Source organism: Pontibacter harenae (assembly GCF_020907245.1).
Lineage (GTDB): Bacteria > Bacteroidota > Bacteroidia > Cytophagales > Hymenobacteraceae > Pontibacter > Pontibacter harenae.
The window spans coordinates 57,409-172,751 of the sequence record NZ_JAJJWH010000005.1; the positions used below are offsets into that span (position 1 = coordinate 57,409).

88 protein-coding genes and 1 tRNA gene (2 of these 89 only partly in view) are annotated in these 115,343 nt (G+C 44.5%); 51 read left to right on the plus strand and 38 right to left on the minus strand.

Translation table 11 applies throughout. The features are described 5' to 3' along the window. Both LN893_RS04260 and LN893_RS04265 read right to left on the minus strand, forming a co-directional pair. Positions 1-59, minus strand: the 5' portion of a protein-coding gene (locus tag LN893_RS04260; protein WP_229968561.1) for a ribose-phosphate pyrophosphokinase. The gene continues 877 nt to the left of window position 1, outside the view; the window shows 59 of its 936 coding nt (coding positions 1-59); it begins with the start codon at positions 57-59; its stop codon lies off the left edge, out of view. A 171-nt stretch (positions 60-230) separates the two neighbouring features. Further along, positions 231-303: transfer RNA gene (locus tag LN893_RS04265), tRNA-Gln, on the minus strand. Between the two features lie 813 nt (positions 304-1,116). Between LN893_RS04265 and LN893_RS04270 the strand changes: the two genes are divergently transcribed. Further along, entirely contained in the window at positions 1,117-1,341 is a 225-nt protein-coding gene (locus LN893_RS04270; protein WP_229968562.1) for a hypothetical protein, read from the plus strand. Between the two features lie 272 nt (positions 1,342-1,613). Here the strand turns inward: LN893_RS04270 and LN893_RS04275 are convergent, their stop codons facing one another. After that, a complete protein-coding gene (locus tag LN893_RS04275) occupies positions 1,614-2,042 on the minus strand; it encodes a nuclear transport factor 2 family protein (RefSeq protein WP_229968563.1) in 429 nt (142 codons plus the stop codon). Positions 2,043-2,177: 135 nt separating this feature from the next. Continuing rightward, positions 2,178-4,682 carry a S9 family peptidase gene (locus tag LN893_RS04280; RefSeq protein WP_229968564.1) on the minus strand — a complete coding sequence of 835 codons (2,505 nt, stop codon included), beginning with the start codon at positions 4,680-4,682 and terminating at the stop codon, positions 2,178-2,180. A gap of 479 nt (positions 4,683-5,161) precedes the next feature. Here LN893_RS04280 and atpD point away from each other — a divergent pair, with 479 nt between their 5' ends. From atpD to LN893_RS04295, 3 genes are all read left to right on the plus strand, one after another. Next, entirely contained in the window at positions 5,162-6,667 is a 1,506-nt protein-coding gene (gene atpD / locus LN893_RS04285; RefSeq protein WP_229968565.1) for a F0F1 ATP synthase subunit beta, read from the plus strand. Between the two features lie 91 nt (positions 6,668-6,758). Beyond that, a complete protein-coding gene (gene atpC / locus LN893_RS04290) occupies positions 6,759-7,004 on the plus strand; it encodes an ATP synthase F1 subunit epsilon (RefSeq protein WP_229968566.1) in 246 nt (81 codons plus the stop codon). A 133-nt stretch (positions 7,005-7,137) separates the two neighbouring features. Then, positions 7,138-8,268, plus strand: coding sequence for a trans-sulfuration enzyme family protein (locus LN893_RS04295; RefSeq protein WP_229968567.1), 1,131 nt, complete (start codon positions 7,138-7,140; stop codon positions 8,266-8,268). Between the two features lie 21 nt (positions 8,269-8,289). Here LN893_RS04295 and LN893_RS04300 read toward each other — a convergent pair whose 3' ends face one another. Genes LN893_RS04300 through LN893_RS04310 form a run of 3 tightly spaced genes read right to left on the minus strand, consistent with a single transcriptional unit; the run spans position 8,290 to position 10,683 of the window. Next, a complete protein-coding gene (locus LN893_RS04300) occupies positions 8,290-9,426 on the minus strand; it encodes a DegT/DnrJ/EryC1/StrS family aminotransferase (protein ID WP_229968568.1) in 1,137 nt (378 codons plus the stop codon). Further along, entirely contained in the window at positions 9,423-10,073 is a 651-nt protein-coding gene (locus LN893_RS04305; protein ID WP_229968569.1) for an acetyltransferase, read from the minus strand. Before LN893_RS04305 ends, LN893_RS04300 begins: the two co-directional genes overlap by 4 nt. A gap of 1 nt (position 10,074) precedes the next feature. Beyond that, positions 10,075-10,683 carry a sugar transferase gene (locus LN893_RS04310; RefSeq protein WP_229968570.1) on the minus strand — a complete coding sequence of 203 codons (609 nt, stop codon included), beginning with the start codon at positions 10,681-10,683 and terminating at the stop codon, positions 10,075-10,077. 213 nt (positions 10,684-10,896) lie between these two features. Here LN893_RS04310 and ispE point away from each other — a divergent pair, with 213 nt between their 5' ends. Further along, a complete protein-coding gene (gene ispE / locus LN893_RS04315; protein WP_229968571.1) occupies positions 10,897-11,706 on the plus strand; it encodes a 4-(cytidine 5'-diphospho)-2-C-methyl-D-erythritol kinase in 810 nt (269 codons plus the stop codon). Here the strand turns inward: ispE and LN893_RS04320 are convergent. The 3 genes from LN893_RS04320 to tgt form a co-directional block, all read right to left on the minus strand. Beyond that, positions 11,662-12,603 carry a DMT family transporter gene (locus tag LN893_RS04320; RefSeq protein ID WP_229968572.1) on the minus strand — a complete coding sequence of 314 codons (942 nt, stop codon included), beginning with the start codon at positions 12,601-12,603 and terminating at the stop codon, positions 11,662-11,664. The genes ispE and LN893_RS04320 overlap by 45 nt on opposite strands. Continuing rightward, a complete protein-coding gene (locus tag LN893_RS04325; RefSeq protein ID WP_229968573.1) occupies positions 12,603-13,679 on the minus strand; it encodes an LptF/LptG family permease in 1,077 nt (358 codons plus the stop codon). Before LN893_RS04325 ends, LN893_RS04320 begins: the two co-directional genes overlap by 1 nt. A 105-nt stretch (positions 13,680-13,784) precedes the next feature. Continuing rightward, on the minus strand, positions 13,785-14,915 hold the full coding sequence (gene tgt / locus LN893_RS04330; RefSeq protein WP_229968574.1) for a tRNA guanosine(34) transglycosylase Tgt: 1,131 nt from the start codon (positions 14,913-14,915) through the stop codon (positions 13,785-13,787). A gap of 291 nt (positions 14,916-15,206) precedes the next feature. Here tgt and LN893_RS04335 point away from each other — a divergent pair, with 291 nt between their 5' ends. From LN893_RS04335 to rsmG, 4 genes are all read left to right on the plus strand, one after another. After that, positions 15,207-16,310 carry a glycosyltransferase gene (locus LN893_RS04335; RefSeq protein ID WP_229968575.1) on the plus strand — a complete coding sequence of 368 codons (1,104 nt, stop codon included), beginning with the start codon at positions 15,207-15,209 and terminating at the stop codon, positions 16,308-16,310. Beyond that, entirely contained in the window at positions 16,301-16,909 is a 609-nt protein-coding gene (locus tag LN893_RS04340) for an RNA polymerase sigma factor (RefSeq protein ID WP_115567331.1), read from the plus strand. The genes LN893_RS04335 and LN893_RS04340 overlap by 10 nt, the downstream gene beginning before the upstream one ends. Before the next feature lie 178 nt (positions 16,910-17,087). After that, complete coding sequence (locus tag LN893_RS04345) at positions 17,088-17,321, plus strand: hypothetical protein (protein ID WP_229968576.1); 234 nt, start codon at positions 17,088-17,090, stop codon at positions 17,319-17,321. A gap of 23 nt (positions 17,322-17,344) precedes the next feature. Continuing rightward, the gene (rsmG, locus tag LN893_RS04350; protein WP_229968577.1) at positions 17,345-17,980 is read left to right on the plus strand and encodes a 16S rRNA (guanine(527)-N(7))-methyltransferase RsmG; all 636 of its coding nucleotides are present in this window, start codon (positions 17,345-17,347) and stop codon (positions 17,978-17,980) included. A 101-nt stretch (positions 17,981-18,081) separates the two neighbouring features. Here rsmG and LN893_RS04355 read toward each other — a convergent pair whose 3' ends face one another. Continuing rightward, positions 18,082-19,047, minus strand: coding sequence for a YheT family hydrolase (locus LN893_RS04355; protein ID WP_229968578.1), 966 nt, complete (start codon positions 19,045-19,047; stop codon positions 18,082-18,084). Positions 19,048-19,182: 135 nt separating this feature from the next. On the opposite strand from LN893_RS04355, the gene LN893_RS04360 reads away from it, so the two are divergent. The 3 genes from LN893_RS04360 (at position 19,183) to LN893_RS04370 (ending at position 20,552) form a co-directional block, all read left to right on the plus strand. Further along, a complete protein-coding gene (locus LN893_RS04360; protein ID WP_229968579.1) occupies positions 19,183-19,446 on the plus strand; it encodes a hypothetical protein in 264 nt (87 codons plus the stop codon). 377 nt (positions 19,447-19,823) lie between these two features. Continuing rightward, complete coding sequence (rpsT, locus tag LN893_RS04365) at positions 19,824-20,087, plus strand: 30S ribosomal protein S20 (RefSeq protein WP_229968580.1); 264 nt, start codon at positions 19,824-19,826, stop codon at positions 20,085-20,087. 168 nt (positions 20,088-20,255) lie between these two features. Then, positions 20,256-20,552, plus strand: coding sequence for a hypothetical protein (locus LN893_RS04370; protein WP_229968581.1), 297 nt, complete (start codon positions 20,256-20,258; stop codon positions 20,550-20,552). 444 nt (positions 20,553-20,996) lie between these two features. Here LN893_RS04370 and pyk read toward each other — a convergent pair whose 3' ends face one another. Next, positions 20,997-22,421 (minus strand): pyruvate kinase, encoded by a 1,425-nt coding sequence (gene pyk, locus LN893_RS04375; protein ID WP_229968582.1) that lies wholly within the window; start codon positions 22,419-22,421, stop codon positions 20,997-20,999. Between the two features lies 1 nt (position 22,422). Beyond that, positions 22,423-22,932, minus strand: a complete 510-nt coding sequence (locus LN893_RS04380; protein ID WP_229968583.1) for an IPExxxVDY family protein — start codon at positions 22,930-22,932, stop codon at positions 22,423-22,425. A gap of 75 nt (positions 22,933-23,007) precedes the next feature. Here LN893_RS04380 and LN893_RS04385 point away from each other — a divergent pair, with 75 nt between their 5' ends. The 5 genes from LN893_RS04385 (at position 23,008) to lgt (ending at position 28,322) form a co-directional block, all read left to right on the plus strand. Continuing rightward, the gene (locus LN893_RS04385) at positions 23,008-23,244 is read left to right on the plus strand and encodes an acyl carrier protein (RefSeq protein WP_018477241.1); all 237 of its coding nucleotides are present in this window, start codon (positions 23,008-23,010) and stop codon (positions 23,242-23,244) included. 61 nt (positions 23,245-23,305) lie between these two features. Then, positions 23,306-24,559 carry a beta-ketoacyl-ACP synthase II gene (gene fabF / locus LN893_RS04390; protein WP_229968584.1) on the plus strand — a complete coding sequence of 418 codons (1,254 nt, stop codon included), beginning with the start codon at positions 23,306-23,308 and terminating at the stop codon, positions 24,557-24,559. Further along, a complete protein-coding gene (rnc, locus tag LN893_RS04395) occupies positions 24,559-25,299 on the plus strand; it encodes a ribonuclease III (protein WP_229968585.1) in 741 nt (246 codons plus the stop codon). Before fabF ends, rnc begins: the two co-directional genes overlap by 1 nt. A gap of 160 nt (positions 25,300-25,459) precedes the next feature. After that, the gene (gene nadE / locus LN893_RS04400; RefSeq protein WP_229968586.1) at positions 25,460-27,343 is read left to right on the plus strand and encodes an NAD(+) synthase; all 1,884 of its coding nucleotides are present in this window, start codon (positions 25,460-25,462) and stop codon (positions 27,341-27,343) included. A 136-nt stretch (positions 27,344-27,479) separates the two neighbouring features. Then, positions 27,480-28,322, plus strand: coding sequence for a prolipoprotein diacylglyceryl transferase (gene lgt, locus LN893_RS04405; protein WP_229968587.1), 843 nt, complete (start codon positions 27,480-27,482; stop codon positions 28,320-28,322). Between the two features lie 71 nt (positions 28,323-28,393). Here the strand turns inward: lgt and LN893_RS04410 are convergent, their stop codons facing one another. Then, positions 28,394-29,230 (minus strand): hypothetical protein, encoded by an 837-nt coding sequence (locus LN893_RS04410; RefSeq protein WP_229968588.1) that lies wholly within the window; start codon positions 29,228-29,230, stop codon positions 28,394-28,396. Between the two features lie 132 nt (positions 29,231-29,362). Here LN893_RS04410 and LN893_RS04415 point away from each other — a divergent pair, with 132 nt between their 5' ends. After that, entirely contained in the window at positions 29,363-29,761 is a 399-nt protein-coding gene (locus tag LN893_RS04415; protein WP_229968589.1) for a VOC family protein, read from the plus strand. Between the two features lie 196 nt (positions 29,762-29,957). Here the strand turns inward: LN893_RS04415 and LN893_RS04420 are convergent, their stop codons facing one another. The 3 genes from LN893_RS04420 to LN893_RS04430 form a co-directional block, all read right to left on the minus strand. After that, positions 29,958-31,262 (minus strand): M20/M25/M40 family metallo-hydrolase, encoded by a 1,305-nt coding sequence (locus LN893_RS04420; protein ID WP_229968590.1) that lies wholly within the window; start codon positions 31,260-31,262, stop codon positions 29,958-29,960. Positions 31,263-31,519: 257 nt separating this feature from the next. Beyond that, positions 31,520-32,380, minus strand: a complete 861-nt coding sequence (locus LN893_RS04425; RefSeq protein WP_229968591.1) for a dienelactone hydrolase family protein — start codon at positions 32,378-32,380, stop codon at positions 31,520-31,522. A gap of 38 nt (positions 32,381-32,418) precedes the next feature. Then, entirely contained in the window at positions 32,419-33,246 is an 828-nt protein-coding gene (locus LN893_RS04430; RefSeq protein WP_229968592.1) for an NYN domain-containing protein, read from the minus strand. A 248-nt stretch (positions 33,247-33,494) separates the two neighbouring features. Between LN893_RS04430 and LN893_RS04435 the strand changes: the two genes are divergently transcribed. The 3 genes from LN893_RS04435 (at position 33,495) to LN893_RS04445 (ending at position 36,928) form a co-directional block, all read left to right on the plus strand. After that, positions 33,495-34,463: a DUF1028 domain-containing protein gene (locus tag LN893_RS04435; RefSeq protein ID WP_439651174.1), complete on the plus strand. Its 969-nt coding sequence runs from the start codon at positions 33,495-33,497 to the stop codon at positions 34,461-34,463. A gap of 151 nt (positions 34,464-34,614) precedes the next feature. Further along, complete coding sequence (locus LN893_RS04440; RefSeq protein WP_229968594.1) at positions 34,615-35,427, plus strand: energy transducer TonB family protein; 813 nt, start codon at positions 34,615-34,617, stop codon at positions 35,425-35,427. Positions 35,428-35,527: 100 nt separating this feature from the next. Further along, positions 35,528-36,928 carry a M20/M25/M40 family metallo-hydrolase gene (locus tag LN893_RS04445; protein WP_439651172.1) on the plus strand — a complete coding sequence of 467 codons (1,401 nt, stop codon included), beginning with the start codon at positions 35,528-35,530 and terminating at the stop codon, positions 36,926-36,928. Positions 36,929-37,097: 169 nt separating this feature from the next. Here LN893_RS04445 and LN893_RS04450 read toward each other — a convergent pair whose 3' ends face one another. The 4 genes from LN893_RS04450 to LN893_RS04465 form a co-directional block, all read right to left on the minus strand. Further along, a complete protein-coding gene (locus tag LN893_RS04450) occupies positions 37,098-38,309 on the minus strand; it encodes an S-adenosylmethionine:tRNA ribosyltransferase-isomerase (RefSeq protein WP_369427652.1) in 1,212 nt (403 codons plus the stop codon). Positions 38,310-38,423: 114 nt separating this feature from the next. Beyond that, positions 38,424-41,615, minus strand: coding sequence for a T9SS type B sorting domain-containing protein (locus LN893_RS04455; RefSeq protein WP_229968596.1), 3,192 nt, complete (start codon positions 41,613-41,615; stop codon positions 38,424-38,426). Between the two features lie 717 nt (positions 41,616-42,332). Continuing rightward, positions 42,333-42,746, minus strand: a complete 414-nt coding sequence (locus tag LN893_RS04460; protein WP_229968597.1) for a DUF2721 domain-containing protein — start codon at positions 42,744-42,746, stop codon at positions 42,333-42,335. A gap of 26 nt (positions 42,747-42,772) precedes the next feature. Further along, entirely contained in the window at positions 42,773-43,309 is a 537-nt protein-coding gene (locus LN893_RS04465) for a hypothetical protein (protein ID WP_229968598.1), read from the minus strand. 546 nt (positions 43,310-43,855) lie between these two features. On the opposite strand from LN893_RS04465, the gene LN893_RS04470 reads away from it, so the two are divergent. Next, positions 43,856-47,707, plus strand: coding sequence for an endonuclease/exonuclease/phosphatase family protein (locus LN893_RS04470; RefSeq protein WP_229968599.1), 3,852 nt, complete (start codon positions 43,856-43,858; stop codon positions 47,705-47,707). Between the two features lie 110 nt (positions 47,708-47,817). Here LN893_RS04470 and LN893_RS04475 read toward each other — a convergent pair whose 3' ends face one another. The 4 genes from LN893_RS04475 to LN893_RS04490 form a co-directional block, all read right to left on the minus strand. After that, complete coding sequence (locus LN893_RS04475; RefSeq protein ID WP_229968600.1) at positions 47,818-48,840, minus strand: PorP/SprF family type IX secretion system membrane protein; 1,023 nt, start codon at positions 48,838-48,840, stop codon at positions 47,818-47,820. Between the two features lie 7 nt (positions 48,841-48,847). After that, positions 48,848-60,943 carry a DUF8696 domain-containing protein gene (locus tag LN893_RS04480; RefSeq protein ID WP_229968601.1) on the minus strand — a complete coding sequence of 4,032 codons (12,096 nt, stop codon included), beginning with the start codon at positions 60,941-60,943 and terminating at the stop codon, positions 48,848-48,850. A 772-nt stretch (positions 60,944-61,715) separates the two neighbouring features. Further along, positions 61,716-62,495 carry a PepSY domain-containing protein gene (locus LN893_RS04485; RefSeq protein WP_229968602.1) on the minus strand — a complete coding sequence of 260 codons (780 nt, stop codon included), beginning with the start codon at positions 62,493-62,495 and terminating at the stop codon, positions 61,716-61,718. Positions 62,496-62,582: 87 nt separating this feature from the next. Beyond that, positions 62,583-63,275, minus strand: a complete 693-nt coding sequence (locus LN893_RS04490; protein WP_229968603.1) for a TIGR02117 family protein — start codon at positions 63,273-63,275, stop codon at positions 62,583-62,585. A 125-nt stretch (positions 63,276-63,400) separates the two neighbouring features. On the opposite strand from LN893_RS04490, the gene LN893_RS04495 reads away from it, so the two are divergent. The 5 genes from LN893_RS04495 to LN893_RS04515 all read left to right on the plus strand — a co-directional run bounded on the left by LN893_RS04495 (position 63,401) and on the right by LN893_RS04515 (position 68,960). Continuing rightward, entirely contained in the window at positions 63,401-65,950 is a 2,550-nt protein-coding gene (locus LN893_RS04495; protein ID WP_229968604.1) for a M14 family zinc carboxypeptidase, read from the plus strand. Between the two features lie 170 nt (positions 65,951-66,120). Beyond that, the gene (locus LN893_RS04500; RefSeq protein ID WP_229968605.1) at positions 66,121-66,648 is read left to right on the plus strand and encodes a DinB family protein; all 528 of its coding nucleotides are present in this window, start codon (positions 66,121-66,123) and stop codon (positions 66,646-66,648) included. Between the two features lie 80 nt (positions 66,649-66,728). After that, positions 66,729-67,130 (plus strand): hypothetical protein, encoded by a 402-nt coding sequence (locus tag LN893_RS04505; protein ID WP_229968606.1) that lies wholly within the window; start codon positions 66,729-66,731, stop codon positions 67,128-67,130. A gap of 156 nt (positions 67,131-67,286) precedes the next feature. Beyond that, on the plus strand, positions 67,287-68,729 hold the full coding sequence (locus tag LN893_RS04510) for an SLC13 family permease (protein WP_229968607.1): 1,443 nt from the start codon (positions 67,287-67,289) through the stop codon (positions 68,727-68,729). 48 nt (positions 68,730-68,777) lie between these two features. Then, positions 68,778-68,960, plus strand: coding sequence for a hypothetical protein (locus LN893_RS04515; RefSeq protein ID WP_229968608.1), 183 nt, complete (start codon positions 68,778-68,780; stop codon positions 68,958-68,960). Between the two features lie 202 nt (positions 68,961-69,162). On the opposite strand, the gene LN893_RS04520 is transcribed toward LN893_RS04515, so the two are convergent. After that, positions 69,163-69,588 carry a cupin domain-containing protein gene (locus LN893_RS04520; RefSeq protein WP_229968609.1) on the minus strand — a complete coding sequence of 142 codons (426 nt, stop codon included), beginning with the start codon at positions 69,586-69,588 and terminating at the stop codon, positions 69,163-69,165. 196 nt (positions 69,589-69,784) lie between these two features. Continuing rightward, positions 69,785-72,316, minus strand: coding sequence for a replication restart helicase PriA (gene priA, locus LN893_RS04525; RefSeq protein ID WP_229968610.1), 2,532 nt, complete (start codon positions 72,314-72,316; stop codon positions 69,785-69,787). A 272-nt stretch (positions 72,317-72,588) separates the two neighbouring features. On the opposite strand from priA, the gene LN893_RS04530 reads away from it, so the two are divergent. Both LN893_RS04530 and LN893_RS04535 read left to right on the plus strand, forming a co-directional pair. Then, positions 72,589-73,986, plus strand: a complete 1,398-nt coding sequence (locus tag LN893_RS04530; protein ID WP_229968611.1) for a carbohydrate porin — start codon at positions 72,589-72,591, stop codon at positions 73,984-73,986. A gap of 272 nt (positions 73,987-74,258) precedes the next feature. After that, positions 74,259-74,996 (plus strand): SDR family oxidoreductase, encoded by a 738-nt coding sequence (locus LN893_RS04535; RefSeq protein WP_229968612.1) that lies wholly within the window; start codon positions 74,259-74,261, stop codon positions 74,994-74,996. A 215-nt stretch (positions 74,997-75,211) separates the two neighbouring features. Here LN893_RS04535 and LN893_RS04540 read toward each other — a convergent pair whose 3' ends face one another. The 5 genes from LN893_RS04540 to rpsF form a co-directional block, all read right to left on the minus strand. After that, a complete protein-coding gene (locus LN893_RS04540) occupies positions 75,212-77,278 on the minus strand; it encodes a thioredoxin domain-containing protein (protein ID WP_229968613.1) in 2,067 nt (688 codons plus the stop codon). A 211-nt stretch (positions 77,279-77,489) separates the two neighbouring features. Beyond that, positions 77,490-78,467 carry a GSCFA domain-containing protein gene (locus LN893_RS04545; RefSeq protein WP_229968614.1) on the minus strand — a complete coding sequence of 326 codons (978 nt, stop codon included), beginning with the start codon at positions 78,465-78,467 and terminating at the stop codon, positions 77,490-77,492. Positions 78,468-78,650: 183 nt separating this feature from the next. Then, the gene (gene rplI / locus LN893_RS04550; protein WP_229968615.1) at positions 78,651-79,094 is read right to left on the minus strand and encodes a 50S ribosomal protein L9; all 444 of its coding nucleotides are present in this window, start codon (positions 79,092-79,094) and stop codon (positions 78,651-78,653) included. Positions 79,095-79,106: 12 nt separating this feature from the next. Continuing rightward, the gene (gene rpsR, locus LN893_RS04555) at positions 79,107-79,358 is read right to left on the minus strand and encodes a 30S ribosomal protein S18 (protein WP_007652662.1); all 252 of its coding nucleotides are present in this window, start codon (positions 79,356-79,358) and stop codon (positions 79,107-79,109) included. Next, a complete protein-coding gene (gene rpsF / locus LN893_RS04560) occupies positions 79,358-79,726 on the minus strand; it encodes a 30S ribosomal protein S6 (protein WP_229968616.1) in 369 nt (122 codons plus the stop codon). The genes rpsR and rpsF overlap by 1 nt, the downstream gene beginning before the upstream one ends. Positions 79,727-80,286: 560 nt before the next feature. Between rpsF and LN893_RS04565 the strand changes: the two genes are divergently transcribed. The 18 genes from LN893_RS04565 (at position 80,287) to LN893_RS04650 (ending at position 104,409) form a co-directional block, all read left to right on the plus strand. Then, positions 80,287-81,564 (plus strand): c-type cytochrome, encoded by a 1,278-nt coding sequence (locus LN893_RS04565; RefSeq protein WP_229968617.1) that lies wholly within the window; start codon positions 80,287-80,289, stop codon positions 81,562-81,564. A gap of 38 nt (positions 81,565-81,602) precedes the next feature. Then, positions 81,603-84,629 (plus strand): TAT-variant-translocated molybdopterin oxidoreductase, encoded by a 3,027-nt coding sequence (locus tag LN893_RS04570; RefSeq protein ID WP_229968618.1) that lies wholly within the window; start codon positions 81,603-81,605, stop codon positions 84,627-84,629. 19 nt (positions 84,630-84,648) lie between these two features. After that, positions 84,649-86,070, plus strand: coding sequence for an NrfD/PsrC family molybdoenzyme membrane anchor subunit (gene nrfD, locus LN893_RS04575; protein ID WP_229968619.1), 1,422 nt, complete (start codon positions 84,649-84,651; stop codon positions 86,068-86,070). Continuing rightward, on the plus strand, positions 86,063-86,587 hold the full coding sequence (locus LN893_RS04580; protein WP_229968620.1) for a DUF3341 domain-containing protein: 525 nt from the start codon (positions 86,063-86,065) through the stop codon (positions 86,585-86,587). The genes nrfD and LN893_RS04580 overlap by 8 nt, the downstream gene beginning before the upstream one ends. Beyond that, complete coding sequence (locus LN893_RS04585; RefSeq protein ID WP_229968621.1) at positions 86,587-87,252, plus strand: c-type cytochrome; 666 nt, start codon at positions 86,587-86,589, stop codon at positions 87,250-87,252. The genes LN893_RS04580 and LN893_RS04585 overlap by 1 nt, the downstream gene beginning before the upstream one ends. A gap of 25 nt (positions 87,253-87,277) precedes the next feature. Next, entirely contained in the window at positions 87,278-88,552 is a 1,275-nt protein-coding gene (locus tag LN893_RS04590; RefSeq protein WP_229968622.1) for a quinol:cytochrome C oxidoreductase, read from the plus strand. Between the two features lie 24 nt (positions 88,553-88,576). Beyond that, on the plus strand, positions 88,577-89,629 hold the full coding sequence (locus LN893_RS04595) for a cytochrome c oxidase subunit II (RefSeq protein WP_229968623.1): 1,053 nt from the start codon (positions 88,577-88,579) through the stop codon (positions 89,627-89,629). A gap of 27 nt (positions 89,630-89,656) precedes the next feature. Beyond that, a complete protein-coding gene (locus LN893_RS04600) occupies positions 89,657-91,483 on the plus strand; it encodes a cytochrome c oxidase subunit I (RefSeq protein WP_229968624.1) in 1,827 nt (608 codons plus the stop codon). A gap of 6 nt (positions 91,484-91,489) precedes the next feature. Next, a complete protein-coding gene (locus LN893_RS04605; protein ID WP_229968625.1) occupies positions 91,490-92,566 on the plus strand; it encodes a COX15/CtaA family protein in 1,077 nt (358 codons plus the stop codon). A gap of 41 nt (positions 92,567-92,607) precedes the next feature. Further along, a complete protein-coding gene (gene cyoE / locus LN893_RS04610) occupies positions 92,608-93,465 on the plus strand; it encodes a heme o synthase (RefSeq protein ID WP_229968626.1) in 858 nt (285 codons plus the stop codon). 4 nt (positions 93,466-93,469) lie between these two features. Then, the gene (locus LN893_RS04615; RefSeq protein ID WP_229968627.1) at positions 93,470-94,054 is read left to right on the plus strand and encodes a cytochrome c oxidase subunit 3; all 585 of its coding nucleotides are present in this window, start codon (positions 93,470-93,472) and stop codon (positions 94,052-94,054) included. Positions 94,055-94,079: 25 nt separating this feature from the next. Then, the gene (locus LN893_RS04620; protein WP_229968628.1) at positions 94,080-94,826 is read left to right on the plus strand and encodes a cytochrome c oxidase subunit 3; all 747 of its coding nucleotides are present in this window, start codon (positions 94,080-94,082) and stop codon (positions 94,824-94,826) included. Between the two features lie 88 nt (positions 94,827-94,914). Beyond that, a complete protein-coding gene (locus LN893_RS04625; protein WP_229968629.1) occupies positions 94,915-95,259 on the plus strand; it encodes a cytochrome C oxidase subunit IV family protein in 345 nt (114 codons plus the stop codon). Between the two features lie 8 nt (positions 95,260-95,267). Beyond that, positions 95,268-95,930, plus strand: a complete 663-nt coding sequence (locus LN893_RS04630; protein ID WP_229968630.1) for an SCO family protein — start codon at positions 95,268-95,270, stop codon at positions 95,928-95,930. Continuing rightward, positions 95,908-96,465: a DUF420 domain-containing protein gene (locus tag LN893_RS04635; RefSeq protein ID WP_229968631.1), complete on the plus strand. Its 558-nt coding sequence runs from the start codon at positions 95,908-95,910 to the stop codon at positions 96,463-96,465. Before LN893_RS04630 ends, LN893_RS04635 begins: the two co-directional genes overlap by 23 nt. Positions 96,466-96,517: 52 nt before the next feature. Next, positions 96,518-96,766, plus strand: coding sequence for a hypothetical protein (locus LN893_RS04640; RefSeq protein WP_229968632.1), 249 nt, complete (start codon positions 96,518-96,520; stop codon positions 96,764-96,766). 516 nt (positions 96,767-97,282) lie between these two features. Further along, on the plus strand, positions 97,283-100,918 hold the full coding sequence (locus tag LN893_RS04645; RefSeq protein ID WP_229968633.1) for a sensor histidine kinase: 3,636 nt from the start codon (positions 97,283-97,285) through the stop codon (positions 100,916-100,918). Continuing rightward, a complete protein-coding gene (locus LN893_RS04650) occupies positions 100,915-104,409 on the plus strand; it encodes a DUF8818 domain-containing protein (RefSeq protein ID WP_229968634.1) in 3,495 nt (1,164 codons plus the stop codon). Before LN893_RS04645 ends, LN893_RS04650 begins: the two co-directional genes overlap by 4 nt. A 35-nt stretch (positions 104,410-104,444) precedes the next feature. On the opposite strand, the gene LN893_RS04655 is transcribed toward LN893_RS04650, so the two are convergent. The 3 genes from LN893_RS04655 to rfaD all read right to left on the minus strand — a co-directional run bounded on the left by LN893_RS04655 (position 104,445) and on the right by rfaD (position 107,694). Next, positions 104,445-105,314: a carboxypeptidase-like regulatory domain-containing protein gene (locus LN893_RS04655; RefSeq protein ID WP_229968635.1), complete on the minus strand. Its 870-nt coding sequence runs from the start codon at positions 105,312-105,314 to the stop codon at positions 104,445-104,447. A 109-nt stretch (positions 105,315-105,423) separates the two neighbouring features. Beyond that, positions 105,424-106,533 carry a helix-turn-helix domain-containing protein gene (locus tag LN893_RS20670; protein WP_229968636.1) on the minus strand — a complete coding sequence of 370 codons (1,110 nt, stop codon included), beginning with the start codon at positions 106,531-106,533 and terminating at the stop codon, positions 105,424-105,426. 195 nt (positions 106,534-106,728) lie between these two features. After that, positions 106,729-107,694 (minus strand): ADP-glyceromanno-heptose 6-epimerase, encoded by a 966-nt coding sequence (gene rfaD / locus LN893_RS04665; protein ID WP_229968637.1) that lies wholly within the window; start codon positions 107,692-107,694, stop codon positions 106,729-106,731. Positions 107,695-107,777: 83 nt separating this feature from the next. Between rfaD and LN893_RS04670 the strand changes: the two genes are divergently transcribed. The 4 genes from LN893_RS04670 (at position 107,778) to lpxB (ending at position 111,282) form a co-directional block, all read left to right on the plus strand. Beyond that, positions 107,778-108,680 (plus strand): ABC transporter substrate-binding protein, encoded by a 903-nt coding sequence (locus LN893_RS04670; RefSeq protein WP_229968638.1) that lies wholly within the window; start codon positions 107,778-107,780, stop codon positions 108,678-108,680. Then, a complete protein-coding gene (locus tag LN893_RS04675) occupies positions 108,677-109,684 on the plus strand; it encodes a FecCD family ABC transporter permease (RefSeq protein WP_229968639.1) in 1,008 nt (335 codons plus the stop codon). Before LN893_RS04670 ends, LN893_RS04675 begins: the two co-directional genes overlap by 4 nt. Then, a complete protein-coding gene (locus tag LN893_RS04680) occupies positions 109,685-110,107 on the plus strand; it encodes a 6-pyruvoyl trahydropterin synthase family protein (protein WP_229968640.1) in 423 nt (140 codons plus the stop codon). It begins immediately after the preceding gene. Positions 110,108-110,169: 62 nt separating this feature from the next. After that, positions 110,170-111,282: a lipid-A-disaccharide synthase gene (lpxB, locus tag LN893_RS04685; RefSeq protein ID WP_229968641.1), complete on the plus strand. Its 1,113-nt coding sequence runs from the start codon at positions 110,170-110,172 to the stop codon at positions 111,280-111,282. Positions 111,283-111,866: 584 nt separating this feature from the next. On the opposite strand, the gene clpX is transcribed toward lpxB, so the two are convergent. The 3 genes from clpX to tig all read right to left on the minus strand — a co-directional run. Beyond that, positions 111,867-113,093 (minus strand): ATP-dependent Clp protease ATP-binding subunit ClpX, encoded by a 1,227-nt coding sequence (gene clpX, locus LN893_RS04690; RefSeq protein ID WP_229968642.1) that lies wholly within the window; start codon positions 113,091-113,093, stop codon positions 111,867-111,869. Positions 113,094-113,414: 321 nt separating this feature from the next. Continuing rightward, positions 113,415-114,113 carry a ClpP family protease gene (locus LN893_RS04695; protein ID WP_255709885.1) on the minus strand — a complete coding sequence of 233 codons (699 nt, stop codon included), beginning with the start codon at positions 114,111-114,113 and terminating at the stop codon, positions 113,415-113,417. An 86-nt stretch (positions 114,114-114,199) separates the two neighbouring features. Beyond that, positions 114,200-115,343, minus strand: the 3' portion of a protein-coding gene (tig, locus tag LN893_RS04700) for a trigger factor (RefSeq protein ID WP_229968643.1). 179 nt of this gene lie beyond the right edge of the window; 1,144 of the gene's 1,323 nt are visible here — the last part of the coding sequence; the start codon falls outside the window, past its right edge — the gene reads right to left on this strand; its stop codon occupies positions 114,200-114,202.

The window sequence follows — 115,343 nt, forward strand, 5'->3', positions numbered from 1 at the left end:
TTTTCGGCTAAGTAAGTAGATGCGGAACCAGAAAATATTTTAACCAGGGGCTGTGGCATAAGTTGCTAAATGCTAAATATTGAGGGTTTAGGTTTAGAATACTATGCCTGCAAAGCTACCAAAAATACTTATAGGAAGCTATGCAAGGGGCTTGATTTAAAATAGGTTATCTAAAAGCCTTAAAAGCAAAAAGAGAGCAATTCACAAACGTGCATTGCTCTCTTTTTAAGTTGTCCGACCAGGTTTCGAACCTGGACTCTTCTGAACCAAAATCAGACGTGTTGCCAGTTACACCATCGGACAGTTTACCTCCCAACTAAGGGTGGAAGCCCCGTCGTTGTTTGGTGATGCAAAGATAGGAAGAGGTTTTTAAACCGCAAACTATTTTTTAGAAATTTCTCTAAAAATTTAATCTAGAATCTGCTGTAGGGCCGTGTCAAAGTACTTTTTAGCTACTTTAACAGTATCAAATAATAGTTTATCGATATAACAACTGTGGCTATGATTTTCGCCTAAAATAGTGAATTTCATATCTTTATTTTGAAGTGCTAACCAAAAATTGACTCGTTTTTATGGTACTAAAGGAGCTACTTCATAGCTTTCGCTCTAGCCAAACAAAAAAATATCTTTTTCTGATTTTTTTATTCTTTCTACATCTAAACCAATTTCATTCGGCATAGCAAAATCGGATAATTTGATATAAACACCACCACCAGCTACTTTGTATTTTTAAACAGTTAGCTTGCTTCTCCCTCTTTGTCGGCTGCTTATTTTTTTAGGTTCTTACTTAAGTTGATGCTTGAAGAAAGGGAAGAACTTTATTTTGTAGTAAGTATGCAGGTGTACAGAGGAAGCAATTCCATTATTCGCCTACCAAGTAAATCTGCTTGCCTGCTTTTTGAAAAGCTTAAGTTATCTTAATTTCTGTCGTAACCATGGTACTAACGATACCTGTGGTTGGAGCTGAGATACCGAGCCATCGTCAACAGTGGCACAGTACAGGCGAAAAGGATGTGCCTACATGGAATTTTTACAGATAAAACTGCTGAATATGTGTCACCTAAGATAGGGAAATGCGTAAAGAAATCCTGCTTACTCTTTTTTCTCTTTTCGCTTATGATGATTACCGACTCAGAAATTGTAACAACCACTTGCGGTCGCCAATTAGATTTAAGTACGACTGAACTGGTGATTGAACGCTCTAATAGTCTTTTTAGCTATAACATACATAAGCTGAAATCGGGAGAATATGTTATAGCGGAAAAGTTTTATGCAAACCCCTTCAACAACAGGTATATTTTGCTGAACGATGATCAGATAGAGATGCTGAGGAACCTGTAGGCTCTAATTTGTAAATCAGCATATCCGTTACGTGTGTTGAATACTGTTTTAGCTCTTTAGCTCGAACTGGCTTATTTTCACTTTAAACACAAATTCGCCATCCACTTCAACCTGAGTACCATCGCTGTGGTAAAACTCAGCGAATACAGAGTCTTTGTCTATTATTTCTAAAACAGAACCTTGCTGACCGAGACAGAGGCCTGAAGCAATATTCTCTGTTAATTCTATTCTTTTGTACAGTATAGAAGTGGTTCAGGTACATGTCCTGTAGCCTAGATCTTGTACGCCTGCCTAGCCAACAGTTTCCAAGTGTTGTTCTGCTTCTGCCACACTAGCATCACACCAAGTTTTACAGTACCAGGATTGCCGCTATCATTTGTTTTAGCGTCTAGCTGGTGGCGCACAATGGCCGTGTTGCCTACTACTTTTATAGTTTGGTTTGTTAAATCTAGTGTCACAAAATCCGATTTGCCACTAACAATAGACTCTACAAAGGCACTTTTGTCTTCTATTTTACCGCTGGAGTGTCCATAGGTTAAATCATTGGCGGCTATACTTTGCAACTGAGCCCTATCTGCCTCTACCATGGCTACTCTTAATTTTTCTACTGCATCTGCCACAGCTTTTTCTTCTTTGCTCTGAGCATTGGCGACGATACTTATAAAAAGGCAAAGTATTAGCAGGTATAAGTTCTTCTTCATGAGGAAACGGATTTGTTCTAAATGTTAAGATAGAAAACATCTGCTGTCCAGACAAGAGGTAATATAATTAACTAAAAAAGGGTCGCAACTAGCACGTGTTAGTTGCGACCCTTTTTTAATTAAGGAAAAGTAAATTTACTCTTCTTCAGGTCTGGCAGTTGATCTGCGTTTGGAATCACCTGTGTTTTCTGTTTCACGGTTCATCTCATCAATGTCTACTGTCTGAGAATAGTCATCGAGCAGGTGCTTTGTAAAATAATCGCCCATCATCCAGAAGAAGTACTCCGTCATAGGGCCAAAGCCGTGGCGCTGGCCAGGCATCAGCATAAAATCGAAGCGCTTGTTGGCTTTAATTAGAGCGTTGGCCATACGGATGGTGTTGGCAGGATGCACATTATTGTCCACGTCACCAGTCACTAACAATAAATGGCCTTTCAGGTTTTTCGCCAGGTCAGGGTTCTTATCTATCGCATACTGGAAAGTAGTGTCACCTTTAGGTGAGATCACTTCTTTCACCCCGTGGTGCTTTTCGCTCCACCAGCGGTTGTAGATGTTGTTTTCGTGGTTACCTGCTCCCGAAACAGCTACTTTGAAGAAATCTGGGTAAACAAGCATAGCCGCCGTAGACATAAACCCACCACCAGAATGGCCTGTTATACCTACTTTGTTTATGTTGATGTACTTGTGGCGGTCGGCCAGTTGCTCAATAGCTGCTTTCTTGTCGGCCAGGCCATAGTCGCGGAGGTTACCGTAACCATAGGTGTGGTACCACTTAGAGCGGGCAGGGTGGCCACCTCTGTTGCCTACTGTTACTACCACAAACCCTAATTGCGCCAAGCGGTCAATACGGTCCATGCTGCGGCCAAAAGACTTATTTACAGACTCTGTTTGCGGACCAGGATATACATAAGTAATAACAGGGTAAGTTTTGGTAGAATCAAAATCGAAGGGCTTGTACATAACGCCATAAATATCGGTTATGCCATCATCGGCCTTTACCTGAAACGGCTCTGGGAATTTATAGCCAGTTGTCATCAGGCGAGTAAGGTCGGCTGTTTCAAGGTCCATCAGCTTACGGCCTCTTACGTCGTATAGGCTCGATACAGGCACTGTGTTTACCCTGGAGGCAGTGTTTACAAAGTACCTGTTGCCATCGTTCAGGCTCACATTATTGTCGAAGTTGCCTTTGTTTAGGAGTGTAAGGCCGCTACCATCGAAATTGATTTTGTACAGGTGCATCAGGTACGGGTCTTCACCTTTTTCACGGCCGTTGGCAGTGAAGTAAAGTACACGGTTCTTTTCGTCTATACCTTCTATACTCTCACAGTGGAAAGCTCCTGATGTAATTTGGTTTTTTAAGTTACCAGCGTTGTCGTACAGGTAAAAATGGCCCCAGCCATCACGCTCTGACCAATGGATAAGTTCACGACCGCTGTTTACCAAGCCCAGGCGCTGTACCTCTACATAGGTGTTGAAGCGTTCGTTTATAAGTGGTATTACTTTGTCTGTAGCCACTTCGTACATACAAACGTCTATTTTTTTCAGGTCGCGGCTGGTGCGGGTAAAGTAAAATTTGTCCTTGTCGCCTAACCAGGTATTGGTTCTTTCTGCATCGTCGCGGCTACTCTGCAGCACTGGTGCCGACCACAGCGATAGCTCCTGATCTTTGAAAGCGTATGTTTTAATTTTCTTCTGAGTCTGAGTGCTTAGGTCGAATAAGAGCAGTTCTCTTACTGGTGCTTCTTTTTCACCTGGCATTTGGTACTTGTACGTTTCCAGTTCTGGACGGCCATTTGCGGTGTTATGCACTACCCACAGGTCTTTTACTTTACGCTCGTCTGTTCTAATCAAGGAGAAGCCTTTAGAGTCTGGCGACCACATGATATAAGCAGGCTTTCTGTTCTTCTTGTTTTTCTCGCGCTCCACGTTTGTTTCACCTCTGGAGTCTCCGTAGCTATAGTATTCTACTCCGTCGGTAGTAAGCTGATGTTCTACGATTGTAGAGTCCTTCTCGTTCTTAAGAGCCTTTTCATAGTTGGTTCTGTCCATCCAGTACAGGTTAAACTCCTTGGCAAACACCACAACCGATTTGTCTGGCGACATAGAGGCCCATCTTGGCTTCTGCTTCGGCTTTTCGTAGTCCTTTAGCTCTGTTAGCTGGTTTGTTTGCAAATTATAGCGAAAGAAGAACGTCTTTTTCTGCAGAGAGTCAGGAGACTTCTTGTTGATTCTGTCTTTCTTCACTTCATCAATGCTGCTTTTTATTTCGAAAAGCACATGTTTTTCATCATCCGAAAACTTAAAGTTTTGGATAGGCAGGTGTTGCGCATCAAAAGGATCTTGCACAATGGTCGTGATGGCAGCGGCCACTTTTGCGTTGTCAAATATCTGACGTTTAGATTTTGAGACGGGATCAACTAAATACCAGTTTTTGCCATTGCTCGTCTCATATTCGTACCAAAACCGATCGCTTTGCTTTAGCCAGTGCGGATCTAAGTTGGTAGTGAAAATAAGTTTTTCCAGTTTCTTCGGAGAGAAGCGGGAGGCTAACTGGTAGTTTCCTTTGGTGGGTGCGTTCGTTTGAGCCTGTACCCCAACGCATACGAGTAGCAGGTAAAAAAAGAGTAATGTCTTCTTCATAAAAAAGATTGGGAGTTGATGTTTCGACTGTGAATATAGGGTGACGGTTTTGTAAATAAAAGCAACCCATCAGATAATGAGCATAGAACAGTTCTAAGTATATGTACAGGCACCGCTTTATAAGGCTCATGCAGAACCTGAATCAGCGTTTCTGTTGCTTTGCCCTTTGTTATATGTGAAGATAGGTAAGTTGTAAGGATTGTTTATTAATGATGCAGTTGCTGTAAGCCTGATAATGTAGCTGAGTTTAAGCTTTTCCTTCATTAAGCAAAACCTTGTCTGTAAACAGCAAGGGCAGGCAAGAGGGGAGCAAAGAGGTGTTTAGAAGCGATAGACTAGCTTTAAGCCAACCCTTATTTTATTTGGCAGTGAGGAGGTTAAAACTTTTTAATGTGTTATATGGATTTAAGAGATTTATGCACTAATTTCGCAGGCTAAAATAACTCCGTTACATAAGTAATTTAACATAACAAAGTCAAATGGCGAATATTGGCAGAATTACCCAGGTTATCGGTCCAGTTGTGGACGTTAGCTTTACGGGTGAAGGCTCAAAATTACCAAATATTTTGGATGCCCTGGTAGTGACAAAAGGCGACGGAACAAGAGTGGTTCTGGAATGTCAGACGCACCTTGGCGAAGACCGTGTGCGTACCATTGCTATGGACGCTACCGAAGGTCTGACCCGCGGAGCTGAAGTTATAGACATGGAAGCACCTATTTCTGTACCAACAGGCGAAGGAATTAAAGGTCGTCTCTTCAACGTAATTGGTGAGGCAATTGACGGTATTCCGCAGCCAGTGAGCACAGGAAATCTGCCAATTCACCGTCCAGCTCCTCGTTTTGAGGATCTTTCTACTGCATCAGAAGTACTTTATACTGGTATTAAAGTAATCGACTTGATCGAGCCTTATGCAAAAGGTGGTAAAATTGGTTTGTTCGGTGGTGCTGGTGTGGGTAAAACTGTATTGATCCAGGAGCTAATCAACAACATCGCGAAAGCTTATGCAGGTCTTTCTGTATTTGCTGGTGTTGGTGAGCGTACACGTGAAGGAAATGACTTGCTTCGTGAAATGATCGAGGCTGGTATCGTTCGTTACGGTGATGCGTTCATGGAGTCTCTGGAGCACGGCGGATGGGATCTATCTAAAGTAGATCAGGAAGCCCTTAAAGATTCTAAAGCAACCTTCGTGTTCGGTCAGATGAACGAGCCGCCAGGGGCACGTGCCCGTGTTGCCTTGTCTGGTCTTACACTTGCAGAATATTACCGTGATGGTGATGGTTCAGGCCAAGGCCGCGATATCCTTTTCTTCGTTGACAACATCTTCCGCTTTACGCAGGCAGGTTCTGAGGTATCAGCCCTTCTTGGTCGTATGCCATCTGCGGTAGGTTACCAGCCAACACTGGCAACAGAAATGGGTGCCATGCAGGAGCGTATTACGTCTACAAAGCGTGGTTCCATTACATCGGTACAGGCCGTTTACGTACCTGCCGACGACTTAACTGACCCTGCGCCAGCGACAACGTTCGCCCACTTGGACGCAACTACAGTACTTTCTCGTAAAATCTCCGAGCTAGGTATCTACCCAGCGGTAGACCCTCTGGATTCTACTTCAAGAATCCTGACGCCTGAGATTGTAGGAGAGGAGCATTACCGTACAGCTCAGCGTGTAAAAGAAATTCTGCAGCGCTACAAAGAACTTCAGGATATCATCGCGATTTTGGGTATGGACGAACTTTCTGAGGAAGACCGTCAGGTTGTTCACAGAGCGCGTCGTGTACAGCGTTTCTTGTCTCAGCCGTTCCACGTAGCTGAGCAGTTTACAGGCCTTAAAGGTGTGTTGGTTGATATCAAAGACACCATTAGAGGTTTCAATGAAATAATGGACGGTAAGTATGACCACCTGCCTGAGTCTGCCTTCAACTTGGTTGGTACCATTGAAGATGCAGTAGCTAAGGGTGAGAAAATGCTTGCTGAAACAAGATAGTTTAATCAGTTCCGAGTTCTGAGTCACGAGTTCTGAGTTGTTCATCAACCTTTACTCATGACTCAGAACTCGTGACTCAGAACTCATAAAAATGTATTTAGAAATAATCACACCAGATAAAAAGGTTTTTGCCGGTGAGGTGGATGCGGCTCAGTTTCCTGGAACAAATGGTTCTTTTGAGGTGCTGAACTCACACGCGCCTCTCATCAGTACACTTGATAAAGGCAGTATCCGTATCACAACCAAAAGCGGTTCAGAGTTATACACTGTGGATGGTGGTGTGGTAGAAGTACTCAACAACAAGATCATTGTATTGGCTGAGTCTGTTACTGAATAGTATTTAATATTAGTGAACGATAGTGAAAGCGCCTCCTGACAATCAGGAGGCGCTTTTTGTTTTAAAGGCTACACAGAATTAGGCTTTTATATTTTCTGCTTATATTTAAGAAATCTTATCACACTACATCATTATGTCTCGCATACAACCTAAAACAACTCCAATATATCAAACATCCGTTTTCACGTTTCAGGACCTGAACGAACTGGAGCAGTATTTTGAGGAACCAGGGAAACAGTACATGTACACCCGTTACGGAAATCCTAATTCAGACGAGTTGGCAGAAGGGATAAACAAATTGGAAGGTGGAGCAGGAGCAGTGGTAACCTCTTCGGGTATGTCGGCAATACTAGCAGCTGTTTTTAGCTACTGCCAGGCAGGAGATCATTTGCTGTGTGCGGAAGAGATTTATGGCGGCTCTAGTACGTTGCTATCGCAGGAGTTAGAGCGGTTAGGTATAACCGTAACCTATGTGCCAAATGAAGAGCTGTACGAGATAAGTAATTATGTACAGCCAAACACAAAACTGTTGTTAACCGAGACCATGAGTAACCCGCTGCTGCAGGTAATGGATGTGGATAAACTGGTACAGGAGACTAAAAGAGCGGGCATAAAGTTAGTGATAGATAACACCTTCGCAACGCCTATACTTACCAAACCGCTTGCACTAGGTGCCGACATGGTGATTCATAGCGTAACCAAATACCTTTCTGGCCACAGCGATGTAACAGCAGGTGTGGTAGTGGCAAAAGATGTAGAAGACTATAACAGGGCAAAAAAAGTCATGATGGTTTTCGGACTGAATCTGAGTCCCTTCGAAAGCTGGCTTGCCGCTCGAGGATTGAAAACACTTCGCCTGCGTATGCGGCAGCATAGCAGTAATGCGCTTGCTATCGCTAAATTTCTGCAGCAGCACCCCAAAGTGAAGCAGGTATGGTATCCAGGGTTAGAAAGCCATGCACAGCAGGAGGTAGCCGCAAAGCAAGGTAATGGTTTATTCGGAGGAATGTTATCGTTTCAGATAAGCGATGAGTTGGAAGACGTAAACAAGTTTATGCAGGAACTGCAACAGATTCCGTTTGCTCCATCGCTTGCTGGTGTTAGCACTTCCATATCTCACCCACTGAGTACTTCGCATCGTGCGCTTACACCCGAAAAACAGCAAAAGTTGGGTATAACCTTGGGGGTAATTCGTTTGTCGGTAGGCATAGAAGAGCCCGAAGAATTGATCTCTGACTTAAAGCAGGCGCTAGAAAAGATATAGTTGAAGGAGAGGCTTGGTAGCTTATAGGCTGCCAAGCCTCCGCTCAATAGTTTTTACTACTTTCTCCAGTTCCTCTTCTGTTAAGTTGCTGCTGCTAGGCAGGCACAGGCCTCGTTCAAAAAGTTGGCCACTGAGGTTATCGCCGTAGTAAGGTGTGCTCTGGTAAAGCGGCTGAAGATGCATTGGCTTCCAAAGTGGGCGTGCATCAATGTTCTGTTCCTCTAAGGCAAGCCGTAACTGCCCTGGTGTAATACCAAGTTCAGGATTGATGAGTACAGTTGTAAGCCAGCGGTTAGAGAACACATTTTTGGGTTCTGGTAAAAACTCCAACCCTTTCTCGCGGAGGCGCTCTTTATAGAAATTATAAACCTCCCGACGCTCTTTTACTCTTCTCTCTAGAACTTCTATCTGACCACGCCCTATACCTGCACTGATATTACTGAGGAGGTAGTTGTAGCCCATGTGGGAGTGCTGATAATGCGGTGCAGCATCCTTGGCCTGGCCTGCCAGGAAGCGTGTATGATCAGCAAGTTTCTTATCGTTTGTTACAAGTGCGCCGCCACCAGACGTGGTAATAATCTTGTTTCCGTTAAATGAAAAGATTCCTGCCTGACCTAAGGTGCCTACTTGATGACCAAAGTATCGGGAACCTAATGCTTCAGCTGCGTCCTCCACTACAGGAATATTATACTCTTCGGCAATGGCCATTATTTCTTTTACTTTGGCAGGCATGCCATACAGGTGCACCAGCAAAATACAGGACAGCTTTTTGCCCAGGCGCAGGCGCTCTTCAATAGCCTGGCGCAAGGTCTGTGGGCACATGTTCCACGTTTCGGCCTCGCTTTCTACAAGAACAGGTGTAGCGCCTAGGTATAAAATAGGATTAGCACTAGCCACAAATGTAAATGTGCTACAAAGTACTTCGTCGCCTGCCTGTACACCAACCGCCTGTAGGGCCAGGTGAATGGCGGCAGTTCCAGAATTAAGCGCAACGGCATGCTGTGCGTTCGTATGCTGGCAGATGTCGTGTTCAAACCCAGGTATGTTAGGACCTACAGTCGTTACCCAGTTATCTTCCAGGGCCTTATCTACATAGTTCTTTTCATGCCCGCCCATGTGCGGTACCGATAGAAAAATACGTCCTGGCTTATAGATCATGTTTTTACAACTTTTGCGGGTACGCCTACTGCTGTACAGCCTGCAGGCATAGGTTTAGTTACTACGGCACCAGCCCCAATTTGGGTGTTGGCACCAACGTTAATGCCTTGTAAAATGGCTGCATTAGTGCCAACATACACGCCTGTTTCCAATACAACGGCTCCAGAAATATTTACACCAGGCATAACAGACACAAAGTCTTTTAGAATAGCATCATGGCCGATGGTGCAGTTCAGGTTTACGAAAACATGCTTGCCAATGCTGATGTTGGTGGTTAAAATAGTGCCTTGTGCTAACACAACACCAGTTCCTAACTGAATATGCTGATACGGCTTAACCTGTACCTGCGGATGCACCAGCGTAGGAAAACTAATTTTGACATTCAGCTCCAACTGAGTAACGATAGCTCTTTTTATCTGAGGATTCCCGATTGCGATTACCACCTGTAGTTCGTAGTCCGTGGAAGCCAGCGCTGTAATGGTGCCGAGATAAGGAAAGCAGTTTATCGCTGTGCCAGCCAAAGAAGTATCGTCATCATAAAAGCCCAGAATGTTCCACTGTGCTGGCTGTGCTTCGTTTAGCTGATGTAGCATGACAAGCATTTCCCGCCCTAAACCACCTGCACCTACTATGGCAATATCTTTCATGTTAAGAACTCAGGCTTTCAAACTTGGGGGCAGTGGTATAACCTGCTGTGTTCACGTCAGCGCCAACTAATACCTTTTGCATTGTTTTGGCTAGTATGAGTACATCAGTTTTAAAAGAAAAGTGTTCAACATACCAGACATCATACCCAAACTTATTTTCCCAGCTAATAGCATTACGGCCGTTTACCTGTGCCCACCCCGTTATACCTGGCTTTACCTCATGGCGACGCGCCTGCTGAGGTGTGTAAAGCGGAAGGTACTCCATCAGTAGCGGACGAGGTCCAACCAGGCTCATATCGCCACACAGTACATTAAATAGCTGCGGAATTTCATCCAAAGATGTTTTGCGAACAAACGTGCCAATTAGGGTAAGGCGGTGGCTATCGGGGAGTAAAAAACCATGGGCATCGCGGGCATCGGTCATAGTTTTGAACTTATAGATATAGAAAGGCTTGCCCTGCAGGCCAGGACGCTGCTGCTTGAACAGAATAGCGCCTCTGTTTGCAAAAGCCAGAAGTACGGCAACAGCGAGCAACATGGGTAAGCTTATAAGCAGTATACCCAGCGCCAACACTACATCTATTAATCGTTTGCCGTATTTCTGATACATAACCTGGTAAAGGTGGTACGAATTTACATTTTTATTCTTTTTGAAACACAAACGACCTTGCTTAGATTCAAAACAATGCGTTACAGCATGCTGTTAACGTTTCTAAATCAGCATCTCTAAAGCGTAAAGCATTAGCTTCTTTATCAAAAGTATGTCTTTTTACGTCTTGATACTGGTATCTTCTTACGTAATTTGCGATTTAAATTATAAACTATGCTCGACTTCCCAAACGCGAAGCTTAATATCGGCTTATCAATCACGGCTAAAAGACCAGATGGCTTCCATGACCTACAATCTTGTTTTTACCCCGTGAAATGGTGCGATGCGTTGGAAATACTGCCTGCTACTGAAGAGAAGTTTACTACTTCTGGCTTGCCTGTGCCTGGAGATCCTGATGTCAACCTATGCCTGAAGGCTTATAGACTACTGAAAAAAGAGCATGATTTACCGCCTGTACACATGCACCTGCACAAGGTTATTCCTATGGGGGCTGGTTTGGGAGGCGGTTCTTCTGATGCTGCCTTTGTCTTGCGGATGCTGAACCAGCAATTCGAACTAAACCTGAGCGTTGACGAACTTCAGAACTATGCCCGCCAGTTAGGCAGCGACTGTGCTTTTTTTATAGAAAACAAACCTGTGATAGCTGTTGAAAAGGGAGATGTTTTTCAGCCTTTCGAGCTCGATTTAAGTGGCTACAGTTGTGTGGTTGTTTACCCAGGTATACACATTACAACTGCCGAGGCTTATGGAAACGTGTTGCCTAAAGAGCCAAGTTGCGGTATAGGCCTGCTGCTAAAGCAGGATGTAAGGGTTTGGCCTGATATCTTAAAGAATGACTTCGAAGAGGCTCTTTTTCCAAAATATCCAGAGTTGCCGCAGCTAAAGGAGAAGCTCTACAAGGCAGGTGCTGTGTATGCCGCCATGACGGGCTCTGGTTCCGCTATTTATGGTTTGTTCAAAGGGGAAGTTCCAGCAGATTTAGTCTTTCCCGATCATTACCTCCTCTGGAAAGGATTGCTTTAGTTTATGTTGCCTTTTAGAATAAGAATCCAGGATAGGGTAGATAAACACACTTAGCAGGATTACGCCAGCTCCATAGTAAAAGTCTATCGTCATCTGCTTGTTTTCGTTAAAGATGATCCATGCTAGAATGATGCCATAAACGGGCTCCAGGTTTACGGTCAGGTTCATGGTGTAGGCCGAGATCTTCTGCATGATGCGCACAGAAGCCGTATAGGCATACACGGTGCAGGCCAGCGCCAATATCAGCAGGTACACGGCATCCATCGTGCTCATGGTTAAATCTACCCCCTCCACGCCTGTAAATAGCGTCACGTAAAGCGGGAAGAACAAAGCAGTGCAGAGGCAGGCACCAGACATTTCATAAAAAGTGATGGTGGTGGAAGGGTGTTGCTTCGCCAGCTTTGCGTTGATGATGGTAAAAATTGAGCCCAGAAAGGCAGCGCCTATTGCCATAGCTATACCTATTCTGCTGTCAAACTGTGTTTCGGAACGGAAAATGATGTAAAGGCCCAGCAGGATGAGCAGAGCCAAAAATATCTCGTGAGGCTTTATTTTTTTCTTTGTGAAAAGAGGTTCTAGCAGTGCTGTCCAGAGGCTGCAGGTAGCCATACCCACCAAACAGATAGACACAGAAGCCACACGAGCAGAGGCAAAAAACAGGATCCAGTGTGCTGCAATCAAGAAACCTACGCCTACCATTTTAAGCACCTTGCCACGGCCCAGCCAGAAAGGCGTTCCACGCTTGTACATAATGCCAGCAAGTGCTAACGCTGTAATTAAGGTTCTGAGGAAAACCAGCTCCACTTCTGGTATCGTAATCAGCTTGCCTAGTATGGCTGTAAAGCCCCACAAGAAAATGATAAAGTGGAGCTCCAGGTAATCCTTCAGTCGTGGCATTAGCGCGGTATGTAGCGGTAAAGTATAAACCCGATGCCTGTGAAAATGGTCGTCGGAATCCAGGCAGCAATCATGGGGTCCAGATCGCCTACCTGAGCCAGGCTTCGGCTCGTAATTACAAAGATGATGAACACGAAAGCGAGGAAGAACCCAAGGGCAATTTGAAAACCCACACCGCCTCTGGCTTTACGGGCACTCACAATCACTCCAATTACAGTCAGGATAATAATAGCAAAAGGATAGCTAAAACGCTCATACTTCTCTACCAGGTAAGTCTCTAAATCGTCTGCACCACGGCTGCGTTTTTGCTCTATAAAGCGGTTCAATTCTGTCAGTGTCATGGTCTGCTCCAACTTATAAGTGCTTTCGAAGTCTTTGGGGTGCATATCCAGGGTTGTATCTATAGGTTCGCCTTTGTAGATGGTTTCCTTCTGCCCATTAAATGTTCTGAGCTTGTAATTTGAGATATGCCATTTTTGAGCATCAGCATTCCAACTGATCGTGCTTGCGGTTAGCTTTTGCTTTAGATTGGTGTCGTCGATGGTCTCCATCGCAAAATTATAACCAATGTGAGAGTTGTTGTTGTAGTTCTCCATGTACACATAAGTGTCTGGAGCTATTTTTATATGGATGTTGCGCCCCTCATACACATACTGGCTTTTAGTATATTTTACCTGAAAGGCTACACTTTCTTTGTTCGCATTTGGTATTACCCAACCTATAAGTACGAAAATAGCGGCGGCAATTATAGATGATCCCATAATGTACGGCACCAGCAACCTCCTAAAGCTAACACCACTGCTTAGTATGGCAACGATCTCGGTATGCGAGGCAAGCTTAGCTGTAACAAATACAGTGGCAATAAACACTGTAATGGGGCTCAGCATGTTTGCATAAAACGGGATCAGATTCAGGTAATAGTCAAATATGATCTCGGAGACAGGAACGTTGTTCTTAATAAAGTCATCGTTCTTCTCCGTAAAATCGATCACGCAGATAACCGATACCAGTATCAGCACCACAAATACGAAAGTGGTGAGAAACTTATTAAGAATGTATTTGTCGAGTAGCTTCAACTTTTTAAGTTAAGAGGTTATAAAGTTTTTTGAGTTAGAGATTTAGAGGGTTTAGGAGTTAAAGCGTTAACTTTTTAACTTTCTAAATCTCTAACGTTCTAAATCCTAAAGCCTTGTCATCAGTTTCTTTACCATTATGTCTTTCCACTCACGGAAAGTTCCGTTTAGTATCTGTTGGCGTGCCTGTTTTACCAGCCAAAGGTAAAAGGTAAGGTTATGCACACTGGCAATTTGGCCGCTCAGGTACTCGCCACTGTGAATTAGGTGGCGCAAATATGCTTTGCTGTAGAACGTACTAACATAGCCTCCTAGTTCAGTGTCGATAGGAGAATGGTCATTCGCCCACTTTTGATTTTTAATGTTAATGACTCCCTGCGTAGTAAATAACATGCCGTTACGCGCATTGCGGGTTGGCAGCACACAATCGAACATATCTACACCCAAGGCTATATTTTCCAGGATGTTGGCTGGCGTGCCCACTCCCATTAAATAACGAGGTTTGTCGGCTGGTAATATATCACAAACCAACTCCGTCATTTCGTACATCATCTCGGCTGGCTCACCTACCGATAAACCACCAATAGCATTGCCCTCGCGCCCGAAGCTGGCAATAGTCTCAGCCGACTGCACACGCAGGTCTTTGTAGGTGCTGCCCTGCACAATAGGGAACAGCGTTTGGTTATAGCCATACTTAGGCTCTGTGCTGTCAAAACGATCGACACAGCGCTGTAGCCAGCGGTGCGTGCGTTCCATCGAATTTTTGGCGTAAGTATAGTCGCAAGGGTAGGGGGTGCACTCATCAAATGCCATCACAATATCGGCTCCGATAGTACGCTGCGTATCCATTACATTTTCAGGAGTGAAGTTAAGGGTAGAGCCGTCAATGTGCGACTTAAACTTAACGCCCTCTTCCTTTATTTTACGTGTGCCAGCTAAAGAGAAAACCTGATAGCCACCGCTGTCGGTAAGTATTGGGCGGTCCCAGCCGTTAAATTTATGTAATCCACCTGCCGTTTCGAGTACGTTCAGGCCTGGCCGCAGATACAAATGGTAAGTGTTTCCAAGTATGATTTCGGCTTTAATATCATCCTTCAGTTCGCGTTGGTGTACGGCTTTAACTGTGCCTGCTGTGCCTACAGGCATAAAAATAGGAGTTTCTATGGCGCCATGGTCGGTTTGCACCACACCTGCACGCGCTTTAGACTGTTTATCGTTGGCTACTAATGAAAATTGCATAGTTGTAAATAGTTAGTGCTGTTATAAGCAATAATAGCACCAACAAAGAGGCAGCTAATTACTGCCAAAATTTTGATATTAGTTTAAAAATAATCGGCAAAGATACAAACTCCTCTGTCACAAAACATCAAGATTTATTAAATCGGTAAAGGATTCGGAAATGGTGTTTTAATGGCTAATTTTGATTGTTGGCTACTGCTATTACCTGAAAGCTGTTTCAAAAAGCTTGTGTGTAATTATGAGTCGCCAAAAAATATTTTCCAACATCAATAATTAGCAACTAGCATCATTTTGGCTACAATAATATTACTGGTGCTGCTCGGGCTTTGTGTACTGGTGCAGCTTTACTTTGCCTTGTTTTATTTCCTTCCGCTTTCTAAATATACTGATCCCGTTACGGAGGAAAAAAAGCCTATTTCCGTGATTGTAGCAGCACACGACGAACAGGAAAATTTGTACGAACTGCTACCAATGCTTCTGAACCAGGACTACCCAGAATTTGAAGTAGTGGTAGTAAACGATCGGTCAGAAGACGATACAGAATTTTATCTGTACGAGCTGGAGAGGCAGTTCTCTAATTTTAAAGTAGTAACTGTTAAGAAAACTCCAGATTACCTGAACCCTAAAAAATATGCCGTAGCACTTGGTATCAGAGCAGCTAAGTATGAGCATATGCTGTTTACCGATGCAGACTGCCGCCCTGAAAGAACGGAGTGGATAAACAAAATGCAACAAGGTTATACTACAGGGGTAGATGTTGTACTTGGCTACTCTCCTTATGCACATATCAAAGGATTTTTAAATCATCTGATCCGATATGAAACCTTACTCACTGGAATGCAGTATCTGTCTCATGCAAACAAGGGGCGTGCTTATATGGGTGTAGGCCGAAACCTTTCTTATACCAAAACATGTTTCTTTAGGAATAAGGGGTTTGCATCGCATATCAAATTACTAGGCGGCGACGACGATCTTTTTGTTCGTGATGCCGCCAACAATAGCAAAGTAAACATTGTTATCGATAAGGAGGGGCAGACCTCTAGTGTTCCTAAAAAGACGTTTCGGGAATGGCTGACCCAAAAAAGAAGACACTTGTCTGTTGGGAGGATGTATAAAGCATCAGATAAAAGAAGAATTGGCGCCTTTATGGGAGCAAACCTGTTCTTTTATCTGCTTCTTCTTATTATTCTTTTTATGTATAGTAAATTAGCTATATTAGGCGCGCTAGTTGGCTTAAGGTATTTGACTGTATTTCCTGTGTATGTGCTTTGTGCACGCAGGCTCAACGAAAAGCTTACCTTACCGCTGCTACTTGTGCTAGACCTTGTCTACTTTTTTAATTATCTGTTCCTCGGAGTATCTGTACTATTGTATAAAAAAATCAGATGGAAGTAAATAAGCAATTTTCAGCAAAGGCAAAACACGATTTCAAGTTAATACAGGCTGCGGTCGAAGAAAACGATGAAAAAGCGTATGCTGAGCTGATGAGCATCTATAAAAAACCTGTATACCATGTGGTGTTGAAAATGGTGCGCAATGCAGACGATGCCGAAGACTTAACGATCGAGGCTTTTGCCAAGGCGTTTCGTAACCTGCACAAGTTTAACCCTGAGTATGCCTTTAGTACCTGGTTATTCCGCATCGCTACAAACAACTGTATCGACTTTATCCGCAAAAACAGGATCAAAACCATGTCTATCGATTCAGCCATCAAGATTGATAATGGCGACGAGATAACGATAGACTTCAAAGACAAGAACCTGAACCCGCAGGAAGAGGCAATAAAGAACCAGAAAATTGAAATAATGCAGTACGTGGTGGCTAAGCTGCCAGATAAGTACCAGCGCCTGGTTACGCTTCGTTACTTTAACGAGCTTAGCTACGAAGAAATAGCCACCGAACTAAATGCACCGCTTGGAACTGTAAAAGCTCAGCTCCACAGAGCCCGCGAATTGCTGTATGACATGGTGAAAAACAAAAAGCACTTGATTTAACTTTTACATTTGAGTGTGATGGTCTGAATTAATAATTAAAATTAAGGTTAAAGATTGATTACTTGTGAAGCCCCTGTTGCCTAAGAGCAGCAGGGGCTTTATACTTTACGTTATTCCCGTTCTTATTTTATATTTTTGCGCAAGTTACTGTTGTTGACACCATACATATATTTAAACGATGGCCTTTGTGTCAGGTGAAACAATACTTTCTCTTATAGGTAAAGCCAGCCTGTATCTTCGCTTCAGAGATAGGGAGAAGGTTCGGCATGAGCTTGTTAAAAAGTACGAAGGTCAGTTCCATAACGCTGGTATGGTGCTGCTGTTCGACCTGTTGATGGCTTTACTTGCAGTTGCTGTAGTAGGCTTGTTGGCTGGTACTATATTTTTTGTCGCCACAAAGGCTAATTCATAAATCTTAACTTGTAATTCTTGAGTATGTCTACCTCCATCCGATTATTGCTTTCTGGTTATTTTCCTGATCTTACTGAAGACCAACTGCAGAAGTACGAGCAGATGGGGGAGTTGTATAAAGAGTGGAACCAGAAGATAAATGTCGTGTCTCGTAAGGACATGGACCAACTGGGGGTACACCATATTCTGCATTCGCTCGGTATAGCCAAGGTAGTGCAGTTTCCTGAGCATACCGCTGTGATGGACGTTGGAACTGGCGGCGGTTTGCCTGGTTTACCGCTGGCCGTTATGTTTCCAGAGGTAAAGTTTCATTTGGTAGATTCTATTGGCAAGAAGATACACGTGGTGCAGGAGATAGCCAGAGAGTTGCACCTGCAAAACGTAACAGCATCGCATACCAGAGCAGAGCAGGTGCGCGAAAAATACGACTTTATAGTTAGCCGCGCCGTTACCCGCCTAGCTAACTTTTGGCCTTGGGTAAGGAACAGCTTTAAAAAGTCTGACCTTGAAACGAAAGGCTTATACTATCTGAAAGGAGGCGATTTGGAAGAAGAAATAGCTGAATCTGGTCTCGTTGCTGAAACATTTGCCTTAACTGATTACTTCACAGAAGATTTTTTCGAGACAAAGAAAGTCGTATACATACAGTCTAAGCCTTAAAGTAGCGGTTTTAAGCTGTTGTACAACAGAATGATAGGAGCTTTTTGCAATAGATGAACTTCTTGTTGCTGTAACTCCTGCCTTTCTCTCTGTCTAAATGCTTATACTTCAGGCTTCTGGCCTCCGAGTAAGAACCTGACTGCCCGTGCTTCAGCGTAATAGTATTGATTTCCGTAGCTTTCTGGGAAGCCTACATGCCCGCCGCTATTGGGTACCTCCAGGTAAAAGTTGGGGTTCTGTCGGGCTTCCTCATAAGGGTAGCAACTCCTGCCTAAAAAAGGATCATTTTTGGCGTTAACAAGTAAAGTAGGCACCTGTATGTTCTTAAGAAACTGCTTGGAACTAACGCGGGTGTAGTAATCATCAGCGCTTTTGAAACCATGAATCGGCGCTGTGTAACGTTCATCAAACTCAGGAAAGGACGAAAGTAAGTTGTAGCCGCTCAAATCAATCTGGTCGGGAAACATCTGCTTCTTATGCTCCAGTTTCTTACCTAGTGTTTTCAGGAAGCGGCGCGTGTAGACTTTAGAAATATTTTTGGCCGAATCTTTCAAATCGATAGGAGTGGAGAACGCAATAGCTCGCTTTACCTCTTGAGGCACCTGCTCAGGATGCTCACCTAAATATTTGAGGGTAATATTGCCTCCAGCACTAAAGCCCGTTAAATAAATGGTGTGGTAGCGGCCTGTGTGTAATGCATACTGTAGTACATGTGCCAGGTCGTCTGAAGTACCTAGGTGGTAAGAACGGAGCAGCATATTAGGCTCGCCGCTGCAACTGCGATAGTTCCATGCCAGGGCATCCACGCCTTGTGCATTCAGAGCCTTAACCATTGCCTGTATATACGGTCTGTGGGAATCACCTTCCAGGCCGTGCGAAAGCACCAGCAAACTCTCAGAGCCAACCCTCGACCAGTCCAGATCTATAAAATCCTCGTCGGGTGTTGTAATTCGCTCCCGTGCATACTGTACACCTTCTACTTGCCTGAACAGCCCAGGTATAATTGTCTGTAAATGACCATTAAACAAATAAAATGGAGCTTTGTACTGAGATGGAACAAGAGGCATAAGAACTGTGTAAATTAAATGGTATGTTGTACTTTTTTAACCTTAAAATACTTATTTATTATATATGCTGTTTTGATATATCAATATTCCTTTTTCACCGTATGCTGTTAATGTATCTGATAATGTAATACAACTATGAAGATAGCTCTAAAATTCAAAACTATAGGATTAGCATTCGCTCTTGGTCTTTGTGTGTTCGCGTGCAACCAAGAAGCTCGAAACCAAAGTGGAATGCATGCAGAGGGAAGCATGGCAAATTCTGAACTACAGGAGGAAAGCCTTGAAACTAAAGACAAAGTTAATAACTTTTCTGCATGGCTACTTGGAAAGCCTGAAAAAGCCAAGATCGCTTCTAAACAGGAGTGGGAAGTGGTGCAGTCAGTTCACAAACTGAAATAGACTGATATCAAGGTTAGTAATTAGAGAAGCAAAGCTATACACCTAAAGCTTTGAAGCATGGGAGCCGCAAGTAAAAGAGCAACACAGACTTAAAAAGCAAGGCTGTTGATGACCACAAGGTAAGTGTATAGTTGAAGCCTTTTGGTGATGCTTAGCGACAACTCCTTCTATCTTATGCTTATACAATAGTTGAGTTATATTTATGTCTACTAAAGGTTAATTATTGGTAAAAGCCTGACGAACTGAATAATAAATGCTACCTTTGTACAGATAGTCTACACAATATTTTTCTGTGTGCCCTTGGAAATTATTTGTAAAGGGTTTACCTTTGCAAACTCATTTAAGAACGGAACAAAGAATTAATTTTATAGAATAACATGGCTAACCATAAGTCGGCATTAAAGAGAATTAGAGCGAATAACGCTAAACGTCTTCGTAACAGATACCAGGCGAAAACCACTCGTACCTTTGTAAAGAAGCTGAAAAACACGACTGATCAAGCCGAGGCGCAAGAGCTGTACAAGACAGTTTCCTCTATGCTTGACCGTCTGGCTAAGAAAAACATCATCCACAAAAACAAAGCTGCTAACAACAAGTCTAAGTTAGCTAAGTTTGTAAACAGCCTGGCTACAGCAGCTTAATTTCTGTTGGATTCCTAAATCGGAAGCCTTACACCGCAAGTGTAAGGCTTTTTATGTTTGCTATAGTTGACGCTTATTAAAATGATGAATAATGAAATAATCATTTTCCTGACGATTCATCTCATCGTGCCAGCGTTGGGGCTAATCTTCTACCTTCGACTCATTAATATGATAAAAAGAGATAAGGTTAAAGATCCGCCTATCATTGACCTAATTTTATCGTTTGCCACATACGGTGGGCTTTTGCTTGTTATCTTGACAACCCTCTTCTGGGAATGGTCAGCGATGGCATCTCTCGGTGCGTTTTACTTAATCATTTTAGGTCCTATAGTAATGGGAATTATTGCATATAGAAATTACAAGAACAGAAATATCTCCAAGTATCATGAGTGGACACATTGGGCTGGAAAAGCATACTTTGTCTTTCTTGCAGTGTCAGTTTTCATTGCTTTCATAGTTGAATAATCAGGCATGAGTCGCCATGTACGGCTTGTGCCTCACCAGTTGCCTGTACGAGCCCAGTTCTGGTAGTTCATTTTGCTGATCTTTGCTGCTATAATCTATTAACTCGAAGCTTTTGAGACAAGCTTTGCCTGTCATGGATTCAACTTGCTTAGGAATTGCAGGTGCGTCATAACAGCCCAAGCGATGCTCTTACAGAATGTATAGTTCAGAAATTGTTTGAGGTGATCGGGTTGCTCTTGAGTTTGTTCCAGCAGTATTGCTATGTTTGTTTCCAACCATAACAGGAGAGAGCAAGTAGGCGGTCCCAAGAGGGAGATATCAAAAGGTATAATAATGCACAAGCAAACATATCAACAGAAGGGGCGACAAACTCAGGCGCTCTAAAAAAAGAAAGCCTGCGACAGAAATCTGCCGCAGGCTTTTTATGTATAAGTAGTATAAGTGTTATGCTACACTTAGCTTAATCATGTTTGTGCGCTTCATCTCATTCATCGGCATGCTGGCCGTGTTAACGAATACATCGCCAGACTTGATAAAGCCACCTTCTAAAAGCGTGTTCTTAATATCAGCAATGGTAGCGTCAGTAGATTCGAACTTGTCGTAGTAGAAGCCACGAATACCCCAAACCAGGTTTAATGTATTAAGTAGGTTCTGGTTTGATGTGAACACGAAAATGTCTGACTTTGGACGGTTCTTAGAAAGCTGTAGCGCAGTATAACCTGACTTCGTCATGCCTATGATAGCTTTAGCATTTGTATCACGGGCCAAACCGCATGCGTTTGCAACAAGGCTATCGCTCAAGAAGTTTTCAGAAGCAGGATTTACATAAGTTTTGTTAAAAATGTCTGCACTAGCCTCTACAGTACGTATAGTAAGGCTCATGCTTCTGATGGTTTCTATCGGATAAGCACCAACAGCAGTCTCTGCACTTAGCATTACCGTGTCAGCACCGTCTATTACCGCGTTAGCTACGTCGTTTGTCTCAGCACGAGTAGGGCGTGGGTTGGTAATCATGCTTTCCATCATCTGTGTAGCTACAATAACAGGCTTGCCTGCCTTGTTACACTTCTCTACCAGCATTTTCTGGATCATTGGTACCTTCTCCATGCCAACCTCTACACCAAGGTCACCACGGGCTACCATAATAGCATCTGTTACCTCTATAATTTCATCTATGTTAGTGATAGCCTCAGGCTTCTCTATCTTAGCGATAACACGTGTGCTTTTTCCTCGTTCAGCAATAATGCGCTTAATCTCGTGAATGTCTTCTGCTTTACGAACAAAAGAAAGTGCCACCCACTCCACATCATTGTCTAAACCAAAGTGCAGGTCTTCTACGTCTTTCTCCGTCATAGATGGAGCAGAAACTTTAGAGTCTGGTAGGTTTATGCCTTTACGAGGTTTTACAACACCGCCGTAAATAACCTCAGCCTCCACTTCCATTACTTTGTCTGTGCTAATTACTTTCACCTCAAGCTTGCCATCATCTAATAAGATAGCATCGCCTGGTTTCACGTCCTTTGCCAGATCTTTATAAATAGTAGAGATTCTTCCCTCTGTCGTTAAAGAACCGTCACAAACAAGTTTTATAATTTGTCCCTCTTTAATTTCGATACCGCCGTTCTCTACATCGCCTAAACGGATTTTTGGGCCCTGTAAATCCTGTACAAGGCTAATGTTTTTATTGTTCTTCTTGTTTAGCTCACGTACTTGGTCTATTACTTTTTGGTGCTCAGAGTAAGCGCCGTGCGAAAAGTTAAGACGAAAAGCGTTTACACCCTCATTCACTAAAGCCAACAGGCGTTCGTAGGTGTTGCAAGCCGGGCCAACTGTGGCCAAAATTTTTGTTCTGTTAAACGATACTTCCATTTTAAAATATCAGGTTTTCTTTAAACTTGAGTGTTAGCGGATCAAACTGCTTTATGTACTGAACTAATGGTGTTTTAAGCATCCTTTCAATAGTTTCCTGCGGACACAGTTGCTGCAAGGCTCCCGAAATTTGCAGAATATAATCATACTCCTTTATATCTGGTAGTAGAAAAGATTTTTTGAGAGGACTAGTGCCAAGGGCCCTGTTCTTACAAAGTCGTACTACACTGTGTTCAGAAATAAATTCATAATTTGAAATGATAAGCCGCTCTTTACCAGAAAGGTCATAGCAAAGGTCGGTTTTCTTTATCAAGTGTAAATTTAATAGTTTATTTATTGCCCATGCAAGTTTATATTCTTTATATGGCGAGACTAGTCCATAAAGATGGAAATTGTAATCGTATTCTATGTCTAAATGAAGTACTCTCATGCTTAAATCTGTGCAATCTACAAAATAAAGAGCTATGGAAGCAATTCTTCTGAAAAGGTATAAAAGTTTTGTTATTGCCAAAGAGCGTAATTTTTTTTGACATTGTCTGTTGAAAGTTATTTCTTTGCACAGTGTTTTAATAAACTATAAGAAAAAATGTCAGAAATCGCAGAAAAAGTAAAAGCTATCATCATCGATAAGCTTGGTGTGGAAGAGTCAGAAGTTACTCCTGAGGCTAGCTTCACAAATGACCTTGGCGCTGATTCGCTGGATACAGTTGAGCTTATCATGGAATTCGAAAAAGAATTCAACGTATCTATCCCAGATGATCAGGCTGAAAATATTGCAACTGTAGGTCAGGCAGTAAGCTACCTGGAAGAGCACGCAAAATAACATCCTTCCTTAATCAAATAAGTATAATATTTTTCTACTATCTATCCTCTACTAGCAGCTTATGGAGCTTAAGAGAGTTGTAGTTACTGGGCTGGGTGCACTCACGCCAGTTGGTAATACCGTTGCAGAGTACTGGAATGGCTTAACTAATGGCGTGAGTGGCGCAGCGCCTATCACTCGTTTCGATGCGAGTAAGTTTAAAACTCAATTTGCCTGTGAAGTAAAAGGATACGACGCAGAAAAATACTTCGACCGTAAAGAGGCCCGTAAAATGGACCTTTTCTCTCAGTTTGCAATGGTGGTTGCCGAAGAGGCAGTTAACGATGCTAAGCTGATTGACAGCGGTATAGACCCTGATCGCATAGGCGTGATATGGGGTTCGGGCATCGGCGGTTTGCGTACTTTTCAAGAAGAATGCGTGAATTTTGCCAATGGCGACGGTACACCACGCTTCAATCCCTTCTTTATCCCGAAAATGATCGCCGACATCAGCGCTGGTCATATTTCTATCAAGTACGGTTTTAGAGGTCCTAACTTTGTAACTGTTTCGGCATGTGCTTCTGCTACAAACGCCCTGATCGACTCGTTTAACTATATCCGTTTGGGTATGGCCGACGTGATTGTGAGTGGTGGCTCTGAAGCAGCTGTAACAGAGGCTGGTGTAGGCGGTTTTAATGCCTTGAAAGCCCTTTCAGAGCGTAACGACTCTCCAGAGACTGCTTCACGCCCATTTGACCAGGACCGTGACGGTTTTGTGTTAGGTGAGGGAGCAGGTGCACTTGTGCTGGAAGAGTACGAACATGCCAAGGCACGCGGTGCAAAAATATACGCTGAGGTAATAGGAGGCGGTATGTCTGCCGATGCTTACCACATTACAGCACCACACCCAGATGGTTTAGGTGCATTGAATGTAATGAAAAACGTATTGCGCGATGCTGGTATCAAGCCTGAGGAAGTAGATTACATTAACGTACACGGTACATCTACACCACTTGGTGATGTAAGCGAGGTTAAAGCTATCCAGACAGTGTTTGGTGACCATGCTTATAACCTGAACATTAGCTCTACCAAGTCTATGACAGGACATTTGTTGGGAGCAGCTGGCGCTATTGAGGCAATTGCTTCTATTCTGGCTATCCAGAACAATGTGGTGCCGCCAACCATCAACCATTTCACAGACGACGAAAACTTTGATCAGAAGCTGAACTTTACATTCAATAAAGCGCAGGAGCGTGAAGTAAAGATTGCTTTGAGCAACACCTTTGGCTTTGGTGGACACAATACCTCTGTTTTATTCCGTCAAGTGAACGATTAGTGTTTGGGCCTATAAAACCAGTTCTGCGCGTTTATCAACGGCTGTTTACCAGAGATGGAGAATTAGTACGTGCTATTGCTGGTATTACAGGAAGCTCTCCAGATAATTTACGTCTGTACAAGCTTGCTCTTACCCACACTTCTTTTGCCAGACAGGCAGCAGCGGGAAAACTCGAGACGAATGAACGCCTCGAGTTTTTAGGTGATGCCATATTGGGTGCAGTGGTGGCCGAGCATCTTTTTAAGAAATTTCCTTACGAAGACGAAGGCTTCCTTACCGAAATCCGATCACGTATTGTTAACCGCGAATCGCTTAACCAGATTGCACTTAAAATCGGGTTAAATTTATTGGTTAAAGTTGATACCTCCAGCCATAGTATGCGGCATAAGTCAGTAAATGGCAATGCGCTGGAGGCACTTGTAGGCGCTATTTACCTTGATAAGGGGTATGACGACACACGCCATTTTATCCTCAAAAAACTGGTTAAGCCTCACGTAGATATTCATAACCTCGTAAGCACTACAGCTAACTTCAAAAGCAAGCTTATTGAGTGGGCACAAAGCCAAAACCTAGATATCCGCTTCGACATAGTGAAGCGAAAACAACAGGGCAACACCACCGAGTTTACCTCCGAAGTACAAATAGATGGTAAACCTATTGCCGTGGGCGCTGGTTTATCTAAGAAAAAAGCCGACCAAGCCGCTGCCGAAAAAGCACTTCAATTCCTCAAAATAGAGTAGTTTCTGGTTTTATTTTTACCTGGTTCAGAATTTTTGAACGCAGGCATCTTGCTTTTTTAGGAGGAGCATGTGCCTCTGTATGCATTTATTCAAAAGCCATTTAAATAAATTTGAGTCATAACGTTTAACTTGCTCCTCTATAGTTGCGTTATAATCTCTCATGAAGGAAACCAGATTAAACCTAGCGGGTGCTGCACTAAACCAAACCCCCATCGATTGGGACCAAAACCTGCAGAATATAAAAGATGCCATTTCAGAGGCACAAGCCAATAATGTTGACATTCTCTTATTGCCCGAATTGTGCATTACGGGCTATGGCTGCGAAGATCTTTTCCTAAGCCCTTGGGTATCGGAGGTGGCTTTTGAAAAGCTGTTGCAGGTGAAGGAGTGGTGTGAACAAATTACGGTTTGTGTAGGGGTGCCCGTGCTCATAGACGCTAAAGTATATAATACTGCCTGCGTCATCAAAAACAAGGAGATTGTGGGCTTTACGGCCAAACAGTTTCTGGCGAATGACGGTGTGCATTACGAACCACGTTGGTTTACGCCCTGGCCTGCGGATGAGGTGAAGGAGTTTGAGATGTTTGGGCAGCAGTATCCTATCGGAGACATAATTTATGAAGAGCAGGGGGTAAAGTTTGCTTTCGAGATTTGTGAGGATGCCTGGCGACCTAACAGGCCAGCTGAGCGTCACATGCCTAAAGGTGTGCAGCTTATACTTAACCCAAGCGCCAGCCACTTTGCTCTAAGCAAAACAGATCTGCGGCACAGGTTGGTAGTAGAGGCTTCTAAGAAATACCAATGCGCTTACCTGTATGCAAACTTACTTGGTAACGAAGCAGGCCGCATGATTTACGATGGGGAGGTGCTTATTGCCCAAAACGGAAAGCTGATAAGGCGTAACGAGCTTCTTTGTTTTAAGAGCGTAGACATGGAAGTGGCTGAAGTTTGCTTTGGAGAGAATCCTGAGATAGAAGAAACCATAGAATATTTGCCTCCTATAGATGAGTGTAAAGAAGTTATAGCTGCTCTTAGCCTTGCCTTATTCGATTATATGCGCAAAAGCCGCAGTCGTGGATTTGTGTTGTCATTAAGCGGTGGCGCCGATTCCTCTTTATGTGCTGTAGCAGTGGCCGAAATGGTACGCCGCGGCATAGAAAGCTTGGGTGTAGTGCTTTTTGTTTCTAAGCTTGGAATGTTTCCTCTGAAGGATGTGGCTTACTTTGAAAACCTGCCTGAAGGAGAGGTACAGAAAGCTATTGTTAATCGATTACTTACCTGTGCCTACCAAGGTACAGTAAATTCCTCCGACGACACTTATAATTCTGCAAAAGAACTGGCCGATTCGATAGGCGCTGTTTTCTACAACTGGACCATAGACGACGAAGTGGAAGGTTACACCTCCAAAATTGAGAGCGTGCTGGAGAGGCCGCTGACATGGGAAGAGGATGACCTGACCTTGCAAAATATACAGGCTCGTGTTCGTGCTCCTGGCATCTGGATGCTGGCCAACATTAAAGGGGCCTTGCTGATGGCTACCTCAAACCGAAGCGAAGCGGCCGTAGGTTATGCTACCATGGATGGCGATACAGCTGGCGGTATATCACCCATAGCGGGTATTGACAAGGCTTTTATTCGGGAACTGCTGATCTGGATGCAGTTGGAGCTGGGCTTCGAGGGGCTGCAGTATGTGAACAAGCTACAACCTACTGCCGAACTGCGACCTTCGTCTGAAAGCCAGACAGACGAAAAAGACCTGATGCCTTATGAGATTCTTAACATGATAGAGCGGCTGGCTTTCTATGACAGACTTTCGCCAGAGGAAGTACATGCTAAGCTCGTAGCTGATAGCATTGCCCCAGCCGATAAAGCCCGAGAGTATATTGTAAAGTTTTATACGCTGTGGTCCAGAAACCAATGGAAGCGAGAGCGCTATGCACTGTCTTTCCACCTCGATGATTACAACCTGGACCCACGCAGCTGGCTTCGCTTCCCAATCTTGAGCGGAGGCTTTAGAGAAGAGCTTCAGCAGGTAAGGGGCTAAACTTATTTAGTTTAGCTACAATAGCCTCATCTGACTTCGGCGGGTGAGGCTATTTATATATAGGCACTTTGCATACAGCTTTACGTTTTTTCCATATTCTATTTATCGTAACTTTGGAGGGAATAGAATCAACCTTATGAGTATTTTAAACTATATAACCTGGAACGTAGATCCTGAGATTTTCAGCTTTGGCTTTTTGTCAGTTAGGTGGTACGGACTATTTTTTGCGCTGGCATTTGTATTTGGGCAAATTATCATCTCCAAAATATATGTAGCCGAAGGCCGCACCGAGGGCGATGTAGATCTGCTGACACTTTATATGATTATCGGAACCGTAGTTGGCGCTCGTTTAGGCCATACATTGTTCTATGATCCTGATTATTACCTGAGTAACCCGCTGGAGATTCTGATGATCTGGAAAGGTGGCTTGGCGAGCCACGGTGCCACTATAGGTATATTGTTGGCTCTTTGGATGTTCAGCCGCAAGTATAAGTTCGATTATATGTGGGTGCTGGATCGTATTGTGATTGTGGTGGCTTTGGGCGGTTTCTTTATTAGGATGGGTAACCTGATGAATTCAGAAATTTTCGGAAAACCTACCGACTTACCCTGGGGATTTATATTTGAGCGAAGTATGCAGTACTCTCATGTTCCGCGCCACCCTACACAGTTATACGAAGGTTTAGTTGCGCTTCTGCTTTTCGTGCTTTTGTATTGGTTATGGAAGAAGTATAAAAGTGCCCTGCCTAGAGGCTTACTCTTTGGAATATTCGTGACGGTTTTGTTCACGTCTCGTCTGCTCATAGAGTTTTTAAAAGAAAATCAGGAAGCATTTGAAGACGAACTGATACTTAATATGGGCCAGTTGCTAAGTATACCGCTTATTCTTGCTGGGTTATTCATCCTGTTCAGGGTGTGGCAGAAGCCAACATCCGTATTGCCTGGCGGCAGGCTAACAGCAGCAAACAGTAAAAAGTAATACAATAAGTGATATACAACAAAAAGGGCTGCTAGCATTAGCGGCCCTTTTTGTTGTACCTGAGGTTAAGCTTAGTTGAGGCTGTATCTGTACAAATTGCCACCTTCGCTAGTTATTATCAGCGTGTTCGCATCTTCAAAAGCAACGGCTTCGGTTTGGCCTGTGCCTGGGAAAGAAATGTCTTGGTAGTCTTGTTCATAAAACGTAGCAATATTGCTCACGTTGTTAAACAAGTGTAACTTCCCTTCGCTCAGCAGTACTACCTGGTCGCCTGCAGGGCTAACATCGGCACTGGTTATAAGGCTATTGATGTTTATTTTTCCGATAAGCTTTGCCTGGTGCTGACCTGGCTGGTCTGGCAAGCGATATACCTTGGCTGTTTCACCTCTGCCCCTGTCTTTGCTGATAATGTATAGGCTTCCGCCGTGCCAGAAAATAGCTTCAGAATCAAAATTCCTGTCTTTCTTTTTAGGTGGAAACTCTTTCTGATCTTCATAACTGAAGCGTATAGCTTGAAGCTTGTTTAAGTTATTCAAGGGAGCTTTATAAACGGCGAGTTCTTTTCGTTTATTAGCGTTATTGCCTGTGTCGGCAATGTAAATATTCCCTTGCGTGTCGCTCGAGAGGTCTTCCCAATCTACATTTGGCAACGATAGTTTATGCGTTTGCTGTATGTTGCCTTTGCTATCTATTTGGTAGAGGTATGGTTTATTGCCTGCATCGTTGTGTGTAAGGTACTGCTCTTGTTCGGGCAATTTAAGTATACCAGAGCTTTCCTCTACTTCTTTAGGTAAAGAGGCTAGCTTAGTCAGCTTTTCGGTTGCCTCTTGAGGACCTTTAAATTTATTACAAAATGCAAAAAACATAATAGCCACTAGCGTAGCAAGTATAAAAGCAATCTTAATCATAAGCTTCATGGGGTAGTAATTATGAGCGCGATACTGATTAACGTGAACCTACGTTAGCACGGTTTCATATATAGAAGCAAAAAATGTTTTAGTTTCATCCTAAAGATCAGGATAAACATCGTAAATAGGTAAATGGACATCAGGAAGATAAAAGAAACGTGCTTGTATGTAACAGACCTGGAACAAACAAAAGAGTTCTACACTGGCAAGCTTGGGTTCGAATTGATAGGAGAGGTACCTGGTAGGCATGTGTTTTTTAGGGCAGGTGCATCGGTGCTGCTTTGCTTTATTTCTGAAGTGGCGAAAGAAGGGAAGACTTTGCCGCCACACTTTGGCTCTGGTAACTTACACCTGGCATTTGAAGTGGCAAAGTCTGATTATCAGCCTTGGAAAGACAAAGTAGAGGCAGCTGGTATAGCTGTTGAGCAGGAGTATGACTGGGGCGGTGGCTTCCTATCTTTTTACTTCCGTGACCCCGACGAACACCTGTTGGAATTAGTGATGGAAGGAATGTGGGAGCGGGGAGGATGAGAGTTAAGAATTATGAATTAAAAATTAAGAATTTCGATAAAGCGTAATGACCTAAGCGGTTTTTTGTGCTAACGCTGCTACAGCCACAATTTTAAGGAAGAGTAAAAACAAATCGAGGAGCAGTATTGCTCCTCGATTTGTTTAAGCACTTTAGCAGGTACCTCATTTTCTAATTTTTAATTTTTAATTAATGCAACTACTGCCTCACCTGCGATTTATCTACACGAGAAGGTGTAGCGGTGCCATTCACGATGCTTTGAGAAGCTAGGGCAATTGCTCTGATCATGTTGGTAAGGTGTGGCATGTTCAGCATCTCAAATTCATCTTTCACGGTGTGGTAAGTTTTATCCTGGTCTATCTGCACCGAAGAAATGGTATGAGCAGGCACACCCAAACGAGCCAAAGTGGCGTTGTCAGAGCGGTAGAATAGGTTCTGCTCAGGATATGGGTCTGGGTGTATGCTGTAGCTTGTTCCTTCCAGGCTTTTCTGCATCAGTTGGCCCATATCCGATCTTTCAAAGCCTGTGAGGTAGGCGCTGTTTGGTCCGAACTTAGAGGGTTTGCCCACCATCTCAATGTTAAACATAGCTACAATCTGATTTGGATCGAGTTGCTCTGAAAAGTATTTGGAACCATAGCCTCCTATTTCTTCGGCAGTAAAAGCTACAAATAGCAGCGAGCGCTCAGGCTTGCCTTGCTTCTTATAATAATCCGCCAGCATCATCATGGCAGCTGTGCCAGAAGCATCATCGTCGGCTCCGTTGGCAATGCTATCCCCATCAACAGCTTTGCCTATACCTATGTGATCGTAGTGGCCAGAGAAAACAACATATTCATCTGTGCGCTTACCCTCAATCATGCCTCCCACGTTTGCAAGCGGCAACTGCTCCACGTTACTCGAAAGATTAATGGTATAACTGCCAGGGGTAAACTGGTCTGTAAGCAGGTAAACTTTGCTGGCCTCTTTGCCCAAATCCGTTTTAACGGAGCTGCGGGTAAAGTAGCGCTGGAAGTTTTTAAAAGCTTGCTCGTGGCTTGGGTGTACTAAAACTAAGGCTTCTTCCTGCAAGCTTTGCGCTTTCATCAGTTCATCGCGCAGGTTAGCACCTTCTTTTATGGTAACTATTTGTCTTTGCTTGTCGGCCTGCCAGTTTAGTTGGGCTTGAGAGGTGCTGGCAAAGGCATTTTCAGGAGAGATGGTTTTACTGTTTAGCTGCGCCTGCACTTTGCCAGGCTTAACTCTGAATACCGTAAACTCCTGTTCGTAGTGAGCGTTACCAGGCAATGGCTTTAAGCCAATGCGCTTAAACTCTTGTGCTATAAAGTCTGCGGCTTTGTCTATACCTGGTGTAAAGGTAGAGCGGCCCTGCATATCATCGGCACTTAGCGTTTTAATAAGGCGCGTGGTTTCTTTTTCTGTAATGCTGGTAACTTTTTGGGCAACAGCAGTGCTGCTAAAGCCAAGGGCTAAAGCGACGGCCCAAAGTTTATACTGTTTCATTAGAAGCTATACTTGGTGTGGTTGTTTAACTTTATACCGTAAAGTTTAGATTGGCATAAAGATATAATAAACTTTAGAATTGCACCCAATATAGCTGAAATATGGAAAATCAGGTTTAGACGAACCTGTTACCGCGAAGTAGCTTGGTAGTTATGAATGCTTTGGAGTTACATCCAAACAGTTTTTTATTTAATGTAAAATACTCCTTTCTCTGTGGCTGCTTTAGGAAAAGGAGCTAACACTATAAGCCTTTATACTTAGTCGAGATGTTTTTTGATAAAATCCACGGCTAACCTATGAGCTTCTTCGGCGGCCTCTCGGTCGTAGTTTGGGTTACTTGGGTTGGCAAAGGCATGCACCGCATCATACATTTTTATAGTTACGTCTTTGCCTGCTTCCTGCATCTTCTGCTCAAACTCCTGCACTACTGCTGGTGTAATGGAGTTGTCCTGTGCAGCAAAAATACCTAACACGGGAGCTTTTAGCTTTTTAAGTCTTTCCACGTTCCGCTCGGGCATACCATAATAAATGACAGCGGCCTCTGCCTTGTCACCTGCCAGTATTGCCGATTGCAGCGACCAGCCACCACCGAAGCACCAACCGATGGTCGCAATATCAGGGTCTTTACCTGCATGAGCAATGGCTCCGTTAATTATAGCCTGAGCTCTATCTTGGGTAACGCCTTGCATTATTTGGGCAGCATGTTCTCGCTCAGTAGCAACTTTTCCGTCGTAGAGGTCCAGTGCCAATACATTCACATTTCCCAGTTCTTTGTAAAGCCGTTCCGCCTCTTGCACGATGTAGTCATTCAGGCCCCACCACTCGTGTATCACCAGCAGGTAATTATCTGTTTTCTTTGCAGCCTTTATTTCATAGGCCATGCCTGTTTTTCCGTCTGGTGTCTTAAAGCTGACCTTTTTCCCCATTTTGCTCTGCAACGTGAAGGGTAGCGGGTTTGCATGCTTGGCTTTAAAAGTCGGATCCGTTCCGAGCATGGCAAACAGGGTGGTCGCCTCGGTGCTGTCTGTAGCTGTTGGTTTTACGCAGCATGCCAGCTGTGCACGGGCAAAGCCGTTAACCAGCAGGCAGAGAGTAACAAGAAAAATACAATTCTTCATATAGCCTTATTATATAATGATGAGAGCCTCATAACTGCTTACTCCTTAGTCGCTTTCTTTTCTAGTTTCTCTTTTTCAGGTTGCTTCTTGCGTCTTCTGCTAATTCGTTTCACATATACAGCCGTAGAGCCTTTATCTCCTTCTTTTCGGATAGTAAAGCTTTCTTTGTGCGCTTTTATCAGTTGAATTAACTGGCTGTAGCCAAAAGTACGGGAGTCGAATGCTGGGTCTAACTGGCGAAGGCTGTTGCCCATAGCGCCCAAGTGCGCCCAGCCGTCTTCGCCAGCGGCCATGCTAAAGGCTTCTTTCAGTATTGGCAACGGGTTTAGCTTTTGTTGTTCTTGTCCGTTACTGTTATCGCTTTCGCTTTCTTGCGTCTTGTCGGCTACGGCAACTTTACCATCATCTATCGTATCCACCAGGTTTTCTGTGTATATAAACACATTACAAGCGTTTACAAAAGGCTTCGGTGTTTTGCGTTGCCCTATACCCATCACAAAAATACCTGCCTCCCGAATGCGAGTGGCCAAACGGGTGTAGTCGCTGTCGGAGGAAACGATGCAGAAACCATCTACCAATTCGCTGTGCAGCAAGTCCATGGCATCTATGATCAAAGCAGAGTCGGTGGCGTTTTTACCTACAGTGTAGCGGAACTGCTGTATGGGCTGGATGGCGTGGTTGTTCAGGCACTCTTTCCAACCGTTCATCTGGGGAGTGGTCCAGTCGCCGTAAATACGACGAATAGTGGTGGCACCGTAGCGTCCTGCTTCGGCCATTAGTTTTATAATCAGGCTTGGTTGCGCATTGTCGCCATCAATGAGCATAGCCATGCGCTGCTGTTTTTTATCTGGATAAGGGTTCTTCATGTAAGAAAGTTTTGCGGCTACTGAAAAAGCCAGCTTTAGGTTGTTATGTACTCTTATACTTTAGTTTTAAGAGCAGGTTGTGGTTAGGGGCGCCAGAGCCATCAGGGGCTTGTTTACCAGGCGAATAATGTAACAAATAGTTTGCAGGTAGGGCTATCAGAATAAATTTCCTTATTTTTAGGGTACATCATTAACAATAGCAAACAAGCTACATGAAGAAACGTAATTCGGTACTTTATACAATAATCATGATTTTTTTAGGAGCTTTGACTACGGCAAAGGCACAGGTTTACAAAGCAGAGGAGCCGCTGGCGCATACTTACTCTATCGTTGCCCGAGATGCAAAAACAGGCGAAATGGCCGTGGGCGTGCAAAGCCATTGGTTCTCGGTAGGTACGGCTGTGCCTTGGGCTGAGGCTGGTGTAGGCGTGGTAGCTACACAATCTTTTACAAATAAATCGTTTGGCCCCAGAGGGTTAGAGTTGCTAAAAGAAGGTAAAACTCCTGAAGAAGCGCTGGCTATACTTTTAGCTGACGACGAAGGTCGTGAAGTGCGGCAGGTGGCGATATTGGATGTGCAGGGCAGAGTAGCCACTCACACAGGCAAGCAATGTATACGTTATGCGGGGCATATCACAGGCAAAGATTTTTCGGTGCAGGCCAACATGATGCTTTCCGACAAAGTATGGCCTGCCATGGCGAAGGCTTTTGAGCAGAATGCCAACAAGCCGCTGGCCGAGCGTGTGCTACTAGCCATGCAGGCAGCCGAGCGTGAAGGCGGCGACATCAGAGGTAGGCAATCGGCGGCATTGGTAGTTGTGCCAGGTAAATCTACAGGTAAGCCTTGGGACGACAGAACAATTGACCTACGCGTAGATGACCACGAACTGCCGCTTGACGAACTTGCCCGCCTGCTGAAAGTTTACCGCGCTTACGAACACATGAACAACGGCGATTTAGCAGTAGAAAAAGGACAGATGCAGCAGGCAATGCAGGAATATGGCAAAGCGGAGGAAATGTTCCCGAACAACCTCGAAATGAAATACTGGCATGCTATTACACTGGCTAACAACGGTAACATAACCGAAGCTACAAAACTACTTGGTGAAGTGTACAAGAAAGACAAGAACTGGAAAGAACTGACATCACGTTTGCCAGAAGTTGGTTTGCTCATGCTCAAGCCACAGGATTTGGAACGTGTGCTGCGTATAAAGTAGCAAAAGCTTTTATAAGTTGAAAGCATTGATCGCAGCGGCTATACTTGTACTACAGGTATAGCCGTTTTTTTTTGTTTAGCTGGCAAAACTGATGTTAGCTTTGCTTGATGAAGCGTGACTTTGGTGAAGTAAACAACTAATTTCAATGTACATGAAAACACTTGTAACTATTTTATTTGCCCTGGTTCTTCCGTTCGCAGCTTCAGCGACTGCTCAGGTGGGAGATAGGATTATCTGGAAAGGTGACACGTTGATGCTTTATTCCAATCCGCTTGAGTTACGGCAGGATATTGGCTCTTTGAGGCCCGTACTGTTCGCTAACAGAGAAGCAGGAATGAGTACTGGTTGTTGGCGCGGTTACGTAGCAGAGTGGAAAATTATCGATGACGAGCTCTTTCTGACTAACATCTATAGTTGCAATTACCATGAAGACAAAGTTAAAGCAGATTTACAAAAGGTTTTTGGGCCTGAATATGTAAATGGCAAAGTTAAGGCCACATGGGTAACAGGCGAACTGCTGATTCCGAAGGGCAAGCTTATTCATTATGTGCACAGTGGCTATGGTTCATTTTATGAAAAAGAACTCGTCCTGACTTTTAAAAATGGGCAGCTAACGGATCAACAAGAATATGATAATTCTAGATCGCATAAGTCAGTTTACAGCCAAAATGAAGACAGCCTGCAAAGCTTTATTTACAGCAACATTAACTGGGCGAAGCTGCTAATGCAGAAAAGCGACGATGTTCGAGTGATTGTCTCTTTTCAAACAGGTGATAAACCGCAGCCTAGCAATTTGAAAATCGTTCGTAAATCCGCTAATGAGGCGTTCAATCAAGAAGCCCTACGTGTGGTAAAAATGCTTCCTGATTGGGATGTGTACTACAGGCGAGGCGAAGTCGTGTCTGTGCCCTGGATCATGCCTATCATCTTTAGTGCTGAAAATAAGGCAAAATATGGCCGCTAGGTGTACTATGTATGGCTTAGTAACCGAGATTTGTCTAATTCCTCGCAACGATTTAGTATCTTAAGGCTCCAAACTAAAATCTAATCTATTTCACCCTTTTATGTTACTGAAAAACAGCTTACGCAACATAATGGCAGGGGTGGCCATGTTAGCTGCTGTGCCTGCTATGGCGCAGCAAAACTACGCTTCCGATTCTGCTACTATCCGAAAAATTTACAATAATGCCTTAACCAGTACCAAGAGCTACGAAGACCTGCGTTACCTTACCAAAAAGATAGGTGCACGCTTAAGCGGGTCTCCACAAGCCGCTGCTGCTGTGGAGTGGAGCCGCCAGCTAATGGAGGAAATGAACCTGGACCGTGTGTATCTACAGGAAGTGATGGTGCCGCATTGGGTTCGAGGTGACAAAGAAATCGGCCGTATTTATAACTCAAAACAAGTCGGTTCCTTAGATGTGAACATTGCTGCTTTGGGTGGTTCTGTGGGCACAGGCGAGCAAGGTTTAAGTGCGGAGGTAGTAGAAGTGAAAAGCTTCGAAGAGTTGGAGAAGCTTGGTAAGAAAAACGTGAAAGGCAAAATCGTTTTCTTTAACCGCCCATTCGATAATACCGAGATTGTGACGATGAGAGCTTACGGTGGTGCTGTAGACCAACGTGGCGGCGGCCCTGTGGCAGCGGCCAAGCTTGGTGCAGTAGGTGTGCTGGTGCGCTCCATGACAAACGACATACAGGATGTGCCGCACACAGGTGGCACACGCTATGCCGATGGTGTAGAGAAAATACCAGCCGCTGCTATCAGCACAAAGGGAGCAGAGCAACTGAGCAGCCTTCTGAAGAACGATCCTAACCTGAAGTTCCACATGCGGATGACGAGCGAAACGCTTCCTGATGTGCTTTCCTATAACGTGATTGGAGAAATAAGGGGAACTGAGAAGCCCGATGAAATCATCGTAGTAGGTGGCCATCTAGATTCCTGGGATATTGGCGAGGGCGCACACGACGATGGTACAGGCGTTATGCAGTCGATTGAGGTGCTACGTCTGTTCAAGGATTTGGGAATCAAGCCTAAGCGTACGATCCGTGCCGTAATGTTTATGAACGAGGAAAACGGTACACGTGGTGGTCGTAAGTATGCAGAAGAGGCGAAGGCAAAAGGTGAGAAGCACGTGGCGGCTATTGAGTCGGATGAAGGAGGTTTCACTCCAAGAGGATTTGGCTTAACAGGTAATGAGGCGCAGTATGCAAAACTTTTGACTTGGAAACCATTACTGGCTCCTTACGGTCTGCACGACTTGGAGAAAGGCGGCGGCGGTGCCGACATTAATCCATTGAAAGGACAAGGTTCTGTTGCCCTCATCGGCTATCTGCCAGACTCACAACGTTATTTCGACTATCACCACACGGAGATTGATGTTTTCGAAAACGTAAATCGCCGTGAAATGCAATTGGGTGCCGCTTCTATGGCCTCTCTTGTTTACCTTATCTCGCAGTACGGATTGTAAAATTGAGGAATTGGAAGATTTGAAAATTTGAAGATGTGAGAATAAGTAAAACTCTCACGCCTATAAAAGAAAGGCCGCTGTAGCAATACAGCGGCCTTTCTTTTATAGGGCTCGTAGTGCCTTCCATACCTGCGAGCGTGTGGCATGTAATGATCCGATAGTAATTTTACTACGGCAGCAGCAAAGAGCTATCGCCATAGCTTAGGAAGCGGTAATCGTTTTCCAGGGCGTGCTGGTATACTTTGCGCCAGTTGTCGCCGATCAGGGCTGAAACTAGCAGCAGTAGCGTGCTCTCTGGTTGGTGGAAATTCGTGACCAAACCATCGCACATCCTGAAGGTATATCCAGGCGCGATGATGATTTGCGTGCTGGCATGCAGGTGCTCTGTTCCCTGCTGCTGCATGTATTGTAGCAAAGCCTCTAAAGCAACTTCAGAAGTTGGAGGGTTCGATGTTTCGTAGGCCTGCCATTGCGTTACGTGGAGTTCCTGTAAGGGCAGATTTGGCTGTTCAGATACTTTCACACCTAACCAATAAATACTTTCTAAGCTGCGCATGCTGGTGGTGCCTACAGGTATGATAGGTTCACCCTGCTGCTTTAGCAGCCTTTCGAGTACAGCCTTGGTGATGTACAGTTGCTCGGCGTGCATTTCGTGCGCCTCCATCACCTCCGCCTTCACTGGCCTGAAAGTGCCAGCGCCCACGTGCAGTGTTAGGTAAGCGGTTTCTATCCTTTGCTCCTGAAGCTTCGCCATGACGCGGTCTGTAAAATGCAGTCCTGCGGTAGGGGCGGCCACAGCGCCTTTTTGGTTAGCGTAAATGGTTTGGTATCGAGTTAAGTCGTCGGGGGTGAGGTCGCGGTTGAAGTAGGGTGGCAGCGGCAGTTTTCCGCATTGTTCCAGAACCTCCGCAAAAGTTAGCTCGGCAGGTTCCCAGGTAAAATGTATAAGGAAATGCCCATCTTGCTGTGCCTCGCGTTCGGCTGTTAGTTTGCCGCCCTCAAAATTTAAGTGCAACACACCTGATTTCCAACGTTTATTATTACCTACCAAGCACTTCCAGGTGCAACTGCTAGTTTGCTGCATAGCCAGCTGTACCTCGCGGTGCGGCTTTACTGGTTCCAGGCAAAATATCTCTACAATTCCACCTGTTTCTTTCTGGAACAGCAGCCTTGCCTGCACCACTTTGGTGTCGTTAAAAAAGAGCAAGGTCTGAGGCGGCAGCAATTGTGGCAGCTGTGTAAAGGTGTGGTCAGCGATCTGGCCCTGGCGGTAGTGCAGCAGCTTCGACTGGTCGCGCTCGGGCAGCGGAAATTTGGCAATACGGTCGTCTGGCAGCTCGTACACAAAATCTTTTATAGCCAGTTTTTTTGGGTCGGTCATCAATGCGGGAATCTAGTACTGCTGCAAAGGTACAGACTTCTTCTCTTTTAGAGCTACTATCGTTCCATCATCTGGTCCTTATTCCACTGCTTTTAAGAGTTATAGTTGCCCGCTTTACCTTATAATCAGCACTGTTCCTGAGATAGGTTTCTCGTCTATGCCGAGGTCAATCATATAATAGTAAGCTGCTACAGGTAGTTCTTTTCCGTTGTGCAGACCGTTCCAAGGTTCTTTGTATCCCTTAGATTCAAAAATGCTGGCTCCCCAACGTGTAAATATTTTCACAGTACAGTTAGGGTACTGCTCAATGTTCTTAATCTCCCATACATCGTTAATATGATCATGATTAGGCGTGATGGCGTTAGGAGAAACAATGCGCTGTAATACAGTTATCGTTACTTCATCTGTAAAGCTACAGCCTGCCTCCGTAACTACGGTTACAGTATAGGTCGTCGTTTCTTTAGGCTTGGCAACAGGGTTGGGTATAGTTGGGTCTGATAAACTTGCCTCAGGAGCCCAGTGGTAAGATACGCCACCTGTTGCGGTTAGCTTGTATTGGTTGCCCAGCAGTATTAAAGCATCTTCCCCTGCGTTTGCCGATGTTTGTTCTACACTGGCTGTAACTTTAGCTCTGGAAGAACTGGCACACCCTAGTTTATTTACCACTTGTGCATAAAAATCGGTAGTAGTTGCTAGTGGGTTTGTTTCCAAGGTAGTGCCTCTGTGTATCAGGTTGCCCCCTGAAGGCTGGTCGTACCACTCTACCGTCGCATCGGTAGGAAAGGCAGTAGCTACTAAAGATGCAGGCTGACCTGGGCAGGTTAACACGTTTAGTGCTTTCGGTGGATCTGGTACAGCTTCTACCACTACCTTCGCAGCCACACTTTCGTGCTGCTGGCAAGGGGCAGAAATAACTGTTCTTCTGAACCAGGTGGTGCGGTCGAGCGGGCCTGCAGTGTATGTAGCAGCTGTGTTATTGCCTGCAGCGGGTGAAAAGCCAGCGATGGCGCTGGTGGTGCTAGATTCCCACAAATAAGCATATATGCCGTTGCCTCCCGTTGGCACAGAACCATTTAAGGTAGCAGGCCTTTCTCCTCTACAAATAATTTGTGGGCTGCTGATAGTATTGTTTGCTAAGGGTAGATTAACTGTTACTTTAACGATGTTGCTCTCAGACACCATACATGGGCTGGAGAAAGTTTTCCTTCTGTACCAGGTAGTGGCAGACATGCGTTCAGGCTGGTAGTCTTGCTTGTTGTTCAGGCCAGGAGCAGGCTTATAGGTTAAGTTGTCTGTGCTGTACTCCCAGGTATAAGTATACTGGTTACTACCTCCTACAGGTTGTTCGCCTTTAAGTAAAGCAGGTGCTGCGTTTAGGCAAACCACTTGGTCGGAGCCAACTTTGTTATTTGTAATGATAGGGAGTACTGTAACTTTAACAGGATCGGAAAAATGGAAGTTGTTGGAGCAGTTACTGGCAATAGCTTTCCTTCGGAACCAGGACGTATTGGAAACGGAAGTTGGAGTGTACTCTTTCTGGTTGTTTATGCCTGGGGCGGCAGTAAAACCATTCTGTCCATTTGTTGTACTCACCTCCCAAAGGTAGGTAAATGAGCCTTTGCCTCCTGTTGGTTGGGTTCCCGTAAGTTTGGTGGCTGGTGCGCCCATACAAATTATCTGTTCCGATGAAATTGCGTTACTAGCAATCTTCTCACTTTTAACTTTTACCTCTACCGTTTGGGAAACAGTGGTGCTGTCGTCACAGGTAACAGTCGTGACCAGAAGATCAATTTTAAAGGAAGGCTGTTGCAGTGCATTACAATCAACTAGCCAGTTGAAGGAAGATTTGACCTGTCCTACGCCTCTTTGTATGGGAAATGAAATTTGTTGTGTGTTCAAATCAAAGTTAAGTCCTCTTGCTGAAACAAAGATGCTGTCATTGTCTGGATCCGCCCCAAACACATCAAACTGTAGCAAATCGCCTACTTCTACTTCAAACACTCTCCTGGCCGTTGACAAAGACATATGAGGGGGCTTGTCAGGTACAGGTTCAATCATAAAACCAATCCGTACTGAATCCTGCTGTGGCAAACCACAGCCATCGTCTCCGTTATCGCTTGCAATCAAATCCATATAATAAACTTTGCCCTGCGTATCGAAACAATTATCGAAGCAGAGGGAGGCTCTAAGTGAATCTGTGCCAGGACCATTGTTTACGATGCCGCTGGATTGACCCGAAACAGTAAAATATGTCTCAGTGAAATTGACGGGTTTGGCTGTGAACTTTAGCGGTTCTGCTCTATCGGCATCTGTATAAGTAATTGTTATGCAGCGCGGGTCTGCTTGCTTTATGCGGATTACCTCCCCAACATAATAGTTACCAGGAGTGTTTTTTGTTTTGGCAAGAATGACTGGTCTATAGTTGCTCGGGCATTCTTTTACCAGCAACTGAAATTCTCTTCGCACTTCCCCAATCTTCACGCCTTTTCTGAATTCCTGTGTGCGCACAGCAAATACATAAAGCCCTTTGTTGGTGGGCCTAACTGTGAGCATACCAGTTGTTCTGTTAATATTTAGTCCTGGTTCGCCTGCTATTTGGTTTTCCTGATTGTAGCCCGATAACCACCTAACTGTAGGGTAAGGAGCAGGCGAGGCAACAGGGTTAACCAGTGTTTCGGTGCTATAGCCGTTTATGGGCGTTGTTAAGTCATATACCAGTGAGTCACCGTCAGTGTCTAATGTTTTAAAGTTGTAGTAGAACAACTCACCCTGGCAGGCATAATCTGTTATAGGAGGGGAAAGGTTTGGGGTGGAATTTACAAAAGGTGTGTTGTTTTTGATAACAGCAGGAAATTCCATATAAAATGTCTGCCCTGCAGCACCAGGTTCTACAATATTGATAGCAGTGTTGTTACGGCAGCATCTTTCCCACACCACATAGTAGCCTTGGGGAGAGTTAAATATAGCAGGATCTAAAAAGATGTCTTTATAATAAAGCATTCTGCTAGTCTTCAAATCATTTGTCGTACAGGCAATGTTTGTATAGTTCAGCCGCTCCTGTCGTATTAGCGGAATGAAGAAGTCCTGAATACGAGTGTTGGAGCCTTTCTCAAAGATAGACACGTAAATGGAGTTATCCTTCGCGTTAGGGCTCCCGTTAATTTCATCGAAGTACAGGTTCAAGGAAAGCCTGTAGTTGTAATCCACCAAGTGCTTCAGTTCAAACTCTCCACCTACCAAATGTGTAGCAAAAGATTGAAAACTGAAAGCAAGAAATATAAATAGAAGGAGTATACGTGTTTTCATGTAGGCGCTTAATAGTAGTAGACTATCGGGTTTAGCAGAGCTTGTATTTGTTTGTAATCTGATAAAAGGCTTTAGGTAAAAGATAAAAGAAACCGTGAGTACTGTCTAGGACATACCTGTTGTACCCAACTAGTTCGTGTGTCCTTAGTGCCTAGCAAGAATTTTTTGACTAGTAATGCAGCAAGTTGGCTTATATAAACTTAGCCTTGTAAGTTGATGTATGTTTTGCCAGAGCGTTGCATAGCAGAAACAGTTTCTCATTTTACAGAGAAGGGAAAAAGGGGAGGAGCGAAAAACAAAAGTGACTTTGTTTTTCGAGTTTGTGTACTTCATAGTATCTAGTAGTAAACCTGGAAGATTAACAGCGTTAGCAGCCTTTAATTTGCCAGAAAGGGTAAAAGAAACGGAGTATGTTCCGTTTAAATATTGCTATTGTAATATATAAAATATATTACTTAGAAGATGTTAAAAAGTTTTACTTTTTGAAGAAGTTTTTAAGCAACACCAATATTTTTATTTGTACAAAAAAATACTGTTTCGCAGAACAGAAAATCAAAGCTTAAGAACTAGAAGAAAGGCTTAGAATGCTACTCTTGTTTTCTGAAAGCCAATTAGCTTCAAAATTCAGAATAGGAGAATCATGAGTATAAAAGTGATTTTTAACTCTAGGGCAGGTGTGATAGGGGAGCTTAGATAGGAAGTTTACTTGCAGGGGCTTTAATTTTCAGTTGCATCCTGGGTTTCGTCTTCCAAGTCGTCCAGCTCCAGCTCCAGGGCATGTACCGATATTTGAATTTCGCGCATGGCCAAGGCTAGAGAAGCCATCAACAGGATGGTGCTTAACCCAAAGATATACTGGCCTATTTCCAAGTATCCAGCAAAAAGGATAAACATGCACAGTACACAACCAAAAATACTGGCGATGCCAAAGGCCTGCATGTTACGGATCAGCACCAGGCGGGTGCGCAGGTTCTTAATTTGCCCATACACCAGATGGCTGTGCGTAGAGGCATAGCGGCTTTTTAAACTTCGGATAAGGTTGGCTAATGCCATAAAGCGGTTGGTGTAAGCCAACAGCAAAAGCGAAATAGCTGGGAAAAGCAGGGCGGGGGTTGTTAAGGTAATTTCCATAAATCCGAATGATGGCTGTTCCTGTATTACTGAATGCTTTTTATAAAATCTTCATCAAGTGGCTCATCATCGTCCTCGTCAGACGTAGCATTAAAATCTATCTCCTGCAGCAGCGCAAGTCCTTCCAGCATCAGTTCGTCCAGTTCTTCTTTAGAGCCAGCGTCTAACGTTCCTTCAAACAGGGCCAGTATTTCCTCTCGCTGCTCATTTACAAATATCTCGTGGTAGAGGTTATCGAAAAGAGCAACTTTGGGCTGTATGGTTTTATCGATTTCTTTGACACTCTTAGCTTTAACTGCCTGTTGTAGCAACTGCAGTACTTCATGCGTATTTTCGTTATCTGCCAACCGCACAAGAACCTTCACGAAAGCTATTGCTACTCCCAGGCGCACCATTTCAAAGCTAAAGTGTAATTCATCTGTAACACGGCCCTGCTGCTGACGTGAAGCTTTAAAAGCCTGCTCAAGTTTTTGATACACAGCTATGGCTGAGGTCGGGAAAACATTTGGTTGTTCTGGGGCAAAGGCAGTCTCAAGAAGTAGGGCAAAGCTTTTGGCGCTCATAGGTAGTTATGCTTTAGTGGCAAGTGTACAAAGGTACTATTTTATAGTTTCTTTCTCCAAGGCAGCTTTATAAGAGAGAGGCAAGTCCTAGAAATGTTCTTTCAGTGTAGAATATGGTCGGGAGAATTAAAGAAAACGCACCATGCTTTTCCGCCTTTCATCAAGCTTCGAGACCTGTTCACTTTCTCACTTACTTACCAATGGCGCAACTTCTTCTTTTTCAGAAACTTTGGAGTTTACTATGCGTTCACCTTTTTGTAACTAACTATAAACCTGTGCTATGCTTCTGTTAAAACTGTCTAATTCTATTCTTGTCAGACTTGTGTTTCTATAGTTGTGCCAGGATAAAAACTACCTAATTGAAGCCTCTATTCAAGCTTTTACAAATTTATTTCATGTCTACAAAGGCCAAATGTAGTTTGATTTAATCGTCAGCCAATACCTGCATTTGCATTTGGTAAAGAAAAGATAACATGACTAAACGGAGCATTTTACGTTTAGCCTTATAATTTTATATTAATATTTTTTCACCATTAAAAACAAACTATGAAGCATTTGTTACAAACCTTTTATGTCTGTTGTTTTGTGCTTTCCCTCGGAATAGCGATTCCTGCAGCAGGACAGAGTGTTTTTATCAACGAAATTCATTACGACAACGCCAGTACCGATGCGGGTGAGGCTATTGAAGTGGCTGGGCCTGCTGGTACAGATCTAACGAGTTGGAGCCTTGTCTTGTACAACGGTAATAACAGCGCGCCCTATAATACGCGGCAACTGGAAGGAGTGCTTGCTGACCAGAGCGGCGGTTATGGTTTTTATGTAGCTAATTATCCTACTAACGGCTTACAGAATGGAAATCCAGATGGTGTTGCTTTAGTAAATGGCAGTGGCGAGGTAGTGCAGTTCCTAAGTTACGGAGGCACAATCACGGCAGCAAGTGGTCCCGCTGCTGGCTTAACCAGTACTGACATAGGTGTGGCAGAGGGGGGGGCGACTGCGGTTGGCTATTCGCTACAGCTAACAGGTACAGGTAATGCTTACACCGATTTTACCTGGGCTTCTACTGATGCTCCCAACACATTCGGTGCTGTAAATACAGGACAGAGCATTGGAACAGGAGGAGGCGGTGCTGACCCTGGTACCGACCCAGAAACTGACCCTGAAACAGATCCTGACCCTGTGACAGATCCAGAGCCAGCTACTACGCTTGTGTTCATCAACGAAATACATTACGACAATGCTGGTACTGACACAGGAGAGGGTGTAGAATTGGCAGGCCTTGCAGGTACTAACCTTACAGGCTGGCAACTGGTGCTTTACAACGGGAACAACGGTTTAGAATATAGCGCTATAACTCTAACGCAAACTATACCAAACCAACAAGCAGGCTTTGGTACCATATTCTTGTCTATTGCTGGCCTGCAAAATGGCGGACCCGATGGGGTAGCTCTGGTAGATGCCGATGGCAATGTTGTTCAGTTTCTGAGTTACGAAGGTACCTTTACTGCTGCCAATGGTCCTGCGGCTGGCTTAACCAGTACTGATATTGGTGTTACAGAGGGTAGTAGTACGGAAGTGGGCGCTTCACTTCAACTAATAGGTACAGGATCGGCCTACGAAGATTTTACCTGGGCCTCTGACGTGGCAGCAACTTATGGTGCCGTAAATAATGGTCAGACGTTTCTGCCTTTGCAGGATATCGTTTTCATCAATGAAATACATTATGATAATGATGGTGCTGATACAGGTGAAGCCATTGAAATAGCTGGGCGTGCAGGTACAGATCTTACTGGCTGGAGCTTGGTTTTGTACAACGGCAACAACGGCGCTTCTTACGGTACATCAGCACTTTCGGGTACTATTCCAGACCAAACAAATGGCTTTGGCTTTGTAACCGTAACTTATCCTTCTAACGGGCTGCAAAACGGCTCTGCCGATGGAGTGGCCTTGGTTAATCCTGATGGGGAGGTAGTTCAGTTCTTGAGCTACGAAGGCAGCTTTACGGCTGTAGGAGGACCTGCCGATGGTTTAACCAGTACAGACATTGGTGTGGAGGAAGCTGGTTCAACGCCTCTTGGCTATTCTTTACAACTAACAGGAGCTGGCTTTACTTATGAAGTCTTTACCTGGAGCGGCCCCACTACGAACACATTTGGCGGGCTTAATGTAGGTCAGGACTTTGGCGGCGGCACAACTGAGCCAGATCCAGACCCAGAGCCGCAACAAGTAACTATTGCCGAAGCCAGAGCAATGCCGCTTAACTCTTTGGTAATTGTAAGCGGAACTTTAACCGCTGCTAACGAACTGGGAGGTCCTGCTTATATACAAGATTCAACTGGTGGCATTCCTATTTTCGATGCCCAAGTACACGGCCCAGATGCTTTTGAAATAGGCGATTCTATACAGGTAACGGCCTCAGTTGGTGCCTACAATGAAATGGTACAGTTGGTGGATGTAACAAATGTAGAGAGCTTTGGCCCTGCTACAACTCCTGTTGCACCTGTAGTAGTAAGCATTTCTGACATTACAAGTGCACTCGAAGGCCAACTGATTAGGATACCAAATGCTACCTTTACAGATACAAAAGGACTACTTTTCCCTGAAAGTAACTATTTTATTAAAAATGGCACAGATAGCTTAGAACTGCGGATTGACGGAGATGTAGAAAGCCTGGTGGGCAGGGAAATTCCTGATGATGCTGTGGCAGTCACAGGTGTGTTAGGGAGCTTTAGAGGTACCCTGCAGTTGCTGCCTCGTTTTATAGAAGACTTGCCTGGCACTACAGAATATGTGCCAGAAGGTACCAATATTCCTATAACTAAAACGCTCGATGTCATGACCTGGAACATGGAATTCTTTGGTTCTACTTTACCCACTTTCGGTCCAGCGGATGTGCAGTTACAGCTACAGAATGCCGTTAGATTAATTGATAGCGTTGATGCCGACATTATTGCAGTGCAGGAAATTTCTGATGAGAACCTGCTGCAGCAATTGGCAGATATGCTAGGTTATGAGCGTGTTTGCTCCGACCGTTACTCTTATTCTTTCCAAGAATCAGATGGGACATTCCCAGAGCAAAAGCTTTGCTTCCTGTACAACCCAGAGGTAATTACTTTTGTAGACGATAGAGTAATTTTCGAGGCTTTGTATGACTCCGCTCGTGTAGGTTACAGCACAGTTTTGGATGGTTACCCAGTTGGAAGTCCGTCTTCTTTCTGGTCTAGTGGCAGGTTGCCTTATATGATTACCGTAGATGCCACAGTGGAAGGCGTAACAGAAAGGTTCAGGCTAGTGAACATTCATGCTAAGTCAGGCGCAAGTGGCAATGACCTAGAAAGAAGAAGGTTTGATGTGCAGGCGCTGAACGATACGCTGGATCATTATTACCCGAATGATAACATTATTTTACTCGGAGACTATAACGATGATGTGGATGAATCTATCGGAGGCGGACTCACTACATACAGCGAATTTGTAGAGGCTGAAAATTTCAGAGTGGTTACAGCTGCTTTAAGTGAGACAGGCTTACGTACTTACATCACCCAGGACAACGTTATCGACCATATTGCCATTAGCGATGAACTGTATGACAACTACGTGTCAGGCTCTGCGGCTTTGGTTATACCTTTCTCCTACATCTACAATTACGGCAATACCACATCAGACCACCTCGCCGTAGTGACCCGTTACGAACTGTCGGAGCCGCTTACGCTTGATGCGGGCACAAATCAGATCGTTTACCGAGGCTATGCACCTGCTGGCTGTGCTACCTTAACTGCCAGTGCAGCCACAGGCGGTTATCCTGACTATACCTACACCTGGAGCACTGGGCAAACAGGAGAGTCTATTCAGGTGTGCCCTGAGCAGACAACTGTATATACCGTTACTGTTACAGATGCCAGAGGCAACACTTTTACAGATTCTGTGCAGGTATGTGTGGTTGACGTAAGCTGTGGCAACGTCAGAAATCCAAAAGTACAGGTGAATTATAAAGCATCTGGAAAGTCTGACAAAAGCAGAACACTGTGTGTACCAGAATACACTGTTCCTGTGCACCTGGCCCTTGGAGCTACCTTAGGAGATGGCAACGTGACTACCTGTGAGGGCAAGCCTGTACCTGTAGAGGAATTCAATCTGGAAGAATTTATCCTATCCTTTACAGCGTATCCTAATCCTGTTCAAGACTACCTGCACGTAATCTTCGAGAAGCTGCAGGATAGTGATGTAGAGTTTGTTTTCTACAACAGCTTTGGGCAGGAAGTTTACAAGAAGTCGCATTTTGTTCAGAACGGAGAGATCGACCTTGATGTAAGAAAGATACGCCTGAGCAGAGGAATAAACTACCTGAAGGTAAACAGCAAGTACGGCAGCAAAACGTTGCGAATAGTTAAGTTCTAAAACTCAATACTTTTAAAAAGGAAAGCCCAGCAAATCGCTGGGCTTTCCTTTTTTACACTCAACTGAATTGAAATAGTGTTTTAAATCACACTTGGCAATGCTCTAGGATTTTACCAAACCCATTGTGAGTTTGTTTCCCTGTTCCTGTTGTTAAGCTTAAATCCTAAAACTACTTCATGGCTGCCCGCGCTGTATTTATTTAGCTCAGAAGTGGTGAAGTCGTAGGAGTAGGCTAGGTCGAAGAGGTCGCCTATGCTGGCACCAGCCAGGACAGCCACCGCATCTTGATGGCGGTACGAAAGGCCTGCCCAGTACTTCTGGTCATACATCAGCTTTGCGTTTAAATCCAGTGCCACTGCGGAGGTGCTTGTTTTCTTCAACATAAGCGACGGGACAAAGGCTAGCTCTTTGCTGAAGTGCATACGCATACCAGCCGTAGCATAGTAGTGCGCCTGTCGCAACCTGTGGAACTGTGCAGCGTCGCCGTTGCCCTGCTGCGCCGGGTCCTGCTTGTCAGGCACTAGTTGCGTACCTGATAAACCGATGTAAAAATCAGGACTGTACAACCAGAAACCAACACCTAAATCCAGCTTAGCAGTGTTAGGTACAGCGCCAGTCAGGTAAGCATCGTTGGTATCGAAATAAATGGCATCGCCTGTTTTAACGCTATAGTTCGAGAGGCCTGTAGATATACCGCTCGATAGGTTGATGTAGCGAGAAATTGGCAGGTGGTAAGCATAGCTCACGTTAAACGTGCTGGTGTTTAGTAAGCCTGCTTTGTCTACCTGCGCAAACATACCGATACCGTGGTGCGGCGATACAGATCGCAGGCTGTTTTTGTTTGTAAACCCGTACCTGTTTATCCTTCTGGACTTCGGGTTACTCGTTCGGCGTGGCTGCCCGAGCATGGTGTGGGCAGACGCATAAAAGCTTTTCGGTGCCCCCTCTAGTCCTATCCATTGGGCTCTGTAGCCTGTCCTAATATCGGCATAGTTTTCTATGCCGCCCACCGCTGGGTTGTGCAGGTAGTTGTTTAGTACGTATTGTGAGTACTGCGGACGTTGTTGTGCCATGGCAGCGCCTACGCTTAAAACAAAAGCTATGATAGTGGTAATTGTTAAGTTCTTCTTCATGGCGCTGTTATTTTACAAGTGTTACACTTCCTGAAATCGGTTTATCCTGGTCCGTAAGGCGGATGATATAGTAATAAGCTGCCACTGGCAAGGCTTTACCGTTTTTGGTGCCGTTCCATGCCTCCTTATAGCCCTTCGACTCGAACACCTTTTCGCCCCAGCGGTTGTAAATTTCCACACTGCAGCTTGGGTAGTATTCAATGTTCTTAATGATGAACTTGTCGTTATGGTCGTCGCCGTTGGCGGTAATCACGTTGGCTGGAATAACAGAGTACAGTACCGTTACCGTAACTTCTGCTTCAGCAGTACAGCCTTCTGCTGTTGTAACCGTAACCTTGTAAGTGGTAGTCTTGGTAGGGCTGGCTGTTGGTGTGGCGCTGTTTGCATCAGAAAGACCCTCAGCAGGTGACCAACTATAGCTTACACCTCCCTGAGCCTCTAACTGCACCGACTCACCTTCCTGAATTGTTACATCACCGCTTACTATAGCTTTTGGCATTACTACTATGGCTTTTACCTCCAGGCGGCTAGCGCTGCTGCAGTTATTCTCATTGATGGTTTGCACATAATAACTGGTGCTGGCACTAAGGGCAGGCGTTGTAAAGCTGGTGCCTGTAAACAGCTTGTTACCTCCCTGTGTCGCATCGTACCATTCAACTGTAACATTAGCGGCTACTGTAGCTGTAAAGGTAACAGAACTGCCAGGGCAGGTGCTAACATCGGCTACAGTTGGTAAAGCTGGCTGCGGTAACACGTCAATCTTAACAGCGGCACTGGTGCTCTCGTGGCAATCGCCAGAGCTAACCACACGCTTAAACCAAGTCGTTTGCGAAAGGGCCGTAGACTGGTAATCGATTGTGTTGTTGGTGCCTGAGGCAGGAGCGAAACCTGCGTTGGCGCTCTCTGTGCTCATCAACCAAAGGTAAGTGTACTTGCCGCTGGCACCTGTAGGAGCAGCGCCTGTAAGTGTAGCTAACTGACCGCCGCAGATGCTTTGGTTGCTTGCTGCAATCGTGTTGTTCTGGATCGGATCGTTTGGTACTACTTCGATCTTCACCTCGTTGCTGGCAAGTTCTCCGCATAAATCTGATACAATTACTCTGCGGAACCAGGTAGTTTGCTGCAGTGCTGCAGGCTGATAATCGGCTTTGTCTGCACTTGCGATGGTAGTGAAAGAGGTACCATTCAAGCTCATCTCCCAACGGAAAGTATAGGTTTGCACTGTGTCAGCTGGCGTGTCTCCTGTAACAGGAGCAGGGGCAGTGTTGTAGCAAACTTCAGCTGATGTGGTTGCTATGCTGTTGCTGGCAATCGGCTGTACCACTTTCACCTCCACTACATTCGACTCTTGGCTGCAACCTCCTGTGTGGGCCATTCTTCGGAACCAGGTGCTGTTGCTCAGGTTGCCAGGGCTGTAGCTTGCTGCTGTAGCGCCTTGAATATTGCTGAAGTCGCTGCCGTCGCTGCTGCTTTGCCACTGGAACGTATACTGGTTGTCGTTGCCAGCCTTAGCGCTTGTGCTGCCTAAGGTGGCCGCTGTTGCGCCTGCACATATAGTTTGTGCGCCTGCTAGCTGGTTCACGATTGGCTTGCGTAGTTTAATTTCCACTACGTTACTGTAAAGTGCATCGCAGGTACCGCCTGTTACTTTACGGCGGAACCAGGTTGTTTTATTAAGCGCCTCAGGTTGGTAATCTGCTTCTGTAGCGCCCGCTATAGCTGTGTACGTACCGTTCGCGCCTGTCTCACTTTTCTCCCATTGGAAGCTATAGTCGCCGTTGCCTCCCGAAAGAGTAGCTGTAGTCAGGGCTTCTGCTGTTGCACCTACACATATTTCCTGATTTCCTGCGATGGTGTTTACGAGCGGCTGCGCTAGCTGTAATTCTATTGCTTCGGAGGTGCTGGTACAGGTAGCGGTTGTTACAACACGTTTAAACCAGGTTCGTTCGCTGATGCTCGTGGTATAGCTGGCCTCCGTAGCACCTGCTATTTCTGTAAAGCTGGTGCCGTCGCTGCTCATTAACCATTGATAATTATAGCTGCTGTTGGCTGGGCTGTCGCTGCTGAGCGTAAAGTTGGTGCCTACACAAACAGGAGCAACTGCTTTCAACACGTTATCGGCTATGGCTGGCGCAACCGTTATGGTTACAGTGTTACTAAACATCTCACCACAGTTGCCCGTTGTAATCACACGGCGATAAGTCCAGGTGCCAAGCGCTAAGGCTTCAGTTGGTTCATACTCTTCGGTGCTGGCTACTGTCTCAAATTCTCCTCCGTCCAGGCTGCGTTCCCAGCGGAAGGTCAAGCTGCTAACATCGCCATCTATAGGTTTGCTGCTGGTGAAGCGGCTCGGTACGCTGTTCTCGCAAAGGCTGGTGCTGGCAGTAGAGATCTCGTTCGTGATGCCAGGCACCACCTCTATCTCCACCACCTCGCTCACTAATTGCTGGCAAGCACCTGAACGAGCTATACGTCTGAACAGTACTGGTTCCGTAACAGGAGAGCTGAAAGTATAGCTTTGCTCGTCGTTCGTGCCTGGGGCAGGATTGAAGTTTGTCGCATCATCTGCCTGTGCCCACTGCCATTCGTATGTATAAGCTCCGCTTCCGCCTGTCGGCTCGGAGCCAGAAATCATGTTAGGTATAGCTCCTGCACAAACTGCGCCATCTGTATAGCTAATGCTGTTGTTGGCCAGCACAGGTTGTACTTCCACAAAAACAGTATTCGACATAGCCTCACAAGTTCCTGTGCGTACCTCACGGCGGAACCAGGTAGAGGTGCTAAGTGCAGCAGGAGTATAATCCTGAGCTGTTGCACCCTCAACTACTGTGAAACCTGTAATGCTGCTCTCGGTGCTGGCGTACCACTGATAGCTATAGTTGGCATCACCGTTTCCAGTTAATTCCGCAGGTGTGCCCGTGCCACAAAGGGTCTGGTCGCCCGAAATAGTGTTATTAGCCAGGGTGCTTCCTACTTCTATTGTCACTTCGTTCGAGATAGAGGTACATCCTCCTGAGCTAACCACTCTTCTGAAAGTAGTTGTTTGAACTAAGGCTGTCGGTGTATAATGCTGCTGATCATTCGTGCCCGCTGCTGCTGCAAAGGCTTCGTTGCCTGTGCGCTGTTCCCACACAATGCTATAGCTGCCGTTACCGCCTGAGATGCTACCAGTAACTTCACCCGCAGTTCCTCCTGTACAAATGGTTGCCATGGACGCTGCGATGCTGTTGCTGATGGCAGGAGCTATCGTTACGTTTACCGCAGCTTTCGGACCTGCACAGCCTAAGGCGTTTACAGCCTCTACATAGTAAGTGGCATCTGCATTTAAAACCGCTGTTTCGTAAGTCGCACCCGTGTGCAGCAAATGGCCGCTGGTGTTGTACCACTTGTAGCTTAGCCCCTGTGCTGGATTTGCAACAGCAAGCGAAGCAGTTTGGCCTGCACACGTAGTGGCGTCAGCTGCAACAGGGGCAACAGGCGTTGGTGTTACTTCTATTTTAATGACGTTAGATTCAGCGGTACATCCTTCTTCTGAGTAAACCACTCGCTTAAACCAGGTGGTTTGGTTAAGAGAAGTTGGCGTGTAGCTTTGGGAAACAGTGTCGGTTACAGACTCAAAGCCTGTGGTGGCACTGGTGGTGCTGGCGAACCATTCGTAGGTGTAAACACCGCGGCCTCCGCTTGGTTTGGCTCCCGTTAAGGTACCTGGTGAACCGCCTTCACAAACAGCTGCCTCTGGTGTTGTAATATTACCTGCTACCAATTCTGGCAACACTGTAGCCGTTACAGCACTACGGTTGCTCGTGCAAACTGACTCACCTGCAAGAACAGCCTCCACATAAAGCGTTGTAGTTACTGTCAGGCTTTCGATGGTGTAAGCAGTGCCTGTGGCTAAGACAGTGCTAGAGCTGTTGCTGCTGTACCAATTGTACGTATAAGCTTCATTAGCATCTTCTACAGATAAGGTTACACTGCCACCTGAACAGGCAGCCGCATTGGCTACCACTGGTGCTGCAGGAGCTGTTACAACTGTTACCTTTACTACATTGCTCACTGCTTCCTGGCAAGTAGCTCCTGATGCTTTTCTGCGGAACCAGGTGTCTTGCACAAAGCTGCCTGTCGGGTTGTAGTTCTGCGCGTTGTTTGTACCTGGAGCAGCTGTATAATCCGTGCCGTTTTGGCTAATCTCCCACACGTAAGTATAAGCGCCGCCGCCGTCAGTTGGTTTGGTACCCGTTATAGTGGTTGGGGTGCTGCCACTACAGATAATCTGCTCACCGCTGATGCTGTTGTTGGCCAAAGGTGGCGTTACTGTTACGGTAACTTCCGTACGATCACTTGTACAACCTGTAGCACTTGTAGCTTCAACATAATAAGTGCTGGTAGCCGTAAGATTAGCAGCTGTAAAGGTATCACCTGTATAAAGCAGGTCTCCTGTTTCGCTGTACCACTTGTAAGTATAAATACTGCTGGCTGTAGCTGTTAACGTTGCACTGCCGCCGCTGCAGGTGGTGGTCGTACCACTTATCTGTGGAGCCGCTGGCAGCATTTCTGTCTCAATCTTTACAATGTTAGATGCAGCTGAGCAAGTACCATCTTTTACTTCCCGCTTAAACCAGGTGGTTTGTGTAAGGGCAGTTGGCTTATAGTCTTTGGCTGTGGCACCGCTGATGGAGACAAAATCGTTTGGCGATCCTGTTGTGCTGGCAAACCACTGGTAAGTAAGGTCTTCTGAAGAAACATCATCTCCAGTGATCGTGCCTGGCGCTGTACCCACACAAACAGCCGTCTCTGTTGCCGTGATAGTACCGCCTGCCAACGCAGGATTTACCGTTACTATCACCTCTGTTTTGCTGCTGGTGCAATTGGTGGTGGCAGCTACAAAGTAAGAGGTAGAAGTAGTAAGGCCTTGAGTTGTGAAACGAGTTCCCGTACCCACTACTGCGCCTGTGGCATTGTACCAGGTATAGGTCGTGTTTCCAGATGGAGAGCTTACGCTTAGTTCCGTTGAAGCGCTGTAGCAGATGCTTGCATTAGCTACAACTGGAGCTTGTGGCGATGGCGCTACTGTTACCTTCACTACATTGCTTACATTTTCCTGGCAGCCTGCTGAAGTTACTTTTCTTCTGAACCAGGTGTCTTGAATAAGAGCTGCGGAAGGTGTATAGTTCAGTTCATCTGTTGTGCCTGTCGCAGTGGAGAAGTCTATTCCGTTTTGGCTGCTCTCCCACAGGTAAGTATAGTCTCCGCTTCCGCCATTAGGTGTAGTGCCTGTTAAAGCTGCCGCTGCAGCACCGTTGCAGATGGTTTGGTTTCCGCTGATGCTGTTGCTGCTGATAGCAGGCGTTACAGTAACGGCTACAGCTGTTCTTTCTGAGCTGATGCAGCCATTGCTGTTTACTGCTTCTACAAAATAAGTGACAGAGACAGTGAGAACTGGCGTGGTAAAGGCTTGGCCTATGTGCAGCAGGTTGCCCGCTGTGTTATACCAGTTATAAGTATCTTCTGTGGCCGTAGCAGTTAATGTTGTCGAGCTGCCACTGCAGATGCTTGTCAGGCCACTAACTTGTGGAGTGGCTGGCAGCGTTATTACCTCCACTTTTACCACATTTGATCCAGTTTCGCAGCTACCAGTGCTGATCTCTCGCTTAAACCAAGTTGTCTGGCTCAGGTTTCCTGGGGCATAGTCTTTAGCAGTAGCCGCGCCGATGGCTGTGAAACCTGTGCTGTTACCTTCTGTGCTGGCAAACCATTGATAAGTAAAGTTGTTGTTGCCATCTCCAACCAATACAGCAGCTTCGGTTCCTAAACAGATAGTTTGATTGCCTGAGATGCTGTTGCTGGCGATGCCTGGAGTGACAGTTATGGTTACTTCGTTTGATACAGTTTCGCAACTCGCAGAGCTAACTTTTCTTCTGAAAGTGGTTGTCTGCTGCAGTGTGCCTGGTGCGTAGGCCTCAGCGGTATTTGTACCTGTGGCAGGCTCGAAATTGCCGTTGCCAATACGCTGCTCCCATAAAATAGTATATGTGCCGTCGCCACCCACCAGGTTACCTTCTATAGTGCCTGCGTTGCCGCCTTGGCATAAAATAGGAGTGGAAGCGGTAATGGTATTTGTTAAGGCAGGAGTCACAGTTACTGTCGCCTCTGCCCTTGGGCTAATACAGCCTGTGGCATTTTCTGTCTCTACTGTATAACTGGTAGTAGAAGAGAGAGCAGGAGTTGTAAAGCTGGTACCCGTATAAACTAATTCTCCTGCTGCATTAAACCAACGGTGCGTGCCGCCTGAGTTGCTTACAGTAAGTATGGTGCTGCTGCCCTGGCAGATTTCAGTTGTGCCTGCTATAGTAGGAGCAATTGGCTGCTGCTCTACTGCTACCTGCACTACATTAGATTCTGACTCACATTCACCTGACGTTACTATTCTTTTGAACCAGGTGTTCTGGTTTAAAGCCTCTGGTGTGTATGTTTCGGTAGAGGCTACTAAGGTAAAGCCTGTGGTGGCGCTACTGGTGCTGGCAAGCCACTGGTAAGTATAGCTGCCGTTGCCGCCTCTAGGTGCTTCACCTAATAACGTTCCAGGAGTTGTTCCGCTGCAAATTTCAGCTTGAGGTGAAGTAACGGTGCCGCCAGCTAATGCAGGATTTACGGTAACCGTTACTTCTGTGCGGCTGCTGGCACAGTTGGCAGTTCCTGTTGAAGAAGCCTCTGCATAGTATGTAGTTGTAGCTGAAAGTGCAGGCGTGGTAAAGGTTGTAGCGGTTTCTAAAAGTGTGCCGCTGTTGCTGTACCATTTGTATACAACTCCGTTTGCTGGGGAAGTAACTTGTAAGGTGGCTGTAGCACCTTCGCATACAGTAGCGTTGGCTACAACTGGGGCTTCCAAAGCTGATGCAACTGTAATTTTTATGGTGTTGCTGCTAACTTGCTGACAATTGGCAGAACGCACGGTTCTTCTGAACCACATGTTTTGTGTTACGGCTCCGAGAGGTGTGTAGTGCTGCTCATTATTGGTTCCTGCGGCATCTGCAAAGTCAGTTCCGTTTTGGCTTGCTTCCCACAGATATGTAAAGTTTCCGTTTCCGCCTGTTGGTGTGCTGCCTGTTAAAGTTGCTGATGTGCTGCCGCTACAGATGGTCTGCTCACCGCTGATCGTGTTGTTTGCAACGGCAGGTATAACGATAACAGATACTGTAGTTGAAGCGCTTTCACAACCAGTGCTGTTCTGTGCTACAACTGTGTAGGTGGTGCTTGTACTTAAAGCTGGAGTTTCGAAAGCTGTACCTGTGTTCACAAGCGAGCCCGCCGTATTGTACCACTTGTAAGTTAGGTTTTGGATCGAACTTGTAACTGTAAGTGAGGCGGTTTGGTTTGCGCAGATGCTGGCGTTTGCTACAACAGGTGCTACAGGTGCATCCACAACTTCAATCTTCTCTGCGCTTGACTCTATCGTGCATTTGCCAGAAGTTACAGTGCGTTTAAACCAGGTTGTTTCATTTACAGCTGCTGACGTGTAATTGGCTCCTGTGGCGTTAGGTATAGCGTTAAAACCTGCTGTTGCACCTGTTTTGCTGGCGTACCATTGGTAGGTATAGTTGCCATTGCCACCAGTTGGAGTTTCTCCTGTAATAGTACCAGGTGCTGTTCCTTTGCATACAGCGGCAACAGGTGCGGTAATCTGGTCTCCTGCTGTAAGAGGAGGCGTAACAGTTACAACTACCTCTGTTCTGTTGCTAGTGCAGGCAGTTGCTCCAGAAGCAACTGCTTCAACATAATAGCTGGTAGAAGCATTAAGAGCAGGTGTGTTAAAATTGGAACTAGTGTGGATAGCCTGGCCGCTGGTGCTGCTGGTGTACCATTTATAGCTTACACCATCGCTTACGTTTTCTACAGACAATGTTACGCCTGCACCAGCACAAACAGAAGCATTTGCTACCACTGGTGCAGCTGGTAACGGTGCTACCGTTATTTTAATTAAGCCGCTAACAGATTCTTGGCAAAACTGACCCTTTACTTTTCTGCGGAACCAGGTGTTTTGGGTAAAGCTACTCGAAGGGTTGTAATCTTGGGTATTGTTAGTGCCAGGGGCAGCTGTAAAGTCGGTGCCGTTGGTACTAACTTCCCACAGATATGTATAGGCACCTGCTCCGCCAGTTGGCTCAGAACCTGTAAGCGTTGCCGCTACATTTCCGTTGCAGATGGTTTGGTTTCCGCTAATGGTATTATTTGCAACAGGTGGTACCACAGAAATGGTAACAGTTGCTGCTGTACCCTCACAACCTGTTTCGTTTACGGCCACTACAGTATAGGTCGTGTTGGCAACTAGGGCAGGTGTGGTGAAAGTAGCTCCTGTAAAAGCTAAGTTATCTTCTTTATACCACTTATAGGTATTTCCGTTTCCTGAGGCAGTTAAGGTAGTAGTACTACCGCTGCAGATGGTTGTAGTTCCTACTACTTGTGGGGCAGTAGGTAAGCTGGTTACCTCCACTTTTATCACGTTCGATTCTGCGGTGCACTCACCTGACACTATAGTGCGTTTGAACCAGGTGGTTTGTGCAGGAGCAGTCGGAGTGTAGTCTTTAGAAGTAGCGTTGGCAATGGCTGAAAAGTCTACTGAGTTGGTGCTGCTGTACCATTGGTAGCTGTAGGTGCTGGCTCCGTTGCCTGTTAGTGTACTTGGGGTGCTGCCAGGGCAGATGCTTTGGCTTCCTTGTATACTGTTGCTGGCGATGGCTGGTGTTACGTTGATGGTTACTTCATTCGATACACTGGAGCAGCTACCAGAACTAACTTTTCTTCTGAAGGTAGTTGTCTGGTATAGTACGCCTGGTGTATAGTCTGCTTGTGCATTATCGCCAGGAGCAGCTGTGAACGTGTTGTTACCAGTTTTCTGTTCCCAAACAATTGTGTATGTGCCGTTGCCGCCTGTTAAGGAGCCGCCAATAGTTCCTGGGGCTTCGCCTTCACAAATGCTGGCTTTAGCTACTGCAACAGTGTTAACTAGAGCAGGAGTAACAGATACAGCCACTTCGGTTTTTAGACTGATACAGCCACTGGCGCTTTCAGCTTCAACAAAAAAGCTGGTGCTGGCTGAAAGAGCTGAGGTAGCGAAAGTGGTGCCTGTATGAACCTGAGAGCCATTGGAGCTGTACCAGCGGTATGTATAACCTGATGAAGCTGTGACAGACAAAGTAGTAGATGAACCACTGCAAATAGAAACTGTACCTGCTACAACAGGTGCTGCTGGTAAGGCTTCCACATTTACTTTCACCACATTAGACTCAGCTGTGCACTCTCCAGAGCTAGCTACCCTTTTAAACCAGGTAGTTGCGCTCAGGCTTTCTGCTGTGTAATCTGCTGCTGTTGCTTGGCTTATTTCTGCGAAACCTGCTGTGCTGCTTGTGGTGCTGCTGTACCATTGGTAAGTATAGTTGCCATTTCCGCCTGTGGCTGCCGATCCTGTTAATTTGCCTGGTGAAGTATCTGTACAGATAGTTGCCTTTGGTGTGCTTATACTTCCTGCTGCCAATGCTGGCGTTACGGTAACAGTTGCTTCAGTTCTGCCGCTGGTGCATTGAGAGGTTGTGAAAGCCTGTACAAAGTAAGAAGTGGTGGCTTGCAAGGCAGGAGTCGTATAGCTGATTCCTGTGGCAAGTTCCAGTCCTCCAGCGTTGTACCATTTGTAAGTAATGCCTGCTGCTGCATTGCTGACTGTTAGTTGTGCCGTAGCACCTGAGCAAATGGCAGTATTGGTTACTATAGGTGCATCAGGCAGAGGTGCTACGGTAACTTTAACTTCAGCACTAACGCTTTCCTGGCAGGTTCCGCTACTTACCTTTCTTCTGAACCAGGTATCTTGAGTAAGAGCTGAGGAAGGTTTATAGTTTAGTTCATCTGATGTGCCTGTTGCAGTGGAGAAATCTGTTCCGTTCTGGCTTACCTCCCATTGATAGGTATAGTTGCCGCTTCCGCCAGCAGGCTGTGAGCCTGTAAGAGTAACTGGGGTAGCGCCGCTGCAGGTGGTTTGGTTTCCGCTGATGCTGTTGTTGCTGATAGCAGGCGTTACAGTAATAGCTACAGCTGTTCTTTCTGAGCTGATGCAGCCATTGCTGGAAAAAGCCTCTACATAATAAGTGGAGTTACTGGTGTAGTTGCTCTTAGCGTAAGTATTTCCTGCATGGAAAGCTGTTCCGCCAGTAGCTACTGTGTACCAATTGTAAGTAAGGCCTGCTTCTGGCGCAGTTACTTCTAAAGTGGCGCTGTTGCCAGTGCAAATGGTAGCACTAGCAAGCTGGGGTGCCGCAGGAATAGCAAAGATAGTAACGAGCTGCTCCGTTTCTGTGGAAGTGCCACACTCGTTACGAACGCTTAATTTAATAGTATAAGTACCTGCTGAGGGAAAAGAGATGTTTGGAGACGCAGAACTGGCTGAGGTGCCTCCTGTAAAACTGGCATCTTTATCCACCGCCCAGGTATAGGCATTGATGCTGCCACCGTTTGAGTTGAACACAGGCTTGTGCTTGCTGTCGGTGCCGTTGAACGTTAGCGTCTGTGGGCCGCAGTAACTCTGGCTGGCAGGTAAGACTGCTGTTGGCTCACCTTTGATAGTAATCTGTTTAGACGTTTGGGTGTCGTAGCAGTTATTAGATTTGGTAGTCAGGGTAATGGTATAGGTGCCTTCTTTTGAAAACCTGAATGTTGGATTTGAGCTTGTCAGGGTTCCGCTGCTAAGGGTGTAGTTAGTGGCAGGAGAAACAGCCCAGCTATATCCGATGGCGTTCGTAGAGCTGTTGGTCATAGCCACATCGGTGTTTTTACAAAAAGAGGTGGCATTAGCAGGTGTAGAGAAACTCGCTACTGGCGGCGGTAGCACAACAAACTTTTTAGTTACAACACGCGATCCACAGTTAGGAGTACTAACCATCAAGCTTACATCATACTCTCCAGGAGTTGAAAATTTAACGCTTGCATTTTCCCAGTTTTCATCCAGAGATACTAACGTCCAGCCTTGGGCGGGCGAAATGCTTCCCGCATAAGTAACACTGCAGTTCTGTTCCTTAGAAGTAGTATTTGTAAAGTAAACCGTTTCGCCCACACAAATATTTAACTTGCCTGTGCTGAACGTGAAATTTGGAATGGCCTGCTTGCTGATCACAATACCTGTTGCTTTTGCCACAGGCGAGGTGCCGCACTCGTTTTCGGCTGTACCCGTTAAAGTAAATGCTCCGTTGGGCTTGCTGCAGGAACTGCTGGTAAAGGTGTGGGTGATGGCGGCTGGTAACGTTTCCTGAGTAAACTCATACGGAGCAGAGCCATCGTCAAAAGAAAAGGTGTATTTTGTTCCAGCTGTGTTGCCCTGGTAGTTACTTAACGGGAAACTATAAGTTACAGAGGGAGCCTCGGGTGTTAAGCATGCTGTAGTGCTGGCAGGCTTGCTGATGGAAAAGCTAGGAGTTCTGGAGTTGATAACCGTGTAGTACTTTGTGCCTACGCAGTTGCCGTTACGGCCACCTAAAGCCGAAACACTTAGTATAAACTTTCCTAGGGTAGTGTAGGTATGTGTGGCAGTTGTATAAGAGGCGGGTAAGGTTTGCGTGCTTCCATCGCCCCAGTTTATAGTATAGCCAACGTTAGAATCTTTGGTGGTAGACATGTTCACCACCGTTAATTTATAACTTGAGTTTGTAGCTGTACCGCAGTTCATGAAGGGAGTATCTGTGGTAGTAGCATCTGCTATGGTAGGGTCAGGCATGTTGCCTACCGTAATGTTCATGACCTTCGTGCTTGTACAGCCTGAGACATCTGTTACTGTTAATTTAACAGCAAACGTTTGGCTACCTGTTGATAGCCCGAAAGCATTAAATTCGTGGTTCGGGTTCTTGTCGCTGCTGGTGTTAAAATCTCCAGCGGCAGGGTCTCCAAAATCCCAGGCATACTTTACAATATTACCCGATGACTGGTCTACGAAAATAACCTTTCCGTTACAGCCGCCTGCCATGTTGTACTTGAAGTCTGCTACAGAGCTGCAGGTTTGTGAAAAGGCATTGTTAAAGGTGTTGCACAGCAGAAATAATGTGCATAGCAGTGGTAGAATTTTCTTCATATAAACCTGTTTCCCGTTTTGATATAAATATTAGCTAATGTTCTGGGTTGATAAAATTGTACTTATACTATTTGTATTTTAAACATTATTAACATCTGTAAAGAATGAAATAGGTTAGGTGAAATTTGTAGTAAATACAGATAGTGTGTACAATTGATGAATCAAAGTTAGTAGAATACAGCTGTATTAAAAGCTATCTATGTATTAGTTAATGATGATTTAAAGCAGGTTGTGTTAGGTTGTTGAAAATGAGTTATAACTTCAAAAATTAATTTTAAATAAAAGTGATATTGTACTAAATTTATAATGGAAGGAAAGTATTGTGCTGCTGATGGATCAATGGAATAGCATTAAAAACGTGCTTGTAATTGAAAGTGTGGTATTTTAGAAGGTGTATCAGATAAGTTGGCTGAATAGAGATTTTGATATCAAGGCTACAAGGTAATCTCTGCAAGAGCATGCAGGCCGATAGTTTATAAATAGCTAAAACCAGCCAGAATGCACGCTGTGCCTCTGAATATTCGTTAGAGTCTTCTGTTCTGGAATTAAGCAGTTGCTCTTATGTAGTTTAGATATGTGCTGGCAGGGCCAGTTAATCTCAGGATGAAGGAACTAGTATTTCATACTCTACCACTTAAGGGATGGTGGCTGGCTAGTTCTGATTGAAAAGAGCAGGAGAATGTACTCATCTTGTCGCTAAACGAAGGTAGAAAATACAATACTTTCAATGCTCCTATATGTCTGTATTGCCTTAGAAACAGTTTAATTCTGCTTACTTTCTGATAGGAATAGACTGTTTTTTTTTAAGCTGCTGAGGTGAACGTTTGTTGCGGGAACTAATATAGTATAAGGCGAAGCCCGACAGAATAGTTACTACACCTATAACAGAGAAAATACGCAGCAACAGATTTCCGAAATTATCACGGTTTTGATAATCCATGGTGTGTAGCATCCAGAAGAAGTCGAATACTCGCCATTTGTTATTTCTGAAACTCATAACCTCTCCGCGCTCAGCCGCCACATAAACTGTTGTGTTGGTAGGGTGGTCCATGGTAACGGCATAGGCAGGCAAGGGGCTTTCGCGGTATTCGTGATGGTTACCTACATGGCCAGCCGTAAGGTGTTCTACCTGCTTTACCTGTACTTGTCCTGTAAAACTAGTAAGAGCCATATGTGTGGCCTCTTCCTGGTTAAGCATCGGTCTTAACTTACCTGTAGCAGCTGATGCTAATTGGGTGTGAGGCATAGGCATGCCATCATGCTGCATAAAGTATACGATCTGGTAAACAGGCTCACCCAGTACGTTAATCAGTTTTATAGATTTAACAGAATCTGGCTGCGGTAGCTGTTGCAGTATCTGCTGCGGCGAAACCAGGTTCATGTTCACGCTGAAATTGGCAGGAGCTTTTCGTTGGTGATCTCCGTGAATTTCGTCTATGTCGCTCCAACTAAAGTATAAGCCACCCATGGTCCAGAATAAGAACTGTATGCCCGTTAGCAGGCCCAGATAACGGTGCGTTTTTCGGATGCGGAGATGAGTTTTTCGTTTCATGCGCTAGGAGTGATAGCTGTAAAAGTACTAGTTTTTCACAAAAGTGGTACACGACTATATAACATCTGCTGGAGAGAACAACATAACCTACCTGTAGTGCCGCATGATGGCGTAGGGGAAGGGTGCCCACAATGCCGCTTTTGCGCCAGCAGCTTTCAGGCCTTGGTTTACCCAATTGTTGCAGTTCTTCAAGAGGTAGAACTTTCTATGGGCCTCATAAAAGTTATCATCCCCTGTATACCCTGCCCCTTCAATTAGCATAAACCCTCCGTTTTCGCTTTGGAAGGATGTTAAGACGTAACGCACCAGTTCTTGATACTGCTCGGGCGATAATTTTATGGGGAGTTGGTATTTGTTGGGTATGAGCGGGTTTTCGATATACTCTACGTGCATGGCAGTTTTGGTGGGCCATAAAGCGGCGGAAATTGCCACGCCAGGTGTTAAGTCTTTCCATTCAGGTGTTTCGATATAGAAGCGCCTGTCGCCCCACCCGAAAGCAACATGTGAGTCGCTGTTGTTGGCAGTGGCGAAATGGTGGAGCGGTAGCTTAGTGCGCCAGTCTATGTGTGGGGTAGCAATAGGCAGTACCAGATCGGTATGCACGCCATTGGAGGTGACGAATATTTCAACAGAATCCTGTTGTGCTGCCTGCGCAAAGCCTTCGTTTGCTGCAAAGCTGCTCAATATAAAGCCTAGCACAAAGAAGAGCAGGCTAATCCCTAGCAGTACGAGCACTACCCATTTAATGAAATTAGCTACTTTTTTGACTGAAGCATACATATGTTTACATACGGAACTTGCCTGAAGTACAGTGCCTTCATTTAAATAGGATTTGTCAAAATCAGCATTTTTGCGCAGATTGTGCTCTTCTTTTATATAACATCTCTATATCCACCAAACTAATCATGATAAATACCTTAAAGCGACTCTTCGCTTTTAGTTTGCTGCTACTAAATGTACAACTTGCATGGGCACAGCAATTACAAACACCAGCTCAGTTTCAGGGCTACCAACTAGGGAAACAGTTTACCACGCATGCGCGCATCGTAGACTATGTACAGTACTTGGCAGCACAGGCACCAAATCGTATAAAAGTAGAAGAATACGGCCGTACTTACGAAGGGCGCCCGCTTTTACTGGCTTATGTAGCTTCTGATGAGAACCTGCAGCGCCTAGAACAGATACGCGAAAATAACCTGCGACAGGCGGGCGTGCTTAACGGACAGGTGCAGGGAGACCAGCCTGCTGTTGTTTGGCTAAGCTACAATGTGCACGGTAACGAATCGGTAAGCTCAGAGGCCGTAATGCAGGTGCTTTACGATTTAGTCAACCCTGACAACGCGCAGAGCAAGAAATGGCTGCAGAACACCGTTGTGCTGCTAGACCCTTGCGTGAACCCCGACGGGCGCGAGCGTTATGTGCAGTGGTACAAGCAGGCGTCTAACCAGGGTGGAAATGCCTCGCCTTATGCCTGGGAACACTACGAGCCGTGGCCAGGAGGCAGACCAAACCACTACTACTTCGACCTTAACCGCGATTGGGCCTGGCAGACACAAATTGAATCGAAGCAGCGCCTGGAGCGCTACAACAACTGGCTGCCACAGGTGCATGCCGATTTCCATGAAATGGGAGCAGAGTCGCCTTATTACTTCTCGCCAGCGGCCCGTCCGTTTCACGAAAGTATAACCCAGTGGCAGCGTCAGTTTCAGAACACGATAGGAGATTATAATCGTCAGTATTTTGATAAAAACAACTGGCTGTACTTTACACGCGAAAACTTTGATTTGCTTTATCCTAGCTACGGCGATACTTGGCCTACCTACAATGGAGCCATTGGCATGACGTATGAGCAAGGTGGTTCTGGCCGAGCAGGTTTGGCTTACAAAAAGCAAGATGGCGATACCCTTACATTAGTAGATCGTATTGCGCACCACGTGGCAGCCAGTAAAGCAACTATACAGGCATCATCCGAAAAGGCAGATCAGCTGAAACAGGAGTTTCAGAAGTACTACCAGAATGGCCTTAAAAACCCAGCAGGTGACTACAAGACCTTTGTGTTAAAATACAGCGACAGAAGCGCTGGTAACATCAAAGCATTGGTCGACTACCTCGACCGCCAGGGAATTAAGTATGGCTACGCAGGTAAGAACACTTCTGCCAAAGGCTATAACTATAGCACAGGTAAAGAAGAAAGTATACGTGTGGGCGAAAACGATATGGTTGTGAGCATGTACCAACCTAAGTCTACTTTGGTGAAAGTACTGTTTGAGCCAAACACAGGCCTGGAGGATTCTATTACCTATGACATTACTTCCTGGGCTATTCCTTATGCCTATGGTATTCAGGCTTATGCCCTGAAGAACAGTATAGAGCCAGGAAAAACACAGTTAGCACAGCAAGCTGCGCCAGCCATTGCCACAGAACGACCATATGCTTACCTGGCCCGCTGGACCAATCTACAGGACCTCAAGTTCCTGACAGAGCTGATGAAGCAGGACGTGAAGGTGCGTATGGCGGAAAAAGCTTTTGAAATTGATGGCGCCAAATACGAGCCTGGTACTTTAATTATTACGAGAACAGGAAACGAACGCTTGAATAACTTTGATACTTTAGTTCGTGACTTGGCAAAGCAATATGACATTGCACTGGGCGCAACAACTACTGGTTTTGTTAGCAGCGGTTCCGATTTTGGCTCTAGCGGTGTTCGTTACCTGAAAATGCCGAAAGTAGCCTTGCTTTCAGGCGAGGGTGTTTCTCCTTATGGCTTCGGCGAAATATGGCACTACTTCGAGCAGCAGATTGGTTACCCTGTTACGGTGCTAAACACTTCTTATTTCAACTCAGTGCCTTTAAATGAGTTTGACGTGCTGATCTTGCCTGGTGGTTCTTACGGACAAATCCTGAATGAGCAGAAACTGGAGCAGGTGCAAAGCTGGGTTAGAGCTGGCGGTAAGCTTATAGCACTAGAAAGCGCAGCAGGCTTCCTGGCTGGTAAGAAAGGCTTCAACTTACAGAAAAAATCAGACGGCGATGAGGCTAAGTCTAAAGACAAAGAGAAGAACGAAAGCCCATACGCAAACCTGCGTAGCTACGGCAACCGTGAGCGCGAAGCCCTTAGCGACGAAACACAAGGTAGTATCTATCAGGTAGACCTAGACAAGACACATCCACTAGCTTTTGGCTACGGCGATTCTTACTATGCTCTTATCCGATCAGCCGATACTTTCTCTTACCTGGAAAATGGCTGGAATGTAGGTGTTCTGAAAAAGGATAACTATAGGACAGGTTTTGTGGGTGCCAACGTGAGAAAGAAACTACAGGATGCACTTATACTCGGAACGCAGGATATGGGCCGCGGTCAGGTAGTTTACATGGCCGACAACCCACTTTTCAGAGCTTTCTGGCACAGCGGCAAATTGCTGTTTGGTAATGCTGTATTTGTAGTAGGACAGTAACTAAACATCCTAAACACTTCGATAAAGCCCTTCTAACAGAAGGGCTTTATTTTTTTAGAAGGACACGATATCCTCTTCTATTGCTTTTGATGCATTATATTTCTTATTAGCTTGGACTACAATTGATAGTGAGGTTTAACAAAGGAGAGAAATCTCAAACAGACAAAGCAATGGCTACAAAAAAATCTTTTCCGACTTCTGATGAATACGATGCTTTTTTCGAAAATTACATACAGTCTGTGCAGACGGATGATTTGCTAGATGGCTTGTCGGCAAATTTGGTAACTGTAACTAACCTGATGTTGGAGTTGGAGGAGGAACAGTTGCTACACAGGTATGCACCAGGTAAATGGAGCATAAAGGAGTTGCTGGTGCACATGATGGATACAGAGCGTATTTTTGCTTATCGTGCGCTGCGATTTGCCAGGCAAGACAAAACCGAATTGCCTGGTTTTGATGAAAATGCCTATGTAGCTCCCTCAAAAGCTGATGCACGAACTATAACTGGTATCTTAACGGAATACGAAGCGGTGAGGCACGCTACAATAGAGTTATTCAAGAATTTTGATGAAGAGGCCTTAAACCAAAAAGGAACGGCTAGCGGAAAGCAGGTGTCGGTAAGAGCCTTAGGTTATAGTATACTGGGGCACGAAATTCATCACCTAAACATCATCAAGAATCGGTATTTAGTTTCATAGCGTTTTCTTCGCTGGCTCAACCTATTTATAAAGTATAAGTGCTATATTTAACTTATCTGTAAGATCAGTTCATTAAAGGAATGAGTTGGCCATCATTTAAATCATTAAGAAGAATGGGATTTTTTGATAAGCTGTTTGGGAAATCGCAAATCCAGCATGAAGATAACTTAAAAAGTAATGAACCAGAACATGCTGTCATTGTCAGATTTGATTATGGTATTGAAGGGCTTGAACCACTTCACGCCTTAGAAGATAAGCTTGAAGAGGTATTAGAAGAAAAGGGGGTAGGAGAATATGACGGTCATGAAATTGCAGTGGACTACAGCGACGGATTTCTCTATATGTATGGTCCAAATGCGGAAATTCTTTTTAAAGCAGTAAATCCGGTTCTAGCTGAAACTGAATTTATGAAAGGAGCAAAAGCAAAGTTAAGGTTTGGTCCGCCAGAGGACGGAGTTAAAGAAGTTGAAGTAGAAATATAATAAAATCGTTGGCCAACAAAGCATAAAAGCCACACTTCGGATACGCCTCGTTCGCCTTCTATACAGACCGAAGTGCATGTCAGGGAGGTTCTTAGCGACATATTTAAGAAGCTATAGTTAGTTCTTGTCCTGCTTCCTGAACTTGTGTTTTTAAATATGCATTTCACCCGTAGAAATATAGGCTTACTGTTGGCACCGCTGCTGGCGCTGCTCGTGTGGTGGCTGGCTGCTGGCTTAGCTTTTGAGGCTCGGACAGTAGCTGCTATCATGGCTTTTTGTCTCGTCTTCTGGATGACGGAAGTTATTCCGCTGTCCATGACGGCTTTTTTAGGGGTACTGTTGGCAGTGATGTTAGGTATAGCCGAGATCAACACAGCATTTCAGAACCTGGGCCACCCTATTATTCTGCTGTTTATAGGTAGCTTTCTGCTGGCTCGCTCCATGACGCGCCATGGCCTCGACAAGCGTATTGCACTTTACATTCTGTCCCGAAAATATTTCCAGAAGAGCCTTTTCAGGTTGTTTTTCGGCTTCTCGTTTATATCGTTTGCCCTGTCTATGTGGGTTAGCAATTCTGTAACGGTGGCTATGCTGCTGCCCCTGATGCTGGGTGTAACAGAACTGGTACATCAGCCAGACAGTAAAACAAAAAGCCCTGCTGTTTACTTTCTGCTAGGTATTGCTTATAGTGCATCCATAGGCGGCATCGGCACTATTATCGGTTCTCCGCCTAACCTGATTGGGGTGAATTATCTGGCGGAGCAAGGCATACGCATCGATTTTCTGCAGTGGATGCTCCTGGCTCTTCCGATTGCTGTGGTTATGTATATTTTCCTGTTGCTGTACATGCGCTTTTTCCTGCGTAAATCAGATTTCAACAAGGCAGCTGTGCTTGCTTACGTTGCCCAAGAGTATCGCCAAGGCAAGAAGGTTTCTAAAGGCGAGCTTGTAACAATGGGTGTTTTCTTATTAGCTGTGGTATTATGGTTGGCGCCTGGTGTTTTTAACCTGCTGGGGCTACAGACTGCCTACTCGTTTATGACCACCTATTTTGCCGAGAGCACAGTAGCGGTGTTAGCTGCTTTGCTTTTGTTCTTGATTCCTCCAGGAAATGAGAATGACGGCAGGGGTACACTTACTGCCGAAGACCTGGTGAAGATAGACTGGGATACAATTCTCTTGTTTGGAGGCGGGATGGCCTTGGGGCAACTGGTTGTTACCTCTGGCCTTGCCGACGTGATTGGACTTGCCATTACAAGTGTTATCGATCCAGGGGCTCAGCTTTTACTCGTGTTTGTACTGGTGTTGCTGGTACTTTTCTTAACAGAAGTCAGTTCTAATACCGCTATCGCCATTACGTTTGTGCCTATTGTGATCGGTGTGTTGCACGGGCTAAACCTGCCTTTGCTGCATCCTGTGTTAGGAGTAGTAATAGCCTGTAGCCTTGCCTTTATGTTGCCTGTAGCCACTCCACCGAATGCCATTGTTTATGGCAGTAAACAAATACCTATAGGTAGTATGGTGCGTACAGGCCTGGTGCTAAATTTAGTTGGAGCCGCTGTTATTACAGTTTTTATTGCGCTTTACATGTCGTTTTAGCCAGTGTGAAGTATATCTTTAACACACATCATATTTAGAATTTGGAGCATGCAAAATCGCAGAAATTATAGAATAGTAGTAACCATTGTCTGCTTGGTGCTGGCGGGAGTTAATGCTTATAAAGTTTACCAGGGAGGAGATTACAGATGGGTAGATATCTTTTTAGTTGTCGTTTTCCTAACCTTCGGAATAGTTTATTTAATTGCTTTACGAAAAGAAGATAATTCTTAATTTGAGCCAACTAATAGGCCTTCATTCCGCATTGCTTCTGCTGTGTAGAACATTAGCAGGGCATACAGTTTTAATAAGGAATCACTATAAAAAAACCTGAAAGTCGATTATCTTAGAAGATAAAGAAGACTTTCAGGTTTTCAACTTTTAGCCAAAGGTATCATACTATACGGCTACGGCTTTGATAGGGTTGGGAAATTCGTTAGTTAAGCGAAAAATATTTTTTTGCTGCATACCAGTCAGCTTTTGTTGGTTCATAAATGAGCGCTCTGAACCCTTTTTCTCCTGAATTTACCGTTTTATAAGTAGCCACATCCTTCCAGATAAGGTCACCTGGTTTTACATGTATCTTTTCAGTTTTGCCATTGTGAGTGGTTACCAACAACGTACCTGCTGTTACGGCATAAGCACGGTGCTCTGGGTGCATGTGCACATCTGTGAATTCTCCTGGCTTTAACTCAATTTCTAATAAACGCATCGTGCCAGTGTCTAGCAACTCAGAGAAGTTTTTGGCTTTAGCTGAACTGTTAGTGTCTGTAAAAGAGGGACTGTGTTTGCCACCAAGTGATGAGGTTGTAAATGCAAGTGCAAAAACGAGTGTTAAAACGGAAGTTGATACATTTTTCATAGTAGTATTTTTTAAGAATCTGGATATAAGGTTGTGTTACTATTTACCGACTTTTTATCGGTCTCTTTGCTTAATAGATGCCAGATGAGGGTAAACAGTTGCTTACAGATTTGTTAAAAATCTGTTAAAAGAGGGTAAATCAAACTAGTAAAGCTTTTATGTGGATGAACCAAGTTAGGAGATAGACCAAGAAGTACTACATAGGGTCTACGTCGGCCACTATCCTGGAGCCTTTAAAATCGGGGAGGAGGTTGAGCTGGAAAATAGCCTGCGCAATCTGCTGCTTGGCCGCACGCAAATTTGTGTTTTCACGTGGAAGTTTGATGTGGATCTCGTTCAGGAACATGTTCCGTATCTTGAAAATATACGGCACCTCTGGCCCCAGCACATGCTGCCTGCCCAGGCGGTCTGTTAAATCCTTTGCCAGCACAATGGCCGCATTCTCTGAAATATCCTGCTCCGCGTGCTTTACCGTCAGTTTAATCAAGCGCATAAAGGGCGGGTAACCAAAGCGCATACGTTCCTCAATCTCGTGTTCGTACAAAGATTGGTAATCGTTGCTGTGCACTTTGCGGAAAATGGGCTGCAGTGAGTCGCGGGTCTGAATAAGCACCGTACCAGGCTTGCCTTTCCGGCCAGCCCGACCGCTCACCTGCACAAACAGCTGGTACGCCCGCTCATGTGCCCTAAAATCGGGGAAATTGATGATGGTATCGGCGTTCAGAATCCCCACCAGGCTCACGTTCTCAAAATCCAGGCCTTTGGTTACCATCTGCGTGCCGATGAGTACATTAGTTTTGCCGCTCTCGAAGTCTGCGATAATCTGCTGATAGCTGTTTTTCTTTTTAGTAGTATCTAAGTCCATGCGCTGTATCTCAGCGTGTGGCAGCATTAGTTTCAGTTCATCTTCCACTTTCTCGGTGCCAAAGCCCATGCTTTTTAGGGTAGTGGCGCCGCAGGCAGGGCAGTCGTGGGGCATGCGCTCATGGTAGCCGCAGTAGTGGCAGCGCAACTCGTTGTTGTACTTATGGTAGGAGAGGCTTACCGCACAATGCCTGCATTTCGGAATCCAGGAGCACTCGTCGCAGCTGATGAACGGAGCATAGCCACGCCGATTCTGGAAAAGAATCACCTGCTCCTTACGCTGCAGTTTTTCCTCGATGGCACTTATCAGCTTGCCAGAGAAATGGCTGTGCATGTTCTTACGGTGCTGCTCATCCCGCACATTAATCAGCTCGATATCGGGTAGCTGCGCCTCTCCAAAGCGTTTGCTCATGGTTACCAGGCCCCAGCGGCCTGTCTGGCAGTTATAGTAACTTTCTATAGAGGGCGTAGCAGAGCCTAGCAGTGTTTTGGCTCCCTGGTACTGTGCCATCATCAGGGCAGTTTCGCGGGCGTTATACCTGGGGGCAGGGTCGTACTGCTTGTAACTTGCCTCGTGCTCCTCATCCACCACGATAAGAGACAGACTATGGAAAGGCAGAAAAATAGCCGAGCGCACGCCCACCACCACCTGGAAACGACCCGACACGACGCCCTGCCACACTTCAGCCCGCTCGTTGTCGGAGAATTTGGAGTGATAGATGCCCAGCTTATCGCCGAAGACTTTGATGAGGCGCGTTACGATTTGGGCTGTAAGTGCAATTTCAGGTAGCAAGTATAGTACCTGGCCACCACCTTCCAGAGCATGTTTTATCAGGTCGATGTATACTTCTGTTTTACCGCTACCTGTTACGCCATGCAGCAATACCGTATCCTTTTCCTTGAACAGCCCCAGAATTTCGTCCTTCGCCTGTTCCTGGTGTTCCGAGAGCGCCTTTGGCATCAGCTTGGGCGAGTGGTCTATCGGGAAACGGGAAATAATCTGGTCGAACTGCTGCAGTACGCCTTTTTTTATCAGCGAATCGATGGAAGAGGCGGAGATGTGCGGGTTCTTTGAGAGGGCACTTTTCTCCAGACCAATGTAGTTCAGGTTTACATCCTGGTGCACAGGCACCTGCTGCAGGTAGTTTAGTAATACATCAAGTTGCTTGGGTTTAGGTGCAAGCTGTGAAAACAGTTCCTCCAACATGCCCTCTTCCTGCACAAAATGCTCCGACAGGCGTACTTTCTTTACCACTTTAGGCGAATATTTGTCGCTTACCTGTTCAAATATGATAATCGCCTCCTTCTGAATCAGCGATTTGATGAACTTATGGTAGCTCTTGAGCTGTAGAAGGTTGCCTACCTCGGTAAAAGTAAGGGCCTTATTCTGCTGCAGAGCGAACAGAATTTTTTCTTCCTGCGGGGCTAGCGGAATCTCGTCCTCTTCGGGATTAAAGTGTGGGTGCAGTTGTATGCGCGATTCGCTGCTCAGCTTTAAGGCCGAAGGCAGTGCCGCATTTATTACTTCCCCAATAGTGCACATGTAGTAGTCGGCTATCCACTTAAACAGCTTTAACTGAGGCGTTGTAACTATAGGCTTGTCATCCAGCACATCCAGAATATACTTCGCCTGGTAATCTGCTGGGGCATTCTCATGAATATCGGCTACAATACAACTTAATACCCTTTTTGCTCCGAACTGCACAATTACACGCACCCCCACCGATACATCGTCGTTCATTTCGAACGGAATGCGGTAAGTGTAAAGCTTAGGAAGCGGGAGGGGCAGTATTACATCGGCAAACAATGTAACACGATCTACCGCTGGCTCAGGGGGGTAATTAAAGTTTAAGAGTTCAGACAAGGGTGCTTTGTATTATACTTTTACAAAGGTCGTAAAAAAAATGCGGAATGTTAACGGCTGAGTTTCCTGCCTCTGTTATGTAAGAAGACAAGTTTTCAGTCGTATCAGTTCTTTTGTGAAACAATGAATGCATCTACTTACCTGACCCGCTACAGGAAACCGTGTTTTTGCTGTACAGTTTCATCCTTTGGCTAAAGGTGTGGTGCAGAAAAGTAACTTATCAAGTTTGCTGTTCGTCGTAAGAGCTTAAGTTTTACCCAAACTAGAACTGAATGAGAATACTCTATACTTTTCTTTTAACCTTTTTCTTAAGCTTTGGAAGTATAGTTGTAGGCTATGCACAAATAGTTCAGAACAAGAACTTTTCCTTTGGCTCGTACGGCAGGGTAGGAGTAGGTTTTTCGCCTGCTATACCAGGGCACACGGGTGTGCCGCTGAACCTGCGCGGGCAAGGCCCCATAGGCGGCAGACTGGAGGAGCAGGATTATATGGAGTTGGTGGGAGCTTATCACTTCAAACCTGTTACGAACGACATCGACACTACATTCATAAATGCGCAGGTGCTTCTTTCTGTTTTCTCTACGGGTGGTCCTTTTATCGGGAACGTGACAAGCCAATCGGCGCAAGGGCTGGTATTTCGTATACCTGAATTCTTTGTGGAGGCGCAACGCATTATGGGCAGTAAGTGGTCAGCCTGGGTTGGAGCCAGATACGACCGTTCCGACGATGTGCACATCATCGACTATTATTACTTTGACGACCATTCTTCGCAAGGCTTTGGTATTATTAGGGAAAATACTTCTGTGTCATTTATATTTCCTGCAGTAAGAGACTCCACAGCGCATTATCCTCCCTACACTTTTATTACTTCTGTTAACGGTGTCCCTACCCAGTCGCTGCGGCAGCGGTTTATAGGCATCTTTGAGCATAGCTTCGATTTAGGAGACGGCAAGGCACTAAGCTTGCTAGCCGAGTGGCATCGGTTAGCGAATGCCAGGGGCGACTCCCTACGCTACTCAGCTGATGGAGGATGGGTGGCAGGAGTGAAGTATAATACTCCATTGGCTACTGCCAGAGAGGGCTCCTTTAACCAATTATCAGTGCGCTTTGGACGGGGAATAGCCAACGGGGGAGACGGTGGCTCTACCAGAACCTGGCTAACCTATGGCGCTCCAGACGAAGAAACGCAGGAATACAACGGTGCTTATTCTGTGTCGGTGGTGGAGCATTTCCTGCTAAACTTGTCAGACCGTTTCAGCCTGAACGGATATAGCTTACTTCTGAAAAGCAAAGGTGCCGCAGATACAGACCATAAAGCACCAGACTTTTTGGGTCGAGAGATTTTTAACCGAAAAACCGACTTTGCCATTGGCTTCCGCAGCTTTTGGTATCTAAAAGATTGGTTTCACTTGCTGAACGAGGCGCACTACACTATAAGAAAAGACGGGGAGCAACCCAAGGCTACTATGGTGAAGTTTTCTGTGGCACCTACCATTGTACCAACTGCCCAGCGCAGCCCTTGGGCCAGGCCGCATCTAAGGTTCGTAGTTTCTCTGGCGCGCTACAACAAATTTGCTCGTGAAAACTTGTACTCACCCTACCTGCAGCGGGCAGGGCATCAAAAATGGGGGCTTTATGGCGGTGTAAAAGCGGAATGGTGGATTTATTAGAAATAAAGTTGGTGCTTATCCAGGTGTTTTCTTTCAAAGACAAAATATTCAGACATTGATACTTTCGTGCAGGCATGAGTTGAGTTTGTACAGGTTAGGAGGTAGTCCCAGTGTCTAAAATTCTGAAAGTATCATCAAGCTTATCCTCTCTGTAGCGACCGTACTGGCGAAAGCGGTGAATCTTATCTGCAGAATTGGAGTACAAACATTGATATCCACAGGACGGAGTATAGATGTGATGGATAATGTTTTATACCTAAGGAGCAGATAGAATGAATTTAGCTGGAAATACAGTATTAATAACAGGAGGCGCCACAGGCATTGGTTTCGCTCTGGCCGAAAGGTTTCTGAATGCAGGAAGCGAAGTGATTATTTGTGGTAGGAGGGAAGAGAAGCTGCAGGAAGCGAAACAAAAGTATCCCGCCCTGCACACCCGCGTGTGTGACGTGGCAGATGAAGCGGACCGTGTAGCCTTGTTTGAGTGGGCAATCCAGGAGTTTCCTAAGTTGAATGTGCTGATTAACAATGCTGGCATCCAGCGCAGGGGTAGTTTTTTAGAGGATCAGGAGCCTTGGGCACAGCGTAGGCAGGAAATTGCCATCAACGTGGAAGCGCCTATTCATTTGTCAGCCCTTTTTATCCCGCATCTGCAGCAGCAGGAAACTGCCGCAATCATGAATGTATCGTCGAGTCTGGCCTTTACTCCTGGTACTTTTGCCTTGGTTTATAGTGCTACTAAAGCGGCTATTCACTCCTTCTCAATGACCTTGCGTTATGAACTGGCCACTACAAGTATTAAGGTAATCGAAATAGTGCCACCAGCTGTAGATACAGACTTAGGTGGTGCTGGTATCCATACCATGGGAGTGCCTGTAGATGAGTTCGCAGACAGTATTATGCAACGCATAGAAGCAGGTGAGGTTGAAGTAGGCTATGGCCGATCTGAAAAAGCCAGGCTGGCATCCAGAGATGACATAAACGAAATGGTGCGGGTTATGAGTACGCTGTAAGCTAAAATGTTCTTTTGAAGGGAAGAGCTATTTAACTCTGTTTAAACTGGCGTGGGAATTTTTTCCGTGCCTAATCACAATGTCGAGCCCGTGAAGTCACAAACTCCACTTTATCAAAGTCTCAAATCTGGAGATTCGTGCCAGCGTGTACGTGTATAGCATAATGGCCCTGTTCCTTATCAGAGAGACAGGGCCACTTTAAGCTTTTTAACTGCCTACAAAGCAGGAAACTTTGGTTCCTGCTGGTTCCGCTTGCCCCGTAGCTGTGTTAAAGCTTCCGCAGTTGTGTGTACAGGCAGTTGGCAGGTTTTGTTAAAGCAGACGTAAATAGTTGTTTTGCCACCGATGGCTGTTCTGTCTTGGAGCAAGGGCAGGTTGCTTCTGGTAGCCGTGCCTACCAGCAGCATGTTAGGTAAATAATATGAGCTGAAATCTTTACGCATGTCAGCTGCTTTTTCTCCTACTATAGCCACTTCTGCAGTTGGGGTAAGCTTATGAAAATATAGCGCTGCCCAATTGCTCAGGAACGAAGGTTCTTTAATTACCAGATCTTTTACTTTACTCAGCATATTATCCGAAAGTTGCTGGTAGCGCTCCTCATCGAAGTAGAGGCCAAGGAAGTGCAGGTTGGTAGCCATTACAGAGTTAGAGCTCGGAATGACATTATCCATGATTTCCTTTTTGCGGGCAATCAGCTTTTGGGAGCTGTTATCTGTAAAGAAGAACATGCCTTCCTGTTCATCAAAGAAATGAGTAAGGGTATAGTCTGTTAGTTGCTTTGCCTCTTGTAGCCATTGCTCGTCAAAAGTTACCTCATAAAGGCGGGTGAGGGCGCGGATGAGGAGTGCGTAATCGTCCAGGAAACCATCTATCGTAGCTTTTCCTTCTTTATAATTATGATACAGCTTTTCTTCCTGCTTTAAACGCTGCAGTATGAAGTTGGCATTACGCTGGGCAAGTTGCAGAAAACGTTCTTCACCGAAAGAGTAGTAGGCATCGGCAAGGCCTTTCAGCATAAGCGCGTTCCAGGAACAGAGGATTTTATCGTCTAAACCAGGCCTGATGCGTTGTTCACGCACCTGCATAATTTTCTTTTTCCAACCTTTTATCATTTCCTGCAGCACCTCCAGCTCCAGTTTGTTTTCCTGTGCAAACTTTTCATCGGAGATGCGGCGGTGCAGAATATTGCGGCCATGCTCAAAGTTCCCAGCGGCGGTAGCGTGATAGTATTTAGAGAAAAGCGGTTCCTCATCTCCCAGAATTGCCTGTAGCTCTTCTTTGGTAAACGTGTAGAACTTACCTTCTTCGCCCTCACTGTCTGCATCTAAAGAGGAGTAGAAGCCTTGCTCATTGCTCATTAATTCACGTGAAACAAAGTCTATCGTTTCGTATACCACCTCTTTGTACAGCGGATCTTTTGTTACTTGGTAAGCTGCTGAATACAAGCTTACCAATTGTCCGTTGTCGTACAGCATTTTCTCGAAGTGCGGCACCAACCAATCGGCATCCACAGAATAACGTGCGAAGCCGCCGCCAACCTGGTCGTAAATGCCGCCATAGGCCATTTCGCGTAGCGTCAGGTTTACCTGGTTCAAAGTGCTTTGGTCGCTGGTGTGGCTGTGGTAGCGCAACAGGAACAGGTAGTCAGTTGGCATCGGAAATTTAGGAGCCTGACCTATGCCACCTTTTTCTTTATCAAATTTAATGCTGAGGTTGTAGCCCATCAGCCTGAAATCCTCTTCCCGCACATGAAAGTTGCTTTGCTTCAGGCCATACTTCTCTAATTCGCTACGGTTCAGGTGCTGCGCAAACTGCTCCGCCGACTGGTCTAACTCTCTTCTGCTTTTTTTATAGGCATCGGCAATATTTACCAGTAGGTTCACCCAGTCCTGCGGTGGAAAATACGTGCCCCCGTAAAACGGCTTCGCATCTGGGTTCAGGAAAACATTGAGTGGCCAACCTCCTTGCACCCCCATCGCCTGCAGCGCATCCATGTATACCGCATCCACGTCAGGTCTTTCCTCACGGTCAACCTTAATGCATACGAAGTGCTTGTTCATTACCTCGGCAATTTTCTCAAGCTCAAACGACTGATGCTCCATTACGTGGCACCAATGGCAGGCGGCATAGCCGATACTTACCAGTATGGGCTTATCTTCTGTTTTAGCCTTCTGCAGCGCCTCCTCGCCCCATGGGTACCAGTCAACAGGGTTGTAAGCATGCTGCAGCAGGTAAGGACTTGTTTCGTTTATCAGTCGGTTGGTTTTTCTATTTTCAGTCATAGTTTAGGGATTAGATACTGGACATTAGATACTAGGTTTTTACTTTAGGTTGAAGACTTCTATTGTGAATAAAGCAGGTAATCTTGTGTAAAATGGTTATTCAGGAAGTCTAGAATCTAACATCTAGTATTTGATGTCTAATTTTCTACGGGCAAGTTAGGTAAAAGTATAGGAAGGGGTGATTGCCGTAAAATGAGCTGCCAGGGTAGAGTTATAGAATCTGGGATTTTAATTGGGCTTCCTCAGTGGTTGTATCGACGTTATATTTTTGCTGCAGTTGCTGCAGTTGCTTTATTGTGCTTTTCAGAAAAGTTTGATGTGCTTCGGAGGCTGGGTGGAAGGCTTTGTGTGCCAGTGCCCGCTGCATCTTTTCCCATTCCTGTAGAAAGGTGCCAAACTCTTTACTGAAGTAAGCGGAGGTAAACTTTTGCCAGATATAATCCTCTGCTTCCTCTGACGGGTGTATCATATCGCGTTTGTAGAAACGATAATCGCGGAGGTCGTCGAGCATGATTTCGTAGGCAGGGAAGTATAGCACATTTTCATACTTCGTTGTCAACTGGTGGCACGCCACCCGAAGTATAGATTTACTAACCGTGTTGGTTTCAATCGTTTCCTTCAGGTGCCGCACAGGGCTGACCGTCAGTAGCACTTTAACCTTAGGGTTGAAGGCCTGCAGCAGTTTATACATACTATCTAAGGCCGTAGTTATTTCTTCCGTAGATAATAAAAGGCGTATAAAGTTTTTAGCAGGAAGCTTATGGCAGTTGGCAACTACTTCGCCTGTGCCAGCAAGTTTATAACCTACAGCTGTGCCAAGGGTAATAATAAGGAGATCAGCCTTCCGAAGTGCTTCCTGCGTTTGTTGCAGGCGCTCATTGATAGTTTGCAGGAGTTTATCTTTGGAAGGGGAGGAGAGGGAAGAGTGTAGGTCGTAAGCATACCAGATGCCGTTGTTTTGCACCAAGTGCTCTTCAAAATTATACTGTTTGCCTGTAGCGGCTTCTATAAGTAAAGCTGCTGACAAAGGGTTGAAAATAGTGCCGAACGGATTTACCAGAGTTTGTAACTTGTTTTGCTTCAGCTTAGAGCCGATTACATCTGCAAAACAAGAACCTAGCGTTACTACTTTAGACTGTAACGATAAGGCTAAACCTGAGGGGGCAACATGAACTTCTGTTCTGAACATTTTTCAAACTATAAGTTATAAGACCAGAACTCTTTTACCGATACACGTAGCGCGTATCAATAGTCCGACTTCTTGTACATTAGACTTGCAAATCTATACTTTTTCATCCTGTAGCTACACAGCCAAAAACAAAAGCGCCCTGCTGTTGGGCAGGGCGCTTTGTATGGTTGGTTATAAACTGAATTACTCAGCTACAACATTGAAACGTACTTGGTGTTTCACTTCTTTGTGCAGGTTAAGCGTAGCAGTATATTCGCCAGCTGTTTTCACATCCTGGTCAAAAGAAATACGCTTACGATCTACATCAAAACCTTTTGCTTTAAGAGCATCAGATAATTGAAGTGTAGTAACAGAACCGAAAATTTTGCCAGTTTCACCCACTTTAGCAGGAAGCTCTACTACTAAGTCACCGATGTTGTTAGCCAACTCCTGTGCTTCGTTTTTGATGCTTTCAGCTTTGTGTGCAGCCTGACGAACATTCTCAGCTACTACTTTTTTGTTTGTGGCGTTAGCGATAACTGCTAATCCTTGTGGGATCAGGTAGTTACGGCCATAACCTGGCTTTACAGTAACAGTATCGTTTTTGTAGCCTAGGCCCTTAACGTCATCTTTAAGTATAATCTCCATGGTCTGCCCTCCTTATTTTAAAGAATCTGTTACATAAGGTAAAATGGCAAGGTGTCTTGCTCTGGCAACCGCCTGAGACACTTTGCGCTGGAACTTAAGGCTAGTACCAGTAAGCCTTCTAGGAAGAATCTTTCCTTGCTCGTTCACGAACTTAAGCAGGAAGTTGCCATCTTTATAATCGATATACTTGATACCGCTTTTCTTAAAACGGCAGTATTTCTGACGGTTTTCTTGTTTGTGTACTCTTTCGTTAACTAGGCTCATTATCCTTTAACCTCCTCTTTTTTAGCTTGTGATTTAAATTCGCCATTTCTTCTACGTGCGTTGTAAGCAACAGCGTGCTTATCAAGAGCAGTAGTTAAGAAACGAACTACTTTTTCGTCACGGCGATAAGCCAGCTCAAGCTGATCTACGACAGTAGTAGGGGCAGCGAACTCAACCAGGTGATAAAAACCAGTTGATTTCTTCTGGATTGGGTAAGCCAGTTTACGAAGCCCCCAGTTCTCTTCGTGAATAATGTCGGCGCCATTTTCCTTAAGCACCTGTCTGAACTTCTCGACCGTTTCTTGCATCTGCGCCTCGTTCAAGAGAGGAGTCAGAATGAAGACAGTTTCATAATTTTTCAATTCCATTCGGTTCGAATTTATTTTTAAGGGTGCAAAGTTAAATCATTATTTTCTCTGAAACAAGCAGTTGCCTTATATACTATAGGTGTTTTATCCGATTTTTTTAGAAAATAAAGCTGTACTTATGTCATTAGTTACCTTTATTATATATAGGCAACTAAATTTTATGGCAGATGCTTCTGGTGAATCTATTCAAAAGAGTATCTTCATGTTAATAATGGTGTAAGTGCATAATGGAAATGTACAAATAGAGGATTGCCTCTTTTGTTATGCAAAAAAGAACGCATTGTACTTTTTTAAAGTGCAAGCTACAGACATAGAAGCATTGTTATTTATAATTGTTCTAAATAAAACCTGTCATACGTAAAAATAAAGGGGTTTTTGTGTTGCACGGGGTACAAAAGAGCTTAAGACTAGACAAGGGGGGAAAAATAAACTTCTTCTGTTTGATTAATGAAATTCGCATAGTAGATTTGTGGCCGTAAGAAATTCACCATATACATAAACACACACAAGTGAGCTTGGCTATGATTAGCTGTATAACTAAAATTAAACACAAAGATTTCTTGGCCTTCTTGTTTGCCTTACTACTGTCTTTTAGTGCATTTGCACAAGGAGCCAGTGAGACAGCAGAAGTAGCTACCAGAGGAGTAGAGCCAGGTGCAACTGAAGGAGCTAGCGCCGATGGTGCAGCCGCTGATCCCGCTGTGCTTGATGCAGGTGAAGCCCTTTTCAAAAACAACTGTGCGTCATGCCACTCGGCAGGAAGCGATGTAGTAGTAGGGCCTGGTTTGCAGGGCGTAACGCAGCGTAGAAGCACTTCATGGCTACAGAGCTGGATTAAAAACTCTCAGGCGTTGATCCAGAGCGGAGATGCGCAGGCGGTGGCAATCTACAATGAGTACGACAAGCAGGCGATGCCTTCTTTCGCTGCTTTCTCTGATGATGAGGTGAACTCTATCCTTGCTTTTATTGAGTCTGGTCAGGGTGTAGCGCAGGCTCCTGCTGCTGGCCCTCCGGGTGCTGAGGCAGGTGAAAACGTTGGTACAAATGCTATTGGTGCTGTAGGAGGTTATCTGGACATCGTGCTAGTGGTGTTGATAATCGTGCTTATTGTATTGGTGGTAGTGCTATTGCTAATCAGTTCATTGCTTAAGAACTACCTTAACAAGAACAATCAGCTGGATGAGTATGACAACGAGATTGTAAACCAGCGTTTTGATCTTTCTAAGGTTTACAAGTCTAAGGCTGTTCGCACACTGGTTGTATTGATCTTTGTTGTGGTACTGATTGATTTGTCGATAGATAAAGTAATGGGAATCGGTATTCAGCAAGGCTACCAGCCAACGCAGCCAATTGCTTTCTCTCACAGACTTCATGCTGGAGAGCACCAGATTAACTGTAACTACTGCCACACAACAGTATATAAGAGCAAGAGTGCTAGTATTCCTTCTGCAAACATCTGTATGAACTGCCATAGCCAGATTCAGAAGGAATCTCCAGAGATTCAGAAAATTTACAGAGCAATAGAGCGTAACGAGCCTATTCAGTGGGTGCGTATCCATAACTTGCCTGACTTGGCATACTTTAACCACTCTCAGCACACGCAGGTTGGTAACATAGAATGTCAGACTTGCCACGGCCCAATCCAGGAAATGGATGTGGTTTACCAGTATTCTCCACTTACTATGGGCTGGTGTATCGACTGTCACCGTGAGACGCCTCTTAACACAGAGGGTAATGAATATTACGACAATCTGGTGAAATTGCATGAAGCTTCTTCTAAAGGTGCCTTTACAGTAGCTTCAAATGGTGGTACAGAGTGTTCTAAGTGTCACTATTAATAATTAACAATTAAGTATTCGAGTTTTCTAGATATAATATGCAAGACAGAATAAAATACTGGAAAGGAATCGAGGAGTTAGAAAACACTCCAGAGTTTCAAAAGCATGCTCATAACGAGTTTCCAGAATTCCTGCCAATAAATGACACAACCAAGGAAGGTGCCGCTGGTGTAAACAACAAGCGTAGAGACTTCTTAAAGCTGTTGGGCTTTAGTGTAGCTGCTGTATCGCTGGCTTCTTGCGAGGCGCCTGTAAGAAAAGCAATCCCTTATCTTAACAAACCAGTTGATGTTGAGCCAGGTGTTGCTAACTGGTATGCAACAACTTTTTACTCACACGGCGACTACAATAGTATTTTAGTGAAGACACGTGAGGGACGTCCGATCAAGATCGAGCCGAACCCTATGTCTAACTTAACGCCAATGGGTACAAGCCCAAGAGCACAGGCTTCTGTGCTTGGTGTTTATGATAACAACAGGCTTCGTGCTCCATACATCGGAGGCAAAGAGTCTGATTGGGAAACAGTAGATAGAGAAATTGTCTCTCGCCTGAACAGCGTAAATGGCAAGGTAGCTTTTGTTTCATCTACTATCATTAGCCCATCTACTAAGAAATTAATCAATGAGTTCGGAAGCCGCTTTGGTAATTTCGAGCACGTGGTGTACGATCCAAGCTCTTCGTCAGCACTTTTAGCGGCTAACGGTGGTGTTGTACCAGGTTACGATTTCAGCAAAGCAAATATCATAGTTGGTGTTAACGCAGACTTCTTAGGAACTTGGATTGCGCCAACGCCTTTTGCGAAGCAATACATACAGACAAGAAAAGTCTCTTCTGATAAGCCAGAAATGTCTCGCCACTACCAGTTCGAGACAAGGCTTTCGTTAACAGGTGCTAACGCCGATGTGCGTGTGCCAATTAAACCTTCTGAGGAAGCTGCATTTGTAGCTGCTCTATATGCAGCAATATCTGGTGGTTCTGCAACCTTGCCGGCTAGCATTGACAAGAAAAATTTTGATGCAGCGGTTAAAGATTTACGTGCTAACAGAGGTAAAGCACTAGTAGTTTCTGGTTCTAATGATACTGCTGTACAAACTCTTATCACGGCTATCAACCAAGCATTAGGTGCCGAAGGTACTACTATCGATACAGCTTCTCCGTTCCTTGTGAAGCAAGGTAACGATGCGCAGATGCTAAGACTGATAGAGGAAATGAATGCTGGATCAGTAGGTGCCATATTCTTTTATGATGCCAACCCAGCTTACGATCACCCGCTAGCAGAAAGAGTAGTTGCAGGCTTGAAAAAAGTAGGTCTGAAAATTTCCTTCTCAGAGAGATTGGACGAAACAGCTGCTTTAGTTGATTTCGTGACACCAGATAACAATTACCTAGAGTCTTGGAATGATTTTGAAGCTAAAAAAGGATATTTAAGCTTAGCACAACCTGTGCTGAATCCAATATTTACTACGCGCCAGGCGCAGGATAGCATGTTGCTATGGAGTGGAAGCAATACCAGCTTCTACGAGTATATCCGTAACAACTGGAGAGAAATTGCTACAGGAGACTTCAATGAGTTCTGGGAGCAAACAGTGCACGATGGTGTATTGAACGGAAGGACTTTGTCCACTGGGAACACTACAGCGGCAAATTCATTAACAGCTGCTTCAGCGGCTAGCGCTATTTCATCAAGAAGAGCAGCAGCCACTACTGGTGATGCAGTGGAGGCCGTTATTTATGAGAAAGTTCAGATAGGACCTGGTACGGCTGGAGCTGCCAACAACCCATGGCTACAAGAAATGGGAGACCCTATTTCTAAAGCAACTTGGGGCAACTATGTGGCTATGCCACGTAAAATGGCTGAGGAAAGAGAAATAGTGCAGGGTGATATGATAAAGGTCACTTTTGCGAACAACAAGTCTATTGAACTTCCTGCTTTGGTACAGCCTGGACAAGCACAAGGTACTGTATCTATCGCAATGGGCTATGGCCATGAATTGGAATCGATGCCTGTGGCACAGGGTTTGGGAGCTAACGCTTTCCCTATTGTGTCTGTAGTAGATAACAATTTGCTTTACAGCAATACAGTTACTCTAACAAAAACAGATGCTACTAATCCAATTGCTCAGTTGCAGACGCACCATACTATTATGGACCGTCTGGTTGTGCAGGAAAATACGTTAGCTAAGTATAAAGAAAATCCGAAAGACGTAACAGAATATATACGCATTGCCACACATGATGGCCCTGCCAAACCTGCTACCATCTCTCTTTGGGATGATTATGAATACAAAGACCACCACTGGGGTATGGTTATCGACCTTAACTCTTGTATTGGTTGCGGTGCTTGTACAGTTAGCTGCCATATCGAAAACAACGTTCCTGTTGTTGGTAAAGCAGAAGTTCTGAACCGCCGTGATATGCACTGGCTGCGTATTGATAGATACTACAGCGCAGTAGAGCACGAGGAGAAGGATTACGAAACAATGGAAGATCCTGCGGAAAACCCTTCTGTTATCTTCCAGCCAATGCTTTGCCAGCACTGTAACCACGCTCCATGTGAGACAGTTTGTCCTGTGGCTGCTACGATGCACAGTTCAGAAGGTATCAACCAAATGGCTTATAACCGTTGTGTTGGTACTCGTTACTGCGCAAACAACTGCCCATATAAAGTACGTCGTTTCAACTGGTTTGCTTACTTCGAGAACGATAAGTTCGCGAATGTAAACTACATGATGAACAGCGACTTGGGTAGAATGGTGTTAAACCCTGATGTGACTGTACGTGCAAGAGGTGTAATGGAGAAGTGTAGCTTCTGTGTACAGCGTGTGCAGTTAGGTAAACTAGAGGCAAAACGCGAGAAAAGAAGACCGAAAGATGGTGAAATCGTAACAGCCTGTGCGCAGTCATGCCCTACAGATGCTATCATCTTCGGAGACATGCTGGATCCAGAAAGCCGTATTTCTCAAGTATTGGTTAAAGAGCAGGGTGAGCGTGCGTTCCATGTGTTAGAGGAAATCAACACACAGCCGAACGTTACTTACCTTACAAAAATTAGAAACTTAGCTTAATATAAATTTCGATAGCGTTATGCAGCATGTATCTCCGATAAGAGAGCCTCTTGTAACGGGGGGGAAAACATACCACGACATCACTGAAGATGTCTGCAGACAGGTGGAGGCGAAGCCAAACGCACGTTGGGCTGCTGGCCTAGCTGTAGCTTTGGTAGGTCTAGCTATTTTTGTTTACTCGGTATATAGAACCCTCTGGTTTGGTATAGGTGAGTGGGGCTTAAATAGAACTGTAGGTTGGGCATGGGATATCACCAACTTCGTGTGGTGGGTAGGTATTGGTCACGCCGGTACACTTATCTCCGCAATCCTCTTGTTGTTCCGCCAGAAGTGGAGAACCTCTATTAACCGTGCCGCTGAGGCGATGACAATTTTCGCGGTAATTTGTGCGGCCATGTTCCCAGTTCTGCACATGGGCCGTCCGTGGTTAGCTTATTGGGTATTCCCATTGCCAAACACGTTTGGTTCGCTTTGGGTTAACTTCAACTCACCGCTTCTTTGGGACGTGTTTGCGATCTCAACTTACTTCTCAGTATCGCTTGTATTCTGGTATATCGGTCTTATTCCTGACTTTGCTACCATCCGTGACCGTGCTACTGGCCCAATTGCAAGAAGAGCTTATGCTTTCCTTTCATTCGGCTGGACTGGTTCTGCTAAAGCATGGTCAAGATACGAAACTGTATCCCTGATTTTGGCTGGTCTTGCAACGCCACTGGTACTTTCGGTACACACCATTGTATCCATGGACTTTGCAACGTCTGTTATTCCAGGGTGGCATACAACAATATTCCCTCCATACTTCGTGGCGGGTGCGATCTTCTCTGGTTTCGCCATGGTACTTACTCTGATGATTATCACCAGAAAGCTTTTCAAGCTAGAAGATTACATCACGCTGGAGCACGTAGAATCAATGAACAAGGTAATTATCCTGACAGGTTCTATCGTGGGTGTGGCCTATACAACAGAATTCTTCATTGCTTGGTACTCACAGGTAGAGTATGAGCAATATGCCTTTATCAACCGTGCATTCGGACCTTACTGGTGGGCATATTGGTCTATGATGACATGTAACGTAATTACTCCTCAGCTATTCTGGTTCAGAGGTATCAGAAGAAGTCTGACAGCCACGTTCATCATCTCTATCTTCGTGAATATCGGTATGTGGTTCGAGCGTTTCGTGATTATCGTAACCTCTCTACACAGAGATTACTTGCCGTCATCATGGGCTATGTTCTCTCCAACTATCATCGATATAGGCATCTATGTAGGTACTATCGGTTTGTTCTTCACGCTGTTCTTGCTTTTCTGTAAGTTCTTCCCTGTAGTAAACATGGCCGAAGTAAAAGCTATTCTGAAATCGTCTTCTGGTGTAGCTAATACGAACACGATGCATAGTACTGACAAAGGTTTAAATACTAATACACATCACAGCAATGAATAAGAAATTTGTTCTAGGTATCTACGATGACGAGGATGTGCTGCTACATGCCATCGAAAATATAAGAGCGGCAGGTACTAACATACACGATGTATTCTCGCCATATCCTATACATGGTATCGATGATGTATTAGGAATCAAAAGATCAAGACTTCCGATTGTAGCCTTCTTCTGTGGCCTTTTCGGAACATCGTTCGCACTTTGGATGCAGATCTGGATGTTAGGATTTGACTGGCCAATGATTATAGGTGGTAAGCCTCATATTGCACTGCCTTCTTTTATTCCAGTAACTTTTGAGCTTACTGTACTTTGTGCGGCCTTTGGTATGGTGATAACATTCTTTATCGTAACAAGGTTGAAGCCGTCTCTGAAAGTAAACGTTTTTGATAAACGCTCCACTGATGATAAATTCGTGATGGCGATCGAGGTGAATGAAGGAGTAACAGATATGAATGCTCTGAATAACCTGCTACGTTCGAATGGTGCCATCGAAGTAAATGAGAAGGAGGTAATAAGATAATGAAAAGATTTTCAAAAATAGGGCTTAACGCCACTGCCATACTCTTCTCTGCTGCAGCACTAGTAGCTTGTAGCGATGAGCAAAGCCCAGGTACGGAGTATGCCCCTGATATGTATAGGTCTATTCCATTGGACCCTTATTCACAGATTGATGAGCAGCAGTTCAACCCAGGAGGGATGAACATGAGACAACCAGCTCCTGGATCTGTGGCTCGCGGTAAACAAGGCTATAACCTTTATCTTTCAGAAAACACTGCGGAATCGGCTGGAGCTGAGATTTCAAATCCATTGCCTTACGATGGAGTAAACTTAGCTGAAGGTAAAGTACTATATTCAAGATTTTGTGCTCCTTGCCATGGTGAGCAAGGTGATGGCCAAGGTTTAGTTGGTCAAAAATTTAAAGGTGTACCATCATTTACAGCTGGTAGAGTTGCAGAATTACCTGCAGGACATATATACCATGTCATTACAGAAGGTAGAGGACGAATGATGCCTTATGGCTCACAAGTGAATCCTACTGAAAGGTGGAAAATCGTGATGTATGTGCAGCAGCTTCAAAAAGGAGAAACTGGTACTGAAGTAGCAGCTGATTCTGAAATCGAAAGCGAAGCAGGCGGAGAAACTATCACTGATAATCCAGTAACTGGAACCTCTGGTCAAAACTAAGTCTAAGGCATAATATAAAAGTATAATGACAGAAGAAAGACTCATCATTGACAGGAAAACGAATAATAAGTTTTTCATGATGATAGCTATAGGTGTAGTTTTACTTATAGTAGGTATCTTATTTATGGCCTTAGGTGGTGGAGGTGAGCATCACGCTGAGGGAGGCCATGGTGAAGGTGCCGCAGCTGGGCACGAAGTTGCTTCCTGGTCTAAGCGCCTCTGGGTGAACCTGTGGTTTAACAACGTATACTTTACTGGTATTTCCCTTGTAGGGGTATTCTTTGTTGCCGTTCAGTATGTTGCTTATGCAGGTTGGTCAGTATTGATCAAGCGTATTCCTGAAGCATTAGGATACTACCTGCCAATAGGTGGTATCATTATGATACTAGTATTTGTTTTTGGTCAGCACGATATTTTCCATTGGACGCATGAGACTCTGTATGATGTGAATCATCCAGATTATGATCCTATCATTGCTGGTAAGTCAGGTTACTTGAATTTCTGGTTCTTCCTGATCAGGATGATAATTTACTTCGCATTGTGGATTTTCTTCTTTAACTGGTTAAGAAAGAATTCTATCAACGAAGACTTACAAGGTGGAACATCTCATTACCACCAGAGCATCAGAATTTCTGCCATGTTTCTGGTAGTTTTTGGTATAACATCTTCTACTTCTGCTTGGGACTGGGTATTATCCATCGATACACACTGGTTCTCTACCATGTTTGGCTGGTATGTGTTTGCAAGCTGGTGGGTATCTGGCCTTGCTGCTACAACATTAGCTGTTATTATCCTGAAGCAGAATGGTTACCTAAAAATGGTTAACGCAAACCACCTACACGATTTAGGTAAGTTTGTTTTTGCCTTCTCAATCTTCTGGACATACGTGTGGTTCTCTCAGTTTATGCTTTACTGGTATGCTAACATTCCTGAAGAAGTAATCTATTTTAATGAAAGACTTGGTGGTAACGGTGGCCATTACAAATGGATCTTTTTTACTAATCTAATAATAAACTTTGCTTTCCCTTTCCTTGTTCTAATGACAAGAGATGCTAAGCGTCAGATGATCATGCTGAAAATTGTCACTATCGCCATTCTGATAGGCCACTGGTTAGACTTCTATATGATGATGATGCCAGGCACATTACGTGGAGATGCTGGAATCGGATTAATTGAAATTGGTACTACAATTACTTTCTTAGGAATATTTTTGTTAGCGTTCACAAAAGGTTTAACAAAAGCTTCCTTGGTACCAGTAAACCATCCGTTCCTAGAGGAGAGTGTTCATCATCATGTTTAGCCGTTATACTAAAAACCTTATATAATGATTACGTTCGCAATAGGTTTATCCATAGTTCTTTTACTAGTCATTCTCTTCCTCCTTTTTAGGATAGGGACACTAGCCTCTATATTTAGAGGGTCTTCTAAGCGTGCCATTGGTACGAGTAGTACAAGTAACAAAGTAAACGGCACGCTTTTACTGCTGTTCCTTATATTAGGTGGTGCTGCATTTGCATGGTCTTTTGCCGATGCATGGGATACCATGATATTACCCTTAGCTTCTGTTCATGGCGATTGGACGGACAGCCTTTTCTGGACTACCATGATCGTGATTGGTATTGTATTCGTGATCACGCAAATTCTTCTGTTTGTTTATGCTTATAAATACAAGCATGACGACAACAAGAGAGCCTATTACTACTCGCACAACAACAAGTTAGAGATAGTATGGACATTAATTCCTGCTGTTGTTATGGCTTTGTTGGTGTTTGCAGGATGGAAAACGTGGTCTAAAATCACAAGTGCTGCTCCTCAGAATGCTGAAGTAGTTGAGATTATGGGTAAGCAGTTTAACTGGTTAGTTCGTTACCCAGGTGCTGATGGTAAATTAGGTGTTGCTCGTCATACATTGATTGATGCTACAAACGATTTTGGTGTTGATTTCAGCGACAGAAACTCTCTAGATGATATCATTAACCCACTTCAAATTCACGTACCTAAAGGAAAACCAGTTTTGTTGAAGATACGCTCAAGAGACGTAATTCACAGTGTATTCCTTCCGCACTTCCGTGTTAAAATGGATGCTGTACCGGGTATGCCTACTAAGTTCTGGTTTGTTCCTACAAAAACTACTGCAGAAATGCGTAGCGAAACAGGAAACCCTGACTTTAACTATGAATTGGCTTGTACAGAAATATGCGGTAGAGGTCACTTTGCCATGCGTTATGTACTTGTTGTAGACGAGCCTGAAGAGTATGAGGCGTGGATACAAAGCCAAGTACCATTTGCAGAACAAAACCCAGACATCCTGGCAAAATTCCCGACTGGCACTGGTAATTCACTAGTTGCTGAAAAGAGTGCAGAGGAAGTTAAATAAGAGTTGTAGCAATTAAATTTTTCGACAATGTCTAGTACAGATATCTCTATCAATAAAGATGTACATCATGCACACGAAGAGCATGATCATCATCATGATCAGAATTTTTTCGAAAAGTACATCTTTAGCCAGGACCACAAAGTAATCGGGAAGCAGTTCCTGTTTATGGGTATCTTCTGGGCATTTATAGGTGGCTTTTTATCTATCTTGTTCCGCCTTCAGTTAGGTTGGCCAGATGCGACTTTTACTTTTCTGGAGCCTATTTTGGGCGGATGGGTTGCTAACGGTAAGATAGACCCAGAGTTCTACCTGGCGATGGTAACTATGCACGGTACCATCATGGTGTTCTTTGTATTAACAGCAGGTCTTTCTGGTACTTTCAGTAATTTTTTGATTCCGTTGCAAATTGGTGCACGTGACATGGCCTCTGGCTTTATGAACATGTTATCGTTCTGGTTCTTCTTTTTAGCCAGTATCGTTATGTTTATATCGCTCTTCCTTGAAACAGGTCCTGCAGGTGGTGGATGGACAATTTATCCGCCATTGAGTGCACTTCCTCAGGCTATCAAAGGTTCGGCTGGTGGTATGACCATGTGGTTGGTAAGTATGGCATTGTTCATTGTGTCACAGTTACTAGGTGGTGTTAACTATATCACTACTGTTATCAACCTAAGAACAAAAGGTATGTCCATGACAAAGCTTCCGCTTACAATATGGGCTTTCTTCTTAACAGCTATACTTGGTTTACTTTCGTTCCCAGTATTATTCTCTGCAGCTCTATTGCTGATCTTTGACCGTAGCTTTGGTACTAGCTTCTACTTATCCGATATCTATATTGGTGGAGAGGCTTTAGCTCACACTGGCGGTAGCCCAATCCTGTTCCAGCACTTGTTCTGGTTCCTTGGTCACCCTGAAGTATACATTGTAATTTTACCTACATTCGGTATTGTTTCAGAAGTAATTGCAACAAACGCACGTAAACCTATCTTTGGTTACAGAGCCATGATTGGTTCTCTACTAGGTATCTCGCTCCTTTCGTTTGTTGTATGGGCGCACCACATGTTCGTAACAGGTATGAACCCATTCTTAGGTTCTGTGTTCATGTTCCTGACACTTATTATTGCTGTACCTTCTGCTGTAAAAGTGTTTAACTGGTTAGCAACACTGTGGAGAGGTAACATAAGATTCACAACAGCTATGTTGTTCGCTGTTGCTTTCGTATCACTCTTCATCTCTGGTGGTTTAACGGGTATCATTCTTGGTAACTCATCACTTGATATTCAGTTACACGACACATACTTCGTTATTGCTCACTTCCACTTAGTGATGGGTGCTGCGGCTTTTTTTGGAATGTTCACTGGTGTTTACCACTGGTTCCCTAAGATGTTCGGTCGCATGTTGGACGAAAAACTAGGAGCTGTACATTTTTGGATGACTTTCGTATCGGTTTACCTCGTGTTTATGCCGATGCACTACTTGGGTATAGCTGGTTTCCCGAGAAGATATTATTCTTGGAGTACGTTCGAAGCGTTCAATGTTTTTGCTGATATGAACAGCTTTATCAGTATAGCAGCCATCATGGGCTTCTCTGCTCAGTTCATATTCCTGTTCAACTTTATCTACAGTATCTTCAGAGGCCGTAGAGCAAGTGCAAACCCATGGCATTCTAACACACTAGAGTGGACTACTCCTCCACTTCCAGGGCATGGTAACTGGCCAGGTGAAATTCCAGCAGTATATAGATGGCCATACGATTATAGCAAGCCTGGATCTGTTGAAGATTATATACCGCAAACAGTACCTTTCTCGCAGACGCAGTCTTCAAACTTGCCAAACGAGAGAGATCAAGAATAATCATTAATGGCAGATAAATCTTTTCAGAACAAAAGATTTAGGAATATTGGAGTAATAACAGTTCTTGCTGTTTACTTTCTAATATTAGTCGGAGGAATCGTGCGAAGTACAGGCTCGGGCATGGGATGTCCAGATTGGCCTAAGTGCTTTGGCAGTTGGGTTCCTCCGACTGATGTTAGCCAATTGCCAGAAAATTATCTGGAGGTATACAAAGAGCAAAGGATAGAGAAGAATAAGAAAGTTGCAGCTCAACTCGACAGACTAGGTTTTGATGAAGTTTCTGCTGCTATTTTTTTGCATCCAAGTCAATATATAGAAACTGAATTTAACGCCACAAAAACCTGGATTGAATATATTAACAGGTTGGTAGGAGTTGCGATTGGTATCTTTATTTTTCTGACGGTAGTCTATGCGGTTCCATTTCTTAAAAGAGATAAGACTATATTCTATCTGTCCTTTCTAAGCTTTTTATTAGTTGGTTTTCAAGGGTGGCTAGGTTCTATAGTTGTATCTACTAATCTCTTGCCTATAACCATTACTATTCACATGGCATTGGCACTATTGATAGTAGCCATGCTGCAGTATGCTGTCACAAGATCTCAGGCAGAAAACATCAAGAAGCGTTTTCTGTACAGTTCAGAAATCAACGTGCTATTGATTGTTATTGCAGTAGCGACTTTTGTGCAGATTATATTGGGCACGCAAGTAAGAGAAGAGGTTGATTTTGTTTCTTTTATGATGAATAACAGTAACAGAGAAATGTGGGTTGATAAGCTTGGTGTTAGTTTTTATATACATCGTTCTTTCTCAATTCTGGTTTTACTAGTAAATGTATACACAGCTTATCTGTTGTTTAAGCTGAAAGACAATACATTATCGAAGCTAACTTCTCTGATGTTGATTTTGCTAGGAGCGGAAATAGTTTTCGGTGTGGTGATGGCTTATTTTGCTATACCTCCTGTTTTACAACCGCTGCACCTAACTGTTGGTACACTGCTTTTTGGTGTACAGTTTTTAATGTTAATTTTTTATAAATACGCCTCTTATCAGGCAATAAATAAGTCAGTAGCGATTTTAAACTAATGTTAGTTCACAAGTCAGATACGTTGCTGCCTTTAAGCCTTATGTCAAACAAAGTAAAGGCATATTTTCAATTACTTAAGTTTAGGCTAAGCTTTACTGTTGCTTTCTCTAGTGCTATTGGTTTTATACTGGGTAGGCTAGGAGCTTCTTATGCAGAAGTGGCTTTAGTGATGCTAGGCGGACTTTTAGTAACTGGTTCAGCTAACATCATCAACCAAATCATTGAAAAAGATTTGGACAAGATGATGAAGCGCACAGCTAAAAGACCTTTACCGACTGGTAAAATTTCTGTAGCTGAGGCAGCCATTTATTCAGCCTTTTTGGGTGTTGCTGGGCTTGCAGTTCTAGCTCTTACCTTTAATGTACTGACGGCTGTTCTTTCTCTTATTTCATTAATTCTGTATGGTTTTGTGTATACTCCGTTAAAGCGCATTAGTCCGATATGTGTTTTTATTGGAGCTATACCTGGAGGTTTACCTCCAATGATAGGTTGGGTGGCCGCTACAGGGGTTATAAGTGTCGAAGCCTGGATTTTATTTGGGATTCAGTTTATATGGCAGTTCCCTCATTTTTGGGCCATTGCATGGGTGTTGGATGATGATTATAAAAAAGCTGGTTTCAAGATGTTACCTATGGCAGGTGGCAAAAATCTTAAAACTGCTATACAGATAATGATCTATACGCTAGTGCTAATCCCGTTAAGCCTTTTACCATTGCAGTTTGGCATGACTGGTACTACATCAGCTTTTGTAGCTGTCATATGTGGGGTTCTTTTCCTGGCCCAGACGTTCTACCTCATGCGCACCTGTTCTAAAAAGGCAGCGATGAATATTATGTTCGGGTCATTTTTGTATCTGCCTATCGTGCAGATAGCTTTTGTGCTAGATAAGCTTACTTAGTAAAATGACATCTAATTCTGTAGATAAAGAAAAATCCACTTCGGGCGTACATCCTTTAAAGTTTGCTCTGTGGTTAATAATAATAAGTATCATTATGATGTTTGGCGCTTTTACAAGTGCTTACATCGTAAGAAGGGCAGAGGGTAACTGGTTTGAGTTTGAGTTGCCAGGCATCATGCTTCTGAACACTGTGATTATTATAGCAAGTAGTGTTACCATGCAACTGGCATATAATGCTGCTAAGAAAAATAATATTTCTATGCTAAAGATCATGCTGTTTTCGACCATGGCTTTAGGTATTGCCTTTTTAGCCGGTCAATGGTCTGGATGGTCGGAACTAGTTCAGAATAGTGTTTATTTTGGTGGCGCCACTGCAAATCCTTCTGGTTCATTTTTGTATGTTTTAACAGGTGTGCATGGCTTTCACCTTATAACAGGATTGATATATATAGCAGCAGTGATCAGTGCCGCTTTAAATTATAAAGTACACTCTAAAAATATACTGCGTATACAGTTATGCACTATATATTGGCACTTTTTAGGAGGACTTTGGCTATATTTGTACATATTCTTAAGGATTAATCATTAAACACATTATTTTCAATACATAAACTATGTCTACTTCAACTACGCTGGAAGCGCCTAATACAGGTACATGGGATGGTGGTAACGAACCATTAAAAGCGAGCTATGGAAAGCTCATGATGTGGTTTTTCCTGCTGTCTGATGCATTTACTTTTGGTGCTTTTCTAATTGTTTATGGCTTATCTCGTCATAAGCATTTACCTTACACTGGTGAGCCTGATGCCTTTACCTTCTCAACGGAATGGTGGCCTATTCCAGAAAAAGTGTTCAATGCTTTCCCTGGATTTCATGGTGTAGATTTGCCTTTGGCGTTTGTGGCCTTAATGACCATGATTCTGATCCTAAGTTCTGTAACGATGGTTTTGGCTGTGGAAGCAGGGCACAGAATGGATAAGAATGATGTGCAAAAGTGGTTATTGTGGACAATCTTGTTTGGTGCTATCTTCTTGGGTTGCCAGGCATGGGAGTGGGCTCACTTTATAACTGGTGACGAAACTGGTATGTTGATGGCTGACGGAACCAGAATATTTGGTGCCAACCTAACCATGAACCAATATGGACCTCCTTTGTTTGCAGACCTATTCTTCTTCATCACTGGTTTCCATGGTACGCACGTATTTTCAGGTGTTATACTACTCCTGATGATTTTCATCAATACAGTAAATGGTGTATACCACAAGCGTGGCCATTATGAGATGGTAGAGAAAGTTGGTTTGTACTGGCACTTTGTAGACCTTGTGTGGGTGTTCGTATTCACATTCTTCTACCTGATCTAATTAAGAATAAACTAAAAAATAACTAAAAGCAGTCTGTAACAAGTATAAATACTAAAGATACTGTTTATATAAAAAGATATAGAATACTATGGCGCATTCTGATCATTCACACGACTTTAACCACACAGGTGATATTCCTAAGCCGCAGACAAAGGCTATCTGGAAAACCTTTGGTATATTGGTAGCTTTAACGGCATTCGAATTTTTGATAGCATTTACAATGGATGCTGGCACTATTCGAAATGCTATCTTCATTATTCTAACTATCTTCAAAGCCTTCTATATTGTGGCTGAGTTTATGCACTTAAAGCATGAAACTAAAGCTTTGATATGGTGTGTTCTAATTCCGATGGCGTTAGTAACGTGGCTAATGGTAGCCTTACTTGCAGAAGGAAGTTACTACTACGATTCGGTTACAAACTATTTTAAATAGTACTTATTATGAATAACAAAAAGGCACTAATATTAGGTTTACTATTATTAGTGCCTCTTCTTTTTATAGTTGTTAGTGGAGTATTTGATCATCACTTCTCCCTTAGAACTTACTTCCCTGAGTTAACAGACGAAGGAGAAGTCGTATATAATGCCGAAGGCGATACTATCTTCCGACAGTTGCCTGATTTCAAGCTAATTTCTCAGGAAGGGGATACTGTAACGCAGCAAACTTTTTCAGACGATATTTATGTAGCAGATTTCTTTTTTGCAACGTGTCCTGATGTCTGTAAAAAAATGTCGTCCCAGCTTTCTAGGATACAGGAGGCGTTTGAAAGTAATCCTGATGTTAAAATTGCCTCTTTTACTGTAAACCCAGAACATGATTCTGTAGAAGTGTTGCAGAACTATGCCGCCATGTACGGAGCTAAACCTGACAAGTGGTATTTTCTGACAGGCGAAAAAGAAGAGATTTATAGTTTAGCTATAAAAGGGTTTTTCTTACCTGTACAGGATCTCTCCGGTGAGGACTTTGTGCATAGCGAGAAGTTCATGCTTGTAGATAGAAATCGCCGTGTTAGGGGAATCTATGATGGTACAAACCCTGTTGAGGTAGATAGATTGATTACAGAAATTAACGTTTTACTTGATGAATACAGTAAAGGAGAATAGTGTGGCTGCTAACGCGAGAGACAAGAAGTTTCTGGCGTTGATTGCTGTATTATCAGTGGTAATTCCTGTTGTGGTAGCCGTGTTATTCTTTATGCCTAAGATTGGTGGAGGAAAAATTGATGTTTCTTTTTTACCTCCATTTTATGCCTTTGTCAACTTCTTAACAGCTCTTGCACTAGTAGTAGGTTATCGAGCCGTTAAAAAAGGAAATATTCTCAGGCATAGAGCAGCCATGCTGACTGCCTTCGGTTTATCTGCCATATTTCTTGTATCTTATGTTGTGTACCACATGTTGGGCGAACGCACTATATATGGAGGCGAGGGCTTACTGAAGTACATCTATTATTTTATACTGGTTACGCATATTGTTTTGGCGGTGGTAATAGTTCCGCTGGTACTTCTATCGGTATATTTTGGTATAACAAACCAGTTGGTTCGCCACAGAAAGGTTTCCCGCTGGACATATCCTATATGGCTCTATGTGGCTGTTACGGGTGTAGTAGTTTATTTAATGATTTCACCGTACTATACTTAAGTAAAGTTAGTGTTGGTAATAAACGCTGTTAGTAAATATTATGAAGCTTAGAATGAAAAGAATAGTATTATCGTTGGTAGTGGCTTTTGTAATGGTTCTAGCTACAACAGATGCGTATAGCCAGTGTGCTATGTGCCGTGCTACCGTCGAGTCTAATGTAGGCACAGGAAGCCCAGAGCCAGAATCTGAAGTAGGTTCAGGTCTTAACACTGGTATATTGTACCTGATGGCAATACCTTACCTTTTAGTAGGTACTGTAGGGTTCCTATGGTATAAGAGCAATAAGCGCAAGAATGGCTAATCTTCTCGGTTAGGAACTATATTACAAGTAAATATTCAAGATGCACACAGGGAGAATTGTTTATACATCCAGCTTATTATCTAACCAAGTATGATGAGATGTATAGAAATTGCCCTGTGTGCAATTCTAATATCAACTACAAGTAAAGTTTTTTTGGGAGCAATGTTCATTAGTTACGGCTTCTCGATAGGAATTTTGTAATGCTCGTAGGCGTGCTGCCTTACTACTTGCTACACTTAGCCAAAAATCCGCCTATCTATGTATTTTTACCAGTAGTGGCCACCATGGGAACGGTTCCAACTCCCTTACTTGTCAAATCTGTCTGCCTCTTAATGCTTCATTTCTTTTTGGGCACTAAATTTGATCCTTCCTATAGCACATACAATTAAGCTGTTATGTAGTGCTTGTACTACGATTTGTTTAAATTCGTAGCTAAACACCCTTATTTTGACTCGGAAGGTAACATCATTTATATTATTGCTGTTGTCGCTGCTGTGTTTTTTAGCAACAGCAGCTTTGTATTTTAATGTGCCTACAGGCATTAGTTCAGAAACAGGCTTTAATGTAGCATTAAGTTCAGTTGCGGAAGAAACAAATCATAGGGTTGCTGAAGCTGAACAGGAGGCACGAAGAATAGGAGAATTACTCAGTGTAAATGCCCTTTCCTTTTCAAACTTAGTTAAAACAACAAAATACCCAACCTTCATTTATAGTGGTGGCGCACTTGTCTTCTGGTCAGACCATACCATCATTCCCGATCTTGATTTCCCTCCAAAAGTAACTGTGCCCACTGCCGTAACGAATGTTTATGGCAAATTTGTGGTAGTGCCGCATCAGCAGTTTCAATACAACATATATGTTTACATTCCGCTTCAGGTAGATTATCGCATCAGTAACAGCTTTCTTTCATCTGGCCTGCAAAAAGATATATTCGGAGATATGGAGGCCGAAATTGTATTAGATGCTAGTCCAGAGCTTCCTAACATAGCGACAAAAGATGGTGTTTACCTGTTTTCGCTGGATATAAAAAACACCAAACAGGCAAGCGGCCTTGATATGCTCGTGCTCTTGCTGTTGGTGACTGGCGTTATCTTTTTTGTTTTATTTTCAGTAAGCATCGCCAGCAGGAAATTCCAAGAAAAGAAGTATAGCCAGGGTATAATTTTGCTGCTTCTGCTTTTAGCAGGCTTGCGTTTTTTGCTTCTGAAGCTAAACCTGCCATTTGCTATTGTAGAAATGGATCTGTTCGATCCAAAGTTATATGCCTCTTCTACCTGGTCTCCTTCTGTAGGCGATTTAGCTTTAAATGTTCTGTTATTGGCCCTAATAGCATGGGCCTCTCATTTCCTTTTCAGGAAAAATAAGGTACTGAGTCAACTTAAGGAAATGGAGAAAAAGCAGAGCAGAGTTTTGCAGATTGCCTGCCTTGCTTCTTTCTTTTTGCTACTGCTAGTCCTTTTTAAGTTTTACTACGGCATTTACAGCAATTCTCCACTGGTACTGGATATTAACCAATCGCTTAGCGTTACGAAATACAAACTGTTGATCTACGGAATCATGTTTGTGTATACTGCTTCGCTTTGTGTGTTTGTGTATATACTGGCTACCATTGTTTCGGTACAGTTTCAGAAAGAGCCGAAGTCTTGGGCTTATAAAGTACTAGCAGTTCTAGGATTGCTTATTTTAGGTTTGGCAGCATTCTTTGCTTCGCATCTAGCATACATCTTTTTAGCAGGACTGTTATTTTGGCTGGTGGTAGCTATTTCGGCTCATCATCGCTATGCCGTCAATTTCCCTTACCGTACGTACCTCTTTTTCTTTTTGGTGGTGGCTATAAGTGCCTTTACAGGTGCCATGGCCCTGTATACACAATATCAGAATGAGCTAAAGGATTATAAGCAGAACTTTGCCCTTAACATACTGCAAGAACACGATGTGTTGGGGGAATATCTGCTAGAAGAAGTATCTGCAGGAATAGCTTCTGATCAGATGATTCAGATGAAAATGATGGGACCTTATGTCGATGCTGCTTTCATCAAGAGGAAAATAGCAAGGCAGTATCTCCGCGATTATTTTGATAAGTATGAGATAGATGTGCTGCTGTTTGATGGTAGAGGAAATACATTAGAAAGTGCCGATCCTGCAGCTCCCACCTTACAAGGATTATTGCTAAAGTATGTAAACCCACAGACGCTGACAGAGTACCCAAATTTATACTTGGTAGAAGACCCTACCAAGTATGATGCGCGCATGTACTTAAAGCTGATTGAGGTGCCGATGGGGCCTTGGCAGAAAGGGTTTATTGTGCTGCAGCTTACGCTAAAAAAGCTGTTGCCTCACAGTGTAGTTCCTGAGTTACTGGTCGATCAGAAGTATGATCAGCCTTTTAGAGCGGGCACCCTTAGCTATGCCATCTATAACAACGGTGAATTAAGCTATAGCGAAGGCGAATACGATTATGCCACCAATTTCAGGAGGGGGTTGATGCAAAGATCAGAGCTTTATGCTGGGGGAACAACGCAGGGGGCCTATCATCATTTCGGCGATAGGCAGGAGGAAGGAAAGACCTTGATCATAACTACTGAAAAATATGGTGGGCGAGAGGTACTGTCTAATTTCTCGCTGCTGTTCCTGCTCTATGTGGTAGGGGTTATCTTCTGCGGATTCTTGTTTTTATTTTTACAGCGACAGCGACTGCGGGAATTTAGGCCAACCTTCGGCACCAAAATTCAAATTTTTCTGAACCTGGGCATACTGCTTCCTTTGCTGTTGGTAAGCATAACCATTGCTAGCCTAGTTACGGCTTCTTACAAAAAAGACTTGACACTGGAGTATGAACACCGTGGGGAGGCGATACAGGAAAATTTAAGAACACACCTTACGCAGGGCCTGCTGCAGAGCAGAAGAGATCTGCAGGCAAAAGTATCTGAGGTAGCTTCCATCTCCGAGTCTGATATAAACCTTTACGACAGAAACGGGAGACTGCTGGTAACAAGCCAACCACTAATTTTTGAGGCAGGGCTTTTGTCTCAACTGATAAACCCAGAGGCTTTTGCTGCCATTTCGGAGCGAAACGCACTTCGGGTGCTGCTGGACGAGAAAGCTGGAAGCCTCACCTTTAACGCTTTATACCTGCCTGTTAGGCGCAATGGCTCGCAAAGTGATTTGATAGCCTACATCGGTATTCCGTTTTTCGACTCCGAAAGGCAGTTGGATATACGTTTAATAGAACTAGTAACCACCACAATGAACATTTTTACCATTATGTTCATTGTATTCATTGTGCTGACCTTCTTCGCCTCCCGCATACTTACGGTGCCACTTCGTTTATTAGCCGATAAACTGAAGCGAACCTCGCTTACGGGTAAAAACGAAATGCTGGCCTACGAAGGAGCCGATGAAATAGGAATGCTGGTAAATGAGTATAACCGTATGCTGCTAACGCTGGAGCAAAACAAGGTGGACCTGGCAATGCAGGAGAAAGAGGCGGCGTGGAAGGAGATGGCACGGCAGGTAGCGCATGAAATCAAAAACCCATTGACGCCCATGAAGCTTTCGTTGCAGTATTTGCAGAAGGCTATAGATGAGAAGAAGCCAAATACAGAACAGCTGATCCACAAAATCTCGCATACGCTCATCACTCAGATTAACATATTGAGTGACATTGCCACTTCGTTTTCCAACTTTACCTCTATGCCAGAGCCAAAGAACGAACGCATGAATGTTGCCGCTGCCTTGCGCGAATCGGCTAACCTGCACAATGACCCCGCCACCGTTATACTTGCCTGCGAAATACCAGACAGAGAGGTAGCAGTCATAGCTGATCAAAGCCTGATGGTGCGTACGTTCAATAACCTGCTTTTGAATGCGATACAGGCTGTGCCTGCCGATAAGAAGCCGCAGATCAGGATAAAGCTGGAGAAACAGGAACAGACAGTATTCATTTTGATTAGTGACAACGGCAGTGGCATACCAGAAGACATACGCAATAAAGTATTTATCCCGAATTTCAGCACGAAGTATACAGGTTCGGGTATTGGACTGGCAGTAGCTAAAAAAGGAATAGAAAACGCTGGAGGGCGCATTTGGTTTGAGACAGAGGAGGGGCAGGGCACCACGTTTTTCATTTCTTTACCGCTGGCAGAGCCATGAAAAGCAGGGGGCTTATAGTTGTTATTTTCTTTCTGGTAAGTATACCGTTGCTTGCCCAACCAACCCTTGATAACAGGCGCTGTAAGTGGCTGCATGTCTCCTCTGAGCCCATTGTACTCGATTCTTTAACTATTGCCACCTCCTCCGTTACCTTTATAGGGCCCAGGCAGCAGGAGTTTGCCTTCGACTATAACTATAACACATTAGAGTTCAAGCTGACAAAATTTCCTGCGCCAGACTCTGTGGTGATAGATACGCTGGGAACCAAAGTGCCGCTGCGCGATTCGGTGCTGGTGTGTTACCGTGTGCTGCCCCTCAACCTGACCAAGCCTGCTTTCAAACACGATATTACCAAACTTGATGTAAGCAACCCGAACAGGGAAGGCTATCTGCAGGATGTAGGCACGAAGGAGGAGATTTTTAGTACACCTGGCCTGAACAAGACGGGAAGCATTTCGAGGGGCATCTCTTTCGGCAATACCCAAAACGTGTTTGTAAACTCTGCCCTGAATTTACAGCTGGACGGCAAGCTAACCGACGACATCAGCATCACAGCGGCTATTACCGATCAGAACATTCCCTTTCAGCCCGAGGGAAACACACAGCAGCTACAGGAGTTCGACAAAGTATATATCACGCTTAAGCATAAGCTGTGGCAGCTTACGGCAGGTGATGTGGTGCTGCGGAATAAACCATCGTACTTTCTGCAGTATTATAAAAACGTGCAGGGTGCCGCTTTCGAAACCACCTTTGGCAGTTCCCCCGAAAGAGTAGGCGTAACAAGTGTAGCTGCATCGGTTTCAAAAGGTAAGTTTGCCTCGGAAGTGGTGAAGGCGCAGGAGGGCGTGCTGGGGCCGTATCGTTTGCGCGGACCAAATAACGAACGGTTTATTATCGTGCTGGCAAATTCAGAAAGAGTTTTCCTGGATGGCAGGCTACTGGAAAGAGGCTTCGATTATGACTATACCATCGACTATAACCAGGCGGAGATTACGTTTACCACCCGCCACGTTATCACCAAAAATACTCGTATAAAAGTAGATTTTGAGTATACCGACCAGAACTATAGCCGCAGTATTTACAGCGCTAGCCACCACCAACAGCTAGGCAAAATAAATGTGTACGCTAACTACTACAACGAATCTGATAACCCGAACAACCTCCTGAACCTGGACCTACGTGACGAGGAAAAGCGCCTGCTGGCAAGTATAGGCGATAGCTTAAACATGGCCGTTACCCCTGGTGCCGATAGTGTGCAGTTCGATCCAACACAGGTGCTGTATGCTAAAATTGATACCTTATTTAACAACGGGCAGGAGAGTGCCACCATTTATGTATATTCAAATGATCCTTCCGCTGCATTTTATAATGTACGTTTTACAGAAGTAGGTGCCAACAAGGGAGATTATGTAGTTTCGAACACCACCGTAAATGGCCGAGTGTACCGCTGGGTGGCTTCTGTAAACGGGGTGCCGCAGGGCAATTACCTGCCCGTGCGCGTGCTGCCTACGCCACGTAATAAACAGCTGGTGACGATGGGTGCCAACTATGAGGTGCAGAAAGGCATACAAGTGTTTATAGAAGCTGCTGCCTCTGAAAATGATCTGAATCGTTTTTCTAAACTTGATGCGGCCGACGACCAAGGGAAAGGTTTGCGTGTGGGGTATCTGGTGGAAAATCAGGAGTTATCGATTTTGGACAACTATAGGCTTAACAGCATGCTCAACTACGAGTATACTGATCAGAATTTTGTGCCGATAGACCGCTACCGCCCCATAGAGTTCGACCGCGACTGGAGTTTACCTACTACCACAGCCAAAGCAGATGACCACATCCTGAACTTTTCTGTTGGAGCTGCCAAAGATGCTTTTAACCTGTTCAACTACCGCATCAGCCGCCGCCTGCGCGATAACCAGGTAAACGGGGTGCAGCATTACCTGGATGTGGTACAGAAGGTGGGTAAGTTAGAATTGCGCAACAGCTTTTTTATGCTGAACAGCGAGCAGGACGAACGGCAGTCGGATTGGTACAGAGGCGATATTGCGGTAAAGTATAAAGCAGGCAAACTGGCACCTGGCTATATATATAGGTTCGATAAAAATAAGATAACCTCTTTAGAAACAGAAGCTGTACTAGGTTCTGCCATGTATTTCGACGAGCACCAGGTATTTGTGGAAAGCGGTGATTCGTCCCGTACCACCTTCCGAATAGATTATAGCCACCGCACCGACCTTCACCCAACTACCGAGGGTACTTTAGGCAATAAAGAAGTGGGACAAACCTATAACGGTATATTACAAGCGCAGCTGGGTTTGGAGAATGACTTGGCCGTGCAGCTTACTTATCGCAAGTTAACCTTGGCTACCGCCCAAGACGAGGAAACGGTGCAGTCGCGAATAGATTGGAATGCAGCTTTCCTGGATGGCAGTTTCCGTTCAGAGTTAACCTATGCGGCAGGTACGGGAAGAGAACTGAAGCGCGTCTTTATTTTCAGGGAGACATTGCCAGGCCAAGGCACGCACTATTTGCGCGAGGGCGGCAATCCTAGTGACCTGAACGATTACCTGGAGGCACAGACGGTGGACCAGCGGCGTTACATTAAAATATTCTTGCCGACGGATGAGTATGTAAATGCCTACACCAACACCTTTACGTATCGCCTCAACAGCAGCACTCCCCGCAAATGGCGTACACAAAACAACTGGAAAGGCATGGCTTCAAAATTTTCTATGCTCACCTTTGTTAATATCGACAAGAAAACCACTGATGAGAATTTAGCAAACCGCTTCAATCCTTTCAGCCAGGATTATGAAGATGAGGAACTGTTGTCGCTAACGAAAACCTTGCGAAACACCTTATACTTTAACCGCAGCAACCCAAACTATGGCCTGGAATATACTTTGCAGCAGAACGAGCAGAAGTCTTTGTTGGCCAACGGTACCGAAACACGCGTGCTTAACAGCCATACCTTAATCGGTAGGCTGAATCTGAATGAAGTGTTGAGCTCGCGTCTGGTGGTGGGGCAGAACAACAGGGGCAGCCGTTCTAATTTCCTGGAGTCGAAGAATTTTAAAATTGTATCGCAGGAGCTGACGCCCGAATTGGCTTACCAGCCGAACACACAGCTGCGCTTTACGGGTACCTACCAGTATGCGCTTCGAAAAAATGTGCTGGTAATAGCAGAAGATGACACACAAGAGAAGGCTGCATTCCAGGAACTAGGTATAGAAGCTAAGCTGAGCCAGGTAAGCAAACGCACCATCGCAGGCAATATCCGCTATGTAAATATTTATTTTGAAGGGGAGGAAAACTCCTATGTAGGCTATGAGATTCTGAACGCTCTTCGCCCTGGCAACAACGTAACCTGGTCGCTGAACGTGCAGCAGCGCCTGAGCAACGGCCTTAACATCTCCCTCAATTACGATGGTCGAAAGGCCAACGCTGTCGGTGCTGTTCATACGGGGCGTACACAGGTGTCGGTGTTGTTTTAAGCTCTAATCAAACAAATCATCTTTGATTGAAAGCTTTAACTTTTTACCACTATTTCCATCTTGGGTGCAAACAGGCCGCTCTTGCTTACAATCCATTTTCCCTGGCTGGAGCTTCTGGTATAAACCGTTCCTCCAAAAACTTTTTTAGCTCCGAAGTATAAACCTGATTGCTCTTTTCTGGTCATGTCTATTTTTCGCAGCTCCTTCACATACTCCAGACTGACTACAAAATCTTCATTTACCATAAGGTTGTAAGGCTTCAGGTCTACACTTGCTTTGCCTTTTTTGCCTGTAAATTTTAGGTATATAGGCTCATGCTGGATGTTTTCGTCGGGCAAACCATCTGTTAAAGTGTAAATGTTCAGCCTAAAGAAAAGGGTGTCGTAGTCATTCAGAAAGATATCCACATGAAACTCCTCCAGGTAAGTCGGCTGGTCTTTCACTTTGCAGAGCAACCCAATCTCGTTGCCTAAATTACTGAACTTAAAGGGCGTCATACCTACACCTGAAGGAGTGGCTTCGTTGCCCAAGCTTTTTGTTTGAAGCCTGTTGCCCGCTATTTCAACCTCTTTTAAGTCTAGTGTTGCAGCTTCTAAGGTGAGTATAGAACTGGAACGGAGTGCCTGGGCAAGTGCATCCACAGTATAATGTCGCTTTTTATAGCCGATCATCGACAGCACCAACGTGTCCTGCGCATTTTCTTGTTTTACTGATAAAGTAAACTCTCCTTTTTCGTTCGTAACGGTACCCACATCTTTATCTTTCACACCTATACTAGCATAAGGAATAGCCTGATAATAGGCTTGGTCTACAACTTTACCTTTTAAAACGAGCTCGTTTCCTTGACTGAATAATGCAGCAGGAAAGAAGAGGTAGCCTGCCACTACTAAGATTAAAAACTTCATAATTGCCTTCAGATTTGTTCCTGTAACCAGAGGCAAAGCTAGAGGAAGGAAGTCCTAAAAAATATTGTTCAGCTGCTCAAGAAGGCCCATTTTCAGAAATTAGTACCAACTAAAGCTGCGACTGGTACTGCGCGATGAAGTCTTTGGGCGAAGTTCCTGTCACAGCTTTGAACACTCTGTTAAAGGTTGTTTTGGAGTTGAAGCCACTTTCTTCGGCAATGGCAGCTATGGTCAGGTGCCGATACTGTTCATCTACCATACGGTACTTCACCTCTTCTACTCGATAGGAGTTGATGAAAGCGGTGAAGTTGCTGTTAGTGCGTAGCTTTATCAATTGGGAGATGTACTTTACGTTTGTCTTCAGGCGTTCGGCTACATCGCTCATCTTAAGGTCTCCTTTCCTGTACAGCTTTTCCTGTTGCATCAGCACAAGCAGTTTATCGAAGTATAGCTCCTCCTGTGCTGCACTTAACATATAGCCAGCTTCTTTTTCCTTTTCATGAATTTCGTGCATATGCCGAAAGCTGAAGAAGCTGATGCAGAAGATGGCTAGAAAATCCATTGAGTTAAAAAACAAGACTACGTTTTTCGTATACTGTGCTACATCGTAGTTCCAGGCATAAAGCAAAACAACAGCAAAATAAAAAGACCAAAAGGCGAAGCGAATCAGGAAGTAGCGCAGGATATACTTCAGCCATTTCTTTTTTATAGTTGAAAAACTGCTGGCGGTTGAAGTTTGATTTACTAACTGAATGGAGCGAAAAACAAAGTAGATGGAGAATAAACTGGCTATAAAACTATGGGTAGCTGCTCCCCAGGCAAAACCTTCTGTTGAAGCCAATTTACCTAATTTCTCTCCTCCTAAGCCTAGGAGTATAAAGTTGATGAGCAGTTCTGCTAAGGCTGGCGCAAAATACCAGGCATAAGCACGTTTCCAGGTAAAGTCTTTTTTGACAAGAGAAGCTGTATAAAAGTAAAGCAAAGGTCCATACCAAAACAGGAACAGCGACGGAAAGCCTAAAAGCCACAGGTGCTGGTAAACTAAGCCAGAGTTTAAGAAAAAGCTGTGCAGAGAGCTGAAGTTGAAAACCAGGATAAACAAACCCAGCAGCAGATTTGCGTAGCGCTTACCTTTAGGGTTGCTGAGAAAGAGCAGCCCCAACAGCATACCCTGAAAGAAAATAAGCAAATCGCTTATGGAGAGAAATGTTAGTTGCACTATAACTTGGATGTAAAACTTTATCTGAAAAAGATTGCTTTATATAGTAAAGATAAAGCATTCGAACCAAATATTTGCGTGCACCAACAGCAAATCAGAAGGCCTCTAACGTAGCTATGTTAGAGGCCTTTAACTTATGGTTGCCAAACTATAAACCTCCATTCATATTTCAGCATTCCTAATTCATAATTTAAACTAGTAGTACTTCCCAGGAATCAGGTAATTCTGCACATAATCCTTTACGCCCTCTTCTAACGTATAAAAAGGTTTGTCATAGCCGATAGAGCGGAGTTTGCTCATGTTGGCTTCGGTAAAGTATTGGTAGTTATCCCGAATGCTAAGTGGCGTGTCCATAAAGTCGATATCGGGCGTTACACCCATGGCATCAAAGGTATTTAAGGCAAGCGCCATAAAGGTGCGGGCCTTGCCTGAGCCAAGGTTATAGATGCCTGAGTTCTTGCGGTGGTGCATCAGGAACATACACACATCCACTACATCCTTTACATACACAAAGTCGCGCATCTGTTCTCCATCGGCATACTTAGGGTTATGCGAGCGGAACAGCGTCATGCTGCCTTTCTCTTTGATCTGGTTGTATGTATGAAAAATAACCGAAGCCATTCTGCCTTTGTGGTACTCGTTCGGGCCATATACGTTAAAGAACTTCAGGCCAGCCCAGAAAAAAGGCTTTGCCGTTTGCTCCAACGCCCACTTATCGAAATCATTTTTAGAATCGCCGTATGGGTTCAGCGGCTGCAGCATCGGAATCAACGCTTCCTCATCGTCGTAGCCCAGGGTACCAGAGCCGTAAGTAGCCGCAGAGGATGCATACACCAGCGGAATTTGATATTCGCAGCAGGAGTTCCATACTTTCTTAGAGTAGTTTAGGTTCAGCATGTCGAACACATCCTTGTTAAACTCGGTGGTGTCGGTGCGGGCGCCCAGGTGGAAGATAAACTCTACCTCTTCATAGTTCTTATCCAGCCAGTCAAAAAAGTTGTCACGGTCTACAAACTCCTTTATTTTTTTGCCTTTTAGGTTGTTTTCTTTTTTAGCGACAGAAAAATTATCCACCACTACTATATGGTTAAAGTTCGCCTGGTTTAGTCGGCTGACAAGGCAGCTTGGAATAAAACCTGCGGCACCAGTTACTACGATCATAGGTATGTAATTAAGCCTTTCCGAATTTTGGTTAAATTTACGAAAATAAAATGAAGCCGTACTTTCCAGCGCTTCTCAGATAAATGAAGAAACTGATCTACCGTCATACTTCCTGCTCCGTTCTTATTACGCTTTTACTGCTATTATGTGCCTGTAGCACGGAGAAAACCAACGAGCAGCAAACGGCAAGTATAACTATTGAAGATGACTTAGGCCGAAAGATACAGCTGCCGCATCAGCCGCAGCGGGTGCTGGCGCTGGCCTCGTCTATGACGGAAATGCTTTTTGCCGTGTGTGATACCGCTTCAATCGTTGGCCGCACCCAAAACTGCGATTATCCTGCAGCGGCTCTGTCTAAACCAGTTGTAAACAACTATCCTGTGGATATGGAGCGGGTGCTGCAGCTAAAGCCTGATCTGATTTTTACCACAGAAGGCATCACACCTTTAGAAGTGGCCGCAAGATTAGAGGAACTGGGCGTGCCTGTGTATTATCAGAAGTACAGAACCGTGGAGGATATTTTTTCTGGTCTGGAAGATATTGGCCGTATTGTTGGGCGGGAGCAGCAGGCAAAGCAGGTGGCTGATTCGCTGCGGCAGGAGGTAGCGCAGATAGAAGCGCGGCACAAAAACAAGGAGCAGCCGCTAAAAGTGTTGGCCGTTGTGAACTACGACCCGATTTATGTCTACGGCCACAGCACCGTCATCAGCGATAAACTGCGCATTTTAGGAGCCGAGAATGCCGTGGAAGAAACCTATGAAGCCATGTCGCGGGAGGCTATACTCAAAAGCAACCCTGATGTGCTGCTGGGAGGAACGCCTGAGGAGATGGAGAAAAACTTCTTCAGCATTTATCCTGAGCTGCGCAAAATAAAAGCCTACCAGAACAAGCGCATCTATAAGCCCACAGCAGATTTAATGTCCAGGGCCACACCTCGTGTGGTAGCATCTATCAAAGAGCTGGAGCGGTTTCTGTACCCGTCATGAGCAGAGTTTTATACTTTATACTTGCCCTTGTTTTAATCCTGATCGTGCTGGTGCTCGGTCTGCAGGTCGGCTCTTTCGAGTCTGACTTATCAACTATAGCCGAGGCCATTTTCAACTATAACCCCGACAACACCACACACTATGCCATTGTGCACCTGCGGCTACCCCGCATGCTGCTGGCTTTGGTAGTAGGAGCCTCGCTGGCCTTCAGCGGTTACCTGATGCAGGCCATGGTGAACAACGGCCTCGCAGATCCATACTTGCTAGGAACGGCCTCGGGTGCCTCGCTGGGTGCCGTGATTGTTTTCTTCGGATTTGTGGAGGTAACGATAACAGGTATTTATATGCCCCCTGTTTTTGCTTTGGCAGGTGCTTTTATAGTTACGCTGGCTGCGGTTATGCTTGGCCACCGCAAGGGGCAGCTGATACCTGCGCAGCTGCTGCTTGCAGGCATTGCACTTAGCTCTTTGCTCACGGCTATCGTTGGTCTGCTTACTTTTCTATCCGATACCGAAAGCAAACTCCGATCGGTTATTTTTTGGTCGATGGGTAGTTTTGAGCGGGCTACTTGGGCCATGGTGCCGTACCCTGCGGTAGCGCTGGGGCTGTCGCTGCTGCTTTTCCTGTTTATGCAAAAGCAGCTTAATATTTTATTGCTGGGGTCTGACAGGGCAGAGGCGCTGGGGGTGCAAGTAGCTAGAACCCGCTGGATTATATTGATAGTTGTTTCTTTGGTAACTGGCTTTGCCGTGGCAACTTCTGGCTCTGTCGGTTTTGTGGGGCTAATTATTCCGCACGTAACTCGAGGATTGATGGGAGCCACAGGCAAATCTAACTTGTTGTTCTGCGCTTTTGTAGGTGGTTTGTTCATGCTGCTCTGCGATTTGCTTTCCCGCATAATTTATCCGCCTGCTGGCTTACCAATAGGAATCATTACATCGTTCTTTGGTGTTCCTTTCTTTGTATATTTGCTGTTCAGAAAGAATTACAATTTTAGAGCTTAGATGATTTACGTAAGCAGGTTAGAGCATTTCAATGCAGCACATAAGCTGTATAACCCTAAATGGTCGGAGGAGAAGAATAAAGAGGTGTTCGGACCTTGTGCCAATACCAACTGGCACGGACATAATTTCGAGTTGATAGTAACAGTAAAAGGCAAGCCAAACCCTGATACAGGCTTTGTGATCGACCTTAAAAAACTGAGTACCCTTATCCGTAAGCACGTGATAGAGCAGGTAGACCACAAAAACCTGAACATGGACGTGCCTTTTATGGCTGGCAAGCTGGCAAGCACCGAAAACCTGGTGATGGAATTCTGGAAAATTCTGGAGCCGCGCATTGCGGAGCTTTCAGAAAACGAAGCAAAATTGCACAGTCTCAAGTTATATGAAACTCCTCGCAACTTTGTAGAGTACTTCGGTGAATAAAACCGAATCTTTTCATTTGCCTGCCACAGCCTAACGGGCAGCCCTACAACGGATAGTAACGCATGAAATATTATATTATAGCTGGTGAGCGGTCGGGAGATTTGCATGCCTCTAACCTTATAAAGCAGCTGCGGCAGAAAGACACTGCGGCTGAAATAAGAGGTTGGGGCGGCGATATGATGGAGGCAGCGGGTATGGAACTGGTTAAGCATTACCGTGAACTGGCTTTCATGGGGTTTGCCGAAACAATTTCCAATCTCTTTAAAATCCTCGGGTTTATCAGTGAGTGCAAAGCCGATATAAAAGCGTTTCAACCCGATGTAGTGATTCTGGTAGATTATGCTGGATTTAACATGCGCATTGCTAAGTTTGCCAAAAGTCGTGGGCTGAAAGTATTCTACTACATCTCACCAAAAATATGGGCTTGGAACCAGGGACGTGTGCACAAAATCAAAAAGGTTGTGGACCGTATGTTCGTGATCATGCCTTTTGAGGAAGAATTTTATGGCCGCTTCGACTATAAAGTAGATTACATTGGCAACCCCGTAAACGATTCGGTAACGGACCACGTGGTAAATCCTGATTTCAGGACAAAGAATAAGCTGAACCGAAAACCGCTGATTGCCATACTGCCAGGAAGCCGTGCGCAGGAGATAGAAAATATGTTGGATGTAATGCTAAGCGTGCTCCCGTACTTCCGCGATTACCAGTTTGTGGTGGCAGGCGTTTCTAATTTCTCCAAAGAGTATTACGAGCAGTATAACAAAGACCCTAATATCCGTTTCGTCTACGACCAAACCTATGATTTGCTGGCCAACTCTGAAGCTGCGTTGGTAACCTCTGGTACCGCTACCTTAGAAACAGCTTTGTTTGGTGTGCCGCAGGTAGTTTGTTACAAAACCAGCACCATTTCCTATACCATTGGTAAAATGGTAATTAAAGTACCTTACATCTCGCTTGTAAACCTGATTGCCAACAAACCTGTTGTTACGGAGCTTATCCAGGACGATTTCACCGCCAAGCGCCTAACAGCAGAGCTGAAACAACTCCTCTTCGACAAAACCTTTATCAAGAACCAGAAAGCTGGTTATGCTTTAGTACGCGAGAAAATCGGCAACTTCCGAACTGCTGAACGTGCCGCTGAGTTGATGGTAGTGTATCTGCAGGAGAGGTAGGAGACACTTTCTTAATTGTTCATGTCTTTGCGCAAGCTTCCGTTTGTGCCTTTACTTAATTGGTAAGAGCTACCAAGCATAAGTAGATGCTTGCGCGATAGTGGCAACAAATTCCCGCTGTTTAGCCTTAGTAAAGTTTTTCTCCCGCCGTTCTTGCGTGTTCTCATCATAGCCGTCAGGCTATGATGAGAACACGCAAGAACGGCGGAGGTAGTTTAGAGGAATGCTTTCCGTAACCGTCGCAATCACTCATTTAGTTTTATACGTTCGGAACAGGACTATCCAGATTTGTAGCAATACTTTTTTGGTTAGACCTGCGTATAGTTTTATACACACTTTATGTGGAAAACTATATTATAAATACTTAACCAATAAAGAAACTATGAAATCGATACTACTTGCACTTGTACTAACTGGCGTAGCCCTTTCTGTAATGCTAATACGTACGTTGCCGAAAGATGTATTAACAGAAGGAGATGCTTCCGATACTAATTTTTGAATATACTTATCTGTATAAAAAGCAAAAGGCCACCTGCATTTTCAGTTGCAGGTGGCCTTTTATATATATTCTTGAGTGAATCTGTTTAAGCGACCTTCAGCTGCTTCAGGCTCGATTTCTCAAATTTATCACGGGCGTAGTCGCCTGTAATGGTCAATTCTTTAGATCCTTCTTCAGAAGGCAGTTCAAACATAGCATCCGTCATAATGCCTTCGCAGATAGAGCGCAGGCCACGGGCACCAAGCTTATACTCTGCTGCTTTCTCCACAATATAGTCAAGGGCGCTATCGTCGAAGCTCAATTTTATATCCTCCATCTCAAACAGACGTTTGTACTGCTTTACGATAGAATTCTTTGGTTCAAGCAATATCAAGCGTAGCGTTTCTTTATCAAGCGGGTCGAGGTGTGTTACCACTGGCAGACGACCAATCAGTTCTGGTATCAAGCCAAAGTTTTTCAGGTCTTGTGCCGTCAGGTACTTTAAGAAGTTCTCCTGCTCCTCAGCCTCATCCATTTTCGATTTAGAGAAACCGATAGGGCGAGTGTTCAGTCTGTTCTTAATCAGTCTGTCGATACCAACAAAGGCACCACCGCAAATAAACAGGATGTTCTCGGTGTTTACTGTAATCATTTTCTGCTCTGGGTGCTTACGGCCTCCCTGTGGCGGAACGTTTACTACAGTACCTTCCAATAACTTCAGAAGTGCCTGCTGAACACCCTCGCCACTCACGTCGCGTGTAATAGAAGGGTTATCGCTTTTGCGGGCAATCTTATCAATTTCATCAATGTAAACGATGCCACGCTCAGCAGCCTCAACATTATAATCGGCAGCCTGCAGCAAGCGGGTTAGTATACTTTCTACGTCTTCGCCTACATAACCAGCTTCTGTAAGCACGGTTGCATCAGCAATGCAGAAAGGCACCTGCAAGATGCCAGCCATCATACGGGCAAGATAAGTTTTACCAGTACCTGTCTCGCCCACCATAATGATGTTCGATTTCTCGATCACCACTTCGTCTTTTTCTTCTGAATGTTGCATCAGTCGCTTGTAGTGATTGTACACTGCCACCGACATAACTTTCTTCGCCTCGTCCTGGCCAACTACAAACTGATCGAGGTAGGTTTTCATCTCCTTCGGCTTCATCAGGTTGAACTTAGGAGTGCGGCTGTTTGCGCGTATTTTATTCTCCTCGTTCAGTATCTGTTGCGCCTGTCCGATACAACGGTCACAGATATGGGCGTTAATGCCCGATATCATCACCGATACATCCTTCTTGTTTTTGCCACAAAATGAGCAAGTAATTTCAGCCATAAAAGTAGTTGATCCAGATAATATATTAAGCTTTTAACCTTAGCTTGAAGCAAAGATAGTAAAATGAAAAGTTATTAGATTATAAAATTTTCTTTATTTGGGCTGCTGTAGGTGCAATTATTGGAAAATTTATATTTATATATTATAGGTTAATGCGTTGATATATAATGCTTTGCACTGGTAAATTTCCACAATATGCTGTTGATAATTTTTCAGAAGATTGCAAATTTACTTCTGTTGAGGGGATGTAAAAAGCTTGGAAATGGCCTTAAAAAGGAAAAGCCCACCTTTTTAGGGTGGGCTTTAAATGTGATTTTTCCCTTATTGCTTCTTACGAGTTAGTACCTCGTCAATCAGGCCGTACTCTTTTGCTTCATCGGCTTTCATCCAGTAGTCACGGTCAGAGTTGTCATACACCTCCTGGTAAGACTTACCTGAATGGTCAGCTAAGATTTCATATAGCTCTTTCTTCAGCTTTAAAATCTCACGGGCTGTAATCTCGATATCTGATGCCTGACCTTGTGCACCGCCCATTGGCTGGTGAATCATGATGCGTGCATGTGGCAGGGCAGAACGCTTGTCTTTTGCACCACCAGCTAGTAATACTGCACCCATAGAGGCAGCTAAACCAGTACAGATAGTTGCTACATCTGGGCTTACGTACTGCATAGTGTCATAAATACCCAAGCCAGCATATACCGAACCACCAGGGCTGTTAATGTAAAGCAGGATATCTTTCTTCGCGTCGGCAGACTCTAGGAATAGAAGCTGTGCTGTAATAATGTTAGCAATAAAATCGTCTACCTGTGTACCCAGGAAGATGATACGGTCCATGATCAGGCGGGAGAATACGTCAATCTCACGGAAGTTTGTAGGTCTTTCCTCAATTACAGAACGTGTCATACTTTCGATGGTATGCATGGCTCTGCCTTCTACATGGTTGATGTATTGGTCTACGCCCAGGCCGCTAAGCCCTTGGCCTTTCACGGCAAATTTGCGGAACTCGTCTTTATTAAACATAGTTTGTTTAGGGTTACGGTTTAGTCAAAAATAAAAAAAGTCCTTTTAATAAAGGACTTTTTTTATGAATTAGTTTTTATTTATGGTTATTCAGATATGTTTCTGAAGTCCTCTGAACTGATTGTTTTCTCAACAACAGTTACTTTTTCTTTAAGTACTTCGAGCACTTTCTCTGCCAGTAATTGCTCGTACTCGTTAATGTAGTTGCGGCCGTTATCCTGCTGCAAGAACTGGTTTGCATAGTTATTAATGCTTTCTACCAGCTCTTCTGGTACTTCAGGCATGTTGAACTGCTGCAGCATCTTCTCTTTTGTGCTGTTTACCACTTCTTCGTTAGTAACTTTCAGCTCGTTCTCAGCTACTACTTTGTTCTTGATCATCGACCACTTCAACTCACGTACATAGCTATCGAAGTTTTCTTCAATTTGCTCTGCCGTCAGTTTGCCTTCGTTCGTTACCTGTAGCCAACGCTTGAAGAACTCTGTTGGAAGCTCAACTTCAATGTTATCTATCAACGAATTCATGATACGGCGGCTAAGTAAGTTATTTGCCTCTTGCTGATAGTTCTCAGAAATCGTCTCACGAATCTTCGCGTCGAAGTCTTCCTCAGTAGTTACTTCATCTTTACCGAAAAGCTTATCAAAAAGTTCTTGATTTAGCTCAGCTGGCTCAGTGCGATTGATTTTTTCAACTGTAAATTCAAATTCACCGTTCAGGTCGGCAGTTACTTCTTTGCTCAGGCCAGTTACGTGTGCCAGCGCTGCATTGTCGTCGCCAAATGTTTTACGGATGTCAAAGCGAATTACATCACCTTCTTTAACACCAATAAATTGATCTAAACCTTTTACTACACGGTTGGTAGGAATAAGGGTATTAGACTGAAACTCGCCGTCTACCTGCTTCAACTCACCAGAAATAAAGTCACCTTTCTCAGATGCCTCTGGGTTTGTGGTCTGGCCAAACTGGCGTCTTAAGTTCTCGTAAGCCTCGTCAATTGTTTTTTGATCAAGCTCAACAGTGTAACCCTCTACGCTTTTATCTAACGGAAGGTTAAAGTCAGGCAATAAACCTACCTGGTAGTTAAATTCAAACTCCTTTTGGTTATCCCAGTCAATTTGCTCCTGGTCTGGCTCTGGAAGAGGCTCTCCTAAAAGCTTTACATCGTTCTCACGGATGTATTTAGAGATCTCGTCCTGAAGCAGCTTGTTGATTTGCTCTACTAAGATGCTC

Coding starts and splice junctions, on each gene's coding strand:
- LN893_RS04270 (WP_229968562.1), top strand. CDS start 1,117: ATGATGATTACCGACTCAGAAATTGTAACAACCACTTGCGGTCGCCAA.
- LN893_RS04275 (WP_229968563.1), bottom strand. CDS start 2,042: ATGAAGAAGAACTTATACCTGCTAATACTTTGCCTTTTTATAAGTATC.
- LN893_RS04280 (WP_229968564.1), bottom strand. CDS start 4,682: ATGAAGAAGACATTACTCTTTTTTTACCTGCTACTCGTATGCGTTGGG.
- atpD (WP_229968565.1), top strand. CDS start 5,162: ATGGCGAATATTGGCAGAATTACCCAGGTTATCGGTCCAGTTGTGGAC.
- atpC (WP_229968566.1), top strand. CDS start 6,759: ATGTATTTAGAAATAATCACACCAGATAAAAAGGTTTTTGCCGGTGAG.
- LN893_RS04295 (WP_229968567.1), top strand. CDS start 7,138: ATGTCTCGCATACAACCTAAAACAACTCCAATATATCAAACATCCGTT.
- LN893_RS04300 (WP_229968568.1), bottom strand. CDS start 9,426: ATGATCTATAAGCCAGGACGTATTTTTCTATCGGTACCGCACATGGGC.
- LN893_RS04305 (WP_229968569.1), bottom strand. CDS start 10,073: ATGAAAGATATTGCCATAGTAGGTGCAGGTGGTTTAGGGCGGGAAATG.
- LN893_RS04310 (WP_229968570.1), bottom strand. CDS start 10,683: ATGTATCAGAAATACGGCAAACGATTAATAGATGTAGTGTTGGCGCTG.
- ispE (WP_229968571.1), top strand. CDS start 10,897: ATGCTCGACTTCCCAAACGCGAAGCTTAATATCGGCTTATCAATCACG.
- LN893_RS04320 (WP_229968572.1), bottom strand. CDS start 12,603: ATGCCACGACTGAAGGATTACCTGGAGCTCCACTTTATCATTTTCTTG.
- tgt (WP_229968574.1), bottom strand. CDS start 14,915: ATGCAATTTTCATTAGTAGCCAACGATAAACAGTCTAAAGCGCGTGCA.
- LN893_RS04340 (WP_115567331.1), top strand. CDS start 16,301: ATGGAAGTAAATAAGCAATTTTCAGCAAAGGCAAAACACGATTTCAAG.
- LN893_RS04345 (WP_229968576.1), top strand. CDS start 17,088: ATGGCCTTTGTGTCAGGTGAAACAATACTTTCTCTTATAGGTAAAGCC.
- rsmG (WP_229968577.1), top strand. CDS start 17,345: ATGTCTACCTCCATCCGATTATTGCTTTCTGGTTATTTTCCTGATCTT.
- LN893_RS04355 (WP_229968578.1), bottom strand. CDS start 19,047: ATGCCTCTTGTTCCATCTCAGTACAAAGCTCCATTTTATTTGTTTAAT.
- LN893_RS04360 (WP_229968579.1), top strand. CDS start 19,183: ATGAAGATAGCTCTAAAATTCAAAACTATAGGATTAGCATTCGCTCTT.
- rpsT (WP_229968580.1), top strand. CDS start 19,824: ATGGCTAACCATAAGTCGGCATTAAAGAGAATTAGAGCGAATAACGCT.
- LN893_RS04370 (WP_229968581.1), top strand. CDS start 20,256: ATGATAAAAAGAGATAAGGTTAAAGATCCGCCTATCATTGACCTAATT.
- pyk (WP_229968582.1), bottom strand. CDS start 22,421: ATGGAAGTATCGTTTAACAGAACAAAAATTTTGGCCACAGTTGGCCCG.
- LN893_RS04385 (WP_018477241.1), top strand. CDS start 23,008: ATGTCAGAAATCGCAGAAAAAGTAAAAGCTATCATCATCGATAAGCTT.
- fabF (WP_229968584.1), top strand. CDS start 23,306: ATGGAGCTTAAGAGAGTTGTAGTTACTGGGCTGGGTGCACTCACGCCA.
- nadE (WP_229968586.1), top strand. CDS start 25,460: ATGAAGGAAACCAGATTAAACCTAGCGGGTGCTGCACTAAACCAAACC.
- lgt (WP_229968587.1), top strand. CDS start 27,480: ATGAGTATTTTAAACTATATAACCTGGAACGTAGATCCTGAGATTTTC.
- LN893_RS04410 (WP_229968588.1), bottom strand. CDS start 29,230: ATGATTAAGATTGCTTTTATACTTGCTACGCTAGTGGCTATTATGTTT.
- LN893_RS04415 (WP_229968589.1), top strand. CDS start 29,363: ATGGACATCAGGAAGATAAAAGAAACGTGCTTGTATGTAACAGACCTG.
- LN893_RS04420 (WP_229968590.1), bottom strand. CDS start 31,262: ATGAAACAGTATAAACTTTGGGCCGTCGCTTTAGCCCTTGGCTTTAGC.
- LN893_RS04425 (WP_229968591.1), bottom strand. CDS start 32,380: ATGAAGAATTGTATTTTTCTTGTTACTCTCTGCCTGCTGGTTAACGGC.
- LN893_RS04430 (WP_229968592.1), bottom strand. CDS start 33,246: ATGAAGAACCCTTATCCAGATAAAAAACAGCAGCGCATGGCTATGCTC.
- LN893_RS04435 (WP_439651174.1), top strand. CDS start 33,495: ATGATTTTTTTAGGAGCTTTGACTACGGCAAAGGCACAGGTTTACAAA.
- LN893_RS04440 (WP_229968594.1), top strand. CDS start 34,615: ATGAAAACACTTGTAACTATTTTATTTGCCCTGGTTCTTCCGTTCGCA.
- LN893_RS04445 (WP_439651172.1), top strand. CDS start 35,528: ATGTTACTGAAAAACAGCTTACGCAACATAATGGCAGGGGTGGCCATG.
- LN893_RS04450 (WP_369427652.1), bottom strand. CDS start 38,309: ATGACCGACCCAAAAAAACTGGCTATAAAAGATTTTGTGTACGAGCTG.
- LN893_RS04455 (WP_229968596.1), bottom strand. CDS start 41,615: ATGAAAACACGTATACTCCTTCTATTTATATTTCTTGCTTTCAGTTTT.
- LN893_RS04460 (WP_229968597.1), bottom strand. CDS start 42,746: ATGGAAATTACCTTAACAACCCCCGCCCTGCTTTTCCCAGCTATTTCG.
- LN893_RS04465 (WP_229968598.1), bottom strand. CDS start 43,309: ATGAGCGCCAAAAGCTTTGCCCTACTTCTTGAGACTGCCTTTGCCCCA.
- LN893_RS04470 (WP_229968599.1), top strand. CDS start 43,856: ATGAAGCATTTGTTACAAACCTTTTATGTCTGTTGTTTTGTGCTTTCC.
- LN893_RS04475 (WP_229968600.1), bottom strand. CDS start 48,840: ATGAAGAAGAACTTAACAATTACCACTATCATAGCTTTTGTTTTAAGC.
- LN893_RS04480 (WP_229968601.1), bottom strand. CDS start 60,943: ATGAAGAAAATTCTACCACTGCTATGCACATTATTTCTGCTGTGCAAC.
- LN893_RS04485 (WP_229968602.1), bottom strand. CDS start 62,495: ATGAAACGAAAAACTCATCTCCGCATCCGAAAAACGCACCGTTATCTG.
- LN893_RS04490 (WP_229968603.1), bottom strand. CDS start 63,275: ATGTATGCTTCAGTCAAAAAAGTAGCTAATTTCATTAAATGGGTAGTG.
- LN893_RS04495 (WP_229968604.1), top strand. CDS start 63,401: ATGATAAATACCTTAAAGCGACTCTTCGCTTTTAGTTTGCTGCTACTA.
- LN893_RS04500 (WP_229968605.1), top strand. CDS start 66,121: ATGGCTACAAAAAAATCTTTTCCGACTTCTGATGAATACGATGCTTTT.
- LN893_RS04505 (WP_229968606.1), top strand. CDS start 66,729: ATGAGTTGGCCATCATTTAAATCATTAAGAAGAATGGGATTTTTTGAT.
- LN893_RS04510 (WP_229968607.1), top strand. CDS start 67,287: ATGCATTTCACCCGTAGAAATATAGGCTTACTGTTGGCACCGCTGCTG.
- LN893_RS04515 (WP_229968608.1), top strand. CDS start 68,778: ATGCAAAATCGCAGAAATTATAGAATAGTAGTAACCATTGTCTGCTTG.
- LN893_RS04520 (WP_229968609.1), bottom strand. CDS start 69,588: ATGAAAAATGTATCAACTTCCGTTTTAACACTCGTTTTTGCACTTGCA.
- LN893_RS04530 (WP_229968611.1), top strand. CDS start 72,589: ATGAGAATACTCTATACTTTTCTTTTAACCTTTTTCTTAAGCTTTGGA.
- LN893_RS04535 (WP_229968612.1), top strand. CDS start 74,259: ATGAATTTAGCTGGAAATACAGTATTAATAACAGGAGGCGCCACAGGC.
- LN893_RS04540 (WP_229968613.1), bottom strand. CDS start 77,278: ATGACTGAAAATAGAAAAACCAACCGACTGATAAACGAAACAAGTCCT.
- LN893_RS04545 (WP_229968614.1), bottom strand. CDS start 78,467: ATGTTCAGAACAGAAGTTCATGTTGCCCCCTCAGGTTTAGCCTTATCG.
- rplI (WP_229968615.1), bottom strand. CDS start 79,094: ATGGAGATTATACTTAAAGATGACGTTAAGGGCCTAGGCTACAAAAAC.
- rpsR (WP_007652662.1), bottom strand. CDS start 79,358: ATGAGCCTAGTTAACGAAAGAGTACACAAACAAGAAAACCGTCAGAAA.
- rpsF (WP_229968616.1), bottom strand. CDS start 79,726: ATGGAATTGAAAAATTATGAAACTGTCTTCATTCTGACTCCTCTCTTG.
- LN893_RS04570 (WP_229968618.1), top strand. CDS start 81,603: ATGCAAGACAGAATAAAATACTGGAAAGGAATCGAGGAGTTAGAAAAC.
- nrfD (WP_229968619.1), top strand. CDS start 84,649: ATGCAGCATGTATCTCCGATAAGAGAGCCTCTTGTAACGGGGGGGAAA.
- LN893_RS04580 (WP_229968620.1), top strand. CDS start 86,063: ATGAATAAGAAATTTGTTCTAGGTATCTACGATGACGAGGATGTGCTG.
- LN893_RS04585 (WP_229968621.1), top strand. CDS start 86,587: ATGAAAAGATTTTCAAAAATAGGGCTTAACGCCACTGCCATACTCTTC.
- LN893_RS04590 (WP_229968622.1), top strand. CDS start 87,278: ATGACAGAAGAAAGACTCATCATTGACAGGAAAACGAATAATAAGTTT.
- LN893_RS04595 (WP_229968623.1), top strand. CDS start 88,577: ATGATTACGTTCGCAATAGGTTTATCCATAGTTCTTTTACTAGTCATT.
- LN893_RS04600 (WP_229968624.1), top strand. CDS start 89,657: ATGTCTAGTACAGATATCTCTATCAATAAAGATGTACATCATGCACAC.
- LN893_RS04605 (WP_229968625.1), top strand. CDS start 91,490: ATGGCAGATAAATCTTTTCAGAACAAAAGATTTAGGAATATTGGAGTA.
- cyoE (WP_229968626.1), top strand. CDS start 92,608: ATGTCAAACAAAGTAAAGGCATATTTTCAATTACTTAAGTTTAGGCTA.
- LN893_RS04615 (WP_229968627.1), top strand. CDS start 93,470: ATGACATCTAATTCTGTAGATAAAGAAAAATCCACTTCGGGCGTACAT.
- LN893_RS04620 (WP_229968628.1), top strand. CDS start 94,080: ATGTCTACTTCAACTACGCTGGAAGCGCCTAATACAGGTACATGGGAT.
- LN893_RS04625 (WP_229968629.1), top strand. CDS start 94,915: ATGGCGCATTCTGATCATTCACACGACTTTAACCACACAGGTGATATT.
- LN893_RS04630 (WP_229968630.1), top strand. CDS start 95,268: ATGAATAACAAAAAGGCACTAATATTAGGTTTACTATTATTAGTGCCT.
- LN893_RS04635 (WP_229968631.1), top strand. CDS start 95,908: ATGAATACAGTAAAGGAGAATAGTGTGGCTGCTAACGCGAGAGACAAG.
- LN893_RS04640 (WP_229968632.1), top strand. CDS start 96,518: ATGAAAAGAATAGTATTATCGTTGGTAGTGGCTTTTGTAATGGTTCTA.
- LN893_RS04650 (WP_229968634.1), top strand. CDS start 100,915: ATGAAAAGCAGGGGGCTTATAGTTGTTATTTTCTTTCTGGTAAGTATA.
- LN893_RS04655 (WP_229968635.1), bottom strand. CDS start 105,314: ATGAAGTTTTTAATCTTAGTAGTGGCAGGCTACCTCTTCTTTCCTGCT.
- rfaD (WP_229968637.1), bottom strand. CDS start 107,694: ATGATCGTAGTAACTGGTGCCGCAGGTTTTATTCCAAGCTGCCTTGTC.
- LN893_RS04670 (WP_229968638.1), top strand. CDS start 107,778: ATGAAGAAACTGATCTACCGTCATACTTCCTGCTCCGTTCTTATTACG.
- LN893_RS04675 (WP_229968639.1), top strand. CDS start 108,677: ATGAGCAGAGTTTTATACTTTATACTTGCCCTTGTTTTAATCCTGATC.
- LN893_RS04680 (WP_229968640.1), top strand. CDS start 109,685: ATGATTTACGTAAGCAGGTTAGAGCATTTCAATGCAGCACATAAGCTG.
- lpxB (WP_229968641.1), top strand. CDS start 110,170: ATGAAATATTATATTATAGCTGGTGAGCGGTCGGGAGATTTGCATGCC.
- clpX (WP_229968642.1), bottom strand. CDS start 113,093: ATGGCTGAAATTACTTGCTCATTTTGTGGCAAAAACAAGAAGGATGTA.
- LN893_RS04695 (WP_255709885.1), bottom strand. CDS start 114,113: ATGTTTAATAAAGACGAGTTCCGCAAATTTGCCGTGAAAGGCCAAGGG.